This window comes from [Bacillus] enclensis (assembly GCF_001456935.1).
Lineage (GTDB): Bacteria > Bacillota > Bacilli > Bacillales > Bacillaceae_B > Rossellomorea > Rossellomorea enclensis.
Genome location: NZ_KQ758483.1, coordinates 576,715 through 692,057 on the forward strand (window position 1 = coordinate 576,715; position 115,343 = coordinate 692,057).

Below are 115,343 nucleotides of genomic sequence, written 5' to 3' on the forward strand. Positions count from 1 at the left end.
TTCATGCCTCAAAATTAAATACATGTTCCCGAAAGCCCATGCGGCAGCGTACGTGCTTATGGCTGTGAGGATCGCTTATTTCAAGGTTCATCATGCTTTACTTTACTACGCAGCTTACTTTACGGTAAGGGCAGAGGATTTTGATATTGAAGCAATGGTGAGAGGCTCCCAGGCTGTGCGTGCGAAGATCGAGGAGATCAACAGCAAGGGTCTGGATGCTTCACCGAAAGAAAAGAATACATTGACAGTTCTGGAACTTGCCCTTGAAATGTGTGAGAGGGGCTACAAATTTCAAAAGGTGGATCTTTACCGATCGCATGCTTCAGAGTTCATCATCGATGGCGATTCCTTGATTCCTCCGTTCAATTCCATACCGGGACTCGGTACGAACGCGGCGATCAATATTGTGAAGGCGCGTAAAGACGGTGAATTCCTTTCTAAAGAAGATCTTCAACAAAGAGGACGGATATCGAAGACCATCATCGAGTACCTGGACAATCACGGGTGTCTTGAAAGTCTGCCCGATAAAAACCAATTGTCCCTCTTCTAGCCCCGTCCCATGGGAATTGTTTGCATAAAAATGTGGATTATGGTATATTTTTAGTGGAAATACTAAAGATAGCTCTAAGCAGAAGAGTGGGGTCGCACCCCACTCTTTCGTTATTACATGGGTTTTTTAAGGATTATTTCTAGTCTTGGTGCAAGATTTTCATATAGACCAGGAGGTAAGTATGAGCAAAATTATTACACTAGTAGAAGAACTTGTTACACCCATCCTTGATGACATGTCACTTGAACTCATTGACATGGAATACGTCAAAGAAGGTTCCAATTGGTTCCTTCGTGTTTTTATCGACAAGGATTCCGGTGTGGACATTGAAGAATGCGGTTTGGTCAGCGAACGACTAAGTGAGAAACTGGATGAAATCGATCCAATTCCACATAATTACTTCTTGGAAGTATCTTCTCCAGGAGCGGAGCGTCCTTTAAAGAATGAAAAGGACTTTCAAAAAGCTGTCGGTAAGAATGTTTACGTCAAAACATATGAACCGATCAATGGAGAAAAAGCGTTTGAAGGGACATTACTTTCCTATTCTTCTGAGCAATTATCATTGGAAGTCACCATCAAAACTCGTAAAAAGAAGGTTGAAATCCCATCAGACAAGATTGCGATTGCAAGATTGGCTGTTACATTCTAATTAGGATACAACCGTATTATAAAGGGGGATTACACAAACATGAGCACTCAGTTATTAGATGCTCTAACTGTTTTAGAGAAAGAAAAAGGCATCGCAAGAGATGTGATCATTGAAGCAATCGAAGCCGCTTTGGTGTCAGCTTACAAACGAAACTTCAATCAGGCACAGAATGTCCGCGTAGATTTGAACCTGGATACGGGCACAATGCGGGTATTCGCCCGCAAGGAAGTAGTTGATGAGGTTTTTGATTCTCGTCTTGAAATTTCTGTAGAAGACGCGGCTGAGATCAATCCGAGCTATGAAGTCGGTGATGTAGTCGAACTTGAGGTTACACCTAAAGATTTCGGGCGCATCGCGGCCCAGACAGCAAAGCAGGTTGTCACACAACGTGTAAGGGAAGCAGAACGCGGGATCATTTACTCAGAATTCGTTGATCGCGAAGAAGATATCATGACCGGTATCGTCCAGCGTCAGGACAACAGATTCATTTATGTGGCGCTTGGCAAGATTGAAGCCCTGCTCCCTGTAAGTGAACAGATGCCCAATGAAACTTATAAACCGCATGACAGGATCAAAGTATATATCACCAAAGTCGAGAAAACGACAAAAGGTCCTCAAATCTTTGTTTCCCGAACACACCCAGGATTATTGAAACGCCTGTTTGAGATTGAAGTTCCTGAAATCTTTGACGGTACCGTAGAAATTAAATCGGTGGCCCGCGAAGCAGGTGACAGATCGAAAATTTCCGTTCATGCTGAAAATTCGGAGATTGATCCGGTAGGAGCGTGTGTGGGAACGAAGGGCGCCCGCGTGCAGGCTATCGTAAATGAATTAAAAGGTGAAAAAATTGATATTGTACACTGGTCTGAAGATCCGGTGACTTTTGTTGCAAATGCACTGAGTCCATCCAAAGTGCTGGACGTCCAAGTGAATGAAGAAGAAAAAGCAACAAGAGTGGTCGTACCCGATTATCAGCTGTCTCTAGCAATCGGAAAACGCGGACAGAATGCTCGGCTGGCTGCAAAATTGACAAACTGGAAGATTGATATCAAAAGTGAAACCGATGCACGCGAACTCGGACTCTATCCTCGTGAGGAAGCTTTTCTTCCACAGGATGAAGAAGAAGAGTATGATAACGAACCTTTGAATATTGATTTTGATGATCAAGAGTAAGAGGTGAAAAGCATGGGCAGCAAAAAGATACCATTGCGCAAATGTGTTGCAACAGGGGAAATGAAACCTAAAAAAGATATGATAAGAATTGTCCGATCGAAAGAAGGAGAGATATCGGTCGATCCCACAGGTAAGAAATCGGGACGCGGTGCTTACCTCTCCAAGGACAAAGAAGTTATTTTACAGGCAAAGAAGAAAAACACTTTAGCCAATCAATTACAAGCAAAGATAGACGATTCCGTTTATGATGAATTGATAAGTCTTGTAGAGAAGGAGTAACGTTTAGCGTATGAAACAAGATCGTTGGATGTCACTTTTAGGGTTGGCAAATCGGGCACGGAAGATTATTTCCGGTGAAGAATTGGTGATCAAGGAAGTAAGGAGCGGCCGGGCGAAGCTTGTACTGCTCTCAAAAGATGCTTCCGCAAACACTCAGAAGAAGGTCATGGATAAATGCAAGTCTTACCATGTGCCTGTTAAGTTTGTAGAGGACAGGTATATCCTCGGTCATTCCATCGGCAAAGAAGCCAGGGTAGTTGTGGCATTATCCGATGCAGGTTTTGCCGGTAAATTATCTGATATGCTCGATTGAATCTCAATGGGGGTGAACATATGAGCAAGACGCGAGTTTACGAATATGCAAAAAAATATAATGTTTCAAGCAAAGATGTTATTTCAAAATTAAAGCAATTAAATATTGAGGTATCAAACCATATGGCAACAATAGAAGACGACACCGTGAAAAAGTTAGATTCAATGTTTTCAAGTAATTCTAAAGAGCAGGGTAATAAACCGGCTCAGAATAATTCAAACCAAAAACAGAACACTGCCAAAGAAAATAATTCCTCTTCCAAAGGTAAGGTGAATTCTGCACCGAATAACCGCGATGGAAAGAAGAATGGTCAGCAGTCTCAATCGAAGGAGAAAAAAGCTTTCAATAATAATAACAATAACAACAATAAGAGAAATAATAAAAATAACAGAAATAACAAACCGAATAAAAACTTCAAGCAGGCACCTCAGCAACAGCAGCCTGCCAAAAAGAAAGAGCTTCCTTCCAAGATTACATTCTCTGAATCCTTGACGGTTGCCGAACTTGCTAAAAAACTTCACAAAGAGCCGTCAGAAATCATCAAGAAACTTTTCATGCTTGGTGTCATGGCGACAATCAACCAAGAATTGGATAAGGATTCAATCGAGTTGATTGCAGGTGAATATGGAGTAGAGGTTGAAGAAGAAATCAAAATCGACACAACCGACCTCGGTGTATATTTCACTGAAGATGAGGAAGCAGAATTACAGGAACGCCCTTCAGTCGTAACCATCATGGGTCACGTCGATCATGGTAAAACGACTCTGCTTGATTCCATCCGTAATACTAAAGTGACAGCAGGCGAAGCCGGCGGAATCACTCAGCATATCGGTGCCTATCAGGTAGAAGTCGAAGGCAAGAAAATCACATTCCTTGACACTCCAGGACATGCTGCCTTCACTACAATGCGTGCACGCGGTGCTCAAGTAACGGATATCGCGATCATCGTCGTTGCAGCTGATGATGGTGTCATGCCGCAGACGGTTGAAGCAATCAACCATGCCAAGGCTGCTGAAGTACCGATTATCATTGCCGTGAATAAGATGGACAAGGAAGCAGCAAACCCTGATAGAGTGATGCAGGAACTCACAGAGTATGAGCTTGTACCGGAAGCATGGGGAGGCGACACCATATTCGTTCCACTGTCTGCTCTTTCCGGGGAAGGGATTGATAACCTTCTTGAGATGATCGTCCTCGTAAGTGAAGTAGAAGAGTTGAAAGCGAACCCTGACCGCCTTGCAAACGGTACAGTCATCGAAGCGCAGCTTGATAAGGGTCGCGGCTCTGTAGCTACCTTATTAGTTCAAAACGGTACACTTAAAATTGGTGATCCGATTGTAGTAGGGAACACCTTCGGACGCGTGCGTGCAATGGTCAATGATCTTGGACGCCGTGTGAAGAAAGTCGGCCCATCGACTCCTGTTGAAATTACAGGTCTTAATGATGTACCTCAAGCAGGGGACCGATTTGTAGTATTTGAGGATGAGAAAACAGCCCGTTCCGTAGGTGAATCACGTGCTTCACAGGCCCTGCAGGCACAGCGCGGAGAAAAATCCAAAGTAAGTCTCGAAAACCTTTTCGAACAAATGAAACAAGGCGAAATGAAGGATCTCAACCTGGTCCTTAAAGCTGATGTTCAAGGTTCAGTGGAAGCTTTGGCTGCTTCATTATTAAAAATTGAAGTTGAAGGTGTCAAGATCAACATCATCCACACTGGTGTCGGGGCGATTAATGAATCTGACATCACTCTTGCTTCCGCTTCCAATGCAATTGTCATCGGATTCAATGTGCGTCCGGATGTCAACGCGAAACGTGCTGCTGAAGCTGAAGGTGTGGAAATCCGCTTACACCGCATCATTTATAAAGTGATGGAAGAAATTGAATCAGCAATGAAGGGTATGCTTGATCCGGAATATGAAGAAAAAATCATCGGTCAGGCAGAGGTCCGTCAAACGTTCAAAGTGTCTAAAGTCGGAACTATTGCGGGAAGCTATGTAACAGAGGGTAAAATCTCCCGTGACTCCGGTGTCCGTCTGATCCGTGACGGCGTCGTGATCTTTGAAGGTGAACTTGATGCTCTAAAACGATTCAAGGATGATGCGAAAGAAGTTGCGAGAGGCTATGAATGTGGTATTACGATTAAAAACTTCAACGACGTTAAAGAAGGCGATGTAATCGAAGCTTATGTCATGGAGGAAATCACTCGTAAATGATCACTTATGTTGAATGTGAGTGCATGATTCATGATTCTCACTCCCTTAAAGAGAAGAGAGCTGTTTTACAAAGAGTCCTCACTCGCTTAAAACAGAAATATAATGTATCTGTTTCAGAAATCGATCATCAGGAAGTGTGGCAAAGGACAAGGATAGCCATTGTCACTGTCGCTTCCTCGAAAGCATCGAGTGAAAAAGAAATAGAAAATGCATTGAAGTTCATTGATTCTTTTCCCGAATGGGAAAGAACCGATACGACTTGGGAATTGCTGTAAGAGTCATGCCCGCGATTCAACACACATTAATGACAGAAATATGGGGTGATATTGATGAGCCATCGTGCGAATCGAGTTGGCGAGCAAATGAAGAAAGAGCTCAGCGATATTATCGGAAGAAAGATTAAAGACCCGCGTATAGGATTTGTGACTGTTACCGATGTACAGGTATCAGGTGATCTTCAACAGGCAAAAGTATATATTACTGTCCTTGGTGGAGAAGACCAAAGAGAAAATACCTTAAAGGGTCTCGCGAAGGCAAAAGGATTCATCCGTTCTGAAGTTGGACAGAGGGTCCGCCTCCGCAAAACACCTGAGATAATCTTTGAGTTTGATGAATCGATTGAATACGGTAATCATATTGAAACGCTTCTTCGCAAAGTGCAAGATGAACCGGATGAAGATTCACAGAATAAAGACGAGTAAGCAAAGAGGGCTGATTCACGCGGGAATGAATTTCGTGTGGGTCAGTCTTTTTTGAATTTCAGTAAGAATGGAGGATAAGAAGATGAACGGGATCTTGCCATTATGGAAACCAAGGGGCATGACTTCGCATGATTGTGTGTTTAAATTGAGGAAAATACTGAGGACTAAGAAAGTTGGCCATACCGGGACATTGGATCCTGAAGTTTCAGGTGTACTGCCGATTTGCATCGGCAGGGCCACAAAAATAGCTGAATATATTACAGCAGCAGGGAAGACGTACGAAGGAGAAGTGACACTGGGCTCCTCCACAACGACCGAAGACGCCTGGGGAGAAGTCGTTGAAACCAAGACTGTAGAACAACCGATAGACAGAGAAAGGGTGCAAGAGATATTAAACGGCTTGACAGGTGAGATCACTCAAACACCCCCGATGTATTCAGCAGTTAAAGTGAATGGCAAAAGACTCTATGAATATGCCCGACAGGGGATTGAAGTGGAACGTCCATCAAGGAAGGTACATATTCACGAATTGCTGCTTATTGGTGACTGGACAGAATTGGAAGGGGAGAATCCATGTTTCTCATTTAAAGTGTCATGCAGTAAAGGGACTTATGTAAGGACCCTTGCTGTAGAAATAGGAAAGCAGCTCGGCTATCCCGCTCATATGTCAGCGCTCACACGTACAAGTTCAGCAGGTCTCTCACAAGACGACTGTTTTACTTTAGAACAGGTGGAGGAATATGCTGAGGGAAATCGGGCTGAAGAGCTTCTGAGTCCCTTGGAATCGGGACTTTCCCATTTGCCGAAAATGGAAATTAGTGATACATTAGCAGAGAAAGTTAAGAACGGTGCCCGCTTAGAAGAACCCGGGAACTGGCCCGGTATTACCGAAGTGGTGATGGTTCATCTTGACCGTGCCATTGCCATCTATCGGCGCCACCCTGAGAAACCCGGGGTAATTAAGCCGGTGAAAGTATTATTCAACGATTAGTGAAAAAGGTGAAATACTGTGAAGATAATAACCGTACATCATCCTCATTCGTTTAAAAAAGAAGATTTTCCACCGATGGTCCTTGCACTCGGATATTTTGACGGGATTCATAAAGGCCATCAGAGGGTTATCAAAACGGCCGTTCAATCGGCTGGAGATCAACATTTACATAGTGCTGTGATGACATTTGATCCCCATCCTTCTGTGGTGCTCGGGCATAAGCATAAACATATCCATTTCATTACTCCGCTTGAAGACAAAAAGGAAATCATAAGCAACTTAGGGGTGGACTATCTGTTTGTTGTACGTTTCACTTCTGAGTTTGCGTCCCTGCTTCCTCAGGAATTTGTCGATCAATACATCATCAATTTAAATGTCCGCCAAGTAGTGGCTGGTTTTGATTATTCTTATGGACGGATGGGAAAGGGCACGATGGAAACACTGCCTTTTCATTCCCGGGAAAGATTTACTTCCATCACCGTTCCAAAGCTTACGGAAGAAGAGGATAAGATCAGTTCAACTTTAATCAGGAATCATTTGAAAGAAGGCAATGTCTCGAAGGTAACCACGCTTTTGGACAGACCTTACAGAATGAAGGGCACCGTCATTCATGGAGACAAACGCGGGCGTAAAATAGGCTTCCCTACAGCGAATATTGAATTGACACACCCTTATTTATTACCGAAAAACGGGGTGTATGCTGTCCGTATGAAAATCCATAACCAATGGTATGATGGCGTGTGCAACATTGGTTTCAAGCCGACGTTCAAAAATCCTGATGACTATTCTTTATCAATTGAAGTGCATTTGTTTGAGTTCAATTCTTCCATTTACGGCGAAGAGGTATATATCGAGTGGTTTGAAAGAATACGTGACGAACAGAAATTCTCGGGAATTGACGAGTTGATCTCACAAATTCAGAGGGACAAAGATACGGCTATTACGTACTTTTCGGGAATTTGATGTTATCCCTTGATTTTTGTAGAAAAAAGTAGTATTCTAAATAGCGTATGAAATGAACCTTTGCTTGGCATCACGAATCACCAACGTATGCTCGGTAACAGGGGATTTGAAAGAAATCATTAGGAGGTGAAAAGGATGGCTATCACTAAAGAGCGTAAAAACGAACTTATCAGTGAATACAAAACACATGAGAACGATACTGGATCTCCAGAAGTTCAAATTGCTGTCCTAACAGAAGAAATTAACAATCTGAACGATCACTTGCGCGTTCACAAGAAAGACCACCACTCTCGTCGCGGTCTTCTTAAAATGGTAGGTCACCGTCGTAATCTTTTATCTTACCTGCGTAAGAAAGATGTACAACGCTACCGTGAGTTAATTAACAAACTAGGTTTACGTCGATAATCAGACACAAGGAAGCGGGAATATTTCCCGCTTTTTCTTTAGTTTTAATAAGTGGAAATCTTTGTATGATTCTCCATTACTTTTTAAGTAAGGCAATCAAAGATTTTATTTCAAAAGTGTTCATATAACGTCAATTTGTCTACAATACATAATAATGAGAATTGAATATAACAGCACTTTAGTGCATGATATAGATTACTGTATTTATTTATTATGGGTAAGGTTAAACCGACACCCTTTAAGTGATGTATAAAGAGAGGGGTACACTTTATGGAACAAACTAAACAAACTTTTTCCATCGACTGGGCTGGAAGAGAATTGACGGTGGAAGTGGGCCAATTGGCTAAACAAGCCAATGGAGCAGTATTGGTACGCTATGGAGATACTGCAGTACTGAGCAGTGCAACTGCATCCAAGGAGCCGAAGCCGCTTGATTTCTTCCCGTTGACAGTCAACTATGAAGAAAGATTATATGCGGTCGGTAAAATTCCGGGTGGTTTTATCAAACGTGAAGGACGACCAAGTGAAAAAGCCATCCTGGCCAGCCGTTTAATCGACCGTCCTATCCGTCCACTTTTTGCAGACGGATTCCGAAACGAAGTACAAGTCATCAGTATGGTCATGAGTGTGGATCAAAATTGTTCGTCTGAAATGGCGGCTATGTTCGGGTCTTCACTGGCACTCTCAGTATCCGATATCCCATTCGAAGGACCAATTGCGGGTGTGATCGTCGGACTGATCGATGGCGAATTCATCATTAATCCATCTGTAGAGCAGCTCGAAAAGAGTGAAATCCATCTTTCGGTTGCGGGTACTAAAGATGCGATCAATATGGTTGAAGCAGGGGCAGATGAAGTCCCTGAGGAAACAATGCTTGAAGCAATCATGTTCGGTCATGAAGAAATTAAACGATTAGTCTCATTCCAGGAAGAGATTGTTGCTAAAGTCGGTAAGGAAAAACTGAAAATCGAGCTTTTCGAACTTGATCAAGAAATTGAAAAAGAAGTTCGTTCACTATGTGAAGAGGAATTGATCCCAGCCATCCAGGTTCAGGAGAAACATGCACGTGAAGAAGCGATTTCCTCTGTCAAAAAAAATGTCATGGCTTCTTTCGAAGAAAAGGATGCTGACGACGACACATTGAAACAAGTAAAAAAGATTCTGGACAAGCTTGTTAAAAATGAAGTGCGCCGCCTGATCACTGAAGAGAAAGTACGCCCTGATGGCCGTAAAGTAGATGAAATCCGTCCGCTATCTTCAGAAGTCGGCCTTCTGCCAAGAACGCACGGATCCGGCCTGTTCACACGCGGACAAACACAGGCACTCAGCATTTGTACATTAGGTGCCCTTGGGGATGTCCAAATACTGGATGGTTTGGGGATTGAAGAATCCAAGCGATTCATGCACCATTATAATTTCCCTCAGTTCAGTGTAGGGGAAACCGGTCCGATCAGAGGACCAGGCCGCCGCGAAATCGGTCACGGTGCTCTCGGTGAGCGTGCTCTTGAGCCTGTTATCCCAAATGAAAAGGATTTCCCTTACACTGTCAGACTCGTTTCTGAAGTACTGGAATCCAACGGGTCCACTTCACAAGCGAGTATCTGTGCAAGTACGCTTGCCATGATGGATGCTGGGGTGCCGATCAAAGCACCTGTAGCAGGTATCGCAATGGGACTTGTAAAGTCAGGGGAACATTATTCCATTCTGACTGACATTCAAGGTATGGAAGATTTCCTTGGGGATATGGACTTCAAGGTAGCAGGTACATCAAAAGGGGTTACAGCACTCCAGATGGATATTAAGATTGAGGGACTTTCAAGGGAAATCCTTGAAGAAGCACTTCAACAGGCAAAAGCGGGCAGAATGCAGATCCTTGACAGCATGCTTGCAACATTAAGCGAATCAAGATCGTCGCTTTCTCAATATGCTCCAAAGATCCTTACAATGCACATCAACCCGGATAAAATCCGTGATGTTATTGGTCCAAGCGGTAAGCAAATCAATAAAATCATTGATGATACTGGTGTCAAGATCGATATCGAACAAGATGGTACCATCTTCATCTCTTCTACTGATGAAGAAATGAACAAGGTTGCGAAGAAAACGATTGAAGATATCGTAAGAGAAGTGGAAGCTGGCCAAATGTATCTTGGTAAAGTGAAACGAATTGAAAAATTCGGAGCTTTCGTAGAGATCTTTGCAGGAAAAGACGGGCTGGTCCATATTTCTGAAATCGCTGAAGAGCGTATCAGAAAAGTTGAAGATGTTCTATCGATCGGAGATGAAATCCTAGTTAAAGTCCTTGATGTGGACAACCAGGGAAGAGTCAACTTATCGAGAAAAGCAGTTCTGAAGGAACAACGCGAAAAAGAAGAGCAAAATCAAGCATAACTGATCCCGATGATAGACAGGCTGTCCTGTTGGAGAACAATCTCTCGACAGGCAGCCTTTTTCTATGCAGTTCAAACCACGTTCTACCTTGTCCTTATTTTTCATATGTTAAAATGAAGGAAGGTGGATGACGGTGGGAAAAAAATACTTGATTGGGATTTGTGTAATTGCTATTCTGACATTATTGGCAGTAGATAATCCATTATCAGATCAGTATGTACTCAGCTTGAAACATGAATCTGCAGCGGTAAGCGGCAGCAGTACAGAAGAATTATCCAAGAAAATAAAAGAAGCAGCGAAAACAAAGAGCTTTCCTGCACAAGACGCAAAGATTGACACTGTCTGGAAGGCCACTCCTGGTTATAACGGGGTAAAGGTAGATGTGGAGAAATCATTGCAAAATATGAAAAAGGAACGGGGCTTTTCAACTGAAAAGCTTGTATATGAGCAAATATCTCCGGAAACCCATTTATCTGATTTACCTCCGTCTCCAGTCTACAGGGGAAATCCTGATAAACCGATGGTATCTTTTATCATAAATGTGGCATGGGGCAATGAATTTATTCCAGATATGCTCGCAACTTTGAAAAAACATCACGTTTATGCTACCTTTTTTCTAGAAGGCAGATGGGTTAAGAATAACCCGGAATTAGCAAAAATGATCGTAGATGCAGGACATGAGATAGGAAATCATTCTTATTCCCATCCCAATATGGAGACTCTTGAGACATCGAAAGTAATGTCAGAATTGAAGAAAACAAATGAGATCATTGAAGTGACTACCGGGAAAAAGGTGAAATGGTTTGCACCGCCGAGCGGAAGTTATAGGGATGAAGTGGTGAAAATCGCTCACAATATGGATATGCGCACGATTATGTGGAGTGTTGATACAATCGACTGGCAAAAACCTCAGCCGGATGTCCTTATCAATCGTGTTATGTCCAAGCTGCATAAGGGGGCCATCATCCTTATGCACCCGACCGCTTCAACCGCAAACTCTCTTAACAGCTTGATTGTACAGATTAAAGACAGGGAGCTGCGGCTTGGTACGATCTCAAGTTTATTCAAAGAAGAAAGAATCATTGAAAATATCGATCATTCATCGAGCTCATCATTCTCTGCATCATGAATAGGAGGAACACTTTTTGATAAAGAAACATACTTGCCAAAATGGACTAAGAATCGTATTAGAGGAAATCCCTACTGTCCGATCCGTTGCAATCGGTGTTTGGATCGGTGCAGGTTCACGTAATGAAGTACCCGATAATAATGGGATCTCCCATTTTCTTGAGCATATGTTCTTCAAAGGAACAAAAAACAAGTCTGCCAGAGAAATCGCAGAATCATTCGACAGCATCGGCGGACAAGTAAACGCATTTACCTCTAAGGAATATACCTGCTATTATGCCAAGGTTCTTGACAACCATGCAGAATATGCCCTACATACGCTGTCAGACATGTTTTTCAATTCTTCTTTCGATGAAGAGGAAATGGGCAAAGAGAAAAATGTTGTTTATGAGGAAATTAAGATGTATGAAGACACTCCGGATGATATCGTCCATGATCTTCTCAGTAAAGCCATCTATGAACAACATCCGCTAGGTTATCCGATTCTGGGTACGGAAGACACACTGAGCACGTTTAATAAGGAAAAATTAAAGCAATATATGCATGATATGTATACACCGGAGCAAGTCGTCGTATCCGTAGCAGGTAATGTGGATGAAAGCTTCATCAAAGAAGTGGAAAAACTTTTCGGTTCCTATAAAGGCGGAAAGGGTCCAGCCGAAAGGGTCCAGCCATCTTTCCACTACAATAAGCTTGCACGAAAGAAAGATACTGAACAAGCCCATCTATGCCTGGGCTTCGATGGCCTTCAAATCGGCCACAGTGATATTTATAATCTGATTGTATTGAATAATATTGTCGGAGGAAGCATGTCATCCCGTCTATTCCAGGAAGTAAGGGAGCAGCGGGGATTGGCATATTCCGTATTTTCCTATCACTCCGCTTACCAGGATAGTGGAATGGTAACGATTTATGGAGGAACCGGGGCAAATCAATTGGACCAATTATTTGATACGGTCCACCATACCCTGGAAGATCTAAAGGCAGAAGGCATCACTTCCAAAGAGCTCACCAACAGCAAGGAACAGCTAAAAGGAAACTTGATGCTGAGCCTTGAAAGCACTAACAGCCGTATGAGCAGGAATGGGAAGAATGAATTACTATTAAAACGCCATCGTACCCTGGATGAAATTGTGGAAGAAATCGATGGAGTCACAATGGAAAAGGTCAACCGGATTGCAAAAGACATTTTTACAGATGATTATGCCGTTTCGCTGATCAGTCCGGATGGAAGCCTCCCAAAGAACATTAAATAAAATAATCAAAAAAAGCAGGTGAAAGCCTGCTTTTTTATATCCATTGACAGAAACCCCTTCTAAATATACTGGACAATGTATACATTGTACTACAGAGCAAAATGGAAGGACTGATTTCAGTGAGGTTGAGTGAGCTAAGTGGAAAAGAAATCGTGGATTACCGGAAAGCCGAGAGACTGGGCGTGCTCGGTCACACGGATTTAGAGTTTGATGATAAATCGGGCCAGATCCATGCCCTTGTCATACCAACGGGTAAATGGTCAAGGAAACAATCAGGCGAAATCCGGGTTCCCTGGCATCAGATCAGGACAATTGGTACTGATATGATCATATTGGAAGTTTCAAGTGATTAATTGAAAATAGAAAGAAACGCTGAACGGGGATAATTCCCGTTCTTTTTTTATGCAAATTGCCACTGAGGAACCGCCTCCGCTTTTGTATTGTCCAGCTGCGGCGGCTAGTCCCTCGAGGTCATAAGCTAAACGGTCCAGGAAGGCAAAGAGCGCCTTCCTGGACCGTTCATCTTATGCTTGTCGGGTCTGAGCAAGCCGCCTCCGCTTTTCTTATTGTCCAGCTACGGCGGCTAGAGGCTCGAGACATAAGCCATGCCATCCAAAAAGGCAAAGAGCGCCTTTGTGGCTGCCCTGACTTATGCTTTTCGCCTCTAAGCAAGCCGCCTCCGCTTTTCTTTGTCCAGCTACTGGGCTTAGAGGCACATGTCATAAGTCAAACCGTCCAAGAAGGCAAAGGACGCCTTCGTGGCCGGTCCACCTTATGCCACCCGCCTCTGAGCAAAGCCCCTTCGCTTTTCTTTTCACCCATTAGTTGTTCATAACATACACTGTTGAAGTGAAAAGGGATTTAGAATAGCGATTATGTTAAAAGAAGGTGAAAGCAGTGATGTTGACCGGAATGCAGATCGCAGTTCTAGGCGGAGATGCTCGCCAGCTGGAGATCATTCGCAAGCTGACAGAGCTGGATGCGAAGATTTCTCTGGTTGGTTTTGAACAGTTGGATCATGCCTTTACAGGGGCAGTGAAGGAAAAATTAGGTGAGGTAGATTTCTCCATAATGGATGCCATCATCTTACCTGTTCCCGGCACGAATCTACAAGGAGAAATCGATACGATCTTTTCAAATGAGAAAATTTGTCTCAGTGAAGATCTCGTATCCCAGACGCCAGAGCACTGCACGATCTATTCAGGAATTAGCAATGAATACTTGGATAACGTAATGAAATCAACAAACCGTAAACTGGTTCAGTTATTTGAGAGAGACGATGTTGCCATCTATAATTCAATTCCTACTGTGGAAGGAACAATTATGATGGCTATTCAACATACCGATTTTACAATACATGGGTCTTCCATTGTGGTTCTGGGTCTTGGGAGAGTGGGCATGAGTGTGGCCAGGACATTCAGTAATCTGGGAGCAAAAGTAAAGGTGGGTGCAAGAAAAAGCGAACATCTTGCCAGGATCACGGAAATGGGGCTTGATGCATTCCATCTTGACCAATTGACTAAGGAAGTGGAAAGCTGTGATATCTGCATTAATACCATTCCTACCTCCATTATAAAAGCGAATGTAATTGCAAAGATGCCTCCTCACACCCTTATCATTGATTTGGCATCCAAACCGGGCGGGACCGACTTCCGTTATGCGGAAAAAAGGGGGATAAAAGCGCTGTTGGCTCCGGGACTTCCTGGAATTGTCGCCCCGAAAACGGCCGGTCAGATATTAGCTAATGTTTTGGCACAGCTTCTTGAAGAAGATTTTGATTCTGGAAAGGAGAGCTTAACTTGAGTATTAAAGGAAAGCGGATCGGATTTGGATTAACAGGCTCACATTGTACGTATGATGCTGTATTCCCGGAAATTGAAAGACTGGTTAATAACGGGGCAGAAGTGATGCCGATCGTCACCTCCACGGTAATGAACACTGAAACGAGATTTGGAAAAGGGGAAGACTGGATCAAGAGAATTGAAGATGTCACAGGGCACAGGGTGATCGATTCAATTGTTAAAGCAGAACCGTTAGGACCCAAGATACCTTTGGACTGCATGGTGATCGCCCCGCTTACTGGAAATTCAATGAGTAAATTTGCGAACGCCATGACAGATTCGCCAGTACTTATGGCTGCAAAAGCCACCCTGCGGAATCATCGTCCTGTCGTATTGGGGATATCAACAAATGATGCATTGGGATTGAATGGTATAAATCTCATGAGGTTGATCTCGACTAAAGATATTTATTTTATACCATTCGGCCAGGATGCACCGGAAAACAAACCCAAGTCAATGGTTGCAAGAATGACGCTCATCCAAGAAACGATTGAGGCTGCTATAGAAGGAAAACAACTTCAGCCGGTCATTATTGAAAAATTTTTAGACTGAATTGATTCGAAGGCTATCATCTGCCGGTTGGATGGCCTTCTTTTCATGCAGATTTATAAATCATCAAAAAAACCACTATTGTCAAATAATTGTTTATGTTAAAATAACCTTTATTATAGTAAACGACTAAATTGTTTGTACTACTATGAGAGAACATAAATGGCTGGAAGGAGAGAAGAGTTTTGAATACAAGTGGTTTTCATGTAGCAGTGGTCGGTGCGACGGGTGCTGTCGGCCAACAAATGCTTCATACGTTAGATAAAAGGGATTTTCCAATTAAACAGCTGACGTTATTATCTTCGGCACGTTCGGCAGGCTCAAGTGTCACTTTCAGAGGGAAAGAATGGAAGGTGGAAGAAGCTAAACCGGAAAGCTTCGAAGGAGTTGATATTGCCTTATTCAGTGCGGGGGGAAGTGTATCCAAGCTGCTTGCTCCTGAAGCTGTAAAACGCGGTGCCATCGTGGTGGACAATACAAGTGCTTACCGTATGGACCCGGATGTTCCGCTGGTTGTACCTGAAGTCAATGAAGAAGATATCAAACTCCATAAAGGAATCATTGCGAATCCAAATTGCTCCACAATCCAAATGGTAGCTGCTCTTGAGCCCGTCAGAAAAGAATATGGATTAACAAAAGTGATTGTATCTACTTACCAGGCAGTATCAGGAGCAGGGGCTGCCGCAATTGATGAAATGCATGAACAATCCCAGGCAATCTTAAATGGAGACTCATTTGAGCCATCTGTATTGCCTGTAAAAGGAGATAAGAAGCATTACCAGATCGCGTTCAATGCCGTGCCTCAAATTGATATGTTCCAAGACAATGGATTTACATTTGAAGAAATGAAAATGATCAATGAAACTAAAAAGATCATGCATATGCCTTCACTTAAAGTATCTGCAACTTGCGTAAGACTTCCTGTTGTAACAGGTCACTCTGAAAGTGTATATATTGAAGTAGAAAAGGATTCCGTCTCAGTGAAAGAATTGCAATCCCTGCTGCAAGAAGCACCAGGCGTGACACTTCAGGATATCCCTGAAGAACAGGTTTACCCGATGCCTGCCTATGCGGTAGGAAAGCCGGATGTTTTTGTAGGAAGGATTCGCAAGGATTTAGACGAAGACAATGGATTCCATATGTGGATTGTTTCAGACAATTTATTGAAAGGCGCAGCATGGAACTCTGTACAGATTGCTGAAAGCCTTGTTAAACTTGGATTAGTGAAATAAATAAGAGGATCGTCCTTCTACTATTCGTATCCTATTATCAGCCAATTCACAGCCTTCATGCCTCTTGAACATTGACAATGAGGTGTAGTCATGAAAGTGATCGTTCAAAAATTTGGTGGGACGTCTGTACGGGATGAAGCAAGCCGGATAAAGGCTCTTGCTCATATTAAAGGAGCAATCGATAAGGGTTATAAGGTCGTTGTAGTGGTCTCTGCAATGGGAAGGAAGGGAGAACCATATGCCACAGACTCCCTATTATCCTTGATCGGAGGCACACATGCCCTTGTAAGTAAAAGGGAACAGGACCTGCTGTTATCCTGCGGTGAAATTATCTCCAGTCTGGTTTTCTCCACGATGCTGCTAGATGAGGGCATCCGGTCCACAGCATTAACCGGGGCTCAGGCGGGCTTTGTAACAAACAATGATTTTACAAAAGCAAAAATCATTGAAATGAGATGCAGCCGTTTATACCAGGAACTTGAAAACCATGATGCTGTGGTCGTTGCAGGTTTTCAGGGGGCAACAAAAGATGGGGACATCACCACGATAGGCAGGGGAGGAAGCGATACCTCTGCTTCTGCACTTGGAGCTGCATTGAAAGCGGAGTATATTGATATTTTTACCGATGTCGAAGGCGTCATGACTGCAGATCCGAGGATATCGGCAAAAGCCAGGCCGATTTCGGTTGTTTCCTACAATGAAGTTTGTAATATGGCTTATCAGGGGGCGAAAGTGATCCACCCGAGGGCAGTCGAGATTGCAATGAATTCAAATATTCCGATCCGGATAAGGTCCACCTACTCGATGGGTGAAGGCACACTGGTGACGACTGCAGAAAATACAAAGGCACACAAAGAATTCAGAAATCACCCAGTCACGGGTATTGCACATGTAAGTCAACTTACCCAGATTAAAGTATTCGCCAAAAAGGATCAGTATAACCTTCAGGCTGAAGTATTCAAGGCAATGGCAAATGAGGGGATAAGCGTTGATTTTATAAACATTTCCCCCCGAGGAGTCGTTTATACTGTTGCTTCGACTCTTGCCGGAAAAGCAGTGGCGATCCTAAAGAAAAAAGGTTATGACCCCGCAATAGAAGAAAACTGTGCCAAGATTTCGGTAGTCGGCGCCGGGATGACAGGTGTGCCGGGGGTCACTTCGGCTATCGTGACATCTCTGTCCGACAATGGAATCCGTATACTTCAATCCGCAGACAGCCATACGACGATCTGGGTACTGGTAAAGGAAAATGAATTAATCCGCGCGGTGAATGCCCTCCATGACACGTTTCAGTTAGAGAAGGCACATTGCACATTTAAAGCAGGATAGATTTAGTAAAGGGGAGTGTAAGTCTTGAATTTTGGCCGTGTTTCTACCGCAATGGTCACTCCGTTTGATCATAAAGGAAATATAGATTTCATCAAAACGACCCAGCTGATAAATTATTTAATTGATAATGGCTCTGATTCCCTTGTGGTAGCTGGCACAACAGGGGAATCGCCAACATTGACAAAAGAAGAGAAGGTTGCCTTATTCCGCCATGTTGTAAAAGTCGTCGATGGCAGGATCCCTGTGGTAGCTGGAACGGGAAGCAATAATACGCATGCATCGATTGAGTTGACAAAAAAAGCAGAAGAAGCAGGCGTCGATGCCATCATGCTGGTGGCCCCTTATTATAATAAGCCAAGTCAGGAAGGGTTATATCAGCACTTCAAGTTAATTGCAGGATCAACCTCGCTGCCTGTCATGCTCTATAATATACCAGGCAGGTCGTCAGTTAATATTGCGCCGGAAACCATCATCAAATTGTCAGAAATCGATAATATCACAGCTGTCAAAGAAGCAAGCGGTGATTTAGATGCCATGACGGAAATCATCTCTAATACACCGGAGGACTTTGCACTGTACAGCGGTGATGACGGCCTTACTCTGCCAATCTTGTCAATCGGCGGGAGCGGGATCGTTTCAGTTGCATCCCACATCATCGGGAATCAGATGCAGGAAATGGTCCATCAATTTGTAGAAGGCAATATTGCCTCTGCAGCCAAAACCCATCAAAAGTTGCTGCCGATTATGAAAGGCTTGTTCACAAGCCCGAGCCCGACACCAGTAAAAACCGCACTGCAAATGAAAGGTCTGGATGTCGGTTCTGTACGTCTTCCGCTCATTCCATTATCCGAAGCTGAAAGAACAAAACTCAGCCAATTGATCAAAAGTATATAGTCAAAAATGTGCAGGGATAACCTGCACATTTTTTTATTTGATCAAAAGCACTGATTAAAAGGAAAAATATATAATTAAAAAAAGGATTTGATCTTCCGGTATCGAAATAGTTACGTAGAAAAATGATGCAAGCTTCGATATCATTCAGCAGAACGTAGCAGACCCTTTACGTTCCTTTACAGGATAAAATTGGTTGTACTTAAAAAAAGGTATCAAGTATAATGAATTTGACTGATTATAGATCGGGGAAGCACAGCATAGGAGGACACAAATTGTGAGTAAGACAAAAAATGAGGCTATCCGCATAATCCCATTAGGCGGAGTAGGTGAAATCGGCAAGAATATGTACGTAGTGGAAGTGGACCATGAAATCTTCATCATCGATGCGGGACTGATGTTCCCTGAGAATGAAATGCTGGGAATCGATATCGTCATTCCCGATATCCAGTATTTGATTGAAAATAAGGATCGCGTGAAAGGAATTTTCCTGACACATGGCCATGAAGACAGCATCGGTGCAATATCATATGTATTAAGTAAAATAAAAGCACCGGTATATGGGACGAAATTGACGAATGCATTGGTCAAATCAAGATTAAAGGACGCCAAGATGCCAGAAGATGTGAAATTCTTCACGGTCCATACTGACAGTCTGTTGAACTTTGATGGCGTACAGGTTTCTTTCTTTAGAACCACCCACAGCATCCCTGACTCGGTTGGAGTGTGTATACATACATCTGAAGGTGCCATTGTACATACAGGAGAATTTAAGTTCGATCAGTCCGCGAAACACCTATACAGACCGGACCTGGGGAAAATGGCGGCAATCGGGGACAGTGGTGTATTATGTCTGCTATCGGATAGTACGGAGGCGGAAAGGCCTGGTTATACCACATCTGAGGGGGTCATCGCCAATCAGCTGACTGAGACATTCCGTACAGCAAAGGGCAGGATCATCGTCGCATGCTTTGCATCAAACTTGATCCGCCTCCAGCAGGTCTTTGATGCAGCAGAGCAAAACAACCGTAAAGTGGCTGTGGTAGGCAAAAGCTTGAAGCGGGTATATGATGTTGCATTGAAGCTGGGATACCTTCACATCCGTGAGGGAATTATGATTTCGCTCGATGAAATCGAAGAATACCCTAATGATGAAATCGTCATAGTTGCCACTGGTAACCAGGGTGAGCCATTTGAAGCATTGCAGCGGATGGCAAAGAAATCCCACCGGCTTGTCAATATCACATCCGGCGATACTGTACTTATCACAGCGACACCATCTCCAGGGATGGAAGTGATTGTCGGACGGACAATCAACATGTTATACAAAGCCGGTGCAGATGTGCTTACAGCAAACAAGAAAGTCCATGTTTCCGGACATGGCAGCCAAGAGGATTTAAAATTCATGCTTAATATCATGAAACCGAAGCATTTTGTACCGATTCAAGGGGAATATAAAATGCTTGTCGCACACTCTCAGCTTGCTCATGATATTGGGCTGCCATATAAAAAGATTTTCATCCTGGATAAAGGTGATGTTCTTGAGTATAAAGATGGCAAAATGAAAATGAGCGGCAGGGTGCAGGCAGGCAATGTACTCATTGATGGAAGCGGAGTCGGGGATGTTGGAAATATCGTCCTCCGCGATCGAAAACTTCTTTCCGAAGACGGTGTTTTCACTGTGGTGGTGACCATCAACCGCAAGACGAAAGCAATTGTAGCTGGACCTGAGATTATTTCTCGGGGATTTGTATACGTAAGGGAATCGGAGGAACTGATTGAAGGTGCCTCGGGCATCGTCACCGACGTCGTCCAGACATATCTTCAAAAAGGCTCTTTCGAATGGTCCGCTATCAAGCAGGACATCCGGGACCAGCTCAATTACTTCCTATTCAACAAAACAAGAAGGCGCCCAATGATCCTTCCTATCATCATGGAAGTATGATTTATATAAAATGCGAAAAAGCTGTCCGCTTAGTATCAAACGGACAGCTTTTTTATTTATGACTGTATTCAATATCGGGAGTACCACGTTAGCTAGTATGAAATGGCGCTCTTATAAAAATAATAACAACAGAAGGAATTGAAAAAGGAGATGTCATTATGAACGAAAATCAGTTGAACATGAACGAAGAGCAGCCGGCACAGCCGAATAAAACTGACGATGATGGAAAAGGCAAGCCATCAGGTTTGATGGAAAAAATCCAGCAGCTGGGCCAAACGAATGTACCCCAGCTTTCTCAGGATTCCAATATTCACTGTTTAACGATTGTAGGACAGATAGAAGGTCATATGCAGCTGCCTCCGCAAAATAAAACGACGAAATATGAACATGTGATTCCTCAGTTAGTGGCGATTGAGCAAAACCCGAAAATAGAAGGTCTGGTGGTCATTCTTAATACTGTAGGAGGAGATGTAGAAGCTGGCCTGGCCATATCTGAAATGATTGCGTCTTTATCTAAACCTACAGTATCCGTTGTACTGGGCGGCGGGCACAGCATAGGGGTTCCGATTGCTGTATCCTGTGATTTTTCATACATTGCGAGTACCGCAACCATGACCATCCACCCAGTGAGGCTGACCGGTCTTGTCATCGGGGTTCCCCAGACGTTTGAGTATCTTGATAAAATGCAGGAGCGTGTCGTCAGCTTTGTGACCAAACACAGTAATATTTCAGACGAAGCATTCAAGGATCTCATGTTTGCAAAAGGGAACCTCACACGGGATATCGGGACAAACGTCGTAGGGGATGATGCCGTAGAATATGGGTTGATTGACGGAATCGGGGGCATTGGTTCAGCCATCCGGAAAATCAATGAATTAATAGAAATCAAAAAACAAAGTGATGAAAAAGAAGGATTGATCCAATGATTCTATATACAACCGTCCCTTATGAGCAGGTATATCCAACAGATGCAGCGGATTTCAGCGGACAGATGATGGTTGAACACCAGGGAGTCCCTGTGCTTGTTCAAAAAGTAGAAGATAAATACCGGGTCATCAGGGTGATGAGCAGTGACCCCGCTCATTATATGAACAGCTCAATATGTCCGGGGGAATTTATCACGAATTAAGAAAGAGGATTTTCTGTAAATATTGGATATGCTATAATAAAGTTGAATCTGTGATGTAAACTTATATCCATTTATTGAGAAGGGTCTGACACCTTAGGCACATGATTTGCCCCAAGTGATCGGCCCTTTCTTCAATTACATAACAACAGAGAATTTAAAGAATTTAGGTGAAACATATTGGCAAAACGAAAAAAACGGAAGAAACGCACTTCAAAAACTGATTCTCTGAAAAAAACGATCAAATACGAGATTACCGGGCTGGCATTGATAGCCTTAAGTTTGATCTCCATTATTGAGCTTGGGGCCGTTGGGAAGGCATTCGTCTATTTCTTTCGATTTTTCCTGGGTGAATGGTATATGGCCGCATTATTATTAGTACTCTACATTGCAGGCTTTCTAATGATAAAAAGAGAGATTCCGCTACTGTTCAGCCGGCGATTACTCGGACTTTATATCATTGTCGCCAGCTTTTTACTATTAAGTCATGTGAAATTATTTGATCTCCTTTCCAATGACGGGATGTTTGAGAATCCGAGCGTCATTATGAATACATGGGATTTGTACTGGATGGATGTAAACGGAGAAACCAGCACAACAGATCTTGGCGGTGGAATGATCGGGAGTATCTTATTTGCTGTCTCGTATTTCCTATTCGATTCTCAGGGGGCAAGGATCGTCAGTGCCACATTCATCTTGATTGGTATCATCCTCGTGACGGGCAAGTCACTGGGAGAAGTATTAGGGAAGGCAGGGTCGAGCTTTCGTGAATTCTTAAGCGGTCAATGGGCAGCTTTCAAGACTGATATGAGCGAATGGAAAGAGTCCAAAGATCATAAAAAGGCGGAGAAGAAACAAAACAAACAAAAAGAAGACAACGATTCGAAAAAGCAAGAAGCACCGGTTCCCCCGGCTAATCTTGAAGAAGAGGAGAAAATCGAACCGATCATTTCCAATTTTGCAGAAAGGGCATATGGCGGAATGCCTTCAGAGAAGGAGAAAGAAGACCAATCCGAAAAGGCCAAGGAAGCCCAGCCGCAGAACAGCAATGAAGAAGAAACAGATTCTGCACCGCCGATCACGTTCACCGAAGTGGAAAATAAAGATTACAAACTTCCTTCTTTGACGCTTTTAAAAAGTCCAAAGCAAACGGATCAAAGCAATGAGTATCAGTTGATCCATGCAAATGCTGCAAAGCTTGAGAGAACGTTTCAAAGCTTCGGTGTAAAAGCGAAGGTGACCCAGGTTCATCTGGGCCCGGCCGTCACTAAATATGAAGTCCATCCGGATGTAGGTGTTAAAGTGAGCAGAATCGTGAATCTGAGTGATGACCTTGCGCTGGCACTGGCAGCTAAAGATATCCGGATAGAAGCACCGATACCAGGTAAGTCAGCGATCGGGATAGAAGTTCCTAATTCTGAAGTTGCCATGGTTTCACTTCGGGAAGTGCTAGAGTCTAAACAGCATCATAAACCGGAATCAAAACTGCAGATAGGTCTTGGCAGGGACATTACAGGGGAAGCTGTGCTGGCAGAGCTCAATAAAATGCCTCACTTGCTTGTAGCGGGAGCAACGGGCAGTGGTAAAAGTGTCTGCATCAACGGAATCATAACCAGCATTTTAATGCGGGCTAAGCCTCATGAAGTGAAGTTGATGATGATAGATCCGAAAATGGTGGAATTGAATGTTTACAACGGGGTTCCGCATCTTCTGGCACCAGTGGTAACGGACGCCAAGAAAGCTTCACAGGCACTGAAAAAAGTGGTCAGTGAAATGGAACGGCGTTATGAATTGTTTTCTCATACAGGAACTAGGAATATAGAAGGCTATAATGACTATGTAAAAAGGCAGAATCTGGAGAATGAAGAGAAACAGCCGCTGCTGCCGTATATTGTTGTAATTGTGGATGAATTGGCAGATTTGATGATGGTCGCTTCGAATGATGTAGAGGATGCCATCACCCGTCTCGCCCAAATGGCGCGTGCTGCGGGAATCCATTTAATCATCGCAACACAAAGACCATCCGTTGATGTCATTACGGGTGTTATCAAAGCGAATATCCCTTCACGGATTGCTTTTGCGGTATCTTCCCAGACAGATTCCAGGACCATACTCGACTCAGGGGGAGCAGAAAAGTTACTCGGCAGGGGAGATATGCTGTTCATGCCTGTAGGTGCTTCCAAGCCGACAAGGGTACAGGGTGCCTTCCTGTCGGATGAGGAAGTGGAAGATATTGTCGATTTCGTGATTTCCCAGCAAAGAGCTCAATATCAGGAAGAAATGATTCCTGATGATATACCTGAGGATTCTGGAAGCGGTGAAGCGGAAGATGAGTTGTATAGTGATGCCGTACAATTGATTGCGGAAATGCAAACAGCCTCCGTGTCGTTGCTGCAGCGCAGGTTCAGGATCGGATATACGCGTGCTGCACGCCTAATAGACGAAATGGAAGTAAGAGGGGTAGTCGGCCCTTACGAAGGAAGCAAACCTCGGACCGTGCTTGTGGGCAAACCATCTGAAGAACAAAATGCATAAGAGTTTAAGAAAAGTGAAGCTTACCTTGATTTAAGGAGGCTTCACTTTTTTTATGAGGATGTGCTGCAATCGCATATAATAGTCCTTCGGTTAAGAAAGAACCAGGAATTTCTGATAAAATCCTTAAAAATATCAGGTATTCACTCTCATCTTCTAGGTTATCCACTAATGTGATATACTATTAAAAGCGTTTTCAAAATCAAGTTGAATATTTCAGTAATATTAATAAAAGTAAGAATCAAGATTGTTTGTGTAATAATATGCAATATATTTAATGTTTTTAAGACATAACCACGTTTTTTAACCTATTTTTTACCAAAAAAATTTTCAGAATTGCCTTATTGGTCTTTTTTTTCGACAAAATCACATAATGCTATTTATTTATTAAAAGAAAAGTGTTATAGTATTTTCGATTAGTAGGAAAGATATACATCAGAGGTCTGATGTCTTGAGAAAATTTGGTGGTGGTTCCAGTGACAATAAAAACAGATAATAGACATTTATACTTACAAGTTATTGACCGTTTGAAAAAGGATATTGATGCAGGAGTTTATAAAGAAAAAGAAAAACTCCCTTCAGAATTTGATCTTTCCAAACAGCTGGGAGTTTCAAGAGCTACCCTCAGGGAAGCTTTGAGAATCCTTGAAGAAGAAAGTGTCATTATCCGCCGGCATGGTGTGGGCACCTTTGTAAACGCTAAACCTTTGTTCACTTCAGGAATCGAGCAATTGAACAGCGTTTCCAATATGATCATACAGGCAGGAATGGAGCCGGGAACCATTTTCTTAAGCTCAACGACTCAAGAAGCTACTGAGGATGATGCGAAAAGGTTTCAAAGTGACGAAGCGGAGGATATGATTCTGGTTGAACGAGTTCGAACAGCTAACGGTGAACCCGTGGTTTACTGCGTGGACAAAATTCCGGAGAGGATACTCACAAGGAATTTCACCCATGAAGATAATTCTATCTTTTCCGTTCTTGAGAATAGGGAGAATAGAAGAATCACTCATGCAGTCGCCCAGATCGAACCGATGGGATACCACGATAAGATTTCACCGATTCTGAATTGCGAGCCCGAAACGGCATTACTCGTTCTCAAACAAATGCATTTTGATGAAAACGACGAGCCGATTCTGTACTCAGTAAACTATTTCAGATCAGACAAATTCAGTTTCCATGTATTGAGAAAGCGAGTTTAGTAAACTGTCTTTCTACTAATTCATTACAACAAATTTTGGGGGGTACTCTAGGTGAAAAAGCGTAAATTCGGTTTAGCGCTGTCTTTTGTTCTTGCAGCAGGTACGATTTTGGGTGCATGTGGTTCAAGTGACAAAGAAGAAGGTGCATCTAGTGGTGATGGCAAGAGTAAAGAAGATCAGTTTACAGTAGCAATGGTTACAGATGTTGGTGGAGTAGATGATAAATCTTTCAACCAATCAGCTTGGGAAGGCTTAAAGGCATTCGGTGAAGAACACGGAATGGAAAAAGGGAAGAGCGGTTACGATTACCTTCAATCTCAATCTGATGCAGACTATGCTACAAACTTAAACACATTAGCTCGTCAAGATTTTGACTTAGTATACGGAATCGGCTTCCTTATGGAAGGTGCAATCAATGATATCGCACAACAGCAAAAAGATGCACACTTTGCTATCGTTGATGCTGTAGTCGATCAGCCTAACGTTGCAAGCATCACCTTCAAAGAGCAGGAAGGTTCTTTCCTTGCAGGTGTTGTTGCAGGTTTAGCGACTAAAACAAATAAAATCGGATTCATCGGCGGTATGGAAATCCCTGTTATCGAACGTTTCCATTCTGGTTTCCTTGCAGGTGTCAAAGCGGTTAATCCTGATGCAGAAGTAGTATCTGATTATGCTGGTGCATTCGACAAAGCAGAACTTGGTCAAACGATCGCTTCAAAAATGTACTCACAAAACGCTGACGTTGTATTCCATGCAGCGGGCGGAACAGGTAATGGTCTTTTCAAAGAAGCACGTGACTTGAAAGAGAAAGATCCTTCACGTGAAATCTGGGCAATCGGTGTTGACTCCGACCAAACTGCTGAAGGTAAAGTAGGAGATCACAATATCGTATTGACTTCTTCACTGAAGCGTGTTGATAACGCTGTACAAGACCTTTCCAACAAAGCTAAAGAAGGAAACTTCCCTGGTGGAGAAGTGATTTCTTATGGCCTTAACGAAGATGGTGTAGGTCTTGCAGAACTTAATGATGAACTTTCAAACAAAGATGAAGTTATGGCAAAAGTAGACGAGTGGAAAGAGAAAATCGCTAACGGAGATATCAAAGTACCTGAATCTCTGAAAGACGCTGAAGCTTTCTCCGCAGAATAATCGTCATCTGACAACAGGGATAAGCGGGCCATGGTATGCCGGTCTCTTATCCCTTTTTCTTTAAAGAAAACTGGATATATAGTACTAACCGCCGATTGTGGATTGGTATTATTTTACTAAAAGAAGGTTTGTGATTTTAAAACTTTAATTGAAGTATAGAACTCATATCTTCTATCTTTCATTTAGAGTTTTAACAGGGGAAACCCTTTTTTCTGGCGGACCAAGGTCTGACCTCTAACTACTAAACTATCTATCCCCAGCCTACGCAAGGAGTGAAAGCAATGGATTATGTAATCGAGATGTTAAACATCCGAAAGGAATTCCCGGGCATCGTGGCAAATGACAATATCACCCTTCAGTTAAAACAAGGTGAAATTCATGCGCTTCTTGGTGAAAATGGTGCAGGTAAGTCAACGTTAATGAACGTCTTATTTGGACTTTATCAGCCGGAGCAAGGTGAGATCCGCGTGAAGGGTAACAAAGTAAACATCACAAACCCTAACATAGCAAATGACCTCGGTATAGGAATGGTCCATCAGCATTTTATGCTTGTTGATACATTTACCGTCACTGAGAATATCATCCTCGGCAGGGAACCGAAATCAGGGGCATCCGTAGACATTAAAAAAGCTGAAAAAGATATCTTGGATATTTCCGAGAGGTATGGGCTTAAGGTCGATCCTAATGCTAAAATATCTGAAATTTCAGTAGGTATGCAGCAGCGTGTGGAAATTCTTAAGACTCTTTACCGTGGTGCGGATATCCTGATCTTTGATGAACCTACCGCCGTCCTGACCCCGCAGGAAATTAAAGAACTTATCCAAATCATGAAAACCCTTATCAAAGAAGGCAAATCAATCATTCTCATCACACATAAGCTCAAAGAGATTATGGAGGTGTGTGATAATGTAACCGTTATCAGAAAAGGGAAGGGAATCGGAACAGTAAAAGTGTCGGAAACAAATCCGAATGATTTGGCGAGTCTGATGGTCGGTCGAGAAGTTACGTTCAAGACAGATAAAACAGAAGCAGTCCCTGAAGGTAAAGTCTTGGAAATTTCTAATCTTAACGTAAAAGACAACCGCAATGTACCTGTGGTGAAGGGGCTGAATCTTGAGGTGAAAGCAGGAGAAATCCTCGGTATTGCGGGTGTTGATGGAAACGGACAAACAGAGCTTATTGAAGCGATCACCGGACTTCATAAAGCAGAGAGCGGCTCCATCAAACTGAATGGAAAAGAAATTTTGAACATGAAACCACGTAAGATTTATGAAACCGGAGTGGGCCATATTCCTCAGGACCGCCACAAACACGGTTTGGTATTGGATTTCCCGATAGGGGAAAATATGGTCCTTCAGACTTATTATAAAAAGCCATACTCCAATAAAGGAATCTTAAATTATAAAAAGATTTATGATCAAGCCAGAAAGCTCATCACGGAATTTGATGTAAGGACTCCGACTGAATTTACACTTGCGCGGGCACTTTCCGGCGGTAATCAGCAAAAAGCCATCATCGGCCGTGAAATCGACCGGGATCCGGACTTGCTGATTGCAGCTCAGCCGACTAGGGGACTGGATGTCGGTGCAATCGAATTTATCCACAAACGGCTGATCGAACAAAGAGACAACGGGAAAGCTGTATTGCTGCTTTCATTTGAACTGGATGAAATCATGAACGTAAGTGATCGGATAGCGGTCATTTATGAAGGACAAATCGTTGCGATTGTCAATCCAAAAGAAACGACTGAACAAGAACTCGGTCTGTTAATGGCGGGTTCTAAAGGAAAGGGAACGGGGGAAAACACAAATGTCTAATCGATTAACAAATATATTAATCCCGGTCATTTCTGTCCTTTTAGGTATCATTGTTGGAACCATTATCATGCTAGTGAGCGGGTACGATCCTGTTGCCGGGTATTCTGCTTTATGGCAGGGGATATTTGGCGAGGTCTACTATGTAGGTGAAACAATCAGACAGGTGACTCCATATATTTTAGCCGGACTGGCAGTAGCATTTGCATTCAGGACAGGGCTTTTCAACATTGGGGTAGAGGGTCAGCTTATCGTCGGCTGGCTCGCAGCTGTCTGGGTGGGGGTTGCGTTTGACGACCTGCCTAAATACATTCATTTGCCTATGGCCGTCATTGCTGCGGCACTGGCAGGGGCTATCTGGGGCTTTATCCCGGGGTTGCTGAAAGCAAAGTACCGGGTGCACGAAGTCATCGTCACAATCATGATGAACTATATCGCTCTTCATGTAACAAACTCTATTATCCGTGATGTTTTGACTGAACGTAAGGATCGTACGGATTATATTGCCGACTCTGCCTCCTTATCATCACCATTTTTCGAGAGTCTTACAGATTACTCCAGATTACACTGGGGAATTTTCATTGCACTCGCCTGCGTATTCATCATGTGGTTCTTGCTTGAGAAGACTACACGCGGTTATGAACTTCGATCTGTCGGGTTCAACCAGCATGCATCTCAATATGCAGGTATGAATGTCAACGGGAACATCATTTTATCAATGGTCATTTCCGGTGCCTTCGCGGGTCTTGCCGGCGCGATGGAAGGACTCGGAACATTTGGATACGCGTCTATCAAAGGCGGCTTCACAGGTGTAGGGTTTGACGGAATCGCAGTTGCCTTACTTGGAGGAAATGTTGCGATCGGAGTTGTGTTTGCAGCCCTCTTGTTCGGTGGACTCAAAGTAGGGGCTTTGAATATGCCTCTGGAAGCAGGTATTCCAAATGAACTTGTAGACATTATTATCGCCCTTATCATTTTCTTTGTTGCTTCAGGCTACATGATCAGATACTTAATTCAACGATTCAGTAAAAAGGGGGTGAAATAAGTGGGCTTCATGGATGTCTTATTAATACTAGTCCCATCTACATTATTATGGGCTTCGCCACTTATTTTCACTGCTTTAGGCGGAGCGTTTTCCGAACGATCCGGTATTGTCAACATCGGACTTGAAGGATTGATGGTAATCGGCGCTTTTTCAAGCATCGTCTTTAATCTGGCTTTTGCGGATACTTTCGGGGCCGCGACACCATGGGTGGCTCTTCTGGTGGCAATGGTCATGGGGGGATTACTCGCTGTCCTGCACGCAGTAGCTTCCATCACATTCAGGGCCGATCAAGTTGTATCCGGTGTGGCAATCAACTTGCTTGCAATCGGTTTGACGCTGTTCCTGGTTAAACGTATTTATGGTAAAGGCCAAACAGATATTATTTCTGAAGGTTTCGGTAAAGTGGATATCCCGCTGCTCAACAAAATCCCGGTCATCGGCGACATCTTCTTCTCGAATACGTATTGGCCGCCGTTTGTCGCCATATTAGTATCAGTGATTGTATGGTATGTAATGTTCAAAACGCCATTCGGGCTTCGCCTTCGTTCTGTCGGTGAACATCCTATGGCTGCTGATACAATGGGGATCAATGTTACGAAGATGCGCTATATCGGCGTTATCATATCCGGTGCATTTGCAGGTGTCGGCGGAGGGGTATATGCCCAGTCCATATCATCTGATTTCAGTCATGCGACCATCAGCGGGCAGGGTTTCATGGCCCTCGCCGCTTTGATCTTCGGTAAATGGCATCCGCTTGGCGCAATGGGTGCAGCTTTATTCTTCGGTTTCGCCCAAAGCTTGAGCATCATCGGAAGCAGTATACCGTTATTCGAGAATATTCCAAGCGTATATCTACTGATCGCTCCATACGTACTGACGATCCTTGCACTTACAGGATTCATCGGCCGCGCCGATGCACCTAAAGCGTTAGGTACACCGTATGTAAAGGGAAGTCGTTAATAATTGAAAAGAGGCTGGAACATAAGTGTTTTAGTCTAAGAAAGACCCGAACTAATTTGCCTTCTAGGAAGCAATTTAGTTCGGGTTTTTAGTTTCGTTTAAATGTACAATCAGATATTAGCTCTTTCCACCGGTTGATTGAAGTGCAAGACGAAGACTCCTATTGGAAAAGCGGAAGGGCTTAGCTCAGAGGCGTGTGGCATAAGATGAATCGGCTTAGAAGGCGTTCTTTGCCTTCTTGGCCGGTTTGCCTTATGACATGTGCATCTAAGCCCTGCAGCTGGACAGCGTGCCCCCCCCATGAATAAGAAAAGGAGGCTCACAACCACCCGCGGAAGCGGAGTTTTACACGGGAATCAATAGCGGTGAAGCATGGAATCAAATGAAGATGAGAGTGGAAAAACTCTTCTATATTAGGTTTGCATATCCCTCTACACATAATGTTACTAACAGAAATCGCTAGTTAATTCCTAATCGGCATATATGAAGATCTATTCTGAACAAATACTTTCCAACATATAATGATAGAAGTTGCATGTGTCGATTTTTCCAGCAGAGGAAGATGCTTGAATTATTTCTATCACAACATGTATAGTTAAACTAAAATACCGCACAATAATGGTGTTTATTACTTTTTTAGTTCAACGTATAAAATGCAAGTATGGACAAGGAGGACGGTACCATGACGGACATTAATGAAGTCGTTAAGAAAAAACAGGGCTATACACTACATATCGTCAAAACCGATAAGTATAAAACTAACAACCTTGTGATGAAAATGAAAGCTCCATTAGATCAGGAAACTGTCACGCTTCGCGGACTTCTTCCGCATGTCATGCAAAGCAGCACAAAGACATACCCGAATACAACAAAGCTCCGTACTTATTTAGATGAATTATACGGTGCCAGCTTTTTTACGGACCTCGGTAAAAAAGGGGAATATCATGTCATCAGTTTCTCGGTGGAAATTGCAAACGAGAAATTTCTAAAGGATTCAGAACCGCTTCTTGAAAAAGGTCTGGAATTCATGTCAGATGTATTGATGAATCCTAATGTAGAGAACGGGCAATTCGACGAGGATACGGTCAAGAAAGAGAAGAGGAATCAGAAAGTAAGGATACAGGCAGTATACGACGATAAAATGCGATATGCCAATTCAAGGCTCGTAGAAGAAATGTGTAAGGAAGAGCGTTTCGCTCTGCACGTAAATGGAACGCTTGATCACGTCGATCCAATCACTCCAAGCGAATTATATGACTATTACAAAAAAGTGATCAGTGAAGATCAAATCGATCTCTACGTCATAGGTGATGTCGATGTGGACCAGGTTGAACGTTTATGTGACGGTCTGTTTTCCTTGTCAGCGAGAGAAGCAGTCAATGTCGATACTTCCGAAGTGAAGCGTAAATCAAAGGAAAATGTAGTAAAAGAAAAGCAGGATGTCAAACAAGGTAAATTGAATATGGGATACCGTACGAACACCCAGTACGGAGATAAGGACTATTATGCACTTCAGGTATTCAACGGCATTTTCGGCGGATTCTCCCATTCAAAACTATTTATAAATGTGAGGGAAAAGGCAAGTCTTGCCTACTATGCAGCAAGCCGTCTTGAAAGCCATAAAGGTCTTATGATGGTCATGTCAGGAATAGAATTTAAAAACTATGATCAAGCAGTAGGCATCATAAATGAGCAGCTTGAGGCCATGAAAAATGGTGACTTTACAGACAGTGAGATTGAACAGACCAAAGCCGTCATAAAAAATCAAATGCTTGAAACGGTGGATACTTCAAGGGGGTTGATCGAAGTCCTCTATCATAATGCTGTATCCGGGAAGCAAATCGATCTCAGGACCTGGCTTGAAGAAGTCGAAAAAACGAGCAAAGAAGAAATCATTGCCGCAGCTAATAAAGTAGAGCTGGACACAATTTACTTCTTAACAGGAAAGGAGGAGTAATAATGAAGAAAATTTCCTTCGATCAGATTCAAGAAAATCTTTATTATGAGAAGATGTCCAACGGGTTGGACGTGTATATTCTTCCTAAGAAAGGTTTCAATAAAACATATGCTACTTTTACAACAAAATACGGAAGCATCGATAACAACTTTGTTCCATTGAATGAAGATGAATTCGTGAAAGTGCCGGATGGTATCGCTCACTTCCTCGAACACAAGCTGTTTGAAAAAGAAGATGGGGATGTATTCCAACAGTTCAGCCGCCAAGGGGCTTCTGCCAACGCATTCACTTCTTTTACAAGGACGGCGTATCTATTTTCCAGCACGGATAATGTAGAAAGAAATCTTGAAACTCTGGTTGATTTTGTCCAGGATCCGTACTTTACCGAAAAGACAGTTGAAAAGGAAAAGGGCATCATCGGACAGGAAATTACGATGTATGACGATAATCCTGATTGGCGCCTGTACTTTGGTGTCATTCAGAACATGTACAAGAATCATCCTGTCAAGATCGATATCGCCGGCACCATCGAGTCGATTACTCCGATTACCAAGGATATGCTGTATCAGTGTTACAATACATTTTATCACCCGAGCAATATGCTTCTCTTTGTCGTGGGTCCTGTCGATCCAGAACAGATCATGAACCAAGTCCGCGCTAATCAGGATAAGAAGCCATATGAGAAAATGCCTGAGATCAAGCGTCGATTCGAGGATGAACCTGGAGAAGTTGCAGAAAAGAAACAGGTTCTCGAAATGAATGTTCAGTCCCCTAAATGCCTGGTAGGGTTGAAGGCCCCTGAACCTACTCAGCAAGGAAAAGAGATGCTGAAACAGGAATTGTCAATGAATGTCTTATTAGATCTATTGTTCGGAAAGAGTTCTACTCATTATTTTGATCTATACAATGAGGGACTTATAGATGAGACATTCCATTATGATTATACACAGGAGAATGGTTTCGGATTTGCGACTGTCGGCGGCGATACCGAAAAACCTGACTTACTTGCTGAGAAACTGCAGGAACTTTTGTTAAAAGCGAAAGAAGCCTCCTTATTTACAGAAGAAGGACTTGAGAGGACGAAAAAGAAAAAAATCGGTTCATTCCTGCGTGCGGTGAATTCACCTGAATTTATTGCCAACCAATTTACAAGGTACGCATTCAATGAAATGGATTTATTCGATGTAGTGCCAACCTTGGAATCCTTGACCTATGATGATATTCAGAATGTCGCTGACAAAATCATCAGTGAAGAGCGATTCACTGTGTGTCAAGTTGTTCCTAAATCATAAAGAAAATGGAACTGCCCTTTAAGCAGGGGCGGTTCTTCATTATGTTTGGGGGAGAATGAATGAAATATGCTTTGATAACCGGGGCATCAGGCGGTATAGGCAGAAGCACCGCCATATCTCTTGCAGAAAAAGGATGGAACTTATATCTTCATTATCATACCGGCCGAAATAAAATCATTGATTTGATGAATGAAATTAAGGAGCTTGGTGTCGAGGCAATACCAATTCAAGCAGATTTGACTGAGCCAAGCGAGGTGAAGAAGGTCATTGACTCCATCTTCCAGCTTGATGCGATTGTCTACTCAAGCGGTGTTGCAGGCTGGGGGCTTTTTCAAGATCAGAAGGAATCAGAAATGGACCGCATGATCAATATCCATATAAAAAGTCCGATGCTGCTTGTGCAGGGGCTGCTTACGAAACTAATGAAGAGCAGGGGCAATATTGTGATTGTCAGCTCTATCTGGGGGCAAATCGGCGGGTCTTGCGAAGTCGTCTATTCTGCGGTCAAAGGCGCTCAGCTGTCCTTTGTAAAAGCACTGGCCAAGGAAACGGCTTTAAATGGGGTCAGGGTCAATGCGGTTGCTCCCGGAGCTGTAGAGACAAATATGATGGGTTCATTTTCAAGCGGGGAAATCCAGCAGGTCAGTGAAGAAATTCCGATGGGCAGACTTGCATCCAGCACCGAAATTGCTTCTTCCATCACGTTTCTTTTATCAGATGATTCTTCTTACATAACCGGCCAGACACTCGCCGTAAATGGCGGGTGGCATACTTAATATTTTTTCAGGACGCGCATATTTTTCTCATCATGATACAAACTAACATTGTATTTCAAATATGAGGAGGTTCATTGCCATGTCTGTATTAGATAACTGGTCAGATTGGAAAAACTTTTTAGGTGACCGCCTGAATCAAGCTCAGCATACCGGAATGGAAAATGAGACGGTAGGTGATTTGGCTTATCAAATCGGGGACTACCTGGCTAAACAGGTTGAACCTAAAAATGATCAGGAAAAAGTATTGGCCGATTTATGGTCGGTCGCTTCTCCTGAAGAGCAGCATGCGATTGCAAACATGATGGTCAAGCTGGTTAACAACAACGGTACTCGTTAAGGAGAGGGAATTTTCCTCTCCTTTTCTTATGCACCCATTTCGTTTTGCAGATATTGTCTGCAAAGTTTTTTCAGGCAGAATCATCCTAAAGAACTGTTTATCTCTGTATTATGCAGAAATTGTATGAATTCTATAGGTTTTCCTTTTCTATTAGGTGAAAATCCTTTATTATAAAAGCTAGATGTTTCAAGTGATAGTATCGAAATATCCCCGATCTTGTCGGATAATGTTGTCTCATATAATTTCAGGAGGGAACCAATGGAGCGAAAAGAGTGGTATTTAGAGTATGAAATACAAAAAAATCGTCCCGGCCTCTTAGGTGATATCTCCTCATTGTTAGGGATGCTTTCCATAAATATTGTAACGATCAATGGTGTCGACGAAGGCAGGAGGGGAATGCTTCTTCTTGCCAACAATGAAGAGCAGATAACCCGCCTGGAATCGATTTTGCAGACAATGGATACGATTAATGTGACGAAATTAAGGGAACCTAAACTTAGGGACAGACTCGCTGTCAGGCATGGACGCTACATACAGCGTGATGCAGATGATAAAAAGACATTCAGATTTGTTCGTGATGAACTGGGCCTGCTTGTGGATTTCATGGCAGAACTTTTCAAACAGGAAGGGCATAAGCTTGTAGGGATCAGGGGCATGCCGCGAGTCGGTAAAACTGAGTCCGTAGTGGCTTCGAGTGTATGTGCCAATAAAAAATGGCTGTTTGTTTCGTCCACTTTATTGAAGCAGACAATCAGAAGCAAGCTGATTGAAGATGAATATTCCTCTGACAATCTATTCATTATAGATGGCATCGTTTCAACCAGGCGTGCCAGCGAAAAGCACTGGCAGCTGGTAAGGGAAATCATGCGTCTTCCGGCTGTTAAAGTCATCGAGCACCCTGATGTATTTGTTCAAAATTCAGAATACTCACTGGATGATTTTGATTATATCATTGAACTCAGAAACACCCCTGAAGAAGAGATTACATATGAATTAGCCCAACAAAATAACCTTTTCCAAAATTCGGATTTTGGAGGTTTTGATTTTTAAAATTGGAAGGTGTTAACTAGTGACGGAATTAGGAAAACGTCTTAAAGAAGCTCGTGAAGCAAAAGACTTCAGCCTTGACGACTTACAGAGAGTAACGAAGATACAGAAGCGTTATCTAATCGGAATTGAAGAAGGCTCCTACGACATGATGCCGGGTAAATTCTATGTCCGGGCTTTTATCAAGCAATACTGTGAAGCAGTAGGGCTCCAGCCCGAAGTCATCTTTGAAGAATATAAAGAAGAAATTCCCGCAGCGTATGATGATGAAATCCCTGTCTCTCTTTCTCGTGTTCAGACGAGAAAAGGAGTCTCAGCAAGTTCGTCCAAAGCCTTGGATGTCATCCCGAAAATTTTGATTGCTGTATTTGTCATTGCTGTATTGGTTGCCGTGTGGGTATTTGTGCAAACCAAGGTAGCTGACAATGCTAGCAATGCAGATACCTCGAACAAAGAGCCCGTAGCCGTGGATCAGAAGGATCTTCCTGATGAAGAATCTGCGGATGGTAAAGATACTGAACAAAAGGATTCAGGAGAAAAGGATGATAGTAAGGCCGGGGAAGAAAAAGATAATAATGATGAAGAGAAAAAGGAACAATCCCTGGAGGCTGTCAAAACCGAAGGAACAGTAACGACCTATGAATTAAAGGATACTGATCAGTTCAATCTTGAGCTGGCAGCTAAAGGTGACGCATGGGTCGCCGTGTATAACTCAAAAGATGAAGTGTTGTTCCAAGGTATGCTGTATAAAGATGATAAAAAGGATTTCGACTTTACAGAAGACCAGCAGGCATACCTTGTTCTGGGTAATGCAGCCAACACGGATATCAATGTAAATGGGAAAGCGCTGGAGTATAAGATACCAACCGAAACGGTTCGACAAGATATAGTCATCCAGTATAAACCTGTGGAATCCCAGTAATAATGATGGAGGAGCAGTGAAATGTAAGTTCCACCATAGTCATTATCTTTGTTTCTAAGTATTGGAGGTAGAAAGGTGAATTTACCTAATAAGATTACAATTTCAAGGATCTTTTTGATCCCATTATTCTTAATCATCATGCTTGCACCCCTTAACTGGGGAGACATGGTTTTCCTCGGTGCTGAAATGCCGGTGAAACATTTTGTCGGTGCGCTGATTTTTATTATCGCATCGACCACTGACTGGATAGACGGATATTATGCGAGAAAGTATAACATGGTAACCAACCTCGGTAAGTTTTTAGATCCTTTGGCGGACAAGCTGCTTGTATCTGCAGCACTGATTGTGCTTGTTGAACTTGGACTTGCTCCTTCCTGGATCGTCATCATCATCATCAGCCGTGAATTCGCAGTGACCGGTCTTCGACTCGTTCTTGCAGGTGAAGGTGAAGTTGTGGCAGCAGGACAGTTGGGGAAAATTAAGACGTGGGCGCAGATCATCGCGATTTCCGCATTATTGCTTCATAATGCCATCTTTGAATTGATCAACCTGCCATTTGCGACCATCGCATTATGGATTGCCATGTTCTTTACGATCTGGTCCGGCTGGGATTACTTCAAACATAATAAGAAGGCATTTATCAATTCTAAATGATTTCTTAAGCCGGAAGCTGGACGAATGTCCATTCCCGCTATAATCTATAAGAGATGATTCATTCATGAATCATCTCTTTCTTTTATATGAAAGACTCTACTTAAGGGGGGAATCTTAGTGAATGCTGAAATCATAGCAGTGGGTTCAGAATTATTATTAGGACAGATTGCCAATACAAATGCTCAATACATATCCGAACAGCTTGCTGAAGCAGGTGTGGACGTTTATTATCATACAAGCGTCGGAGACAATCCTGTCCGTTTGTCGCAGGCGGTTAAGGTTGCACAGGGAAGGGCAGATCTGCTTATTTTCACAGGCGGGCTGGGACCTACTAAAGATGATCTGACTAAAGAAACGATCGCCAAAGCACTTGGTACAGGACTTTCCATGGATGGAGAAGCTTTGGAGTCGATTAAAGCCTACTTTCAGAAAACAAAGCGTCAAATGACGCCTAACAATGAAAAGCAGGCTCTCATCCTTGAAGGCTCTGCGTCACTGAAAAACGAGAACGGAATGGCACCGGGTATGTTCCTGAAAAAAGACGGCATATCATATATGCTGCTCCCGGGACCGCCGTCAGAAATGCGTCCCATGTTCAGCAAGTATGGAATCCCTGCCATTTTAGGTACGTTAAAAAGGAAAGAAATCATATATTCACGGGTCCTCCGTTTCTTTGGAATCGGTGAAGCTCAGCTGGAGACGGATTTGGAAGAGCTGATAGATACGCAGACGAATCCAACCATCGCACCGCTCGCAGGAGATGGAGAAGTCACCCTTAGGCTCACAGCCAAACACGAGTCGAAAAGTGTGGCAGCTGAACTCCTGGATGGGGTGGAAGAGAAGATATTAAATGTGGTCGGGGACTATTTCTACGGATACGACCAAGACTCACTTGTAGAAGTGGGGATGAAGGTATTAAAAGGCAAAGGCTTGACACTTTCATGTGCGGAAAGCCTTACAGGCGGACTCTTTCAATCTGAAATCACCACGCTCCCTGGAGCTTCGGCTGTTTTAAAGGGAGGGGTCGTCTGTTACCAGGATGAAATCAAAAAGAAAGTACTTTCTGTCAGGGAAGACACACTGAAACAGCATTCTGCGGTAAGTGAGCAGTGTGCGCTCGAACTGGCTGAAAATGTGCGCACTCTCTTTGCATCTGATATCGGGATCAGTTTTACGGGAGTGGCGGGCCCGGACGATCTCGATGGTAAAAAGGCTGGCACTGTGTGGATCGGTCTTGCGGTTAAAGACAGGCCGGCCAAAGCGTTCCTTCTAAATCTTGCTGGAGGCAGGAATGGCAATCGGAAGCGGACGGCGAAGTACGGGTGGCATTATTTATTGAAAGAATTGACATGAACCGATTAAAAACTGTTCGCGGATTAACCGTCGGACAGTTTTTTAATTGTGACTGTCAGGTGAAAAAAACCGAATGGATGTTCGACTTTTTTCTTGTTTTCTACTATTACATGGTTTATAGTATAGATAGGTTGGATTTGAGACAAGCTTATAAGTTGTCTTTATAATCTATTTTCAAAGGAGGAAATATAGTGAGCGATCGTAAAGCAGCCTTAGATATGGCTTTGAAACAAATAGAGAAACAGTTTGGAAAAGGCTCTGTCATGAAGCTTGGGGAAAAAACTGACAGAAATATCGTAACCGTTCCAAGCGGATCACTTGCCCTTGACGCGGCTCTTGGAGTGGGCGGGTATCCACGCGGAAGAATTATTGAGGTGTATGGACCGGAATCCTCAGGTAAAACAACCGTGGCACTCCATGCAATTGCAGAAGTACAGGCACAGGGCGGACAGGCAGCATTCATTGATGCCGAGCACGCACTTGATCCTGTATACGCACAGAAGCTTGGGGTAAACATAGACGAACTGCTGCTCTCCCAGCCTGATACTGGTGAGCAGGCATTGGAAATCGCTGAAGCACTGGTGCGAAGCGGTGCAGTAGATGCCATCGTGATTGACTCTGTAGCAGCACTTGTACCTAAAGCGGAAATCGAAGGGGAAATGGGAGATTCACACGTCGGTCTTCAAGCCCGCTTAATGTCTCAAGCACTTCGTAAGCTATCTGGTGCAATCAACAAATCGAAGACCATCGCGATCTTCATCAACCAGATTCGTGAAAAGGTCGGAGTCATGTTTGGAAATCCCGAGACTACTCCTGGTGGACGCGCGTTGAAGTTCTATTCTTCCGTAAGATTGGAAGTACGTCGTGCAGAAACCCTGAAGCAAGGCAATGAAATGGTTGGTAACAAAACTAAAATCAAAGTCGTGAAAAATAAAGTCGCTCCTCCTTTCCGTGTTGCGGAAGTGGATATCATGTACGGACAAGGTATCTCTAAAGAAGGGGAAATCGTCGACCTTGGATCAGAGCTGGATATCGTTCAGAAGAGCGGTGCCTGGTACTCATATAACGAAGAACGCCTTGGACAGGGCCGTGAAAACGCAAAAATCTTCTTGAAAGAGAACCCCGAAATCCGCAATGAAATCATGTTGAAAATCCGTGACCATTACGGATTGGATACAGGAGCTGCGGACACTGAAGATCAAGGCGAACTCAGTCTATTGGAAGATTAAGAGTGAGTGAAGAGGCTGGAACAAGAGTGATTTAGTTTCAGAAAAACCCGAACTGATTTGCGAACTAGCAGGCAAATCAGTTCGGGTTTTTAGTTTGAATTTACAAGTTAGGTGCGGGCTCTTTGCAGCGGTTGATTTTCCGTGCAAGACTCCCACGGAAAGCGAGTCTTGCACGGAAATCAATGGCGTTGTTTAGAGCCTAAACCAATGAGTTCGACTTTAGACGCAGTTTAGTTTTGTCCCTGTCTTTTGAGACTACGTTTAAAAAGAACAACAGTATTTAACGTAATAATGTTATGTAAACTTTAATAAATTTATTATCGATTTTTGTCGAATCGAAAGAAATACTAGAGAAATCCAGTGTTAGACCGGACAACCCCTTGACAATAAATTTTCTGAGATTTAAAATTAACATGTATATTTTACAAATTTTTCGAATGAATATTTGAAAGCCTAGCGCTGTATATTGAGTTCAAATGAGCAATGTACAAGCCGACATGTAAAAGACATGATGAAAGTTCATAGCAAGAGGAGGTGAAATAATGCAACCTATTACAATCATCTCCATTTTGCTTGGCCTAATCGTCGGTGTAGTTGTTGGATACCTAATTCGTAAGTCCATTGCTGAAGCAAAGATTGCCGGTGCCAGAGGTTCAGCAGAGCAGATTTTAGAAGATGCTAAGCGCGAGGCAGATGCTCTGAAGAAAGAAGCACTACTGGAAGCAAAGGACGAAAATCATAGACTTCGCACTGAAATGGAAAATGAACTTCGTGAACGAAGAAATGAATTGCAAAAACAAGAAAATCGTTTGATGCAAAAAGAGGAAAACCTCGACCGTAAAGATGATACGCTTGATAAGCGCGAAGCTTTACTGGAAAGAAAAGAGGCAGCCCTTAACGAAAGACAACAACATATTGAAGAGACGGAAAGCAAAGTGGACGAGATGGTACGATCACAGCAGACTGAACTTGAACGCATCTCGAGCCTGACTCGTGATGAAGCGAAAGGAATCATTCTCGACCGCGTGGAAAATGAGCTCTCCCATGACATTGCGATCATGGTCCGGGAACATGAAACACGTGCGAAGGAAGATGCTGACAAGAAAGCGAAAGAAGTCCTTTCACTTGCTATTCAACGTTGTGCTGCTGAACACGTGGCAGAAACAACAGTTAGCGTTGTGAACCTGCCAAATGATGAGATGAAAGGTCGAATTATTGGGCGAGAAGGACGTAACATTCGTACGCTGGAAACATTGACAGGAATTGACCTCATAATTGATGATACTCCTGAAGCGGTTATTCTTTCTGGTTTCGATCCGATCCGAAGGGAAACGGCTCGAATTGCATTAGAGAAATTAGTACAGGATGGACGTATCCACCCTGCACGAATTGAAGAAATGGTGGATAAATCCCGCCGTGAAGTGGATGAATATATCCGTGAAATCGGTGAACAGACAACATTTGAAGTTGGGGTTCACGGCCTTCACCCGGATTTGATCAAGATTCTCGGACGTTTGAAGTACCGTACAAGTTACGGTCAGAACGTTTTGAAGCACTCAATGGAAGTGGCCTACCTTTCCGGATTGCTTGCAGCCGAGCTTGGAGAAGACGAAAGACTTGCCAAGCGTGCAGGTTTACTGCATGACATCGGTAAAGCAATCGACCATGAAGTGGAAGGAAGCCACGTCGAAATTGGTGTGGAACTTGCAACTAAGTACAAGGAACATCCTGTTGTCATCAACAGTATCGCTTCCCACCACGGAGACACAGAACCGACGTCAATCATCGCGGTTCTCGTCGCAGCAGCAGATGCCCTATCTGCAGCCCGTCCGGGTGCAAGAAGTGAAACGCTTGAGAATTATATCCGTCGTCTTGAAAAGCTTGAAGAGATTTCCGAATCCTATGATGGAGTCGAGAAATCCTTTGCGATCCAAGCAGGACGTGAAGTGCGCATCATGGTAAGGCCTGAAGCCATCGACGATCTGGAATCCCACCGTTTAGCAAGGGATATCCGCAAACGGATCGAAGACGAACTGGATTATCCTGGGCACATCAAAGTAACGGTCATCCGTGAAACTCGGGCCGTTGAATATGCGAAATAATCAGGTTGACACCCGAAAGAGTGATTTCTTTCGGGGTCAGCTTTTTTATTTGTCCAGCTCCGGCGGCTAGGAGCTCGAGGTCATAAGCTAAACTTACCAAAAAGGCAAAGAACGCCTTTTCGATAAGTTCATCTTATGCTTGTCGCTCCTGAACGAGCCGCCTCCGCTTTTCGATTGTAAGAGAGTCATTTCGGCTTCATGCATAGCGGGCGGGTTAAATGTGTTACAATAAGCTACATAACGAATACTTACCTTTGTAAATACATATTGAGAAAGGGATTTATATGAAAATTTTATTTGTTGGAGACGTAGTCGGTTCAATGGGCCGTGAAATGATTTCAGAATACTTGCCTAAGCTGAAAAAGAAGCATTTACCTGATTTTACAATCGTGAATGGGGAAAATGCTGCATCAGGCAGGGGGATCACCGAAAAAATTTACAAGAGGTTCCTTCAAGACGGTGCAGATATGGTGACATTGGGGAATCATACTTGGGATAATAAAGATATTTTTGAATTCATAGATTCATCCAAGAAAATGGTCAGGCCGGCCAATTTTCCGGAGGGCACTCCAGGCAGCGGCTTAGTGTTTGGTGAAGTCCACGGTAAGACGATCGCGGTGATCAATGCACAAGGCAGGACCTTCATGCCTCCTCTCGATGACCCATTCAAGATTGTCGATGAATTGGTGGATGAAGCCAAAAAGAAGACCTCTGTCATCTTTGTCGACTTTCATGCTGAAGCAACAAGTGAGAAGCAGGCAATGGGCTGGTTTCTTGATGGGAGGGTATCAGCAGTGATCGGCACGCATACGCATGTGCAGACAGCTGATAATCGAGTTCTGCCTGGCGGTACAGCTTTTATGTGCGATGTGGGCATGACAGGGCCATATGATGAAGTCCTGGGGATGAGTAAAGACTCTGTATTAAAGAGATTTCAAACAAGCCTGCCTGTCAGGTTTGAAGTACCGAAAGACGGGCGTAAAATCCTAAGTGCATGTCTGATAGATATTGATAATAAGACCGGTAAAGCCAAAAAGATAGAGCGGATCCTTATCAATCAGGATCATCCTTTCATGGCGGAATATTAATGTTTTTCGTTCCTTTTTCACCCATACCGGAATGAATTGTCCATTTCCTGAATATAGTAGCAGTGGAATCATTTATACCAAGTTTGTTCTTTACCACGGACATGCGGTATGGGGGAAATGACAAGGAGGAAAAGGAATGGAAATATTAAAAGTTTCAGCAAAATCTAATCCTAATTCTGTAGCTGGTGCACTCGCCGGTGTTCTTCGTGAGAGAGGGGGAGCTGAGATTCAGGCAATCGGGGCAGGTGCTTTGAACCAGGCAGTAAAAGCAGTTGCGATTGCAAGAGGATTTGTGGCTCCCAGTGGTTTAGATTTGATATGTATTCCTGCTTTCACAGACATACAGATTGATGGGGAAGAACGTACAGCGATCAAATTGATTGTGGAGCCCAGATAATTAGTCAGGTTGCAGTCAATGTGGATTATACGTTCTAACTTTTTATTCGGAAGTCCAAAAAACAAGGCTGTTCGTTAAAGATTTTCTTTAGTGGACAGCCTTTTTATGTTTTATTATAGTACATATATGATTGAAGGAGGAATTGAATACTTTATGATCTTTGACGCTCATTGTGATGTATTGATGAAACTGTATCTTGATCCCGATAAATTATCGTTTCAGTCAAAGGAAGATATGCATATAACATATCCTCAATTGAAAGAAAGAGGATCCAAAGTGCAATTATTTGCGATTTATATACCATCCTATTTAAAACCGGGTCAAAGATTTCAGGCAGCTTTAAATATGGTGAATCTGTTTCACAAAAGGATCATTGAACCTCACCCGGATGTTAAGTTCGTCACATCCAAAGAGGATATCGATAATCTTCAAAAGCATGAAACTGGGGCAATGCTGACGCTTGAAGGAGCTGAAGCGGTAGAAGAAGACATAGGGAAATTGGAAACGCTGTACCGCCTTGGTGTGCGTTCTGTGGGGCTGACGTGGAATTGGGCCAATGCAGCCGCTGATGGTGCACTTGAGCCGCGCGGCGGGGGGCTGACCAATTTTGGATACGAAATGATTGATTTCCTGAATGAAAAGAGAATTTGGACTGATGTATCCCACTTATGCGAAAAATCATTTTGGGATACGCTTGAAGCAGCCCGATTTCCGATTGCATCACATTCAAATGCATATTCCATATGTCCAAGTCCAAGAAACTTGAAAAACGGACAAATAGAAGCTCTAATAAACAAAGACAGTGTAATAGGGGTTACTTTTGTCCCCCAGTTCCTAAATAAAACAGGCAGTGCGGAACTTACTGATATCATTAGGCATATTGAGCATATATGCAGCCTCGGAGGCGAGGAGCATGTTGGATTTGGATCTGATTTTGACGGGATCGATACGACAGTGAAAGGGTTATCCTTTTACAGGCAATATGATAATCTGATAGGAACCCTGCAGAGATATTATACCGATAAGCAAATTAAGAAATTCCTATATGGGAATTTCAATAGAAGGATTAAATGCTAGAGTAAAAACCGGCCCTCGCACGGCCGGTTTTTATTTATCACGGTTCAGGGAGTAGTGATTTAAAGCGAAAAGTGATAAACTTATTTAGTACGTATATATTAGAAATCTTGAATTTTAATAAAATCAAGAAATCATAGACCTGTAAGAAGGGGTGTAATATATGAAGGAACAACTTTCATGGAAAGTTGGCGGTCAGCAGGGTGAAGGGATCGAAAGCACCGGTGAAATTTTCTCCATTGCACTGAACCGCCTGGGCTATTATCTATATGGATATAGACATTTCTCCTCACGCATAAAGGGAGGACATACAAATAACAAGATACGGGTAAGCACGACCCAGGTCCGGGCAATTGCTGATGACCTGGATATTCTGGTGGCATTTGATCAAGAGACAATCGATGTGAACTATAAGGAACTGCATAATGACGGTGTCATCATTGCAGATGCTAAATTCAAGCCTGAAAAGCCAGAAGACACAGAAGCTTCATTGTACATAGTGCCTTTCACGGAATTGGCTTCGGAGCTTGGTACGTCCCTTATGAAAAATATGGTCGCTGTCGGCGCCACATGCGCTGTCCTTAACTTGGACCCTGAAGTATTCAAGGAAGTCGTTGAAGAAATTTTTGGACGCAAAGGTGAAACCGTAGTAGAGAAGAACATGGAAGCGATCAGACAGGGATATCAAGTCATGAAAACAGAGCTGGGGGATAAAACAGGAGCCCTGCAGCTGAAAGAAGCTGATGGACAAAAACGGATGTTCATGATTGGAAATGATGCCATCGCACTCGGTGCATTGGCAGGCGGCGTCAGATTGATGGCAGCTTATCCGATCACACCTGCATCGGAGATCATGGAATACCTGATTAAGAAGTTACCGATGGTCGGAGGCACTGTCATCCAGACAGAGGATGAAATTGCAGCTGCCACGATGGCGATTGGTGCGAATTATGGAGGAATACGTTCATTTACTGCGTCTGCAGGACCGGGTCTCTCTCTCATGATGGAAGCAATCGGTCTCTCAGGCATGACCGAACAGCCCCTCGTAGTAGTCGATACACAGCGGGGAGGACCTTCTACAGGACTTCCTACTAAACAGGAACAATCTGATCTGATGGCCATGATTTATGGTACACACGGTGAAATACCTAAAATCGTGCTGGCACCAAGTACCGTTCAGGAAGCTTTCTACGACACAGTCGAGGCTTTCAATCTTGCCGAAGAGTATCAATGTCCGGTCATCATTCTTTCTGACCTTCAGCTTTCCCTCGGAAAACAAACGGTTGAACCGCTAGATTACAGTAAAGTGGAGATTCGCAGAGGAAAACTGGTCAAAGAACAGGATCAATTGGAAGAACTGGAACCGAAGAAATATTTCAAGCGCTATGAAGTGACGCCTGATGGCGTTTCGCCGCGTGTAACGCCAGGGATGAAAAACGGTATCCACCATGTGACCGGAGTAGAGCATGACGAAACAGGAAAGCCTTCCGAATCACCTGTGAACCGTCAGGCGCAGATGGACAAGCGCATGCGTAAAATCGAAAAAATCAACTTCAATAACCCGGTTCATATTCATGCGCCTCACGAAGAAGCCGATTTATTATTGATTGGTTTCAACTCCACAAGGGGTGTGATCGAGGAAGCGATGAACCGTCTGGAAGCGGACGGGTTGAAAGTGAATCACGCGCATATCAGGCTGATTCATCCTTTCCCTGCAGAAGAACTCGAACCATTGATGCAAAAAACCAAAAAAGTGGCTGTCATCGAACATAATGCTACAGGACAGCTGGCAAGCATCATAAAGATGAATGTTGGCTACGGCAGTAAAATCAAGAATATGACGAAGTACGATGGAACTCCATTCTTGCCGCACGAAGTATATTCAAGATGTAAGGAGATGAACTAATCCATGGCTACTTTCAAAGATTTCAGAAATAATGTTAAACCCAACTGGTGTCCGGGATGCGGTGACTTCTCCGTACAGGCATCAATCCAGCGCGCAGCAGCAAATGTGGGTCTTGATCCAGAGAATTTAGCGGTCGTTTCAGGGATAGGCTGCTCAGGACGTATTTCGGGTTACATCAATTCCTATGGTTTCCATGGAATTCACGGTCGATCCCTCCCTATTGCACAAGGTTTGAAAATGGCAAACAGAGACCTTACCGTCATCGCATCCGGAGGGGACGGGGATGGATTCGCCATCGGACTCGGCCATACAATCCATGCCATCCGCCGAAATGTAGATATCACATACATTGTAATGGATAACCAAATCTATGGACTGACAAAGGGACAGACTTCACCGCGGTCCTCTTCAGGATTCAAAACGAAGTCAACCCCGCAAGGATCAATCGAACCGGCTCTTGCACCGATGGAAATGGCTTTGACAGCTGGCGCTACATTCGTCGCCCAAAGCTTTTCATCTGATTTGAAAGAACTGACTGCACTGATTGAAGCCGGTCTGAACCATAAAGGTTTTTCTTTGATCAACGTATTCAGTCCCTGCGTCACCTATAACAAGATAAACACATACGACTGGTTCAAAGAGAACCTGACGAAGCTTGCCGATGTGGAAGGCTATGACCCATCCAACCGCGAACAGGCGATGAATGTCCTGATGGAAAAAGAAGGGCTTGTGACAGGATTGATTTATCAGAATTCTGAACAGCCTTCTTATCAGGAACTGGTGGCCGGTTATTCGGAGGAGCCGTTGAACTCTCATGAATTAAAGCTTGATGATGAGACGTTTAATGGGTTGTTGAAGGAATTTATGTAATTGAAAAGTAAAAGGCTGGTTTTCCGTATGGGAAGACCGGCCTTATTTTTTTAATTGTTTTTTGATTGTACATTTTCTTTTTCATAAGCTGCTTCTTGTGGAATATTATGGATTATATTAGGCTGAGTTCTCTTTTGTTTATCCACCATACGCTTCATATCGAATATATGGCCGGTCAGCTTTTTATGTGATTCTCTAAGCGATTCGATTTCTCCTATAAAGTGACTGAAGGTTTCTTCCACATCCTTGAATTTCGAGTTTATCATTTTGCTATGTTTTGAAATAAGAGAAGCATGAACGGTTTCGAGTTGTTCCATTTTTTCTTCCTGCTCATTTGCCCGTTTATCGATGTCGGCAAATTGGGATGAGAGCCACCATTCATTTTCTTCAATCGTCTTCTCATATTGCTGGAAGATTTCCTTGACAAATTGCATATTTTGTTTCTCTGCGGATATAAGCTGTTCTTTGGATGATTCTAATGCAGCAAGTGTATGACTGCGTTCGGCTGTGAGCTTCTCCAGTTCCTCAGTTTGCGAGATCAAATTAAACAGGATTTCTTTTTTTGTTTCCTCCGAATGGCTTAATGCTTTATTCAGATCCTTTATATGATCTTTTTGGCTCTTAATTTGTGCTTTCATCGCATCGGATTTGCTTACTAGGTTTTTATTATCATTCAAAAGCTGTTTGTTATGTGAAGACAGCTTATGATTGAGATCTTCAACCCTGGTCAAGGATGCTGAAAGGTTTTTTTGACTCAATTCATATTGAAGGAGCTCTTTACCCAATTTATTCAGTGCTTCTCCCTGCTCATCGATTGTGGCTTCTTTTTTGCGCAGAAGCATGTGCAGCTCCAGGATCTCTTCTTCCAATCTTTCTTTGGCTTCTTGAAATCTGCTTCGATCACGGATCAGTTCATGTTCTGTCGTTTTATGTGTATTTATTTGAGAGTAAAGTTCCTTAATTTCTTCTTCCTTGTCGTTGAGAATATCTTTATAATGTTTGGCCTCCGCATATGAATAGCTTTCCTTTACCCTTTGAAGGGTCTTTTTTAATTGTTGAATTTCAGATTGAAGGTATAGGGTTTCCTGTTTCTCGATGTTGTACATGGGAGGCGTTACTCTTTCTTCTATTTCAATCTCCTCCTTGGGTATTTGTCTTACTTTACGTTATGCGTTTAATTTGCTTGCAGTTCCTAAACTGGAGCCCATTTTTAAAATTGGGTCTCACCAGAGGCCCGGCTTGCTTCTCCTGCAATTTTGATTCGGAAAATTAGTTGAGAACAAATTTCGACAGTTGGTGCTCTCTATTGTGAAAGCCCCTAAAAACCTTTATACTGTTATAATGTGAAAGTATATTTGTATGCTTTACTAATACGGATTTTATAATAGAAGAAACCGGTCTATTTTCGTTTGTTATAGAGTTAGAAAGGGGAGTTTTTCATGAACGAAGAGCAACGCAAACACGGGCAGCAGGCGAAGTCAGATATTCCAACGGACCAAAAATCCGAAAAGGATTACAGTAAGTACTTCCAAAGTGTCTACATTCCGCCGTCATTGAAAGATGCGAAAAAACGCGGAAAAGAAGAAGTGAAATATCATAATGATTTTGCCATTGATGATCAGTATAGAGGATTGGGCGAAGGCAAGAAGTTCTACATCCGTACTTATGGCTGCCAGATGAATGAACATGACACAGAAGTCATGGCAGGGATTTTCATGGCCCTCGGCTATGAAGCGACATACACGACAGAAGATGCAGATGTCATCCTTTTGAATACATGTGCAATCCGGGAGAATGCTGAGAACAAGGTGTTCGGGGAACTCGGACATTTAAAGCACTTAAAGCGGGAAAAGCCTGACCTTTTGATCGGGGTTTGCGGCTGTATGTCCCAAGAAGAAGCGGTAGTAAATAAAATTTTGAAGACATATCAACAAGTGGATATGATTTTCGGGACCCACAATATCCACCGTCTTCCACAGATCTTATCAGATGCTTACATGTCTAAAGCCATGGTCGTCGAGGTCTGGTCCAAAGAAGGGGATGTTATCGAAAACCTTCCCAAGGTCCGCCGCGGCAACATCAAAGCGTGGGTGAACATTATGTACGGGTGCGATAAATTCTGTACATACTGTATCGTTCCTTATACGCGCGGAAAAGAACGGAGCAGACGTCCAGAAGAAATCATTGCCGAAGTTCGGCACCTGGCAGCACAGGGTTACCAGGAGATCACACTTCTTGGTCAGAATGTAAATGCGTACGGTAAAGATATCGAAGACCTTGATCATTATGGACTGGGTGACTTGATGGATGAACTGCGTAAGATCGATATCCCGCGTATCCGTTTCACAACCAGCCACCCGAGGGATTTTGATGATCATTTGATTGAAATCCTTGCTAAGAAAGGGAACCTGGTGGAACATATACACTTACCGGTTCAATCAGGCTCGACACCTGTCCTGAAAATTATGGCACGTAAGTACAATCGTGAGCAGTTCCTTGAACTGGTCAGGAAAATTAAATTGGCCATGCCTGATGTTGCATTGACAACAGACATCATTGTCGGTTACCCGAATGAAACGGAAGAGCAATTCGAAGAAACACTTTCACTTTACAGGGAAGTGGAATTCGAAGCGGCTTACACATATATTTACTCTCCTCGTGAAGGTACGCCGGCAGCCAAGATGAAAGACAATGTACCGATGGATGTCAAGAAAGACAGGTTAAGAAGACTGAATGCAGTCGTCCAGGAATGTTCGGCAAAAGCACTGAAGAAATATGAAGGTACAACGGTTGAAGTCCTGGTTGATGGGGAAAGCAAGAAAAACCCCGATATACTAGCAGGATATACAAGAAGAAACAAGCTGGTGAACTTTAAAGCACCGAAAACAGCAATCGGTAAGATTGTAAAAGTTAAAATCACAGATACAAAGTCCTGGTCATTAGATGGTGAAATGGTAGAGGTTGGCCAGATAGGTTCAGAATTTCAAGAAGCGGCAGAGGTGAAGTAAGATGGCAAAATACACAAAAGACGATATCATGAAAAGAGCAGAAGAGCTGGCGGAAATGATCGCTGAAACAGAAGAAGTGGATTTCTTCAAGCGTGCTGAATCACAGATCCATGAAAATCAAAAAGTTCGTGAAATGATCGCAAGCATCAAAAGTCTGCAAAAGCAAGCTGTAAACTTCCAACACTACGGTAAAATAGAAGCATTGAAAATGGTGGAAGCAAAAATCGAAAACCTTGAAAAAGAAATCGATGAGATTCCAGTCGTGCAGCAATTCAAGGAATCGCAGACAGACGTCAATGATCTGCTTCAAATCGTGGCTTCCGTTATTTCCAACAACGTAACGGATCACATTATCGAATCAACAGGCGGAGACATTCTCCGCGGAGAAACCGGCTCCCAGGTTAAAAATTCAACCCCCGGAAGCTGCTCATAAGCATTAAGGAAATATAATTGTATGTTAAACAAGACCAATGCCATGAAGAGAATTCTCTTCATGGCATTGGTCTTTCTTAATGAAAACCCTTTCTAGCGGTAAATTGGAGTGCAGGACGAAACCTCCCGACATTAGCAGAAGGGCTTAGAGGCGTGTGGCTTAAGGCAAATGGACCTGGAAAGCCCTCATTGCCTTCTTGGTCGGTTTGTCTTATGACATGTGCCTCTAACCCCTGCAGCTAGACAAAAGAAAAGCGGAGGCGGCTTGCTCAGCCCCGACAAGCATAAGATGAATGGGCCGGAAAGGCGTTTTTTGCCTTTTTGGTCCATTTAGCTTATGACCTCGAGGGGCTAGCCGCCGGAGCTGGACAGGATCTGTCGCGAGAATGCGACGAGGAGGCTAACGGGCTACCCGTGGAAAGCTAAGTCTTGCACTGAAATCAGTAGCGGTGTTAAAAAGTTGGTTTAAGTAACATAGGCGCCATTATTAATGTCCCTATACCTTTTAGGGAACATTCAATAGGTATTCGCATACAATACATTATCTCGCAACAATCCCATTATGCAATAAAATTTTCTCGCACAAACACCTAGACAGTCGCATAAGATGAATTGAAAATGAATGAGGAGGTTCGCTCGAATGGCAGAATATAGAGAGATTATTACAAAAGCGGTCGTAGCGAAGGGACGTAAATTCACACAATCCCATCATACGATTAGCCCGCCGCATAATCCATCGAGCATTTTAGGCTGCTGGATCATCAACCACAAGTATGAAGCACACAAAGTAGGCAAGAAGGTGGAAATACACGGTTCATTTGAAGTAAACGTATGGTACTCTCACAGTGACAATACGAAAACATCCGTAGTAACTGAAAGAGTCGATTACTGTGATGAAATCAAACTCAAATACCGTGATCCGGATGTCCTCGATGATATCGAAGTTTGTGCGCGCGTACTTCAACAGCCGAATTGCTGCGAAGCGGTGATTTCACCAAACGGTAATAAAATCATTGTTCATGTTGAACGGGAGATCCTGGTAGAAGTTATCGGGGAAACCAAGGTCTGTGTGCTTGTTAATCCTGAAGGCTGCGATGATGATGACTGGGATTGCGATCTAGATGATGAAGAATTCGAAGAGCTAGACCCAGACTTCTTAGAGGGAGTAGAAGAATAGCATGTGCTAGGAAGACGGCCTCTTCCTAGTTTTTCTTCTGCAATACTCAAAAAAGAGATGACTCATTTCCAAACTTCTAACCATACATGATGGAATAATGATGAATATCTTACAAGAGCGTCTCATGGATGCTCTTTTTTATTTTTATAAAAGGCTGTTTTCTAAAAGTTTGTTGCTTTTCGTACATTGGTCAGTAGTTGGGATGCAGCTTGTGAACGTGCTCTTTTCGAACTCAAGCTTAAACAAAAAACAGGCGTACCACTCGAAAATACCCAAGTTCCGGTATTTTCTTGCGTGTAAAGCAACAAAGTATGCGAAAAGAGCTTTATAAAACTAAAAGGCAGCTGTTTGCAAGCTGCCAATCTGGTGATTTATAAAATGAAAAAAAGACTGATCACAGCACAGGTAACAGAGGCAATCAATCCAGTCAGCAATGGTTTAAAACCAAGCTGAGATAAATCTTTCAGCCTGACCCCAAGTCCGACCGCAGCCATCACCATGATGATCATGAACTTCGAAAGTGAATTAAGGGTTTCTTCTACAAATACTGGTATGACTCCAATGGTATGAAGTATCGATACTCCGAGAAAAAGGAAGATGAACCACGGAAAAGCTTTCTTTAATGATACTGCACCAGCAGAAGCCTCGTCCCTTAACATAAATGGGAGAAGAAACATGACAGGGATTAAAAAGAGGGTACGGGCCAGTTTCACAGTAGTGGCAACCTCACCCGAAATATCACCATAACTGTAACCGACAGCTACGGCGGAGGATGTGTCATGAACGGCAGTCCCAGCCCATATCCCGAATGCTTGCTGGGATAATCCCAGCAGATGTCCGATAATCGGATAAAAAATGAATGCAATGATATTGAAGAAAACGATAGTGGACAATGCGTATGCTGTTTCATTCTCTTTTGCCCCGATGATTCCCTTTACAGCAGAAATAGCAGTGGCTCCGCAGATGCTCGTTCCTATCCCGATCAATAGACTCAGCCTGGTGTTGATGCCCAGTAACCTGCCCACTGCATAGGTGACACTGATGCCAACGGTGACCGAAATAAAAATGATCCATAATGCCGATTGTCCGATTTTCATAATTTCCAAGAGGCTCAACCCCACTCCAAGGAATACAATGGCCACTTTTAACAGCTTCTTTAACGTGAATTGTATGCCGGGGTCCCACGAGCTTGGAAGATTGATTGCATTCCGCAGAATCATTCCGATGATAATGGCGAATAAAAGGCTTCCGGCCAGTGGAAACCACGAGCCTAATACTTTTGAAATCATACTGATTATTAAAATGAAAACAATCCCGATCGTTTCCTTAGGGAGGAATTTCTTTAATTGTTTATGCACTGTTGCAGCTCCTTCTTTAAAAATCCATTTTCTAAGTATAATATATTATGAGAGTAAAGGGGAACCAAAACCGTAGACTTTTTATGTTACTATAGAAAGATACTCAAAGTTTTTCGTTGAAAGGATTTTATTATGAAAAAGACATTAGTGCTTGCAGAAAAACCTTCTGTGGGCAGAGATATTGCAAGGGTGCTGAATTGCACGAAAAAGGGTAATGGATTTATTGAAGGAAATAAATATATCGTGACCTGGGCACTGGGGCATCTTGTCACACTCGCAGATCCAGAGACTTATGATGACAAATACAAATCATGGAATCTGGAAGATCTGCCTATGATGCCTGCAGCATTGAAACTTGTGGTGATCAAGAAAACCGGAAAGCAGTTCAATGCAGTAAAATCGCAGATGAACCGTCAGGATGTCGGTGAAATTGTCATTGCCACGGATGCGGGACGGGAAGGGGAACTCGTTGCACGCTGGATCATCGAAAAAGCGAGAGTGCAAAAACCTCTTAAACGGCTTTGGATCTCTTCCGTGACGGATAAAGCGATTAAAGAAGGATTCAATAAGCTCAAGGACGCAAAAGGTTATGAAAATTTATATCAGGCTGCCCAGGCAAGGTCAGAAGCAGACTGGTATGTAGGCATGAACGCAACAAGGGCATTGACGACCAAGTATAATGCTCAGCTTTCCTGCGGGCGGGTGCAGACCCCCACATTGAGTATAATCGAACAGAGGGAAGAGGAAATCAAGAAGTTCAATCCTAAGACGTATTACGGCATTAAAGCGGTTACGGATAAAGGCACCTTTCTATGGACTAACTCAAAAGGGGATACAAAAACGTTCTCCCAAGATGAAATCAATAGTATCCTGACGTCACTGAAAAATGTGAAAAGCGGCACTGTCCATTCAGTGAAAACGACGTTGAAAAAACAATATGCACCGTCACTCTATGACTTGACGGAATTACAAAAAGATGCCTATAAGATCTATGGGTTCGGTGCCAAAGAAACACTGTCGATCATGCAAAAGCTTTATGAACAGCATAAACTCGTAACCTATCCGCGTACCGACAGTAAGCATCTGTCATCTGATATTACAGATACACTAAAGGACCGTCTGAAGGCAGTCAACGTCCAGCCTTACCGCCCTGCTGTAAATAAAGCTCTGCAAAGCTCCATGAAGCTGTCTAACGCATATGTAGATGACCGGAAAGTAAGTGATCACCATGCGATTATCCCCACTGAGGAGACCGCTTTCTTTGGAAAGCTTTCTGACAGGGAAGCAAAAATTTATGACTTGATCGTGAAACGTTTTCTCGCGATATTCCTGCCTCCATATCAATATGAACAGACGAGAGTTGAAATGACTGTCGGCAAGGTGCATTTCCATACAAAAGGCAAAAGGGTAAAAGAAAAAGGCTGGAAAGATGTATATGGATTTGAAACGGATGAAGATCAGTTACTGGGGAAAATGGAAAAAGGGACTGAACTCAGACTGCTTTCTATAAGCGAAACGGAAGGGCAGACCACTCCTCCTGGCCGTTTTAATGAGGGGACGCTGCTTGCCGCGATGGAAAATCCAGCAGGATTCATGAAAGAAAGCAACAAGGAGCTTTTGGAAACGATAGGGGAGACAGGCGGCCTTGGAACGGTTGCAACCCGCGCCGACATCATTGATAAGCTCTTTAACTCAGGCTCGATGGAACAAAGAGGGAAAGAAATCCACCTTACTTCCAAAGGAAAGCAATTACTGGACCTGGCGCCTGAAGAGCTGCGTTCACCTTCCCTCACAGCCGAGTGGGAGCTGAAACTGGATAAAATCGCGAAAGGGTCCATGAAAAAACGAGAATTTATTGAAGAAATAAAAACATATACGAAAAAGTCCGTTCATGAAATTAAAAATTCCAATAAAAAATTCTCACATGATAACCTGACCGGAACAAAATGTCCTGATTGCGGAAACCTCATGCTTGAGATTAAAAATAAAAACGGAAAGAAATTGGTTTGCCAGGACCGGGAATGCGGTCATCGTAAAAATATCAGCAAGAAAACAAATGCACGTTGCCCGAATTGTCATAAACGTTTAGAACTTCGCGGAGAAGGAGACGGCCAGCTGTTCGTGTGCGTATGCGGCCATAAAGAAAAACTTTCAACCTTCAATGAGCGGAGAAAGAAAGAGAAGCACAATAAGGCAAGTAAGCGGGATGTAAATCAATACTTAAAGACGCAGCAAAAAGATGAACCGGTGAACACGGCCCTCGCCGATGCTCTCGCAAAATTAAAACTTGATCAATAGTAAATGGAAAAGATAGGGACCACTGATAAAGTCCCTATCTTTTTTATGATTATATTGATAGAATATTCATAATAATATAAAGATTGAGGTGAGCATGATGACGCCTGTTACTGTAAAAGGTTTCTTCACAGCCATACAAGAAGGTAACGCTGAAGTTGTAGAAAAGTCATTACAAGCAGATACTAATCTATGTAATGCAGAGGACGAAAACGGGTTGATTGCACTCGGGGTTGCAGCACACTATGGACAGCTGGAGATTGTCCGGCTATTAATGAATTACGGGGCAGATATTAATTCTGCTTCAAATTCAAAAGTTTCATATATTCCTTCCAATAGTGCCCTGCACGCAGCAATAGCTGGGAAAGCACCTAATGAAATGATAGAGTTCCTGCTGCTCGAAGGCGCAGATATCAACAGCATTGACTCAGCTGGTTATTCTCCTATGCATATCGCAGCTTTTGACGGGGATGAAGACTTAGTCTTGCTGCTTCTGAAATTCAAGGGTGACCCAGAGAGCAGGAATGCAGTCAGTCAGAAATCACCTTATGAAATCGCACATGATAGAGGGAACAGCGGTTTCATAAACGCATGTGAGAGCTACTCAAATCAAATTTAATTTAGCCCGTTTACCCATGAAGCCAGCCGGCTTCTTTTTTTATTGTGAAAAAGCACCCAGGATCCAAGTTTTTATAGGGGTAAAATCGAAAAATTTTTTCCGATCAATGTAATCCCTTACATCATTGGTGCATAGGGAAATTTAAGAACACTTAATTAGTATATATTATCTGAAAAAATAATCTTTTTAGAAAATTCTGTTGTTATTTGTCGTCTGACGTATTACAATGAATCTTAATTTCATCGAGGGGAGGACATCTAGATGCTGACATTTCTTGCATCAGTCTGTATTTTAGTAGCTGGTTATTTTATTTATTCAAAGGTGGTAGAAAAGATTTTCGGTATTGATGACGGGAATGTCACACCTGCCTATGCAAGTAAAGACGGATTTGATTACATGCCGATGAGCTGGTGGAAGGCAAGCCTGGTCCAATTACTGAATATCGCAGGGCTTGGTCCGATTTTTGGTGCCATACTCGGTGCTTTGTATGGACCGGTTGCATTCATTTGGATCGTTATCGGTACACTTTTTGCAGGAGCTGTCCATGATTATTTCTCCGGCATGTTGTCACTGCGTCATAATGGAGCTCAATTTCCTTCATTGGTAGGCAGATACTTGGGGAGACATGTTCGGTCAGTAATGAATATTCTTTCAATCATCTTGATGATATTGGTTGCAGCAGCATTTACTTCAGGACCTGCTCAATTGATGGCCGAAGTGACACCTTTATCATTCATGGCATCATTAATAATCATTTTTACATATTTCATTCTTGCCACAGTGCTGCCAATCAACAAAATTATCGGAAAGATTTACCCGATTTTCGGTGCAGTCCTGGTATTCATGGCCTTGGCAATCGGGATAGGATTGTTCTTCTTTGAACACCCCGTTCCCAACCTTACATTTGCCAACTTGCATCCTCAGGAGCTTCCATTATGGCCATTGTTGATGGTAACTGTTTCGTGCGGTGCGATTTCAGGTTTTCACTCCACACAAAGTCCGATCCTGGCAAGGACGCTTAAGAAGGAAAGCGAAGGGCGAAAAGTATTCTATGGAGCAATGGTTGCAGAGGGGATCATCGCATTAATCTGGGCTGCTGCCGGGATGGCTTTCTTCAATGGGACGGGAGGACTTCAGGAAGCACTTGCTGCAGGGGGCCCTGCAGGAGTTGTAAATGAAATCAGCAAAACGACTCTTGGAACATTGGGCGGCATTCTTGCGGTACTGGGTGTCATCATCCTCCCGATCACAACCGGAGATACTGCACTGCGTTCCTCGAGAATGATGCTTGCAGATCTATTATTTGATTGGAGAAAGGAAGAATTGAAAGGGAAATGGCTGCCGGGGCTGCTCGTTATCCCTGTAGCACTTCCCACTTTCCTGCTGACTCAGATTGATTATACATTCCTTTGGAGATATGTCGGCTGGTCGAACCAAGTAGTGGCGACTGTCATGTTATGGACGGCAGCTGTTTATCTGCTTCAAAATCAGAAGTTTCATTGGATCTGCAGTCTCCCGGCTCTGTTCATGACAGCTGTGGTAAGCTCATATATCTTTTACGCACCGGAAGGTTTCCACCTTCCTTACAAAGAATCCATGATCATAGGAGCCGTCATCTGGACAGCCGTCCTCATCTGGTTCATCCGCCAGCTCCTGAAATATCGTCCAATCGGACAGAAGTCGTTAAACGTAAAATCAGTAAACTCATAACTTATTGAGGCTGGAACAAAAGTATTTTAATTAAAAACCGAACGAATTTGCCTGGGATGCAAACTCGTTCGGTTTTTTTTGATGTTCACATATGATATTTACTAGTCTCAGCTCTTTCCAGAGGTTGATTGGAATGGTTTAAGATATAAGATACGAAAAAAAATAGAAGCCTAAGAATATGACTTGAAGGCAAACCGGAAAGGAAAATCCACTTGCCTCCTGTGTGATATATCTAAATAGATTAAATCACGTTCCGAGTTAGTGGATCAGACCTTTATACGGAAAGATAAAATGTGAAAACCCACGAATATCAGAGTGTTAACCGCAGTAGAGACTTTTGCCTTCGTGCCGTGTTCTTATCTTCTGTTCCATCAAAGAAAAAGGAGGATCAAGAAGAACTATAATAAGTTTCAATCCATTTATTCAGGATGGAAATGTGTAGACTTATTCATATTCAAAACCGGTTCCAGCGATTGATTGGAGTGCAAAACGTAGACTCCTAACAGAAATGCGGAAGGGCTTTGCTTAGAGGCGTGTGCATAAGGCGAATCGGCCACGAAGGCGTTCTTTGCCTTCTTGGGCGGTTTGACTTATGTCAAGTGCCTCTAAGCCCTGCAGCTGGACAGTTCCCCACTGGAAATTAAGAGGAGGCTCACCAACCGCCCGCGGAAAGCGAAGTTTTGCGCGGAAATCAATAGCGGAATAAAGAACCTATACTAATATTGTCAGTCTTTATAGGGTAGCATTTTAATTCTGTCCCAGTCTTATTTTTGTTTCTAATAATTTCTGAATATTTTGTCGATAATTAACGAAGTTTTCCAAAGAGAAACCCTGATTATTTTACAAAATTCGCAGAACGCTTATGCTAACGTTATATCAACTCCTATAAATAGTTTATTCTATTTTTAGAATATACATAATGACCAATAGTCAAAGGAGCTGATTTTACATAGTGTATAGTGCAATTACTTTTTGTACAAGTTAAAATGAGTTGAAAAGACAAAATATTCAGACATTACTAAATCCGTGAAAATCAGTAAGCGTGCTTCTATAATCAACAAAGCTGTAAGCGCTTACTATTTTATTTAATCTATCAGTCTAGGAGGAATAGGGATGTCAGACAAAGTGAAAATTGGTCTTATTCAAGCTTCTCATGATGTGGACGGAAGCGAACCGGTAGAGGTCCATAAAGAAGAATCAACTAAAAAACACATTCAGTTGGTAAGGGACGCAGCAAAAAAAGGTGCTCAAATCATTTGTCTGCAGGAGATTTTCTACGGACCGTATTTTTGCTCGGAACAAAATCCCAAATGGTATGATTCTGCAGAGGAAATTCCAAATGGCCCTACTACGAAACGCTTTCAGGATCTTGCAAAGGAACTGAATGTCGTTATCGTCCTGCCAATCTATGAAAGAGAAGGGATAGCTACCTATTACAATACAGCTGCCGTGATTGATGCAGACGGATCATATCTGGGCAAATACCGGAAACAGCATATCCCGCACGTTGCAGTCGGCAGTGAAGGGTATGGCTTCTGGGAGAAATACTATTTTAAGCCGGGAAATCTTGGCTATCCGGTATTTGATACGGCTTATGCCAAAGTGGGTGTTTACATCTGTTATGACCGCCACTTCCCTGAAGGTGCCAGATTATTAGGGTTAAAGGGAGCCGAAGTCGTTTTTAATCCGTCTGCGACAGTGGCGGGGCTTTCTGAATATTTATGGAAGCTGGAGCAGCCCGCACATGCGGTTGCGAACGGTTATTATCTTGGGGCAATCAACCGGGTAGGTTATGAGGGGCCATGGAAGATGGGTGAATTTTATGGACAGTCCTATCTGGTAGATCCCCGCGGAGGATTTGTCTCAATCGGGAGCAGGGATAAGGATGAAGTGATAATCGGGGAAATGGACAAGAAAATGATCCGGGAGGTAAGGGATACCTGGCAGTTTTACCGGGACAGAAGACCTGAGACATATAACGAAATGACAGCATTGCTGCCTTAAGTACTGCTGCTTCTTTTGAAAATAAGGCTGACATCGACACGCTCTTAGCATGTATTCTTTGTCGGCCTGCATTTATTTGTTCAGTGAATTCATTACAGGGTGAATAGGGGGAAACTATTTTGTCCAAAGCATTATCACTGTTGAATCTTGAAGAGAATTTCCAGGAGGCCCATGAAGGTTTATCCAAAAGGGATGCCTTGGAAGAAGCGAATCGATGTTTGTACTGCTATGATGCACCTTGTATACAAGCATGTCCAACCGGAATTGATATTCCTTCTTTCATAAAGAAGATAGCATCAGGGAACCTAAAAGGTTCTGCAAGAACGATCATGAGTTCGAATCCAGTCGGAGCAAGTTGTTCAAGGGTGTGCCCGACTGAAGAATTATGCGAAGGCGCATGTGTTCTCAATCACTCCACAAAACCGATCATGATCGGTGATCTGCAGCGGTACGCCACCGACTGGGCCCGGCATAATGAAGCTGTCTTATTTGAAGCTGGGGAGCCGAACGGCAAGAAGGTCGGAATTGTCGGCGGGGGCCCGGCAGGTCTTTCGGCAGCAAGGGAATTGGCGCGCTTTGGTTATGGAGTGACGATCTACGAAGCTGCGGAAGAAGCCGGGGGATTGAATACTTATGGCATTGTTTCTTTCCGGCTGCCTCAAAGCATCTCGTTCTGGGAAGTAGATCAAGTCCGAAAGTTAAATGTGGAAATACGGACAAATACAAAGGTCGGGAAAGATATTTCTGCAGAAGAAATACTCGACAGTCATGACTATGTCATCCTCGCGGCAGGCATGTCCCATGTTCCGCCGCTTGGTATTGAAGGGGAACACCTTGATGGGGTGTACGATGCGATCGAATTTGTGAAATCAACAAAAAGCGGTGAGATTTCAAAAGAGTATGTAGGGAAGAAAGTTGTTGTCATAGGGGCAGGAAATACAGCCATAGACGGCGCGACATGCTCAGTCCGGCTCGGAGCGGAAAATGTAAAAATTCTGTACCGCCGTACGCTTGAAGAGATGACTGCTTATGATTTCGAGTATGAGTTTGCCAAACAGGACGGGGTTGAATTCCGCTGGCTGACGGCCCCTAAGAGAATAATCGGAAACGAAGAAGGCAGGGTCATCGGAATCGAATGCTTGAAAATGAAACTTGGTGAGCCGGGAGAAGATGGACGACGGCGTCCTGTCCAGGTAGAAGGGTCGGAGTTCACATTGCCGGTAGATGCTGTCATTAAGGCGATCGGGCAGACAAGGCATAATTCCTTAATCCAACAATTTAAATTAGAGCATAAGGACGGCGTTGTGAAAGTCGATAAAGAGACACTTCAAACGTCCAATCCGAAGGTGCTTGCCTGTGGAGATGTGATATTCGGTAAAGGTATAGGGGAAGCGATGGTCGTTACAGCCGCGGAACAAGGAAAGCGGGCTGCTTATCATCTGCACAGTAAACTGACGTCTCTTCAGGTGAATTAAGATTTGTTACAGGGGGGAAACACATGGCAAATTTAAGTATTGACTTAGCAGGGATTAAATCACCCAATCCTTTTTGGCTGGCCTCGGCACCACCGACAAACTCGGGCTATCAGGTGCAGCGGGCGTTTGAAGCCGGATGGGGAGGGGCAGTATGGAAAACGCTCGGGGAACCGATCATCAACGTCTCGTCAAGGTTTGCCGCAGTAGGTTTTAACGGTCAGCGTGTTGCGGGCTTCAACAACATCGAGCTCATTACGGACCGGCCGTTGGAAGTGAATCTAAAGGAAATATACGAAACAAAAAAGCGTTTTCCGAATCATGCCATCATCGCTTCCCTCATGGTCGAGCCAAAGCAGGAGAAATGGCATGAAATCGTAAAAAAAGTGGAGGACATCGGGGTAGACGGATTAGAGCTTAACTTCGGCTGTCCGCACGGAATGGCTGAGAGAGGAATGGGCGCTGCGTCAGGACAGGTGCCAGAGCTGGTCGAAAAACAGACGTATTGGGTAAAAGAGGTTGCCAAAACGCCTGTCATTGTTAAATTGACTCCGAATATCACAGATATAACCGTTACGGCAGAATCAGCGGTGAAAGGCGGCGCTGATGCTGTGAGCATGATCAATACGATCAACAGCCTGGCCGGGGTCGACCTTGACAGCTGGAATACCATTCCTCATGTTGCCGGAAAAGGCGCTCACGGTGGCTACTGCGGTCCTGCTGTCAAGCCGATTGCCCTGAATATGGTGGCAGAATGCGCTCGGAATCCCCGCATTAATGTACCCATTTCAGGAATGGGAGGCGTTTCAAATTGGCAGGACGCCGTTGAATATATGCTGATGGGAGCGACAGGAGTACAGGTTTGTACTGCAGCCATGCATCATGGTTTCAGAATAGTTGAAGACATGCTTGATGGATTGAATAATTATCTTGACGAAAAAGGTATAGCATCCGTTCAGGAGCTGGTAGGGAAATCAGTTCCGAAATATTCTGATTGGGGGAATTTAGACCTTAACTACAGCATCGTGGCAAAAATCAACAATGATGTATGCATCAATTGCAATAAATGCCATATCGCCTGCGAAGATACCTCGCATCAATGCATCGACATGCTTAAAGATCCTCATGGAAACAGTTATTTAAAAGTACGCGAAGAAGATTGTGTCGGATGTAATTTATGCTCGATCGTCTGTCCGGTTGATGGAGCGATCGATATGGTCGAAGTACCAAGCGGACATATGCCGATGACATGGAATGAACGCCAGGCTGCCGTCGGGAAGTTAACGCAGTGTGAAACGAATGCAGTGAAATAATCGGGAGGGTGAATGATGAAAAAAATCATTAAAAACGGAACAATTGTCACAGCAGCAGATATGTATAAGGCAGATGTCCTTATAAAAGGAGAAAAAATCATTAGTATAGGAAAAGATTTCGATGAGAATGATGCAGAAATCATTGATGCAGAAGGGAAGTATATCTTTCCCGGTGGAATTGACCCGCATACCCATTTGGAAATGCCGTTCGGCGGAACCGTCTCTAAAGATGATTTTGAAACAGGAACGATTGCTGCTGCCTTCGGCGGGACGACGACCCTCATTGATTTCTGTCTGACTGATAAAGGAAAGCCGCTTCAAAATGCGATCGACACCTGGCACGCAAAGTCTAAAGATAAGGCAGTGATTGATTACAGCTTTCACTTGATGATCGGAGAGATCAATGATGAAGTATTAAGACAGCTTCCGCAGGTGATTGAAAATGAGGGAATTACTTCCTTTAAAGTGTTCATGGCATATAAAAATGTGTTCCAGGCTGATGATGAGACATTGTTCCGTACGCTCGTGGCGGCAAAAGAACTTGGTGCCCTTGTAATGGTGCATGCGGAAAACGGGGACGTCATCGAGTATTTAACTGAAAAAGCACTTGCAGAAGGAAAAACAGACCCAATTTATCATGCTTTGACAAGGCCGCCTGAGCTGGAAGGGGAAGCTACGGGGAGAGCAGCCAAGCTGACAGGGCTTGCTGATTCACAACTGTATGTAGTACATGTATCCTGTTCGGAAGCGGTAAAGCAAATCGCCGAAGCCAGAAGCAAGGGGTTGAACGTATGGGGAGAAACCTGCCCTCAATATCTGGTGCTCGATCAATCTTACTTGGAACGTCCTAATTTCGAAGGTGCGAAGTATGTATGGTCCCCTCCGCTCCGCGAAAAGTGGAACCAGGAAGTATTATGGAACGCCCTTAAAAGCGGTGAGCTCCAGACTCTGGGGTCAGATCAATGTTCTTTCGACTTCAAAGGCCAAAAAGAATTGGGACTCGGGGATTTTACGAAAATACCAAATGGCGGGCCGATCATCGAGGACCGTGTATCCATCTTATTTTCGGAAGGAGTGGAAAAAGGGAGAATCACATTAAATCAGTTCGTAGATATCATGTCCACGAGGAGTGCGAAGCTATTTGGACTTTATCCGCAGAAAGGAACCATTGCTGCAGGATCAGATGCTGATGTGGTGATTTTCGATCCGGATGCGGAGCGTGTCATTTCTGCTGAGAACCACCATATGGCAGCAGACTATAACCCGTTTGAAGGGATGAAGGTCAAAGGTGAAGCTGTCTCTGTTCTATCCAGAGGTGAATTCGTCATCAAAGATAAAGAGTTTGTGGGCAAATTGGGGAAAGGAAAGTATATCAAGAGAGCCAGATACGGTACTCAGCTTTCAAGGGAAGAGAGAGAAAACTTGCAGCCTTCTAAATCCTAGCAGCACTCTACTATTGAATTTTGCTTAATCGCAGAACAGCTCCTGCATGAGAAGGGGAGGAGAAATTCCTCCCGTGTCCCATGCCTCTCTTAATGCGTTTGGTTTTGCCATTTGAAGCAAACAAAAAGGAGTGTTCAATTTGAAAACAAGCTATTTAAAGTCACCTGATCTACTGCCGGTAAAAGAAAATGAAAGAAAAATCACGGGACTGGGCTATTCATTCATGTGGGTCGGCATGGTCGTAGTGCTCGCAACCTTTGCCATCGGGGGCGCAGGAGTCATGTCTTTACCCCTCCCCCTTGTCCTGCTGGCTACTTTGATCGGCTCTCTGGCCATTGGGCTGTTCATCACCCTTACAGGGGACATAGGTGTTGAACATGGATTGTCATTTCCTGTATACATGCGGGCTCCTTTTGGAACGATTGGCACTCATATTCCTTCATTAGTCAGAGGTGTTGCTGCATCCATGTGGTTTGGGATCAATACCTATTTCGGTGCAACCGCGATGAATGGCATTTTAAATCTCCTATACGGATTCGATAACTGGTTTGTATGTTTCCTTATTTTTGCATTATTGCAGCTCGTCAATACCGCACTTGGAATCAAAGCGGTCGAAAGGTTTGCAGATCTTGCAGCTCCGGTCATCATTCTGATTTCTGTATGGATGTATTCTTCTTTATCAGATACAGCAGCAGTGCAAGGGAGGGATATCTGGGGATGGGTGGAGAGTCCTGTAACAGGAGGAGCAGCTGTTACTGCATTTCTTGTAGTCATTTTCAGCAATATGGGTTTCTGGGCGACTTTGGCAGCGGATATTCCCTCGATTTCAAGGTTTATGAAAGCACCTCGAAATGAGAAAAACTGGTTTAAGCGAAATAAGAATCCATTGATTGGAAATCTGATCACTTTGCCGATTACGCAGACATTCATGGTATTAATTGGAGCTGTATCATATATCGCAGTCCTGAATTATGACCCTGTCATAGCCCTTCAGGAAGCAGCCGGCGGATTGGTTCTGGGCATCCTGCTGCTTATGATTGTGCTGGCACAATGGTCAACTAATATTGCTGCAAATGTTGTTCCTGCTGCGACCATTTTTTCAAACGTAGGAGGACCTAAGTTTCCATTCTGGGCAGGTGTGTTTACTGCGGGAGTTGTCGGTACGCTAGTACAGCCTTGGAATCTATTTGGAGTCATCATTCCGGTCCTGCTTTTCATAGGGGGGATTTTATCCGCGATTGTGGGGATACTTGTAGCTGACTATTATTTAATCAGGAAGCGACGGGTGAATGTCCCTGCTTTATATGAAGATCATGGTCAATATAAATATATGAACGGGGTAAACCTGGCTGGCTTTATTGCCTGGATTATCGGAGCAGTCGCCTCTTATTTTGTTCCAAGCTTTTCATTTCTGGTTGGTTTTGGTGCAGGGGCAATCTTCTACTATGTCCTGGCAAAGTATTGGTGGTTCAAAAAGTACGAACAGGCTGAACTGCTTGACCCGGATGATGATAAGTATTTAGGCATCTCTGCAGGGAGAGATTGGGAGATTGATAGTGAGAGTGACAAGTCCGTTGAAGAAGCAGGATGACGAATAATAATATAGCTGGGGGGTTCGCCTATGTCGGAATACCAGGAATTCTTAAATGAACGGGATAAAATAGACTTTCTATTACAAAAAGGGTTCAGGATAGAAAAAGTGACCGAAAATCTGAGCGGGGCATTTGTCGTATTTAAACATAAAGAGAATAAGAGAAGTGCGACACTTCATATCAAGACAGCGAATGCCAGGAAGTACTTTTCCAATCTATTAATTCAATCATAATTTCGAAAGGGGGATTTGAATGGAGAACCTGCCTGAACATGAAGCAGACAATGATGGTCTGATGAAACTTCCTGCAATCATGCACACGCCGGAAGACCTGGTGGAATGGATGTTATCTTTTTTGACTTCAACCGATAAGCCGGTTGATGAATGGGAGCGGATCTGCCACTCAGAGGTTCACATTTTGATCCCAGGAAATGAGTAAAGGGTTGGTTCAGCCAATCCTTTTTATCTTTTGATCTTGAATCCACAATACTTGAAGAGAAGGAGAAACAGATGAAAAGTCTTTACTACCTTTCAGTTGAATCGATCCTAACAAGACCTTCCTTCGCACATTCACGTGTAATTGCAGGACACAAAGGTTTGCATCGGCAAGTGAAGTGGGTCCATGTAGTGGAAGTCACCGCCATTAAGAATCTGCTGAACGGCAATGAAATGATTCTTACTACAGGACTGGCTTTGAAGGAAGAAGCTGCGTTCATCAGCTTACTCAATCAGCTCATCCAAAGCGAAACTGCTGCCCTTTGTATCGAACTGGATACAAACATTTCAACCATACCCCACTCGATCACCCGAATAGCTGATGAATGTGACTTTCCGATAATTGTCTTTGAAAAAGAGGTCCCATTTGTCAGAATTACACAAGATATTCATTCAATCCTTATCAATCAGCAATATGAAATAATGAAGAAATTAGATGATTTTGCCCAAGTGCTTAACAGAAAGTTACTTACAGTGAATCATTCCGGAGAAATTTTGAATGTTCTGCAAAAAGAATTGGACGTACCAGTCATTTTTCAGATAAAAGAACAAGAGCCGCATTTCTATCCTTCTATGCGGCGTTCTGAAGAAGTGAATATAAAGAACAGATACATTGAACATTTAAAGGATACAAGTAATGATTTCGTATCAGCAAAGGTCCTTCTCTTTGATCAGGAGTATGCAGAGCTGTTCCTATTCAGGGGTGACCATCCATTCAGTGAATATGAAATGCTGCTCCTGGACAGGACGGCTACAGCGCTTGCACAGTTTTTAATGAGGGAACTTTACTTTAATGAAAAAAAGCGTATTGAAGAATCCAAGTGGATCATGTCCTGGCTCAAAGGGGAGCAGACGAGTGAAAGATTGTCGGCTTATTTAAGGAGCTTAAGAATGAATTTTCACGGAGGGGTCGTATGTGTGTTTGGAGATATGACTCAGCAGGAAACGCAAGATGTTACATACTTTAATCTGGTGGCAAGAAGTATCTTTGAACAGCAGGGATTCCATGCATTACCTGAAAAAGATGGAAATGACCTTCTATTCATCCTGCTTGATACAAGGAAACAAACAGACTGGAAATATCGGATAAAAAGGGCCCTGGATAAGATACATGAATCCAATTTTAATAGGAGAGATATAGATTCGGCCGTTTCTATAGGTAATTACCAAAATGAGATGATGAATATCCATTTGAGTTATAAATCTGCTGTGGAAAGCATGTTGCTGCGAGCGAAGGTCATGGATGATCAACGATACTATTTCTTCGATGATTTACATCTATACCGGTTGATTTCCATCGTGAACAATAATGTGAATCTCAACGGGATGATAGAAGAATATCTGAAACCACTGATTACGTATGATGAAAAACATGATGGCAGTCTTATGCTGACACTGAAAGTATTTCTAGGCTGCCAAGGTTCCAAGCAGGAAACAGCAAAAAAATTGTATATTGTCAGGCAAACACTTTATCATCGCCTCAAGAAAATTGAGGAATTGTTAGGTGAAGACTACATGAACCCCGAGAAAAGGCTGGCTATAGAGTTTTTGCTTGCAGCCCATGATTATCTGAACCCGGTGAAGAACGGAATGAAGCAATCGGCTGTCAAATAAATAACTCTGCTGATTATAAAAAAACGAAATGTCAAATGCACCTGCACAGTTGCTTTACATTATGTCTAATGAAAGCCCTTACCACATCTCTCATAATGAATGTAAATACTTCATGACGCTTACTTACTTCCAGGAGAAAATCAGCCCAACTCTATTGGGTACAAGGAGGAGTTAAAATTGTCGGTTATAAAAAATGAAGCAGCTGTATTAAAAAATTACATTGGCGGGAGCTGGGTGGATTCACTCAGTTCACAAACCATGCAAGTATTAAACCCTGCTACTAATGAAGAGCTGGCCAGAGTCCCTATCTCTACCAAAGAAGATGTAGACCGGGCAGTCCAATCAGCCAAGGAAGCATTGAAAACCTGGAAGAAAACTCCTGTTCCAAAGAGGGCAAGGATCCTTTATAAATATCATACTCTCTTATCTGACAATCATGAAGAGCTTGCAAAACTTGTCGTACAAGAGAATGGGAAAGCTTTTAAGGAAGCTTATGGAGAGGTTCAGAGGGGACTTGAGTGTGTAGAATTTGCCTGCGGGGCACCGACACTGATGATGGGGGAGACCCTCAGCGGAATTGCAGAAGAGATTGATTCCGAAATGTTCCGCTACCCTCTAGGGGTGGTTGGAGGGATTACACCTTTCAATTTTCCGATGATGGTTCCGCTCTGGATGTTCCCTCTCGCCGTTGCCTGCGGGAATACATTTGTTCTTAAGCCATCCGAGAGAACACCGCTTCTTGCCAACCGGCTAGCTGAACTATTCACAGAAGCCGGCATACCCCAGGGAGTCCTTAACGTGGTGCACGGGGCACATGACGTGGTTAACGGACTGATTGAACACAAAGATATTGCAGCCATCTCTTTTGTGGGATCCCAGCCAGTTGCAAAGTATGTGTATGAAAAATCAGCTTCAAACGGGAAGCGTGTCCAGGCCCTTTCAGGTGCCAAGAATCATCATGTGGTCATGCCGGATGCGGATATGGACAAGGCAGCTGACCACATCATCAGTTCGGCATTCGGAAGTGCCGGCCAGCGGTGCATGGCGTGCAGTGCAGTAGTCGTAGTCGGGGATAATGAGCCGTTTGTCAATGCATTAAAAAAGAAAGCGGATGAACTTTTTATCGGCAGCGGAATGGAAGATGAAGTGCTGCTGACCCCGGTAATCAGAAACGAACACCGTGACCGTACCCTCAAATATATTGAAAAAGGCCTCGAGGAAGGTGCTTCCTTGATCCGGGACGGAAGAAAGGAAATGGATGAATTCAACGAAGGGAACTTTTTGGGAGCGACGATATTTGATCATGTCACACCTGATATGACGATCGCAAGAGAAGAGATGTTTGCACCTGTTTTGAGCCTGCTGCGTGCAAAAGACTTAGATGAGGGACTAGAATATATACGTAAATCCCGTTTTGGAAATGGGGCTACTCTATATACAAAGGATGCGAAAGCAGTCAGGCAGTTCAGAGAAGAAGCGGATGCAGGGATGTTGGGGATCAATGTCGGAGTACCTGCCACAATGGCTTTCTTCCCATTTTCGGGATGGAAGGATTCTTTCTACGGAGACATGCATGTTAACGGGAAAGACGGAGTAAATTTCTATACTAGGAAGAAAATGATCACCTCAAGGTTCGATTTCTAAAAAAGAGTAAGGAGGGATTGCACATGGTGAAAACTGGTCAGGATACGTGGCTAAAACAGGATGAACAATTTGTCTGGCATTCGATGAAGCCGTATAATCCCGCTGGGACGATGGTAGTAACGGAATCCAACGGATCATGGGTGACCGATCATGAGGGGAAGAAATATTTGGACGGTATGGCCGGTTTATGGTGCGTGAACGTCGGTTATGGGAGACAGGAGCTTGCTGAAGCTGCATATGAACAACTTAAAAAAATGGCTTACTTCCCGTTGACACAGAGTCATCAGCCGGCGATTCAGCTTGCTGAAAAACTGAACGGGCTTCTGGGGGATGATTATGTCATCTTTTTCTCAAACAGCGGTTCTGAAGCAAATGAGACGGCATTTAAAATCGCCCGTCAATATCATCAGCAAAAAGGTGAAGGGGAACGTTATAAGATTGTTTCCAGATATCGCGCTTATCATGGAAACTCAATGGGAGCACTGGCTGCAACGGGGCAGGCGCAAAGGAAATACAAGTACGAACCACTTGCTCCCGGCTTCATCCATGTTGCCCCTCCGGACTCCTACCGGGATGACGCGAATGGGAAATCCCCGCATGAACTGCCCGGGGTCAAGGCCATCGATCAAGCAATGACCTGGGAGCTCAGTGAAACGGTTGCCGCTGTCATTATGGAACCAATCATCACCGGCGGAGGAATTTTGGTACCGCAAGAGGGATATATGAAAGCAGTCAAGGAAGTGTGCGAAAATCATGGTGCCCTGTTGATCGTCGATGAGGTGATATGTGGTTTCGGGCGAACAGGCAAGCCATTCGGTTTCATGAATTATGATGTGAAACCGGACATCATCACAATGGCAAAAGGAATTACATCTGCGTACCTGCCGTTATCAGCAACAGCAGTGAAACGTGAGATCTATGAGGCTTTCAAAGGCTCTGAAGAATATGATTACTTCCGGCATATCAATACGTTCGGAGGGAATCCGGCAGCTTGTGCACTGGCTGTCAAGAACATTGAAATCATGGAGAATGAAGATCTCTTCGCAAGGTCGGCTGAACTCGGTGAAACAGCGATCAATACATTGAAAAACCAACTGCAGGATCATCCATTGGTCGGTGACGTAAGAGGGAAAGGACTACTAATAGGAATAGAAATGGTAAAGGATAGACAATCGAAAGAACCATTGGAAGTGGATGTAGTGAACAAAGTCATTTCCTATTGCAAGCAAAACGGCGTCATCATCGGAAAAAACGGAGCCACTGTCGCCGGATACAACAATGTCTTGACACTTTCCCCTCCGCTTACGATCGATGTCGAGGATCTTGAACTTTTACTCTCAACTGTCATTGAAGGAATAAAACAAGTGTAATGAAAGATGAGCAGCTTCAATCATAGAAGCTGCTCGTTGATTCATAACTGGTTAACTTCGGAAGAACAAACAAGTGAATATCAAATCAAAAACGCACTGTATCTCACAATGGAATCACTGTGTGTTTTTTATTGTTATTAAGGTGTTATAAACGTTTTGGTTGATGAATCTTATGGGGGTGCACATTCCACTACTATATAAATAACTTTTGGAATTAGTGGTAGTTAATATGCTTAAAAACCTGACTGACGAAGAAACAGTTAAGTGTTAAGTTTTAGCTAATAACTTCTTGGCCTTTCTCTTGATTTTTTATTGACGCGGTAACCAAAGCGTTTAATAACTGAGGCTGGGATTAAAAGGTTTTAGTCTATGCAAAGTCCGATAATTTTCGTATTAAGAGGAAAATTATTTCGGGCTTTAATTTGTTTAAATGTTCATTTAGATTTAGCTCTCTTCAGCGGTTGATTGGAGTGCAAGACGAAGACTCCTGCGGGAAGAGTAGCTTATGTGAGACTTGTCTAGCTGCGGGGCTTAGAGGCACATGTCATAAGTCAAATCGGCCAAGAAGGCAAAGTACGCCTTCGTGGCCGATTCGCCTTATGCCAACCGCCTCTTTTCAATGCCCCTCCGCTTTTCTTCCCGCAGGCTTGCCGAGGAGGCTCACGGGCTACCCGCGGAAAGCGTAGTCTTGCACGGAAATCATTAGCGGTGTTGAGAGTCCACTTATACATTTAAATCTATCTTTTGAAAGTTTGCTCCTCTCAAGTAACCCGTTGATTTATTTCATTATTCACCTTTATTAAAAAATAATGGTAAAATTAATTTATCGCACAAAGGATAGGAGAGGGACGAATGACTGTAACATTTAAAGGAATTGATCACATTCAATTGGCCGCACCTGAAGACTGTGAAAAAGAAGCAAGAAGGTTCTATGGCGAAATGATAGGATTAAAGGAAATCCCCAAGCCGGAAAACCTCCAGGGGAGAGGGGGCTGCTGGTTTCAATTTGGTTCCCAGGAAGTTCATATTGGCGTACAGCAGGCTTTTGTACCGGCGACTAAAGCTCATCCCGGATTGCTTGTCGAAGGATTAGAAGAATTCCGCAGTTCTTTGATTGAAAAAGGAATTGAAATCAAAGAAGATACACCTATAAACGGCAGGTGCCGATTCTTTGTATCCGATCCCTTTGGAAATCGGATTGAGTTTCTTGAATACAATTGATTACTGAAATAGAAGGCATCCCGCTCCGGTGAGATGCCTCTATTAGCGTTGCCGTATTTCTTGTGGTAAATCATTGGATGCAGGGGGCACATCTCTTTTTTTGACAAGGATGGATTCGGAAGAATATATCGAGACAATCAACTGGCCGCCATATATTTTTGCTCGAATCAAAAGGGGCTGGTTATAGATGTTCCGAAAAATGAAATCCGGGCCGTACCAACTTACAGTTGCATCCCTTCCCTTGGGTACATATGGGACTCTTTTACTGTGATGATACCGTTCCATAATTTCTACCCCCGCAAGGTCCACTGCATTGAACAGAGTCGAAGAGACCTGACAAATCCCCCCGCCGATATCTTCGGAAAGTTCCCCTCTCACAATGACTGGAGCCTTTTTATATCCTTTCTCCCTGGTTCTTTTACCGACCACTTTATTAAATGAGAATGTTTCACCAGGAAAAACAACCGTATTGTCGACCTCTTTGACAGCAAGGCTGATATTATGGGAGCGTTCAACATTGCGTTGATTGAAATAAGTGACATATTGTCCTATTTTCTTGTCTCGGATTGAAGATAGTAACTCGCTGTCCACACGGGGATAGATGACTTGTAATGGAACATCGATGGAAGCTGTACCTTTAGAGAATAAAGCTTCTATAAGCTGTTTCTGGAATTTCCTCCGGTGCAACGTATAGCCATTTTCATGTTCGACTATATGGTTGTGCTCATCAAGGTACGCATCTTGAGGAGGGACCGACACTTTCTTTTGAATGTCTTCCATGAGGTTTTCAGTTATGGCCGGGTTTAATAGTGGCTCATCAATCACATTATAGGTAAGATCTGTTTTTGAATAAGAGGAAAGATGGCTATCCTGGAAGAAGATTTCTATTTGATCCGCATGTCCAGCTTTCAGGCCGGGTAATGCAAGAAGACTGATAAGAGTTAGTTTTGATAATAACTGCATCGTTCATCATTCCCTTCTTAAAATAGTATAGGTATGAAATGAACTTTCATGTAACTCATGAACGAGTTTACAGTTACCAATAATTTCAGCTTATTCATTTTCCGTTCAATCAGAAACTATTTAAAAAAAGGTATGGTTTTTGATGCATATTCAAATGAAAATCTTCATCATTATTCTTTTGCTTTTGTTACTTAGCGGCAGAGTTGAAGCCGAGACGGTTGGGGGAGATGAACAAACGATAGATGCCCCGCGTCCTTCTTTTTCAGTCGAAATTCTTCCGTGGGAAACAGTAAAAGAATTGATCCCGAATAAATCTTATTTTACGATCATTGACGTCCAAACCGGTCTGAGTTTTCACGTGCAGAGGCGTGCAGGAAGCAAACATGCGGATGTACAGCCGCTTACAAATAAAGATACAAAAGTAATGAAAAAAATTTATGGAGGGGCATGGAGCTGGGACAGAAGAGCGATACTGGTTCAGTATGATGATCGTTTAATACCAGGCTCTATGAATGGAATGCCTCATGGTGCAGGAGCACTTAAGAATGGATTTCCCGGACACTTTTGTGTACATTTTTATGGCAGTACCACCCATAAAACCCCTACACCTGATTTCGCACATAAATTGATGATTTTAAGGGCCGGGGGAGAACTGAAAAGGTATGTATACCATATGGATCCATATGAAAGCCTCCACATCCTGGAGGTGGCAATCAATCAACATGACGAAGATTTACTTGCATTGATTCTTTCAGGCGGAGAGAGGGGTATTGCAAAAAAAATGATCCATCACGTTAAACACATAGACATTTCGGATTTATCATTGCTGCCATCAGAAGACATACACCCGATCTTTGGCCTGGTTGTACATGCAAGGTTGAAATGGATCACGGGAGAACAGGAACAAAATGTGAAAAAGGGTGAAATGATCATTCGCAGAAACAGTCCTGAAGATCAGTGGGCACTTGATGCCAAGGTACTGGCTGCACTGCTGGAGTGATCATTAACCCTTGGAAAATACTGCGGAAAATGTATGTAAAAAATGATGCAGCTGAGTTTTTTTCATTCATAAAGAGGGAAAAGGTGCTTTAAACAAATTGTGGAGGGTAAAAACTCATGCTGGAGTTCATAATAAATGTTATTAAAGAAATAGGAATGTGGGGGCTATTTGCAGGAAATGCAATAGAAGCATCATCTTTACCTTTTCCTGGAGTGCTTGTCACACTCACATATGGATACCTTCTTGACCCGTCCTGGGGGAAGCTGATCGGCCTGGCTGTTATTAGCAGCGTGATTTATACGGTGTTCAGCTATATCCCATATGGAATCGGGTTTAAGATTAAACATACGATCAAGGAAAAGACAAACAGCAAAAATACAAGAAAAGTTGAAAAAGCTCAAAAGTGGTTCAGGAAATACGGGATATGGAGCATCGCCCTCTCGCGCCCTCTTGGAATCGGGAACTATATCTCATATGCATCCGGGATCAGTAAAGTAAATAAGATAAAGTTTGGTATGCTTACATTCATCGGGATTTTCCCAGTCACCTTCATCATGCTCATTGTAGGGAAAAATGGAAATTTGAAGTCGGTACAGGCATTGATGAGCAATGTTCAGAACTATATCTTTATTGGAGGGGCCGCCGTGCTCATCATTTATATTGCGTATAAATTTTTCTATACCGCCGGAAAGAAAAAGAACAAGGATTCTTCTAACAATGAATCACCTAAAGTGGCTAAACAAGGTGATTCATAATCGCAAAACGCTGCTCCTTTCATGAGCGGCGTTTTTTTGCCTGCGTTTTACTATTTTCTTCTATGTGCTTCTTTTTGAGTCGATATGATATAATGAGGAGTCGAAATTAGTAGAATTAGCATGAAAGGTTTGATTCGAACCATGACTCAATATACGCCGATGATCAGGCAATATTTACAAGTAAAGGCAGATTATCAGGATGCCTTTTTATTTTTTCGTTTAGGTGATTTTTATGAAATGTTCTTTGATGATGCAATTACGGCCTCACAGGAACTTGAAATAACATTAACAAGCCGTGATGGAGGGGGAGAGGAAAGAATCCCTATGTGCGGGGTCCCTTATCACTCCGCTTCCAATTACATAGAACAGCTGATCAACAAAGGATTCAAAGTGGCCATTTGTGAACAGACTGAAGACCCGAAGCAGGCAAAGGGGGTCGTTAAGAGGGAAGTTGTTCAGCTGATCACTCCTGGAACTGTAATGGACGGGAAGGGTTTGAATGATAAAGAAAACAATTATATTGCATCCGTGACTCCGTTTGACGATGAAACGTTCGGGCTCGCATACAGTGACCTTACCACTGGTGAATCCAAAGTCACCCTTGTAACAGGCGGCCTTCAAAACTTACTGAATGAACTGGCGACAATCGAGGCAAAAGAAGTGGTGCTTCCCCCGGATGTAGATAAAGAAACCCAAAGAAGAATCAACGAGAGAAGTGACCTTACACTTTCATATGAAAATGAGACAAGTCTGGATCCTTCATTCTCACATCTTGTAGAAGCTCTCGACCAGGAAAAATTGAAGGTAAGTACAGCGAGGCTGTTTCAATATTTATTCCGAACCCAGAAAAGAAGTCTCGATCACTTGCAAGAAGCAGAGACGTATCATATCTACCAATATATGAAAATGGATTATTATTCTAAAAGGAATCTCGAATTGACAGAGACGATCCGCTCCAAAGGGAAAAAAGGGTCACTCCTATGGCTGCTGGATGAAACCATGACGGCAATGGGGGCACGCCTCCTTAAACAATGGATCGACCGTCCGCTTATTCAAGTGAAAGAAATACAGAAACGTCAGACCGTGGTGGAAGTCCTCTTGGAGAGATTTTTCGAAAGGCAGGATTTAAGGGAACGACTTAAAGAAGTGTACGATTTGGAACGATTGGCGGGAAGGGTAGCCTTCGGTAATGTGAATGCACGTGATCTGATTCAACTGAAAAAATCGCTGCAGCAAGTCCCTGTTTTAAAACATCTGGTGGAGACAATGGGCAATGAAGCTACTGATGCACTCGTGTCGGACCTGGATCCTTGTGAGGATCTGACAGATTTACTGGAGCAGGCATTGGTCGAAAATCCGCCTCTTTCCATTAAAGAAGGCAGCCTCTTAAGGGACGGCTACCATGAAGAACTGGATCAGTACCGTGATGCAAGCAAGAACGGGAAGAGCTGGATTGCAGAGCTTGAACGGAAAGAACGGGAGCGTACCGGAATACGCTCATTGAAGGTCGGATTCAACCGGGTATTCGGTTATTATATCGAAGTCACCAAAGCGAACCTTCATCATCTGGAAGAAGGCAGATACGAAAGAAAACAAACGTTGACGAATGCTGAGCGTTTCATCACCCCTGAATTAAAGGAGAAAGAATCCATCATTCTTCAGGCTAATGAGAAATCTGTTGAATTGGAGTATGAACTTTTCATCGGAATCAGGGAAACTGTAAAAGAGTTCATTCCGCGTCTCCAAAAGTTGGCAAGGCTCGTGAGTGAGCTGGACGTACTTCAATGTTTTGCTACTGTAAGCGAAAAAAGGCATTATACGAAGCCAGCATTCAATGAGGAACGCCGGATCATCCTGCATGATGGACGCCATCCAGTGGTTGAGAAGGTAATGGGTGCCCAGGAGTATGTGCCAAATGACTGTTTCATGGATGCAGAACGGGAAATGCTCCTTATTACAGGGCCAAATATGTCCGGTAAGAGTACCTATATGAGGCAGATAGCACTTACGTCCATCCTGGCCCAGATCGGTTGTTATGTACCTGCAAGCAGGGCGGACCTCCCTGTGTTCGATCAGGTATTTACACGTATAGGAGCGGCTGATGACTTGATTTCCGGACAGAGTACATTCATGGTCGAAATGCTCGAGGCGAAGAATGCAATCGTCAATGCGACACAGCAGAGCTTGATCCTTTTCGATGAAATCGGACGGGGTACATCCACATATGACGGAATGGCCCTCGCCCAGGCGATCATTGAATACATCCATGAAAATATCGGGGCAAAAACCCTGTTCTCCACCCATTATCATGAACTGACAACTCTTGAAGAAGAATTAATCAAGGTCAAAAATGTACATGTCAGCGCAATGGAGCAAAATGGAAAGCTTGTCTTTCTTCACAAGATCAAAGAAGGGGCTGCAGATAAGAGTTACGGTATTCATGTGGCTGAACTGGCAGATCTACCTCAGGAGCTGATCCGGCGGGCGAACGAAATATTAACGCATCTTGAAAGAGAGGAAACTGAGTCTTCAGTATCCCGGTCGAAGGCAGAAGCTGCAAGTACGAAAGAGAAGACGAAAGAGAAGACAAATGATGAGCTCAATGAGGAACTCGCACAGCTTTCCTTTTTCCAGACAGAGGAAACTGCAGCCAAAGAGTCAACACCCACATCAAAGGAAAAGAAACTGCTGGATGAATTGAAGAAACTCGATATCCTTGAAATGACACCACTTGATGCGATGAATACTTTATACGGAATACAAAAAAAGCTAAAAAAATAAAGGCGGTGTAATCGTGGCAAAGATCTTTCAGCTTGATGACTCGCTTTCCAACAAAATAGCAGCGGGCGAGGTTGTTGAAAGGCCAGCTTCAGTCGTAAAAGAGCTCTTGGAAAATAGTATCGATGCCAACGGTGATGTGATCGAAATTCACATAGAAGAAGCGGGCCTTAATTCGATCCGCATCATCGATAATGGGGACGGTATCGAAGAGGAAGATGTTAAGACGGCTTTCAGGAGGCATGCAACAAGTAAGATTAAAGATGAGAATGATCTTTTCAGGATCCGTACCCTGGGATTCAGGGGGGAGGCACTGCCGAGTATCGCGTCTGTTTCGTACTTTACCATGAGCACAAGTACAGGCGAGGGACCAGGTACATTTATCGAACTTCATGGCGGTGTGATCAAAAAGCTCGAAAAGACTTCTTCAAGAAAAGGAACGGATATAACGGTTTCACAAATTTTCTATAACACTCCTGCCCGTTTAAAGTACTTGAAGACCATCCATACAGAGCTCGGAAACATCAGTGATGTGGTGAATCGAATCGCACTTGCTCATCCGGAAGTATCAATCAGGCTCCTGCATAATGGGAAGCCGCTCCTTCATACAAATGGAAGCGGTGATGTGCGTCAAGTCCTCGCTGCTATCTATGGTATCGGTATTGCAAAGAAAATGGTTCCCATTGAAGTGAGTACGCTGGATTTCCGGGTCAGCGGATATGTTTCCCTTCCTGAGATCACCCGGGCATCGAGGAATTATATATCGACGATGATCAATGGAAGATTCATAAAAAATTATGCGCTTGCTAAAGCGATAGGGGAGGGATACCATACCCTCCTGCCGATAGGAAGGCATCCAATTGTATTATTGAACATTGATATGGATCCTGTCCTCATTGATGTGAATGTTCACCCTTCCAAAATGGAAGTTCGTATAAGTAAAGAAAATGAATTGAATTCACTTGTGACCGAGGGTATCAAGGCAGTCTTTAAACAAAAAGAGCTTATTCCTTCAGGAACATCTGCAGCAAGACCTGTCAAACCTAAGTCTGAGCAAACGTACATGAGCCTGGATCACAGCCCTGCTCCAACAAATATAAGTCCAGGCTCATGGACGACAATGCCCGGAGAAGCACTTCCCAAAGAGAAGGCAGGGGAGAATGCGGCCAGAGAGTTTCCGCAAATGGCAGCGGAAGAGAGAAGGCCTTTTCAGGCTGAAACTCCATCAGACGATAGTTATCATGAAGAAGAAATGTCCGTTGAGCAAGCTGAAGATGCTGCGATTGATCATAGAGTAATGGCTGAAGACCCGGACAAAGAAACAGAAGCACTCAGGGTGCCTCCGCTTTATCCGGTGGGGCAAATGCACGGAACATACCTTTTTGCTCAAAATGACCAAGGGCTGTACATCATTGATCAGCACGCTGCACAGGAACGCATCAAATATGAATTCTTCAAAGAAAAAGTGGGACAGGTTGCGAAAGAGCTGCAAGAACTGCTGGTGCCGCTGACACTGGAATATTCGATGGATGAATATATCAAAATTAATGAAAACCGGTCTGCACTTGAAGAAGTCGGGGTTTTTCTGGAAGAGTTCGGACAGAACAGTTTTATTGTCCGTTCACATCCTCAATGGTTTCCCCCAGGTGAAGAAAAGGAAACGATAGAAGATATGATCCAACAAGTTCTTAAAATGAACCGTGTGGACATCCGAAAGCTACGCGAGGAAGCAGCAATCATGATGAGCTGCAAGGGATCCATCAAGGCAAACCACCATTTAAGGAATGACGAGATCCTTGCACTGCTGGATGAATTGAGAAGGACCAACGACCCTTTCACTTGTCCGCACGGCCGTCCGATCATCATCCATTACTCTACCTATGAGATGGAAAAAATGTTTAAACGGATAATGTAACCAATAAAAACGAAGTCTGGTATACCCAGGCTTCGTTTTTTTTCTATATAAGAATACAAGAATATTATTATGTAAACCAAATGTCCGATTTAAACGAATTTAAAAATATTAATTGAAATATTTCATCTTTAGTGTAAAATTACACTAAAAGGATTGAATTGGGGGATATGTAAATGATTGTTAAAACAGTAACGAAAAAGAGCATACTAATCGTTCTTGTTCTCTTACTCGCATACTCTTCATTATTTATCTATCTCACAACTGAGAAAGATGAAGACAATATCATGACAGACGTAGGACGGTTGATGCCGACTAAAATCAAACAAGTAGTGAAAGGGCAGGAAGAAAATAGTTTGATTGATACCGTCATGGATGCGAATGAACAGGATTTGAAGCTGTCGATCGCCGGCAAGCGCCACAGCCAGGGTGGACATACTTACTACCCTGATGGAGTTGTATTGGATATGACTGATTATAATAAAATTCTTCATGTCGACCCTGAAAGAATGACCATTCATGTTCAAAGCGGAGCAACATGGGATGATGTTCAGCGGGCTGTTAACCCCTATGGACTGGCGGTAAAAGTCATGCAGTCACAAAATATATTCACTATAGGAGGTTCTCTGTCCGTTAATGTCCACGGCAGGGATATACGCCACGGGTCGTTGATTGAAACCGTGAACTGGTTCAGGTTATTGAAGCCTGACGGTACAGTGGTAAAGGTGTCAAGAACAGAAAACAGCGAATATTTCCCCCTGGTGATCGGAGGATACGGCTTGTTCGGTGTCATACTGGATGTGGAACTTCAACTGGCAGAAGATGAATTGTACAAAACAAGAACAAAAGAAATGTCTTTCAAAGAGTATACAGGATACTTCAATAATCATGTATTGGCAGATGAGGGGGTAAAGATGCATCTTGCCAGAATATCGACCGCCCCGGATTCATTTTTGAAGGAAATGTATGTTACAGATTATATGCTTAGTGAGACCCGTGAAGATTACAGTTCTCACAGTAAACTTAATGAAGAAAGGTTCACATTTTTAACAAAGTTCCTTCTCGGATTATCTCGTGATTTCGATTGGGGAAAAAATGCGTTCTGGAAAATGCAGAAGTCATTTTTCCTGCACAGGAGCGGTAATACCGTGACGAGGAACAATGTCATGCGCTCAGAATCTGAGTTTCTGGAATATGAGGCGAAAAACGACACCGATATCTTACAGGAATATTTTGTGCCTGTAGATGAGTATGAAGCGTATATAGATGATTTGAGGGTGTATCTTGAGGACCGGGATTTGAACTTGATCAACATTACAGTCAGGTACGTGGGTCGAAACAATGATGCACTGATGTCTTTTGCGAAAGAAGATATGTTTGCACTGGTACTTCTCATCAATCAGGGGATGGATGAAGAAGATATATCAGCAACTGGTGAAACGGTCAGGGGGATGATCGACATTACGCTGGATCACAGAGGCAGTTATTATCTGCCTTATTTCGAGTATCCGACAAAAGAACAGTTAAAAGAGGCGTATCCTGCAAGTGAAATGTTTTTTAAAGAGAAAAGAAGACTTGATCCCGACGAAAGATTCATCAATCAATTTTATGAGGAGTACGGCTTATGAAGTGGTTCATTTTTTCGCAAAGTTTTGCTTTGACTGCCGCCAGTGTTTCGTTTCCTTTTTATTTGCTCTTCATTCAGAATATCGGCCGTTCGTTTTCTTCATTTGGCTTTGCTTATGGGTTATTCACACTGAGTGCGGCGCTCAGCCAGCGCCTGATAGGGAAGTGGGCTGATCGATCAGGGGGAGTGAAGCTCCTGATCTTTTATGCTGTCGGAATGAGTTTTATCTTCCTTCTCATACCATCTGTCAACACTATAGAGAAAGTCTATTTCATTCAAGTGGTCCTCGGCATCCTGGGTGCAATACAAAAGACTAGCGAAAAGCTCGTACTCAGCGAAATGCCTTATAGGGGAAGAAGAGGGAAGATGATAGGAAATTATCATTTCTGGACTTCTTTATGTTCCAGTCTCGCCGTCATGGGAACGGGACTGTTGTTGAATTATTTTGCCATAAGCTATATTTTCTATGGCTGCTCCATATTCTTTCTTGTAAGCGGCATCGTATTGATTATGAGCAGGACTTGAGCGCTTTCTCTCTCTTATTCTTCCATTTATTGAAATGAAGAAGGATTATTTAACCAAATCATCTAATACTAATAAAGAAGTATTTTTCGGAATTTTCAATAATAAATTACAGGGGGATTCAGATGAATGGAGGAACCGATCTACAACCGTTGAAGATAAAGAGAAAGAAACGGACAATCGTTTTACTGTGGTCGCTTGGAGTGCTTGGGTTCCTGCTCGTCGGGGGGCTAATCGCGGCGGATTTTTATGTGGAAAGGTCATTACCCGTGATTTCCGGAACGATCTCTTTGAATGGGTTGTCTCATGATGTGGAAGTGACGAAAGATGATCAGGGCGTTCCGCATCTATCGGCGAAATCGGAAAAGGACTTATTCATTGCCCAAGGATATGTTCAGGCCCAGGATCGTCTATTCCAGATGGACTTAAGCAGAAGACAGGCATCCGGCCGGTTAAGTGAAGTCATCGGGGAAAAAACCGTAGAAAGGGATAAGTTTTTCCGGACGCTCGGCCTGAGAAGGGCTGCAGAAGTCTCGTATACAGCTTATCCTGATGAAACCAAGCAGATACTTGAATGGTATGCAGAAGGGGTCAATGCATACATGGATCAAGCAAAGGAGAAAGGAAGACTGCCTGTAGAATTCACCCTTTTGGGATACAAACCGGAAGAGTGGACACCGGTTGATTCATTGACCATTGGAAAGTATATGGCATTTGATCTGGGGGGGCACTGGCAGGGCCAGGCCTTCAGATACTGGGCAATGAAGAATCTTCCCGAGGAAAAGGCATACGATCTGTTCCCCTCATATCCTGAAGATGCCCCTGAGATTCTTGCATCAGTAGGTGATTCTGGTTTAGACATTGAAGCCTCTTTTGCATCTTCGGTAATACCCCCTGAATATAACGGCAGCAATAACTGGGTCGTGAGCGGGGAGAAAACGGCAAACGGAAAACCGCTTCTTGCGGATGATCCCCATTTGTCGCTGGGCACACCTTCGATTTGGTATCAAATGCATTTAAATGCACCGGATTTGAATGTGAGCGGAGTTATATTTGCGGGTATTCCGGGTATTATTCTCGGTCATAACGAAGAAATCGCCTGGGGTGTGACAAACACCGGCCCGGATGTCCAGGATTTGTATGTGGAGAAAAGGAACCGTAAGGACCCATCATTATTTCTTTACGATAATAATTGGGAAGAAGCGACTATCATTAAGGAACCGATTGCTGTCAAGGGCGGGGAAGATATTCCTTATAGAGTCACCATTACAAGACATGGACCTGTCATTTCCGAACGCGCCTCTCAATCAGATGATGATGGTCAGGTGCTTTCACTCAGGTGGACCGCCTTAGATCCGAGCCTTGAGCTGCAGGCAATCCTGAATATGAATAAAGCAGGTAATTGGGAAGAATTCGAGACTGCCCTGGAGGATTTTCATACGCCAACCCAAAATTTCGTATTTGCATCTAATGACGGAACAATCGCATATAAAGCAAATGGAAAGATACCTGTACGGAATAAAGGAGACGGACTTCTTCCTGTTCCGGGATGGGAGCCGGAATACGAATGGCAGGGGTTCATTCCTTTTGACGAACTGCCTGTGACTGTAAACCCTGCCAGCGGATTCATCGCCACAGCAAATAATAAAGTGATCGATGATAGTTATCCTTATCATATCAGCAACCACTGGGCCCAGCCGTACAGGTATATGAGAATCGCTCAATATCTTGAGCAACAGGATAACTTGACAATTGATGATATGAAAACTCTTCAGATGGACAAGGTCAATCTACATGCTGCCGAATTTCTGCCCTTTCTTTTAGAAGATCTAAAAGTACTGGAGTTGACAGCAGAACAAAAGGAAGCTGTCAAACTGCTTGAGGAGTGGGACTACGAAGATGATAAATCACGTGCGGCACCTTTATTGTTTCACTCCTGGATGGATACCTTATCGAAAGATATGTTCAAGAAAGAGATTCCGGACACCATGATGGACCTTTTTGAAGGGCGGCAGGGTATTGTGGATGAAATGCTCCGTAATGCGCATAAAGGGGAAGAATCGAATTGGTTTGAACCTTTTGGGGGATATAAAGCATATTTAAATGGTACTTTGAAAAAAGCCTTAAAAGAATTAGAGGAATCTTATGGGACTTCCATGAATGATTGGAAGTGGGGCGAATACCACAAAGTGTACTTTGAGCATCCCGTTTCAAGTGCGTCGCCGTTGTTAAAATGGTTTTTCAACAGAAAAGATCCCATTCCTGTAGGGGGGAGCAGGGTGACTGTTCAGGCAGCCAGCTATAATAATGAAGGAATTGTCAACCATGGCGGTTCATGGAGGTTTGTAATTGATACTGCCGATATGAATGAAGGATACCATATTGTCGGTCCAGGCCAGGCAGGTCACTTCAAGAGTGAATGGTATGACAATCAAATCGAAGCATGGGTAAAAGGAGAGTACCACTCGACTCATTTAAATGATGAGATGGAAGGCATGAATAAATTAGTATTGAAAGCTGAATGATAACCAGCGTCTTATATCTTCCTTGTATGCAGTGAGGATATAAGGCGTTTTTAAAATCTGCCTTCAAAAACTGTGTAAAAAAACTGAAATGGGGTATACTATCAAGATGTGATTTTATAAACTATTATGGTACGATAATATGTAAAGGAGAATTACATAGAAAGCAGTGAAAGTATGGCTCATACTACAAAAGAAAAGCTGATTGTGCTGATCGGTCCGACAGCTGTCGGAAAAACCAAAACCAGTATCCATCTGGCCAAGTCATTTAACGCAGAGATCATCAGCGGGGATTCCATGCAGATTTATAAAGGAATGGACATAGGCACAGCGAAAATCACCATTGAAGAAATGGAAGGGGTGCCTCATCATTTAATTGATATTAAAGACCCGAAGGAATCGTTTTCTGCTGCCGAGTTTCAACAGCTGGTAAGGGAAAAAATTTCAGAAATTCACTCGCGCGGGAAAATACCGATGATTGTTGGCGGGACGGGATTGTATATTCAATCCGTCATTTATGATTATCAATTTACCGATTCACCTGGAGATGCTGAATATAGGTGTACACTCGAAGAGAGGGTGAAGGATGAAGGAATCGGTCCCCTTTATGACGAACTGCAGCGTATTGATCCCTCAGCAGCAAAAAATATTCACCCAAATAACACAAGGAGGGTGATCCGGGCGCTGGAGATTTTTCACTGTACAGGTGAAACGATGACCGATTATCAATCAAGTCAGATAGATGATCCCCTGTATGAAACAGCTCTGCTTGGTCTTACCATGGATAGGGATAAGCTCTATGACCGCATAAATAAGAGGGTGGATATCATGGTGGAAGAAGGTCTCATCGAAGAAGTTAAAACGCTGTATAATCAAGGCGTTCATAATGTCCAATCTGTACAGGCCATCGGTTATAAAGAAATCTATGAGTACCTGGAGGGGAGAATAAGCTTTGACCGGGCGATTGAGACCCTGAAACAGAATTCCCGCAGATATGCAAAGAGACAGCTGACCTGGTTCCGTAATAAAATGGATGTAACCTGGTTTGATATGACACCAGAAGAGGACCACGATAAAATAATCAGCGGGATTTCTGAATTTATTGCAGGAAAGCTTGAACTAAAGTCGAATTAGTTAAGTAGAGATAGAGGAGGAGGACTAAACATGAAACAATCCATTAATATTCAAGATCAATTTCTCAACCAGTTGCGTAAAGATAATTCACTATGTACGGTATTCCTATTGAATGGCTTCCAAATCCGCGGCCATGTAAAGGGATTTGATAATTTCACCGTCCTGTTTGAATGTGAAGGGAAACAGCAGTTGGTTTATAAGCATGCAATTTCTACATTCGCTCCTCAGCGGAATGTGCAAATAAATTTTGAAGAGAGCAATTAATCGTTTAGTTCCAGTACTAATGAATTGAAATTGACAAAGCTGCCAGATCTATTTTCAGGCAGCTTTTTTATATGCTCACCCATATTCTTGATACTTTTGATAATGAAAAATGAAAAGGTTGAATAGAATGATATGAGAATCAATTTGAATCCTTAACTTGAAATCTAATAAGGATGAAGCCGGGATGCATTTCAACAGTCTGAACGTCAATGATTCTGTATATTTCTCGGGAAAGCGCATGATATGACAGGATTCTGCGTTTTTTTCATTTATTCTTTATAGGCATTTGTCTCCCAAAAAGGCCTCTATGTATTAACTGTCTGCAGAATGGTGAGGTGAAATAAGTGGAACAGCAACCAATGAGAATGAAAAATAACGGGCAAATCAGTATTGTCCTGAATTCCCAAAAACGCAATTCGGTGAGGGATACCCTGAAGCCCGATAGCCTGCCTCAATCACAACCACTCCCTCAAGAGCATGTGGCTCTAAAGGAGATTGAAGAAGAGTTAGGGGCTCTTGTCGGGATGGAAGAAATGAAAAAGATGGTCAAAGAAATTTATGCATGGATTTATGTAAATAAAAAACGGGAAGCCATGGGGTTAAAAGCTGGAAAACAAGCTCTTCATATGATGTTCAAAGGTAATCCCGGAACCGGGAAGACCACTGTTGCAAGAATTATCGGGAAATTATTTTTAAAGATGAATGTTTTGTCGAAGGGCCATCTGATCGAAGCGGAAAGAGCGGATCTGGTCGGTGAGTACATTGGACATACCGCCCAAAAGACGAGGGATTTAATCAAAAAATCCCTTGGAGGAATATTATTCATCGATGAAGCGTATTCGCTCGGCAGGGGCGGGGAAAAAGACTTTGGTAAAGAAGCAATCGATACCCTGGTCAAACATATGGAAGATAAACAGCATGAGTTTATATTGATACTTGCGGGTTATTCAAAGGAAATGGATCATTTTCTAACGTTGAATCCCGGTCTTCAATCTAGATTTCCTCTGGTCTTTCATTTTCCGGATTATTCGGTGGATCAACTGATGGAAATAGGAAAAAGAATGCTGGACGAAAAACAATATGTATTGAGTTCAGATGCTGAGAGAAAAATCAGGGATCACTTACACTCTGCTAAAAATTCTTTATCGCCCATGGCATTTTCCAATGGAAGATACGTGAGGAATATACTGGAAAAATCAATCAGGACGCAAGCGATGAGACTGCTGCTTGAGAATTGTTACAGCAAGAATGATTTAATTACCATCAGAAGTAATGACCTAATCTTTTCAAAAGGGAATATCGAATCATTATGACGGATGAACAGTAAAACCAGCATTCTATGAGAATGCTGGTTTTTTGTGGTTTCAACCATGTGCCCTGAGGCTTCTATTGGGCAGCCGCCACTTGTACAAGTATGACAGGACACGCAGGGAGGTGGTCAGTATAAATAAAGTATAAAGTTCAAACGGTGAACTTGTAATACCCAGACCAACTGCCACTCCGCACATGACTGCCCAGACAGCATAAATTTCAGAGCGCAGTACTAGGGGCTTTCTTCCGGCTAACAGATCACGGATGATCCCCCCGCCGCTTCCGGTCAATACGGCTGCCACGATGACGGCTGAAAGAGGATGATTCATCTCATATGCGTACAGGGCTCCCTGTATCGCAAAGGCAGAAAGACCTACTGCGTCAAAGAAGTTCCCCCATCGGCGCCAATGTTTTAATAGATTATTAGGGAAAATAAAAACGGCAGTAATGGCCAAGAGAGCAATTTGAAACAACATTCCCTGTTCCCATAAGGCCGAAACAGGCACCCCGATAAGCAGGTTCCTGATGGCCCCTCCGCCAAAGGCAGTGACGATGCCTAAAATGTAAACTCCCAATATATCATATTCTTCTTCCATTGCAATGATCGCCCCGGATACTGCAAATGCAACCGTGCCGATGATGCTTAGTACTTCCCAGGTCATGTTATCCCCTCCTTGCCAGGTCTGTCATCCTATGTAATTAATAAGAGTTCGTTTATTCAAACATACTGATTTTAACACGAAAAAATACATTTGCAATCATTTTTGGTTACTTTAAAAATAGAGTTTGTATATCACTTTTGATAAGATGGAATTTATACAACTAATTCAGAAGAAAGAAGGGCGCTTATTGCAACGAGATGTGAAAGAAAAAATCCTATTGACCGGTTGTCAGCTGGATGAAGATGATCTCCGTTTTCAATATAGTATGAAAGAACTTGAAGAATTGGCAAAGACAGCACAGGGTGAAGTAATGGCGGTGCTGTCTCAAAAACGGGACCGGATCGATCCCGGTACATACATAGGGAAAGGGAAGGTCGACGAGTTAAAGGCGTTGGAAGAACAATTCGACCCAGACATCATTATCTTTAACGATGAGCTTTCGCCAAGTCAGGTAAGGAATCTTTCAAAAATACTTGACGCCAGGGTAATCGACAGAACACAGTTAATCTTGGATATTTTTGCTCAGCGTGCAAGATCCCGGGAAGGAAAACTTCAGGTGGAACTTGCCCAGCTTCAGTATCTGCTTCCCCGTTTGATCGGAAAAGGCACTTCACTTTCAAGGCTTGGCGGCGGAATCGGGACCAGGGGACCGGGAGAAACAAAGCTTGAAAGTGACAGAAGGCATATTCATCGCAGAATCGATGATATTAAGAAGCAGCTTCAGACTATCGTGGAGCATCGAGAAAGGTATCGTGAAAGACGGAAGAAAAATAATACCTTCCAGGCAGCCCTGGTGGGTTACACGAACGCAGGGAAATCTACATTATTCAACCGGCTTTCCACCGCAGAATCATACGAAGAGAATCAACTGTTTGCCACATTGGATCCGATGACACGGAAAATGGCTCTGCCGAGTGGTTACTTCACTTTACTGACTGATACTGTCGGCTTTATACAAGATCTTCCCACCTCTCTGATAGCAGCCTTTCGCTCTACCCTTGAAGAAGTAAAAGAAGCGGATCTTCTATTACATGTTGTGGATAGTTCTAATCCAGATTATCATCAGCATGAAGAAACCGTTCAGTCACTGCTTGAAGAGCTGGGGATGGATGGGATGCCGATGCTGACCGTGTACAACAAGCGTGATATCATCCATCCGGAGTTTGTGCCTGTTAGCGGGGCAAATCAGATTTTGATCAGTGCGATTGACAGCGAAGACCGAAGGCAGCTTTTATTGAGGATAGAGGATATGGTAAAAAAACAAATGGATAAATATCAAGTACAGGTACCTTCAAATGAAGGGAAGGTTCTTTCCCAGCTCAAGAATGATACCATTTTATTGAATCTGTACTTCGATGAGGATACCCAATTGTATGAAGCGGAAGGATATCATTTGAAAGACCATCAGATAAGCGGAAGCATCAAGAAATTTCAAAAGCAGAAGGGAAGCAAGTAATGTTAGAACAACTCAATCATGGGCAGATTCTAAAACCTGTCGTTAATAAAGTAGAAAACTTAATTCAATCAACTCATAGGGAAATCGATGAAAGATCAGAGAAGAACCAGTTTAAAGTTCTTCAATCTTTTCAAAAACACAAAGTCAGTGACTCCCACTTCATCCCGTCCACAGGATACGGTTATGACGATGCAGGCAGGGACACACTCGAAAAAATATATGCAGATGTATTTGGCGGTGAAGCAGGGTTGGTCAGGCCGCAGATCATCTCAGGCACCCATGCGATCTCAATCGCTTTATTCGGTATATTAAGACCCGGTGATGAACTTGTGTATATCACTGGTAGACCATATGATACCCTGGAAGAAATCGTAGGGATAAGAGGCGAAGGGAACGGATCGCTCAAAGATTTCAACATTTCATATAAATGTGTTGATCTGGATGAAACCGGCAAGGTGGATTTTACAAACGTCCAAAAGGCCATCTCCCCTAAAACAAAAATGATCGGTATCCAGCGTTCGAAAGGATATGCAAACCGGCCTTCTTTTACTATAGAAGAAATCCGGGATATGATTGCTTTTGTTAAGGAAATCAATCCTCATATTGTTGTATTTGTAGACAATTGCTACGGTGAATTCGTTGAGGATATAGAACCTTGCCATGCTGGAGCTGATCTGATGGCTGGTTCACTTATCAAGAATCCGGGCGGAGGCCTTGCCAAGACAGGCGGTTACATAGTAGGGAAAAAGGAACTGGTTGATAGCTGTTCCTATAGAATGACCTCTCCGGGGATAGGGGCAGAAGCGGGTGCCTCACTTTATAGCTTACAGGAGATGTACCAAGGCTTCTTCCTTGCTCCCCACGTAGTGGCGCAATCTTTGAAAGGAGCTGTATTCACTTCTGCCATGCTGACCGAGATGGGAATGAATACAAACCCTGGTCCTCTTGAAAAGCGAACAGATCTAATTCAATCAGTGCAATTTAATGATAAGGAAAAGATGATCGCTTTTTGTCAGGCCATTCAATTTGCTTCTCCAATTAATTCTCATTTTACGCCGTACCCAAATTATATGCCCGGCTATGAGGATGATGTCATCATGGCGGCAGGTACTTTTATCCAGGGTTCAAGTATTGAATTATCTGCAGATGGCCCGATCAGACCTCCTTATACAGCTTTTGTACAGGGTGGCCTGACATATTCTCATGTCAAAATTGCAGTATGCACGGCACTGAATCATTTAATTGAAAAAGGTTTACTAAACGTTAAAAAGGGATAATAGAAAGGTAATTGGATAGTCTAAAATCGACTATCCTTTCCTTTTGAAACTTCATGTAAGTTTTTCTAACATTTCATTGACAGAATACTTAACATTACATATAATGATACCATGAAGGAAAAGAAAAGGAGGGTATCGCAGATGAGTGGAAGTGAAATTCGTCGAACGATGGCATTGTTTCCTATCAGTATTGTCATGCAGCTCACGGACTTAACGGCTCGTCAAATCCGATACTACGAAGAGCACGGGTTGATAACCCCTGCGCGCACAGAGGGGAATCGCAGACTCTTTTCCTTGAATGACATTGATAAACTGTTGGAAGTTAAGGATTTGTTAGATCAAGGGGTGAACATGGCGGGAATCAAGAAAATTTTCTCGGTTAATGCCGTGGACGAAAAGAAAGTAGTATCTGAAACAAGCAAGCAGGAGGAAGGAAAAGCAAGGCAGGATCTATCTGACGAACAGCTTCGTAAATTACTCCGGAATGAATTGATGCATTCAGGGAAATTTAACCGGGCTTCCTTGCGTCAGGGAGATATGTCCCGCTTTTTTCATTAATAAATAACCTTAAATGAATCTGAGGAGGAATTACAACAAATGGCAAAGTATACTCGTGACGATGTGATCAGATTAGCGAATGAGGAGGGTGTTAAATTCATCCGTCTGCAATTCACAGACATTTTAGGGACAATCAAAAATGTTGAGATCCCTTTCAGTCAGCTTGAGAAAGCATTGGATAATAAAATGATGTTTGACGGATCTTCAATTGAAGGCTTCGTACGAATCGAAGAATCAGATATGTATCTATTCCCTGACCTGGACACATGGCTTGTATTCCCATGGACTGCAGAAAAAGGGAAAGTTGCACGCTTGATCTGTGATATTTACAATCCGGATGGGACACCTTTCGAAGGTGATCCGCGTAACAACCTGAAGCGAGTATTGAAAGAAATGGAAGAGCTTGGATTCTCTGATTTCAATCTTGGGCCTGAACCGGAATTCTTCCTTTTCAAGCTGGATGTAAATGGTGAACCTACACTTGAGCTGAATGATAATGGGGGTTATTTCGACCTTGCACCTACAGACCTGGGTGAAAACTGCCGCCGTGATATCGCCCTTGAGTTAGAAGAAATGGGCTTTGAAATCGAAGCTTCCCACCATGAGGTAGCGCCTGGGCAGCATGAAATCGACTTTAAATATGCAAGTGCCCTTAAAGCTTGTGATGATATCCAGACATTTAAATTGGTTGTAAAAACAATTGCACGTAAACACGGACTTCATGCAACGTTTATGCCGAAACCTTTATTCGGTGTGAATGGTTCCGGGATGCACTGTAATATGTCGTTATTTAAGGATGGCAAAAATGCATTCTTTGATGAAAAAGGAGACCTTCAATTAAGTGAGACAGCTCGTCAATTCCTTGCAGGTACAATCAAGCATGCCACTGCATTTACGGCGATCACGAATCCGACGGTAAACTCCTATAAACGATTGGTTCCTGGATACGAAGCTCCATGTTACGTAGCGTGGTCTGCTCAAAATAGAAGTCCTTTAATCCGTATCCCGGCTTCCCGCGGAATCAGTACACGTGTTGAAGTCAGAAGTGTCGATCCGGCAGCTAACCCATATCTGGCTATGTCTGTCCTTCTTGCGGCTGGTCTGGATGGAATCAAAAATAATCTTGATGCACCGGCTCCGATTGACCGCAATATCTATGTAATGGATAAAAAGGAACGTGAAGAAGCGGGTATCATTGATCTACCTGCTACTTTATATGCAGCATTGGAAGAACTGAAAAAAGACGAAGTAATCATCAAATCCCTTGGGGGGCACATCTTCGAACACTTTGTGGAAGCGAAGGAGATCGAATGGGATATGTTCCGTACTCAAGTTCACCCTTGGGAAAGAGAACAGTATATCCAAATGTACTAAGATGGACTTTTATAGCATTAAAGCCAGCGCATTCTTCAGCGCTGGCTTTTTTTTGCGTATGGCGGACAAAACAAAAAAAACGCTGATTCCAGCGTTTTTTTTTGATAATTAATGAACCTGGCGATAAACACCAATAACTTTACCTAGGATAGAAACATTTCGTAATATGATTGGACCCATTGTCGAGTTTTCCGGCTGGAGTCTGACATAATCCTTTTCTTTGAAGAAGCGTTTTACTGTCGCTTCGTCTTCTTCCGTCATGGCGACGACGATATCTCCGTTGTTGGCCGTCTGCTGTTGTCTTACAATGACGAAGTCCCCGTCGAGAATTCCGGCTTCTATCATACTGTCCCCCATGATTTCGAGCATGAAAACCTGCTCATCTGAAGGAGCCAGACGTTCGGGAAGAGGAAAGAATTCCTCAACGTTTTCGACAGCCGTAATCGGCTGTCCGGCAGTTACCTTACCGATCAAGGGCACGTTTACAACTTTCTGGCGTGGAATTGTATCTTCTTCCAGATCAAGTATCTCTATTGCCCTTGGCTTGGTGGGATCACGCCGGATAAGCCCTTTGCTCTCGAGCCTTGCAAGATGACCGTGGACCGTTGAACTTGAAGCCAAACCGACAGCTTCACCTATTTCCCGGACTGATGGCGGATAACCTTTTTCTTTAACAGATACTTTAATGTATTGAAGTATGTCTTGCTGTCGTTTAGACAATTTAGTCATGTACACGCACCTCTATTATCGATCTTATGTTCCCATTATAGCATGTCTTTCCAACTGATACAAACATAAGTTCGAATTTTTCGGTTGACACCAAACGGATGTTCGTATTACAATCTAGTTACAAACAAACAGAACAAACATTCGTATGGAGGTCATTTATATGTTAACACAAATTTGGAATCGTTTTTCTTATATAATCATTCTTTTTGTATTATCTTTTTTATCAGCGGGTTACTTAGTGGTATCGGGGGGGAGCGATCCTTCATATGAGACGGTCACCGTCAATAAGGGGGATACTCTCTGGACGATTGCTGAGAAGTTTGAAGGGGAATACAATATGACGAGGGAAGAGTTCATCGAATGGGTGGGACATGAAAATGATTTAATCTCCTTCGCGATAGAGCCTGGGATGTCATTGATTTTGCCGGTCGAAGCATCTTCATATTCCACCCAATCCGATATACAGCTTGCGATAAATAATAAGTAGAGGGTGAATGTCTATATGAAAGCAGCGATTTACTGCAGAGTGAGCACAAAAAAAGATACGCAGGAGACTTCACTGGAAAGACAGGAAGCAGAATTGTTAAAGCTTGCAGAAGAACATCACTTTGATGTGGAGGCAGTGATAAAGGATCAGGCCAGTGGGTTTGAACTGGATCGACCGGGTGTACTTACCCTTCTGGACTTGATAAAGGATGGTTCGATTGATGCAGTTCTGATCCAGGATGAAACGAGAATTGGCAGGGGGAATGCTAAAATAGCCTTGATACATTGCATACTGAAAGAAGATATCAAGATTATCAGTCAGACTCACAGCGGCGAACTGCATTTATCAGAGTCAGACTCGATGGTCATCAACATAGTAAGCATGGTGGAAGAATATCAAAGGAAGCTTCATAATCTGAAAATAAAAAGAGGGATGAGAAGAGCGGTTGAAAATGGTTTCCGCCCCCAAAAGAATTTGAAAAACAGAGGAAATCTGGAGGGAAGGGAAAGGATAGAAGTTCCCGTGGAGGAAATTGTGCGATTAAGAAGTAATGAGCTGACATTTGCAGAAATTGCAGCTACCCTGAGAGGGTTCGGATATAATATATCAAAGGCCACGGTACATAGGAGATATAAAGAGTATATGGACTCCGTCAAGGAAACATAACCCTTGTCAATGAAGCTCTTATCTAGTAACATATCGGTATATTTATTGAAGCAATGTACTGGATAAAAGCTGTAAAGGAGTTTTCATAGATGCTATCTAAGAAAAAGATGAACAGGATAAATGAACTTGCCAAGAAGTCAAAAGAGAGCGGACTGACTGACAGTGAAGCGAAAGAACAAACAAAATTAAGAAAAGAATATCTTGAAACATTCCGTCAGTCAATGAAAGGCACCATCGAGAACACACGCATTTTCGACACCGACGGCAATGAAGTCACTCCCAAAAAAATTAAAGACATCCAAAACAAACGCAAAATGCATTAGTGCAATGGAAAGATAAAAAATATGTTAAAAGATCCGAACAAATGTTGAAGTTTCTTTAATTGTACTTCTTATTAGTTCGGATTTTGTTATTTTGAAATATTAAATTCAAATTTTTTTCTGCATGTTTCAGCTTTTGATTGGAGTGGAAGACGAAGACTCCTGCGGGAGAAGTGGCCAATGTGAGACCCCGGAGGCGAAGCCGAGGAGGCTCAAGGGTCACCCGCGGAAAGCGAAGTCTTCCCACGGAAATCAAAAGCGTTGTTAGGATTGATATGTGCATTTTAATCCTTTTAATCCCTTTAATCCCTGGATTTGTAAGAAAACACTAAAAACATAACGAAAATCCCGAACATCAAAGGTTTTTATTTTCCAACAAAACAAAGTCATGTTATCATTCAAGTTAGTTGTATAAACTACCCAAGAAGATTAATATTAATAATAAGCAAGTATGAAAAGGAAGGATGTCTGACCAATGTTTGATAATACAGATCAATTAGCAATTAATACAATTCGAACTTTATCAATCGATGCAATCGAAAAAGCAAATTCGGGTCACCCGGGTATGCCTATGGGTGCAGCTCCAATGGCGTATGCACTATGGACACGCTTTATGAACCATAACCCTAAAAACCCTGAATGGTTTAACAGGGACCGCTTTGTTCTTTCTGCTGGACACGGTTCAATGCTTTTATACAGCATGCTTCACTTATCTGGATATGATGTTTCCATGGATGATCTTAAAGGATTCCGTCAATGGGGAAGCAAAACTCCGGGACACCCTGAGTACGGCCACACTCCAGGGGTAGAAGCAACAACCGGACCACTTGGTCAAGGGATTGCAATGTCAGTAGGTATGGCACTGGCAGAACGACATTTAGCTGCAACATACAACAAAGACAACTATAACTTAGTGGACCATTATACATACTCGATCTGTGGTGATGGTGACTTGATGGAGGGTGTATCTTCCGAGGCAGCTTCATTGGCCGCTCACCTTAAACTTGGCCGCCTGGTCGTTTTATACGATTCCAACGATATCTCACTTGATGGTGAGTTGGATAAATCATTCTCTGAAAGTGTGAAAGGCCGTTTTGAATCATATGGCTGGCAGTATATCAGGGTTGAAGATGGAAATGATCTCGACGAAATCTCCAAGGCGATCGAAGAGGCTAAAGCCGATACTTCACGTCCTACAATGATTGAAGTGAAAACAGTCATCGGTTACGGTGCTCCAAATAAATCAGGAAAGTCGGATGTTCACGGTGCACCTCTTGGTGAAGAGGAAATGAAGCTTACGAAAGAAGCTTACAAGTGGACATTTGACCAGGATTTCCATGTTCCGGATGAAGTGTACAGCCGTTTTGAAGAGAAGATTCAGCAAACTGGCTCTCAGAAGGAAGAAGAATGGGCAAGTCAATTTATAAAATATAAAGAAGAATATCCTGAATTAGCAGTTCAATTGGAAGCTGCTATCAAAGGTGAGCTTCCTGAGGGCTGGGACAGTGAAATTCCTGTATATGAAGAAGGCAAGTCACTTGCCAGCCGTGCCTCTTCTGGTGAAGTATTGAATGCCATTGCGAAAAATCTTCCTTCCTTCATCGGTGGATCTGCTGATTTAGCCGGTTCGAATAAAACGATGATCAAGGGAGCTTCAGATTTCACTCCTGAGTCCTACGAAGGGAAGAACATCTGGTTCGGTGTCCGTGAATTCGGTATGGGTGCAGCAATGAACGGGATGGCTTTACATGGCGGCCTTAAAGTATTCGGTGGAACATTCTTCGTATTCAGCGATTATTTAAGACCTGCTATCCGCCTTGCAGCGCTTATGGGTCTTCCTGTGACTTATGTATTCACTCATGACAGTATTGCAGTAGGGGAAGACGGCCCGACTCATGAGCCTGTTGAACAACTTGCGTCCCTGCGTGCAATGCCTAACTTATGTGTAATCCGACCTGCTGACGGTAACGAAGTAGCGGCTGCATGGAAGCTTTCCATGGAAAATACTGAGCAGCCGACGATGCTTGTATTATCACGTCAAAATCTCCCTACTTTAAAGGGAACTGCAGACAAGGCTTATAATGGAGTGGCTAAAGGTGCATACGTAGTTTCACCTGCTGGTAAAGAGCAGCCGGATGCATTGCTGCTTGCTACAGGTTCTGAAGTGAGCCTGGCAGTAGAAGCACAAAATGCCCTAGAGAAAGATGGTATCAGTGTTTCTGTTGTAAGTATGCCATCATGGGACCGTTTCGAAAAGCAGTCTAAAGAATATAAGGATTCAATCCTGCCTAAGGGAGTAACGAAACGTCTTGCCATTGAAATGGGTTCACCTCTTGGATGGGACCGTTATACTGGTCCGGACGGAGATATCCTGGCCATCAATGGATACGGTGCTTCAGCTCCTGGTGAAAAAGTTCTTGAGGAATATGGTTTTACTACTGATAATGTGGTTTCAAGAATCAAAGCTTTACTTCAATAAGGTTTGAGGCTCACACTGGCTGACTCCTTTTACGGGAGTCAGCCTTTTTACTTTTCTTCATGGAACTCCACTTCGACAAAACTAGAGCAATTTCTCAACAATTTATGACATGGTGCTCTTCTATCTTCCTTTATACTTAATAGAAGGAAATGTAGGGGGGATCATAAGGTGAGAAATTATCAAATCTATTGGATTGAAGAATCGTTTGCCAACCACTACTATGGACGTGAAAGAATGTTTTTTGGGCTTTTCTCTGATTGGGAAAGAAGCTCAGGTGATCTGAATAAAATCATATCCAAGCAAGTGGAATTCATCACTAAACCCATTCCTTACCTTCCTACACACAGAATCCTGCAGCATGAACTGGTTAAGGTTGAGGGAGCGAAGTGGATTGATACTACTGCAATCATCGAGGGAGAAGATTCAGGCGCAAATCTGTTGATGAATGAAAGAAGCATTTCGATAGAGGCATGGGGCCCCAATGACTGCGAGTATTTATTTTTCGAAATCCTAAGAAGGAATATGGGGCAGCTGCTTGCCATCGACCTGGATAACGAGAGATACGGCTGGCTGAAGCCTATAAAACAAAGAAAATTTATATATTAATAAGAAATTATGACAGAAATATTGTATAATGTTCTTTGGTTTAGTACACTTTTATAAGGACAACATGAAGGAGGAAGTAAGAACATGTCAACTTGGCTAGTTGTTCTAGTGGCAGTTATAGCATTACTTGCAGGAATTGCACTAGGATTTTTCATTGCTCGCAAATACATGATGAGCTACCTAAAGAAAAACCCGCCTATTAATGAACAAATGCTTCGCATGATGATGATGCAGATGGGACAGAAACCATCACAAAAGAAAATCAATCAAATGATGAATGCAATGAACAAAAATATGAAGTAATAGAACAGAGCACTCACCGAGCTGAGTGCTTTTTCTATTTAAGAGAAAAACTTCAACATTTTATTCAGTATAAAAATAAAATTATGATAGAATAGGGTGCGGAGGGAGTCAAATGAAAAAATGGATGATTGCTTCTCTTTCACTTTTCGTCTTTTTAGCCGGATGTAATAAAGATCCACAAGAAGTGATTGATGAAGATACGCTCGAAATACAAGACAGTGCTGCAAGTGATGCACGGGAATATTTAACCTATAAGGTCGATAAGCAGAAAAAATCAGTCAACCGTGGTTTGATAACGATGATGATTAATAACCGGAGTGATATGGATGAAATTGAGACGGGCCTAATGTCATTATCAACCGACCACTTTTCACCCGATGACTATGTATACCAAGAGGGACAGTATCTGACAAAAATCAACTCTTGGTTAGGAAGAGAATCGAAAGATAACAAAGAAGGTTTGAATCCGTCCATAAAAATTACAGAAGGAATGGGCTGGGAAGAAAGAATCGAAAGAGAGAAGAAAGACCCAATGTACCTTGCTTATATACATGAGCAGAACTATGTTGATTCAAAAGGGAAAATCCAGGGAATCTCTCTCGGATTCGCAATGAATAAGATAGACTACATACGGGTAAAAGATTCCAAGGGGCTGATGCATTTTGATGAAAGTGTCATTGATGACAAAACCTTGGAGAAATACGGTAAAGAAGCTGCCAAAAAGGTAGTGAGCAGAATACGCTCCACGAAAGAATTGAAAAATGTACCGATCTTCATTTCACTTTATAAACTGCAGCCCTTGAACAGTGTGGTGCCGGGTAATTATTTCACCAGTACATTCGTTGATGATAATGAAAACGGGATAAAAAAGTGGGAAGACATAAAAGAAAAGTATTATTACTTTCCAAGCAAGGAAGGGGAAGAAAAGGACCGCGACCTCTATAACCGGATCAGGGATCTTGAGGATTATGTTGCACAATACTTCTCCCATCAGGATATTGAATTTGTAGGTAAAGCGTTATACAAAAAAGAAAATGTGAACCAACTGGTCATCGATGTTCATACCGGTATGGTCAAAGATACCGAACTTATTGGGTTTGCCCAGGCAATCGGACCGGAGATTGTCGACTACTTCCCTCATATGCCCGTGTATTTATACGTGAAAACGCCGAAAGGGCTGAAAGCAACCATTGTAAAAGAAGTAGACCAAGAACCTTTTGTAGAAATTCATGAATGATATTTTGATCAATAGAGAACGAAGTTGAGACAATATTGATTTATTCTAAGTAAAACTCGAACAAATTTGTTCGAGTTTTTTATTGTACTTTTAGGAGTTTAGCTATTAACAGCGTTTGATTGGATTGCAAGAGGAAGACTCCTGCGGGAAGAGTAGTTTATGTGAGACTTGTCTAGCTCCAGGGCTTAGAGGCACATGTCATAAGTCAAACCGCCCAAGAAGGCAAAGAACGCCTTCGTGGTCGATTCGTCTTATGCCACACGCCTCTCTTCAAAGCCCTTCCGCTTTTCTTCCCGCAGGCTTGCCAAGGAGGCTCACGGGCTACCCGCGGAAAGCGAAGTCTTGCGCGGAAATCATTAGCGTGGTATAAAGTCTCCACTAAAATGTAAAGATTTAGACCTTGGCTATAAAGTTTTGTCTCCCCCATGGTTTTTATGTTGGAAATGAAAAAATGATTTCTCAATATTAGAAAATTTGGTAAAATAAAGAGTCATTTACTTTTACTTCGGAGGATTTCGTATGAGGGTCTTTTTGGATTTAAAATGGTTCTTTATTCAAGAAAGGAAGTCTTACTTAACGGGGATTGTTATCCTCTTATTTGTTGCCTTGCTTCAGCTGATTCCCCCAAAAATCGTGGGAATTGTCGTGGATAATGTGAAAAACAATAATCTGACTGCGGACCAATTGATGAAATGGATGGTTATCCTCATGGGTTCGGCAGTCTCCATGTATGGACTGCGATACGTATGGCGCATCATGATTTTTGGTTCTGCTACCAAGTTATCCAGACTGCTCAGAAATCGGCTGTATCGTCATTTTACTAAAATGTCACCGTCATTTTATCAAAAAAAGAGAGTCGGTGATCTAATAGCTCATGCGAGCAATGATTTACAGGCCATTCAGCAGACGGCAGGTTCCGGTGTTCTGACTCTGGTTGACTCCCTTGCAACGGGGGGATTTGTCATAATCGCCATGGCTTTTACGATTAGCTGGAAGCTCACATTGATTGCACTTATTCCTATGCCTTTTATGGCGCTGTTGACAAATTATTACGGTACGCTTCTTCATAAACGTTTCAATAAAGCGCAAGAGGCCTTTTCCAGCCTTAATGACAAAACCCAGGAGAGTGTTTCAGGAATAAAGGTTGTGAAGACTTTTGGCCAGGAAAAAGAGGATATTGAATCATTCAAAAAAGAATCAAGTGATGTTGTGGAAAAAAATATGGCGGTGGCAAGAGTGGACTCACTGTTCGATCCAACCATTTCCATCATTGTGGGCCTATCCTTCTTATTATCCATCGTTTTTGGTTCCCGTCTGGTTGTGAATGGAGAATTAACAATAGGGCAATTGATCTCCTTCACTACCTATCTTGGGTTATTGATATGGCCGATGCTTGCATTCGGCTGGCTCTTTAATATCGTTGAGCGGGGCAGGGCTTCCTATGATCGTGTAGCCAGCTTATTAAGTGAAGAGGTAGAAATCAAAGAGGAAGAAGACGCCATTCCTGCCATTCCTGCAGGGGATATTGAGTACAGAGTGAATATGTTCAACTACCCTGCTGAAGAAAAAAGTTCGTTGAAAAACATCCACATAATGATTGAAAAAGGCAGTACGGTTGGGATAGTCGGAAAAACCGGTTCGGGTAAAACTACTCTGCTCCGTCTGCTCTTAAGGGAATTTGAAGGGTATGAAGGAGAAATTTTGATGGCAGGCCATTCAATTAAGGAATATAAACTCTCGGCTTTGCGTGAAGCATTCGGATACGTACCTCAAGATCATTTCTTGTTTTCAACAACCATTTTTGACAATATCGCCTTTGCGAACCCACAGATTGACCGCTGCCGGGTGGAAGAGGCTGCAAGGCTTGCCCATATCCATGATGATATCAAAGACTTCACATTTGGGTATGAGACAATAGTGGGGGAAAGGGGTGTATCCTTGTCGGGAGGTCAGAAACAGAGGATTTCAATCGCCAGGGCACTCTTGATGGATCCGGAAGTACTGCTTCTTGACGATTCGCTGTCTGCAGTGGATGCGAAAACGGAAGAAGCCATTTTATCTTCACTCAGAAAAAATAGAAATGGAAAGACGACCATTATTACAGCTCACAGGCTGAGTGCAATCCAGCATGCTGATCTCATTGTTGTCCTTGATGAAGGAAAGATCGTTGAACGGGGCACACATGCAGAGCTGATGGCCAATAAAGGAAAGTATAGGGAAATGTATATCAGACAGCAGTTAGAAGAACTAGTGGAGCACGGGGGGTGAAGGGAATGGAAAAAGATCCAACCATGACGAAAGCCGGACAGCGAAAAGTATTTTTGCGATTAATGGGATATGCAAAACCCCATAAAAAGAAAATCATCGTTGCTTTTTTACTGTTATTATTAACGACGATCGGAGATGTACTCGGACCGATCATCATAAAAGTCTTCATTGATGATTACTTGACGCCCAGGGATTTTCCTTATGGGCCGCTTGCTGCGTTGGGGTCAGCCTATCTACTTATTCAAATCGGAAATGTGTTGATTTCTTATTTTCAATTATTGAAGTTCCAGGAGATTGCATTAAATATCATTCAGCAGCTCAGGGTGGATGTCTTTTCAAAGGTGCAGAGCCTTGGAATGAAATATTTTGATCAGACCCCTGCGGGCAGCATCGTCTCACGGGTGACAAATGACACTGAAGCAATCAAGGATATGTTTGTAAGCGTAATGGTATCCTTTATACAGGGAGCCTTTTTGCTGTCGGGTATATTTATCGCGATGTTTCTCCTTGATCCGAAGCTGGCGCTTTTTTGTTTGTTCATCGTCCCTCTCATTCTTTATATCATGGTTCTTTATCGTAAGTACAGCTCGGTATTTTATCAGGATATGAGGGAACGACTTAGTCAATTGAATGCAAAATTGAGTGAATCACTGCAGGGAATGTCAATCATTCAAGTGTTCAGGCAGGAGCAAAGACTGCAAAAAGAATTTGGAGAAATCAATGAGAAGCATTACATGGCCGGAATGAAAAATATTAAAGTGGACGGACTGCTGTTGAGGCCGGCAATTGACCTTGTTTATGCAGCCGCATTGATTGTCGTTCTGAGTTTCTTTGGCATTACATCTTTCAGTGAACCGGTAGAGATAGGTGTACTGTATGCTTTTGTTAATTATCTGGACCGTTTTTTTGAACCTGTCAATCAGATCATGATGCGCCTCTCGATGTTTCAGCAGGCAATCGTTGCTTCATCAAGGGTATTTACATTATTGGATGAAAAGGAAGTATCGCCGGGTCAAACGGACTGTAAAGAAGAAAATCAACAGATTCAAAAAGGGGAAATTACATTTAAGGATGTTACTTTTTCCTACGATGGTCAAAAGGATGTTCTGAGAAATATCTCATTTACGGCCAGGCCGGGGGGGACTGTAGCGCTGGTAGGGCATACCGGAAGCGGTAAGAGTTCGATTATCAACCTTTTGATGCGCTTCTATGATTACTCGGCAGGGGAGATTTTAATTGATGGGAAATCCCTTAAATCCTTCCCCTTGAATGAGCTAAGGTCCAAGATGGGGCTTGTACTTCAGGATCCATTTCTATTTTACGGAACGATTAAAGATAATATTAAACTTCATAACGATACAATGAGTGATGAAGAAATCATGGAGGCGGCAAGGTTTGTTCAAGCGGACGTGTTTATAGAAAAGCTGGAAGATGGTTATTCCAGCAAAGTGGTTGAAAGGGGAGCAACTTTGTCGTCGGGGCAGCGTCAGCTGATCGCTTTCGCCCGGACGATTGCAGCTAAACCAAAAATCCTCATCTTGGATGAAGCAACAGGGAATATCGATACTGAGACAGAAGAAGCGATCCAGACTGCTTTAGCTAAGATGAGAAAAGGCAGGACCACCATTGCAATCGCTCACAGGTTATCAACCATTCAGGATGCAGAGCTTATTCTGGTATTGCACAAGGGTGAGATTGCGGAAAAGGGGACACATCAGGAATTACTTGCAAAAAAAGGTATTTATCATAAGATGTTCTTATTGCAGAATGGACTTGTCGAAGGCATGGAGGATGTAGTATCAAAAGGTGTATGATACTGGGTGAAAAGAGGGAGTATCAACAGAAAGCAGACCGGACAAAGGTCTGCTTTCATTATGTAGTTCATTCGAGTATCAGCTTACTTGGGACGTGAAATTTTTTATGTAGTCCGAATTATAACTGTTTAATAATAAGTCCAATTCTTGACTGTATTGAATGGCTTGTGGAGAGGTTAATCCATTTTTCGCAACGATATCAATCAGTTGAGCGCGTTTTTTTTCAATGCGGTCCAGAAGCTCTTGTTTAGACACGGCTGTTTCCTTTCTTTTGTAGTTCCTTACAGAAGGAATACAAAACTAGTAATAACTGTAACTTTTTATTAGTATAACGAAAATGTGGGCGTTTTTCAAAACAAAAATACTTTTTTAAAAGCTTTGACACAAGATTGGAATGAATCAAATCGTATTGTAAATGAATGGTCACAAATCGTTCACAGAATAGGTTCTCATAGTTTGTTCAAATGTTTGATAGAATAGATAATAATAAACACTATACAGGAGTTGAAATTATGGCAGATATTAATCTATTTCTTGCTTTTGGAGCGGGTTTTTTAAGTTTTATTTCTCCATGCTGCCTTCCTTTATATCCGGCATTCTTGTCCTATATAACGGGGATGAGTGTAAGTGAGTTAAAATCGGATAACGCTATGCTGCAAAGAAGGAGCCTTTTACATACTTTATTCTTTCTCTTGGGCTTCTCAGCCATTTTCATTGCCATTGGGTTCGGTACTTCGTTTATCGGAGAGTTCTTTCTTGACTATAAGGATTTAATCCGTCAGCTTGGAGCGATCTTTATCGTTATATTCGGATTAGTGGTAATAGGGATTTTCACTCCGGAAATGCTGATGAAGGAGCGCCGTATTGAATTTAAGAACAAACCATCTGGATTCATAGGTTCAGTCTTGATCGGGATGGCATTTGCTGCAGGATGGACACCCTGTACCGGACCGATCCTCGCTTCAGTACTTGCACTTGCAGCCACGAATCCGGGTTCGGGTGTATTGTATATGACCGCCTATGTCCTTGGGTTTGCCATTCCTTTCTTTATACTGTCGTTCTTTATCGGGAAAATGCAGTGGATCAGGAAAAACAGTGCAAAAATCGTCAAAATCGGCGGATACATTATGATTGTTGTCGGAATCATGCTGTTCTTTGATTGGATGACCGTCATCCTTTCCTATTTCACTTCTATCTTCGGGGGATTCCAAGGGTTCTAGGAATGCTTGAGAGAATAATATAAATTGAAAAAATCTTACAATTAATGTTATAGTAAGAATATAAATAGGACTAAAGTATGATGAAGTGGATGCAGCAATAGCTTTTACAAGGAGGAACACCTGTGGCAACAATACTTGTAGTGGATGATGCAAAATTTATGAGATTGACACTTGGCAACATGCTGACATCCAGCGGACACACTGTAGTAGGTGAAGCGGAAAATGGGGAAGAAGCCGTAAGGAAATATGGTGAGCTTCAGCCTAATCTCGTTACGATGGATATTACGATGCCTGTGATGGATGGCATAGAAGCTGTGAAGACCATTCTATCTGATTATCCGACAGCTAAAGTGATAATGTGCTCGGCCATGGGACAGCAGAGAATCGTAGTAGAGGCGATTGAAAGCGGTGCAAAGGATTTTATCGTGAAACCATTTGATGAGGTTCGGGTTGTCGATGCAATTAAGAGAGTACTGGGTTCTTAAATGAAGGGGCTGCCTGCAGCCTCATTTTTTTTTGCCTGTTTTCGTTTTCATGTGAAATAGGCTATAATAGTAATGAAAATAAGTAGAGAGTTAAAGGATGATCGTTTATGATGATTGCTTCATCCATCGTAGCAATATGTATGGGATTTTTTGTTTTGTTTATCCGAATGAAGGCACAGAAAAAGCCGGTAAGCGGTAAGAAAATCATTTTACCGCCAATCTTTATGAGTACCGGTGCGCTGATGTTTTTATTCCCTTTCTTTCGGGTGACGCTCGGCGAGCTGTTGGAAGCACTTACTGTGGGAATGTTGTTTTCCATATTACTCATAAAAACGTCTAAATTCGAAGTAAGGGATCATGACATTTATTTAAAACGATCTAAAGCATTTGCATTTATCCTTATTGGGCTTTTGATAGTCAGGATAGTTGCTAAATCCATACTGAGTGCCACGATCGATTATGGTGCCCTTAGCGGGATGTTCTGGATCCTTGCATTTGGTATGATCGTACCCTGGAGAATCGCCATGTATATTCAGTATCGCAGACTTCATCAAGAAAACAGCGACCTTACCACAAATTCCATATAAACAGAATGAGCAAAAAAGCGGGACAATTGATAAACAATTATTCCGCTTTTTTTGTTTTTATTTAAAGAAGTAACCTTAAAAGGTTCAAAAGATAAGATGCTTGTTACGTTTTTCTTACAAATCATAAAAAAATGAGTAACGATTACTTGTCAGGGGAAACACGGAGAGAAACAAATATACTATAAAGGGGTTTTCGCGTTGTTCACTCTCCATGATATCTGGACGTTTTTTCTGGCATTTTTCTTAACGCTGCCACTTGTGACAATTGTTCACGAAGCAGGGCATGTACTGGTGGCCAGAATTTTTGGAGCAAAGATAAAATTTGCGATTGGAACTGGAAAGACATTATTCAATATAGGACCCCTTGAAGTCAACAGGATGTATTTCATGGAGGGATGGTGTCAATACACCGAACTAAAATATAATACAGTATGGTCACATGTTCTGATTTATTTATCCGGCAGCCTGTTTAATCTGATTGTGATTTTACTAATGAATTTTCTTATCTATCAAGGAGTATTTCCGGTTCATATCTTTTTCTATCAATTTGTTTATTTTTCGGTCTATTTTATCTTTTTTTCCCTTTTTCCATATCGTAACGGTGAAGGGAAGCCAAGTGATGGACAAGCCATTTATGATGTAATCAAATACGGAAAGGCAGAAGATCCCATAGATTGATCCAATCGTAATCAAAAAAGGTAAACGATGTGAATCGTCTACCTTTTTTTGGTCTTTTTCCATTTCATGAACAGGAACACAGCAGCTGCTGTAAAGATAATGTATAGAATAATTGGAATTACCAGGATCGATCCCATTTTTTTAACCCATTTCTCTTTTAGAATAAATGCTCATATGGAGCCGCATCGATCTTCATATCATCCAGCTTTTTACGGAGAAATTTATGGTCGCGCTTAGGGGTAGCCATAATATACCCTCTTATCACCAATTCCTCAGAAATGGAAGGGGCTTTCTCTTTTAAGGCCAACTCACCGATTTTCCCGGCAATTTTTTGCTTTGCCACATCCCTGAATAACTCTGGAACGGGAGTGACCAATTCATTCAGCATTTTCTTCTCAGGATCATGCCAAAGATGAAGCGTTTCATTTACATAATACTCTTCCCAGTCCATATCTGATTTCCCATCTTCTTTCGGAAACCTTTTCAGGAATTTCCGAAACATAAAGAAGCCGCCGATGGCAAAGGAAGCCATTAAGAAAACAACCCAAAAAAGGATAAAATATAAAAACCATCCGTCTAGCTGCATGCTATCACCTCTAAGTATTTCGATAAACGAATATGTATCGTCTTTCATTATAGACAACGTCAATCGATGTGACAAGAATATCATAATAAATATAAAAGATATCTATACTGTTCTTAATAAGAAATGATATACTAATAAATAACAAATATCGTGAAAATTCATTCTTTTTCGATAATCATCTATTTCTAGCTGTCTTGGAAGGACGGGGAAGTCACATGACGAAATATAAGGGCAGAATCTTGTTTATTGCCGCAGGTGCTCTATTGATCATTATCTGGGATTTCATTTACTATTTTGTTCTTCACTACTCCTTCAACATGCAAATTGATCTGCTTTTCACCACTCTCATCTTGTTCATTGGCTACTATACTGGAAAAAACTACGATGATAGCAATGAAACAGTTTCGGCACTCAGCAAAAGTGAAGAAAAAATAAAAAGGCTGAATGAAGAGCTCCAACTGGTGCTGCAGAATATTTCAGAGGTTGTATTCCACACCAACTCCAAGGGGGAATTTCAATTTTTGAATCAATCCTGGGAAGACTTCACGGGTTACAGCCTGAAAGAAAGCCTGCATAAGAATGCAATGCACTTCATTTCACTTAATGAACGGCATGAATTTCTGCGTGTGCTCAGAAGGAGTATAAGTGAGAAAAAGGAGAAGACGAAAATCGATTTTTCTTTTCAGATGAGGGATGGACGATATCGGTGGGGTGAAGTGAATATTAAGCTGAATTACGATGATGATGGAAAGCTCGCGGGTACAGTCGGAACGATATCAGATATTACCGAACGAGTACATAATGAAGAAGAATTACTCGAAATGAACGAAACACTAGCGATTGAATCACAGAAACTCTCGGTAGCAGGTCAGCTGGCAGCGGGTATTGCACATGAAGTGAGAAATCCGTTGACCTCCATTAATGGATTTCTACAATTGTTAAGAGATGATGCTGACATCAAGACCAAGGAATACCTGGAGATCGTATTCTCTGAAATTAAGAGAATCGAGCTTGTACTCAGTGAATTGTTAATCTTGGCAAAACCACAATCCGTGACATATAAACGTATCAATATCGTAGAAACACTGGATCACGTGGCAAAACTTCTGAATACGAATGCGATTCTTTACAATATTGAAATTCAAACTGCTTTTAAGCAGGAAGAATTATTCATCAGGGGAGACGAAAACCAGCTTAAACAGGTTTTTATCAATCTCGTAAAAAATGCAATTGAGGCTATGCCCCACGGAGGAAGTATAAGAATCCATGCAGGCATGAATGATTATAATAAAGTCGAAATCAGCTTTAAAGACGAAGGAGTCGGAATGAAAAAACAAGTACTGGATAAGCTTGGAGAACCGTTCTTTACCACTAAAACAAAAGGAACCGGTCTTGGGCTGACCATCTGTCTGCGAATCTTGAGAGATCATTCAGCTGATATAAATGTACAGAGTGAACAGGGAGAGGGCACGACGTTTTCGATTATCTTTGAAGCGGTACAGCAGCAAGGAAGGAAAAAGAGGGAGCAAATACATACATAAGAGATGAAGAAGTTTTAGGGGGATCCTGAAGCTTCTTTTTTAATGGAGCAGAAGAAATGGAGAATGGCGGGACTGCCTGGGAATCGAACCCAGCGGAGACGGCACGCGCCTCCCAAGAGGTTTTGAAGACCTAGGCAAGCACCAGCTCTACAATCAGCCCCGTAGTTTACTTAATTAGTTATATCATGTTCCCGCCTTCGGTTCAATCAATATACCCACGTACCTGGATAAGTAGAACAGAACAAAAATCAAGGTATAAATCGGCTGTTTATTCCAACTATTTTTAAAATTAGAACTTTAGCGAAAGTAGAAACTATTTCTTTACCAATTGATTATCCACATGATAAGATACATTTTGCCGGCTAAAAAATGGAAGAAGTAAGCGATTTCTACGCTTGATCTCCCGTACAATTCATGCAAGAGAGACAGAAAGGGGATTTGGACTATGAAAAAATTATGGTTCTTAGGATTAGGTTTATCTTTATTATTAGTTGGGTGCTCAGATGCTGGTTCCGAAGAAGGCAAGAAAGAGGAATCTGCAGATACAAGCAGCGAGAATACTGACGCAGCTGGGGAGTTAATGGATTTTTATCTTAATTTAACAACCACCATAAATGGTACTGATATTGATTTGAACGGTTATGAAGCAGCAGTTGGCGGAGAAGAACCTCCAACAGGTGACGAGTTTGCAAAATTAGAAGATGCAGCGGCGGCATCTGCAGAAGAATCTGCTAAAGCCGTAGAGAATACGGAGATTCCATCAGGGCTTGATGATTATAAAAAAGACATTGAAGAGTTCAAGTCTACATTGGCTGAGTCTTACAAGATGAAAGCTGAAGCCCTTAAAACAGATGGTGAGGGAGACCTTACAGAAGCAGATGAAAAAATGATCCAAGCTGAAAACCAAATCAAAGCAATCCTTGATAAAGCCGGGTTGGTAAGCTCAAGCCTGGTGAACGACTTAAACGGTTAATATTCAATTTTAAAAAACAAACGGAAACGAATCCCGGCATCGGGGTTCGTTTTTTGTTCCTATTGGTGTCTTTTTTCACTTCTTACTTCTATATATAAGTTGAAAGGAGGCATAGTCAATGGAATCCATCATTCCTTTTATCTCTGAGGTCGGGTTTCCGATCGTGGTCACGATGTATCTGCTATATCGCATAGAAACGAAGCTTGATGCAGTCGTAACTTCCCTGCAGACTCTTCCTCAAAGAATGAAAGAATAGGAAAGGGAGGCCGGTGGTCTCTCTTTTATTGGTGTGCACATAGAGTAGAGCTAAAAAAATATGAACAAATGTTCCCCTCTGGCATCATTTCCTTTTACCCAGAGTTTTAGAGTTTGATATAATTTAATCTAACTAGAGGCAGGAGAGGAGATTGGACGTTGAAATTCATACATACGGCTGATTGGCATTTAGGGAAATTAGTGCACGGTATTTATATGACAGAAGAGCAGAGATACATACTGGAGCAATTCATTGCATTGGTGGAGGATGAAAAACCGGATGCAGTCGTGATTGCAGGGGATTTATACGACCGTTCCGTCCCGCCAACCGAGGCGGTGGAATTACTGGATGAGGTTCTATTCAGAATCAATGTCGAATTGAATACGCCGGTCATTGCCGTTTCAGGCAATCATGACAGTGCCGAACGTTTATCTTTTGGTTCCTCGTGGTACAAGCACAGTCATTTTTACCTGAAGGGGAAACTTTCCAATGAATTTACACCCGTTAACGTAGCCGGGGTGAACTTCCACTGCATTCCTTTCGCAGAACCGGGGACCGTGCGCCAGCTGCTAGGGGATGATTCGATCCATTCCCATCATGATGCGATGAGGGCAATCATAGAACGGATCCGGGAAAACATGCATGGGGACGGACCACATGTATTCGTCGGACATGCTTTCGTCCTTGGAGGGAAAACCACGGATTCTGAAAGGACTCTTTCCGTAGGCGGGTCAGGATGTGTAGGCAGTGAATTATTCGAGCCTTTTCATTATACGGCTATGGGACATCTGCACAGCCCGGACGCATTGAAGCATGATACGATCCGTTATTCAGGATCATTGATGAAATATTCGTTCTCGGAAGCATCTCAAAGGAAATCGGTGACAGTGGTGGAAATGAAAGAAAATGGATCGTTTGAATTAAGCGAACGGATATTAAAACCGAGGCAGGATATGAGAGAGCTGCAGGGGCATCTAGAGGAACTGCTTGATCCAGCCTTCTATCAATCCCAGAAAACGGATGACTTCTTAAAGGTGACCCTGCATGACGAGGGAACCCTTATCGATCCGATAAACAAACTAAGACAAGTGTATCCGAACGTGCTTCATCTTGAGCGGAAACTGGAGTTGACGGATGCCAAAAAGAAAAATAGTTTCAACGTCATAGAAGATAAAAAGAAGACAGAGCTTGAATTATTCAAAGAATTTTATTCAGATATGACGACAGGGGAATTTTCAACTTCTAAGCAGGAAGTCTTGGAAAAAGTCATTGAAAAAGCCAGGAAGGAGGCGTTTGAAGCATGAAGCCTCTTAAACTGACGATGCAGGCATTCGGACCATATGCCACTAGGGAAGAAATTGATTTTCGTGAGTTGGACAGCCGCACGATGTTCGTGATATCAGGAAAGACCGGATCGGGAAAGACGACGATATTTGACGGTATTTCCTATGCGATCTATGGGAAGGCAAGCGGGGAGGATCGGAGCCCTGCAGATATGAGGAGTCAATTCGCGAAGGAAGAGGACATTACGGAAGTTGAGCTTTTATTCAATTTGCGGGGGAAAACGTACCGGATCTGGAGATCGCCTCAGCAGGATAAAAAGAAAGCCCGGGGAGATGGGTATACGACCATCAACGCACGTGCAGAGTTATTTACCTTTGATGAAGAAGGCGGGGAAATTATACTTGCTGCCAATGTCAGGGAAGTAGACGAAAAGGTGAAATCACTCATCCAGCTGGACGCGAATCAATTCAGACAGATCCTGATGATCCCTCAAGGTGAATTTCGTAAATTGCTGACCTCTGACAGTAAAGATAAAGAAGTCATTTTGCAGAGATTGTTCCATACACAGCTGTACAAAATGATCCAGGAAGGATTAAAGGCAGAAGCAGATGATTTGCGGAAACAAGTGGAGGCTTCCATTGAATTGCGCACAAGGGAACTGTTGAAAATCCATAGTACTGACAATGAAGAATTACAACAATTACTGCTTGAAGAACCTGTTAATGACAGTAAGATACTTTCGCTTCTCCCGGGACAGATCGAGGGGATGGAAAAGCGGCTGGAAGATGTGGAACAAACGTTTCAAACCATTCAAAATAAACGAGACAACGTAAACAAGGAGCTTGCTGATGCTCATAATCTCCTGAAACAATTTGAACTGAAAGAAAAATTAGGAGCGGAGCTGACCGTCCTTTTGCACCAAGAAAGTGAAATCGGGCAAGTTTCTCAAGAAATCACACTTGCACATAAGGCTGCAAGGTTAATTAAACAGGATGAATATTGCCATAAACTGAATAGTATCCTCAAGGGACTTAAACAGGATATGGATCGATTAATGAGTGAGAAAGAAACAGCCAAGAACAGGCTGGAGCTTGCCAGGAAACGTTATGAAGAAGAAGCGGCAAAAGAACCCGCGAAAGAAGAACTTGTAAAAAAAATCAATCATCTGGAAAGCATTCAAGGCGATGTTCATTCCCTCGATTCCTTACAATCGGAATTGCAAATGTTACAGGAAAAAAGTACAAAACAGCAGGAACTTATTAATAGAGACACTGAAGAGAAGGCTAACTTATCAAAATGGATAAAGAATAGAGAGGAACGACTTGAGAAGTTTGGAGAGAGCCAAAGCCTGTTGTTCCACTATGAAAAGTCACTCCGGGAAAAAGAGTCTGTCCTGGAAATTCTTAAAGAAATTCATACTCTGTCAGAAAGACAGGATCGTTATAAGGTCACAATGAAACGATTGAGTGGCCAATACGAAAACACTGCTGCACGAATGAAAGATGCTTCAGATTCAATCACTTATCTGGAGGGTGAATGGCGGGCAGCTCAATCCGCCGCTCTGGCGCGCGAACTCACCGAAGGAGGACCCTGTCCTGTATGCGGGTCAGAGCACCATCCTAATCTTGCAACAGACAAACATACATTGCCTTCAGAGGAAGACATGAAGAGTGCAAGGGAAATGCTGCAAGTCCTTCAATCCGAAGAAAAGCAGTTGAGTCTCTCAATGGCCCAGGAAGAAACAAAAATCCAGAATACAGATGAGCAAATACGTCTACTCATCAAAAGGGCAGGAAATCAGGCAGAGAACCTATCTTTGGAGAATCATCAGGAAGTGACCTTAGAATTCCAATCAAACGTTCAATCCTTAAAAAGGGAAATCCTTGAAAAGAAAAATGAGATTGAACATTTGAAGCAGCTGAGTGAGCAAGTTAAGAAGGAAAAAGGGAAACTGGAAAAACTTGAGGGATCCGGAAGGGAAAATCTGGAAATTCAGCAGGAACTGAAAATGGATTTTTTAACCAAGAAAACGTCGCTTGAGAAAATAAAGGAATCCATTCCATCAAATCTTTATACAAGACAAGAGTTTGATGTTGAGTTTCAAAAGACAAAGGAAACACTGGGTAAAATGAAAGCTGCTTTTGAGAAAGCGCAGTCAAATTTTTATCAAAGTGAAAATGATTACAAAGTAAAAGAAGCTCAATTGAAAGATAAAGAAGCTCAAGTTGAAAAGGCAGAATCAGATATGAAGCATGAGAGGGAAGAATTTCTTTCCTTATTGAACAGAGAAGGATTCCCGCATTACAGAGCTTTTCATGAAGCGAAAAGAACCGATGAGGAGATTGCCATACTCGAGGAGAGAGTTAAAAAGTATGGGGAAGACCTGCGTTCTGTAAAGGATCGTTTATCGGATGTTTCTAACCAGCTGGAAAATAAGGATAAACCGGATATACAAGTCATACAACAATCGCTGACTGCTGTAACGCAGGAAATGAAGGAAATCAACGAAGTGTTAAACAGACTCATTTCACACACGCAGGAAAATAAAGAGATTCTTGCAAGAGTCACGGACATCAATGCCAACATTAAAGAGCATGAAGAGGCTTATCAAACAGTCGGACATCTTGCCGACATCGCCCGGGGCCAAAATGCAAACCGGCTTACATTTGAGAGATACGTATTGGCTTCATTCCTTGAAGATATCCTGAGTGTTGCAAATGACCGTTTATCTAAGATGACAGCAGGCAGGTATAATCTGATTCGTAAGACGGACCGCAGTAAGGGGAATATACAGAGCGGACTGGAACTGCTTGTATTTGATCAATATACCGGTCAGGAACGGCATGTCAAAACCTTATCGGGAGGTGAAAGCTTTAAGGCATCTCTTGCATTGGCCCTTGGACTCGCTGATGTGGTCCAGCAATATGCAGGAGGGGTTTCCCTTGAGACGATGTTCATTGATGAAGGTTTCGGTACTCTCGACCCAGAGTCCCTTGACCATGCAATCGAAGCGTTGATGGATATCCAGAGCAGCGGACGCCTTGTCGGATTAATATCCCATGTGCCTGAATTGAAGGAACGGATCGATGCAAGGCTTGAAGTCATCTCTTCCCAAAACGGAAGCAGGACGGAGTTTCAATTTATGGTGTAGTAAATATGAAACAAAAAAAGTCAGGGGATCCCTGACTTTTTTTGTTTCTACTGGTTAGTTTGTGAAGGTAGAGGAAATAAATAGAGTTACATCATACTTTAGGAGTTTTTAAATGAAGAGTTTACAACCAGTTCTCATCCCAAGGCAGCTCACCTTATTATTAATCCTTTCAACAGGTCTTCTAAACCACGTCATGATCATACCCAGTATCCTGCAATCATCCGGCCGGGATGGCTGGGTAAGTGTAATTGTTTCGTACCCGGTATTGATACTGGCGACATTCTTGATTTATTACGTATTAAAGAATTCACCACCCGAAGGTTTCTTTCATCTCTTAAGGACCAAGTGGAACAAAGTATGGGTTTGGATCTATTCTCTTCCGATTTGTTTATTTCTGATAACCAGTGCATATATCACCTTTGTTGACTTAATAATATGGTTGAGGGCATATTTTCTTGCTGATGTACCGAAGCTGCTAATTGTTGTCATTGTGCTATGCACCTGTTTGTTGATTACGTGGTCAGGTATCAAATATATGGCCATTGCAAGCGGTATATTGCTCCCGCTGGTGATGATTTTTGGCTTTTTCATTGCATTCACCAATACGCACCTGAAAGATCCCAGTCTCCTTTTTCCGATACTAAGCAGTGGGTATCCGCCTGTATATAAGGGAATGATTTATGTTTTGAGCGGTCTGTTGGAGATATTCATCATCATCTTACTTCAGCCATTCAGCGCCGGGAAAATAAAACTGCATCATCTCATTTTTTTGGGTTTGATTTTGGCAGGCTTGATAATGGGTCCTTTAACAGCTTCCATCATGGAATTTGGTGACGTGGAAGCATCGAACATGAGATACCCCGCATATGAACAGTGGAGGATTTTAGGCATCGGGGAATTCATAACCCACCTTGATTTTTTTGCACTATATCAATGGCTGTGCGGTGCACTGATCAGGATTGGTTTATTTATGTTTTTACTAAGCTTTCTTTTAACAAATTCGAAGGATAACTACAGAATGAAATTCAAGGTTGTTTCATCTGTCTATATTGGGTTCATGATATTACTGATTATTGATGTTGACCCATACTTTTTTTATAGAGCTTTATACAACTATTTCTTTCCTTTCACGGTGGTGTTCTTCTTTATTCAAATTTTACT

General features: G+C 42.8%; 101 protein-coding genes and 1 tRNA gene (2 of these 102 only partly in view). 94 read left to right on the forward strand and 8 right to left on the reverse strand.

Annotated elements, in window-relative coordinates:
* From AS034_RS10550 to AS034_RS10765, 44 genes are all read left to right on the forward strand, one after another.
* A protein-coding gene (locus tag AS034_RS10550) for a PolC-type DNA polymerase III (RefSeq protein WP_058298431.1) crosses the window boundary here: on the forward strand, positions 1 to 550 show its 3' end. The gene continues 3,770 nt to the left of window position 1, outside the view; only the last 550 of its 4,320 coding nucleotides appear in the window; the start codon falls outside the window, past its left edge; it ends in the stop codon at positions 548 to 550.
* A 181-nt stretch (positions 551 to 731) separates the two neighbouring features.
* Positions 732 to 1,199 (forward strand): ribosome maturation factor RimP, encoded by a 468-nt coding sequence (rimP, locus tag AS034_RS10555; protein WP_032088798.1) that lies wholly within the window; start codon positions 732 to 734, stop codon positions 1,197 to 1,199.
* Between the two features lie 39 nt (positions 1,200 to 1,238).
* Positions 1,239 to 2,372, forward strand: coding sequence for a transcription termination factor NusA (gene nusA, locus AS034_RS10560; RefSeq protein WP_032088797.1), 1,134 nt, complete (start codon positions 1,239 to 1,241; stop codon positions 2,370 to 2,372).
* A gap of 12 nt (positions 2,373 to 2,384) precedes the next feature.
* Entirely contained in the window at positions 2,385 to 2,651 is a 267-nt protein-coding gene (gene rnpM / locus AS034_RS10565; RefSeq protein WP_032088796.1) for an RNase P modulator RnpM, read from the forward strand.
* A gap of 10 nt (positions 2,652 to 2,661) precedes the next feature.
* Complete coding sequence (locus AS034_RS10570; protein WP_032088795.1) at positions 2,662 to 2,964, forward strand: YlxQ family RNA-binding protein; 303 nt, start codon at positions 2,662 to 2,664, stop codon at positions 2,962 to 2,964.
* Between the two features lie 20 nt (positions 2,965 to 2,984).
* Positions 2,985 to 5,177 carry a translation initiation factor IF-2 gene (gene infB / locus AS034_RS10575; RefSeq protein WP_058298432.1) on the forward strand — a complete coding sequence of 731 codons (2,193 nt, stop codon included), beginning with the start codon at positions 2,985 to 2,987 and terminating at the stop codon, positions 5,175 to 5,177.
* On the forward strand, positions 5,174 to 5,452 hold the full coding sequence (locus AS034_RS10580; protein WP_058298433.1) for a DUF503 domain-containing protein: 279 nt from the start codon (positions 5,174 to 5,176) through the stop codon (positions 5,450 to 5,452). Before infB ends, AS034_RS10580 begins: the two co-directional genes overlap by 4 nt.
* Positions 5,453 to 5,506: 54 nt before the next feature.
* Entirely contained in the window at positions 5,507 to 5,878 is a 372-nt protein-coding gene (gene rbfA / locus AS034_RS10585; RefSeq protein ID WP_032088792.1) for a 30S ribosome-binding factor RbfA, read from the forward strand.
* A gap of 82 nt (positions 5,879 to 5,960) precedes the next feature.
* A complete protein-coding gene (gene truB / locus AS034_RS10590; protein WP_058298434.1) occupies positions 5,961 to 6,869 on the forward strand; it encodes a tRNA pseudouridine(55) synthase TruB in 909 nt (302 codons plus the stop codon).
* Between the two features lie 18 nt (positions 6,870 to 6,887).
* Entirely contained in the window at positions 6,888 to 7,832 is a 945-nt protein-coding gene (gene ribF / locus AS034_RS10595) for a bifunctional riboflavin kinase/FAD synthetase (protein ID WP_032088790.1), read from the forward strand.
* Between the two features lie 135 nt (positions 7,833 to 7,967).
* The gene (gene rpsO, locus AS034_RS10600; RefSeq protein ID WP_032088789.1) at positions 7,968 to 8,237 is read left to right on the forward strand and encodes a 30S ribosomal protein S15; all 270 of its coding nucleotides are present in this window, start codon (positions 7,968 to 7,970) and stop codon (positions 8,235 to 8,237) included.
* 270 nt (positions 8,238 to 8,507) lie between these two features.
* Positions 8,508 to 10,628 carry a polyribonucleotide nucleotidyltransferase gene (pnp, locus tag AS034_RS10605; RefSeq protein ID WP_032088788.1) on the forward strand — a complete coding sequence of 707 codons (2,121 nt, stop codon included), beginning with the start codon at positions 8,508 to 8,510 and terminating at the stop codon, positions 10,626 to 10,628.
* 127 nt (positions 10,629 to 10,755) lie between these two features.
* A complete protein-coding gene (locus AS034_RS10610; protein ID WP_058298435.1) occupies positions 10,756 to 11,757 on the forward strand; it encodes a polysaccharide deacetylase family protein in 1,002 nt (333 codons plus the stop codon).
* Positions 11,758 to 11,773: 16 nt separating this feature from the next.
* Positions 11,774 to 13,012, forward strand: coding sequence for a M16 family metallopeptidase (locus tag AS034_RS10615; protein ID WP_058298436.1), 1,239 nt, complete (start codon positions 11,774 to 11,776; stop codon positions 13,010 to 13,012).
* A gap of 119 nt (positions 13,013 to 13,131) precedes the next feature.
* Complete coding sequence (locus AS034_RS10620; RefSeq protein ID WP_032088785.1) at positions 13,132 to 13,365, forward strand: YlmC/YmxH family sporulation protein; 234 nt, start codon at positions 13,132 to 13,134, stop codon at positions 13,363 to 13,365.
* A 547-nt stretch (positions 13,366 to 13,912) separates the two neighbouring features.
* A complete protein-coding gene (gene dpaA / locus AS034_RS10625; protein WP_058298437.1) occupies positions 13,913 to 14,815 on the forward strand; it encodes a dipicolinic acid synthetase subunit A in 903 nt (300 codons plus the stop codon).
* On the forward strand, positions 14,812 to 15,405 hold the full coding sequence (locus AS034_RS10630) for a dipicolinate synthase subunit B (RefSeq protein ID WP_032088783.1): 594 nt from the start codon (positions 14,812 to 14,814) through the stop codon (positions 15,403 to 15,405). The genes dpaA and AS034_RS10630 overlap by 4 nt, the downstream gene beginning before the upstream one ends.
* A 182-nt stretch (positions 15,406 to 15,587) precedes the next feature.
* Complete coding sequence (gene asd, locus AS034_RS10635) at positions 15,588 to 16,634, forward strand: aspartate-semialdehyde dehydrogenase (RefSeq protein ID WP_032088782.1); 1,047 nt, start codon at positions 15,588 to 15,590, stop codon at positions 16,632 to 16,634.
* A gap of 90 nt (positions 16,635 to 16,724) precedes the next feature.
* Complete coding sequence (dapG, locus tag AS034_RS10640; RefSeq protein WP_058298438.1) at positions 16,725 to 17,963, forward strand: aspartate kinase; 1,239 nt, start codon at positions 16,725 to 16,727, stop codon at positions 17,961 to 17,963.
* Positions 17,964 to 17,987: 24 nt separating this feature from the next.
* Positions 17,988 to 18,857, forward strand: a complete 870-nt coding sequence (dapA, locus tag AS034_RS10645; protein ID WP_272867402.1) for a 4-hydroxy-tetrahydrodipicolinate synthase — start codon at positions 17,988 to 17,990, stop codon at positions 18,855 to 18,857.
* Positions 18,858 to 19,131: 274 nt separating this feature from the next.
* On the forward strand, positions 19,132 to 20,799 hold the full coding sequence (locus tag AS034_RS10650; protein WP_058298439.1) for a ribonuclease J: 1,668 nt from the start codon (positions 19,132 to 19,134) through the stop codon (positions 20,797 to 20,799).
* 179 nt (positions 20,800 to 20,978) lie between these two features.
* Positions 20,979 to 21,725, forward strand: coding sequence for a ClpP family protease (locus tag AS034_RS10655; RefSeq protein WP_032088825.1), 747 nt, complete (start codon positions 20,979 to 20,981; stop codon positions 21,723 to 21,725).
* Positions 21,722 to 21,928 (forward strand): YlzJ-like family protein, encoded by a 207-nt coding sequence (locus AS034_RS10660; RefSeq protein WP_032088779.1) that lies wholly within the window; start codon positions 21,722 to 21,724, stop codon positions 21,926 to 21,928. The genes AS034_RS10655 and AS034_RS10660 overlap by 4 nt, the downstream gene beginning before the upstream one ends.
* Positions 21,929 to 22,105: 177 nt before the next feature.
* Entirely contained in the window at positions 22,106 to 24,460 is a 2,355-nt protein-coding gene (locus tag AS034_RS10665; protein ID WP_058298440.1) for a DNA translocase FtsK, read from the forward strand.
* Between the two features lie 473 nt (positions 24,461 to 24,933).
* On the forward strand, positions 24,934 to 25,659 hold the full coding sequence (locus AS034_RS10670; protein WP_032088777.1) for a GntR family transcriptional regulator: 726 nt from the start codon (positions 24,934 to 24,936) through the stop codon (positions 25,657 to 25,659).
* A 51-nt stretch (positions 25,660 to 25,710) separates the two neighbouring features.
* A complete protein-coding gene (locus AS034_RS10675; protein ID WP_032088776.1) occupies positions 25,711 to 26,808 on the forward strand; it encodes a BMP family lipoprotein in 1,098 nt (365 codons plus the stop codon).
* A gap of 281 nt (positions 26,809 to 27,089) precedes the next feature.
* Positions 27,090 to 28,625 carry an ABC transporter ATP-binding protein gene (locus AS034_RS10680; RefSeq protein WP_058298441.1) on the forward strand — a complete coding sequence of 512 codons (1,536 nt, stop codon included), beginning with the start codon at positions 27,090 to 27,092 and terminating at the stop codon, positions 28,623 to 28,625.
* The gene (locus AS034_RS10685; protein ID WP_032088774.1) at positions 28,618 to 29,667 is read left to right on the forward strand and encodes an ABC transporter permease; all 1,050 of its coding nucleotides are present in this window, start codon (positions 28,618 to 28,620) and stop codon (positions 29,665 to 29,667) included. Before AS034_RS10680 ends, AS034_RS10685 begins: the two co-directional genes overlap by 8 nt.
* The gene (locus tag AS034_RS10690; RefSeq protein WP_058298442.1) at positions 29,668 to 30,627 is read left to right on the forward strand and encodes an ABC transporter permease; all 960 of its coding nucleotides are present in this window, start codon (positions 29,668 to 29,670) and stop codon (positions 30,625 to 30,627) included.
* A gap of 682 nt (positions 30,628 to 31,309) precedes the next feature.
* Positions 31,310 to 32,584 (forward strand): EF-P 5-aminopentanol modification-associated protein YfmF, encoded by a 1,275-nt coding sequence (gene yfmF / locus AS034_RS10695; RefSeq protein WP_058298443.1) that lies wholly within the window; start codon positions 31,310 to 31,312, stop codon positions 32,582 to 32,584.
* Between the two features lie 2 nt (positions 32,585 to 32,586).
* A complete protein-coding gene (yfmH, locus tag AS034_RS10700; protein WP_058298444.1) occupies positions 32,587 to 33,876 on the forward strand; it encodes an EF-P 5-aminopentanol modification-associated protein YfmH in 1,290 nt (429 codons plus the stop codon).
* Positions 33,877 to 33,935: 59 nt separating this feature from the next.
* Positions 33,936 to 34,652, forward strand: coding sequence for an elongation factor P 5-aminopentanone reductase (gene ymfI, locus AS034_RS10705; protein ID WP_058298445.1), 717 nt, complete (start codon positions 33,936 to 33,938; stop codon positions 34,650 to 34,652).
* 79 nt (positions 34,653 to 34,731) lie between these two features.
* Positions 34,732 to 34,989, forward strand: coding sequence for a DUF3243 domain-containing protein (locus tag AS034_RS10710; RefSeq protein ID WP_032088769.1), 258 nt, complete (start codon positions 34,732 to 34,734; stop codon positions 34,987 to 34,989).
* Positions 34,990 to 35,247: 258 nt separating this feature from the next.
* The gene (locus AS034_RS10715) at positions 35,248 to 36,039 is read left to right on the forward strand and encodes a DUF3388 domain-containing protein (protein WP_032088768.1); all 792 of its coding nucleotides are present in this window, start codon (positions 35,248 to 35,250) and stop codon (positions 36,037 to 36,039) included.
* A 19-nt stretch (positions 36,040 to 36,058) separates the two neighbouring features.
* Positions 36,059 to 36,958 carry a helix-turn-helix domain-containing protein gene (locus AS034_RS10720; protein ID WP_058298446.1) on the forward strand — a complete coding sequence of 300 codons (900 nt, stop codon included), beginning with the start codon at positions 36,059 to 36,061 and terminating at the stop codon, positions 36,956 to 36,958.
* A 75-nt stretch (positions 36,959 to 37,033) separates the two neighbouring features.
* Positions 37,034 to 37,612, forward strand: a complete 579-nt coding sequence (gene pgsA, locus AS034_RS10725) for a CDP-diacylglycerol--glycerol-3-phosphate 3-phosphatidyltransferase (RefSeq protein ID WP_032088766.1) — start codon at positions 37,034 to 37,036, stop codon at positions 37,610 to 37,612.
* A gap of 117 nt (positions 37,613 to 37,729) precedes the next feature.
* Positions 37,730 to 38,965: a competence/damage-inducible protein A gene (locus AS034_RS10730; RefSeq protein ID WP_058298447.1), complete on the forward strand. Its 1,236-nt coding sequence runs from the start codon at positions 37,730 to 37,732 to the stop codon at positions 38,963 to 38,965.
* 191 nt (positions 38,966 to 39,156) lie between these two features.
* Positions 39,157 to 40,194, forward strand: coding sequence for a recombinase RecA (gene recA, locus AS034_RS10735; RefSeq protein WP_032088764.1), 1,038 nt, complete (start codon positions 39,157 to 39,159; stop codon positions 40,192 to 40,194).
* A gap of 542 nt (positions 40,195 to 40,736) precedes the next feature.
* A complete protein-coding gene (rny, locus tag AS034_RS10740) occupies positions 40,737 to 42,296 on the forward strand; it encodes a ribonuclease Y (RefSeq protein ID WP_032088763.1) in 1,560 nt (519 codons plus the stop codon).
* Between the two features lie 284 nt (positions 42,297 to 42,580).
* The gene (locus AS034_RS10745; RefSeq protein ID WP_032088762.1) at positions 42,581 to 43,384 is read left to right on the forward strand and encodes a TIGR00282 family metallophosphoesterase; all 804 of its coding nucleotides are present in this window, start codon (positions 42,581 to 42,583) and stop codon (positions 43,382 to 43,384) included.
* A gap of 136 nt (positions 43,385 to 43,520) precedes the next feature.
* Positions 43,521 to 43,781, forward strand: a complete 261-nt coding sequence (spoVS, locus tag AS034_RS10750) for a stage V sporulation protein SpoVS (RefSeq protein ID WP_032088761.1) — start codon at positions 43,521 to 43,523, stop codon at positions 43,779 to 43,781.
* A gap of 153 nt (positions 43,782 to 43,934) precedes the next feature.
* Complete coding sequence (locus AS034_RS10755) at positions 43,935 to 44,858, forward strand: dipeptidase (protein WP_058298448.1); 924 nt, start codon at positions 43,935 to 43,937, stop codon at positions 44,856 to 44,858.
* 160 nt (positions 44,859 to 45,018) lie between these two features.
* A complete protein-coding gene (locus AS034_RS10760; protein ID WP_058298449.1) occupies positions 45,019 to 46,761 on the forward strand; it encodes a 2-oxoacid:acceptor oxidoreductase subunit alpha in 1,743 nt (580 codons plus the stop codon).
* Between the two features lie 3 nt (positions 46,762 to 46,764).
* Positions 46,765 to 47,631, forward strand: coding sequence for a 2-oxoacid:ferredoxin oxidoreductase subunit beta (locus AS034_RS10765; RefSeq protein ID WP_032088758.1), 867 nt, complete (start codon positions 46,765 to 46,767; stop codon positions 47,629 to 47,631).
* A 50-nt stretch (positions 47,632 to 47,681) separates the two neighbouring features.
* Here the strand turns inward: AS034_RS10765 and AS034_RS10770 are convergent, their stop codons facing one another.
* Complete coding sequence (locus AS034_RS10770; protein WP_058298450.1) at positions 47,682 to 48,737, reverse strand: coiled-coil domain-containing protein; 1,056 nt, start codon at positions 48,735 to 48,737, stop codon at positions 47,682 to 47,684.
* A gap of 333 nt (positions 48,738 to 49,070) precedes the next feature.
* Here AS034_RS10770 and miaB point away from each other — a divergent pair, with 333 nt between their 5' ends.
* From miaB to AS034_RS10785, 3 genes are all read left to right on the forward strand, one after another.
* On the forward strand, positions 49,071 to 50,639 hold the full coding sequence (miaB, locus tag AS034_RS10775) for a tRNA (N6-isopentenyl adenosine(37)-C2)-methylthiotransferase MiaB (RefSeq protein ID WP_058298451.1): 1,569 nt from the start codon (positions 49,071 to 49,073) through the stop codon (positions 50,637 to 50,639).
* Position 50,640: 1 nt separating this feature from the next.
* A complete protein-coding gene (locus AS034_RS10780; RefSeq protein ID WP_032088755.1) occupies positions 50,641 to 51,072 on the forward strand; it encodes a YlbF/YmcA family competence regulator in 432 nt (143 codons plus the stop codon).
* 639 nt (positions 51,073 to 51,711) lie between these two features.
* Positions 51,712 to 52,248: an outer spore coat protein CotE gene (locus AS034_RS10785; protein ID WP_032088754.1), complete on the forward strand. Its 537-nt coding sequence runs from the start codon at positions 51,712 to 51,714 to the stop codon at positions 52,246 to 52,248.
* Positions 52,249 to 52,619: 371 nt separating this feature from the next.
* Here the strand turns inward: AS034_RS10785 and AS034_RS10795 are convergent, their stop codons facing one another.
* Positions 52,620 to 53,606: a YeiH family protein gene (locus tag AS034_RS10795; RefSeq protein ID WP_058298453.1), complete on the reverse strand. Its 987-nt coding sequence runs from the start codon at positions 53,604 to 53,606 to the stop codon at positions 52,620 to 52,622.
* A gap of 132 nt (positions 53,607 to 53,738) precedes the next feature.
* Here AS034_RS10795 and AS034_RS10800 point away from each other — a divergent pair, with 132 nt between their 5' ends.
* The 14 genes from AS034_RS10800 to AS034_RS10865 all read left to right on the forward strand — a co-directional run bounded on the left by AS034_RS10800 (position 53,739) and on the right by AS034_RS10865 (position 72,397).
* Positions 53,739 to 55,904, forward strand: coding sequence for a DNA topoisomerase III (locus AS034_RS10800; protein WP_058298454.1), 2,166 nt, complete (start codon positions 53,739 to 53,741; stop codon positions 55,902 to 55,904).
* 97 nt (positions 55,905 to 56,001) lie between these two features.
* Positions 56,002 to 56,520, forward strand: coding sequence for an ankyrin repeat domain-containing protein (locus tag AS034_RS10805; RefSeq protein ID WP_058298455.1), 519 nt, complete (start codon positions 56,002 to 56,004; stop codon positions 56,518 to 56,520).
* Positions 56,521 to 56,781: 261 nt separating this feature from the next.
* A complete protein-coding gene (locus tag AS034_RS10810) occupies positions 56,782 to 58,230 on the forward strand; it encodes a carbon starvation CstA family protein (RefSeq protein ID WP_058298456.1) in 1,449 nt (482 codons plus the stop codon).
* Positions 58,231 to 59,343: 1,113 nt separating this feature from the next.
* Positions 59,344 to 60,234, forward strand: a complete 891-nt coding sequence (locus AS034_RS10815) for a nitrilase-related carbon-nitrogen hydrolase (RefSeq protein ID WP_058298457.1) — start codon at positions 59,344 to 59,346, stop codon at positions 60,232 to 60,234.
* A gap of 119 nt (positions 60,235 to 60,353) precedes the next feature.
* Entirely contained in the window at positions 60,354 to 61,709 is a 1,356-nt protein-coding gene (locus AS034_RS10820; RefSeq protein WP_058298458.1) for an NAD(P)-dependent oxidoreductase, read from the forward strand.
* A 23-nt stretch (positions 61,710 to 61,732) separates the two neighbouring features.
* Positions 61,733 to 63,019, forward strand: coding sequence for an NAD-dependent dihydropyrimidine dehydrogenase subunit PreA (gene preA / locus AS034_RS10825; RefSeq protein ID WP_032088722.1), 1,287 nt, complete (start codon positions 61,733 to 61,735; stop codon positions 63,017 to 63,019).
* Positions 63,020 to 63,034: 15 nt separating this feature from the next.
* Positions 63,035 to 64,462 (forward strand): dihydropyrimidinase, encoded by a 1,428-nt coding sequence (gene hydA / locus AS034_RS10830; protein ID WP_058298459.1) that lies wholly within the window; start codon positions 63,035 to 63,037, stop codon positions 64,460 to 64,462.
* Positions 64,463 to 64,601: 139 nt separating this feature from the next.
* On the forward strand, positions 64,602 to 66,053 hold the full coding sequence (locus tag AS034_RS10835) for an NCS1 family transporter (RefSeq protein WP_032088720.1): 1,452 nt from the start codon (positions 64,602 to 64,604) through the stop codon (positions 66,051 to 66,053).
* Between the two features lie 30 nt (positions 66,054 to 66,083).
* Positions 66,084 to 66,287, forward strand: a complete 204-nt coding sequence (locus AS034_RS10840) for a hypothetical protein (protein WP_032088719.1) — start codon at positions 66,084 to 66,086, stop codon at positions 66,285 to 66,287.
* Positions 66,288 to 66,306: 19 nt separating this feature from the next.
* Positions 66,307 to 66,492 (forward strand): hypothetical protein, encoded by a 186-nt coding sequence (locus tag AS034_RS10845; RefSeq protein ID WP_058298460.1) that lies wholly within the window; start codon positions 66,307 to 66,309, stop codon positions 66,490 to 66,492.
* Between the two features lie 71 nt (positions 66,493 to 66,563).
* A complete protein-coding gene (locus AS034_RS10850; RefSeq protein WP_058298461.1) occupies positions 66,564 to 68,162 on the forward strand; it encodes a PucR family transcriptional regulator in 1,599 nt (532 codons plus the stop codon).
* A 177-nt stretch (positions 68,163 to 68,339) separates the two neighbouring features.
* Positions 68,340 to 69,806 (forward strand): CoA-acylating methylmalonate-semialdehyde dehydrogenase, encoded by a 1,467-nt coding sequence (locus tag AS034_RS10855; protein WP_032088716.1) that lies wholly within the window; start codon positions 68,340 to 68,342, stop codon positions 69,804 to 69,806.
* Positions 69,807 to 69,829: 23 nt separating this feature from the next.
* Positions 69,830 to 71,176, forward strand: a complete 1,347-nt coding sequence (locus AS034_RS10860) for an aspartate aminotransferase family protein (protein WP_058298462.1) — start codon at positions 69,830 to 69,832, stop codon at positions 71,174 to 71,176.
* 852 nt (positions 71,177 to 72,028) lie between these two features.
* Positions 72,029 to 72,397, forward strand: coding sequence for a VOC family protein (locus AS034_RS10865; protein ID WP_058298463.1), 369 nt, complete (start codon positions 72,029 to 72,031; stop codon positions 72,395 to 72,397).
* Between the two features lie 42 nt (positions 72,398 to 72,439).
* On the opposite strand, the gene AS034_RS10870 is transcribed toward AS034_RS10865, so the two are convergent.
* A complete protein-coding gene (locus tag AS034_RS10870) occupies positions 72,440 to 73,360 on the reverse strand; it encodes a VanW family protein (protein ID WP_032088713.1) in 921 nt (306 codons plus the stop codon).
* A gap of 139 nt (positions 73,361 to 73,499) precedes the next feature.
* Between AS034_RS10870 and AS034_RS23050 the strand changes: the two genes are divergently transcribed.
* From AS034_RS23050 to spoVK, 10 genes are all read left to right on the forward strand, one after another.
* Positions 73,500 to 74,360, forward strand: a complete 861-nt coding sequence (locus tag AS034_RS23050; RefSeq protein ID WP_176716091.1) for a hypothetical protein — start codon at positions 73,500 to 73,502, stop codon at positions 74,358 to 74,360.
* A gap of 116 nt (positions 74,361 to 74,476) precedes the next feature.
* Entirely contained in the window at positions 74,477 to 75,115 is a 639-nt protein-coding gene (locus AS034_RS10880; RefSeq protein WP_064565818.1) for a DedA family protein, read from the forward strand.
* A 141-nt stretch (positions 75,116 to 75,256) separates the two neighbouring features.
* Entirely contained in the window at positions 75,257 to 77,896 is a 2,640-nt protein-coding gene (mutS, locus tag AS034_RS10885) for a DNA mismatch repair protein MutS (protein ID WP_058298737.1), read from the forward strand.
* A 13-nt stretch (positions 77,897 to 77,909) separates the two neighbouring features.
* Positions 77,910 to 79,808: a DNA mismatch repair endonuclease MutL gene (gene mutL / locus AS034_RS10890; RefSeq protein WP_058298464.1), complete on the forward strand. Its 1,899-nt coding sequence runs from the start codon at positions 77,910 to 77,912 to the stop codon at positions 79,806 to 79,808.
* 173 nt (positions 79,809 to 79,981) lie between these two features.
* The gene (locus tag AS034_RS10895) at positions 79,982 to 81,433 is read left to right on the forward strand and encodes an FAD-binding oxidoreductase (protein ID WP_058298465.1); all 1,452 of its coding nucleotides are present in this window, start codon (positions 79,982 to 79,984) and stop codon (positions 81,431 to 81,433) included.
* A complete protein-coding gene (locus tag AS034_RS10900) occupies positions 81,430 to 81,957 on the forward strand; it encodes an MFS transporter (protein WP_058298466.1) in 528 nt (175 codons plus the stop codon). The genes AS034_RS10895 and AS034_RS10900 overlap by 4 nt, the downstream gene beginning before the upstream one ends.
* A gap of 122 nt (positions 81,958 to 82,079) precedes the next feature.
* Complete coding sequence (locus AS034_RS10905) at positions 82,080 to 84,479, forward strand: penicillin acylase family protein (protein WP_058298467.1); 2,400 nt, start codon at positions 82,080 to 82,082, stop codon at positions 84,477 to 84,479.
* A gap of 174 nt (positions 84,480 to 84,653) precedes the next feature.
* Entirely contained in the window at positions 84,654 to 85,610 is a 957-nt protein-coding gene (gene miaA / locus AS034_RS10910; RefSeq protein WP_058298468.1) for a tRNA (adenosine(37)-N6)-dimethylallyltransferase MiaA, read from the forward strand.
* A gap of 30 nt (positions 85,611 to 85,640) precedes the next feature.
* Positions 85,641 to 85,874 carry an RNA chaperone Hfq gene (hfq, locus tag AS034_RS10915; protein ID WP_032088707.1) on the forward strand — a complete coding sequence of 78 codons (234 nt, stop codon included), beginning with the start codon at positions 85,641 to 85,643 and terminating at the stop codon, positions 85,872 to 85,874.
* Between the two features lie 359 nt (positions 85,875 to 86,233).
* Positions 86,234 to 87,187 (forward strand): stage V sporulation protein K, encoded by a 954-nt coding sequence (gene spoVK, locus AS034_RS10920; protein WP_032088706.1) that lies wholly within the window; start codon positions 86,234 to 86,236, stop codon positions 87,185 to 87,187.
* A gap of 51 nt (positions 87,188 to 87,238) precedes the next feature.
* Here the strand turns inward: spoVK and AS034_RS10925 are convergent, their stop codons facing one another.
* Complete coding sequence (locus AS034_RS10925; RefSeq protein ID WP_032088705.1) at positions 87,239 to 87,847, reverse strand: trimeric intracellular cation channel family protein; 609 nt, start codon at positions 87,845 to 87,847, stop codon at positions 87,239 to 87,241.
* A gap of 187 nt (positions 87,848 to 88,034) precedes the next feature.
* On the opposite strand from AS034_RS10925, the gene hflX reads away from it, so the two are divergent.
* The 4 genes from hflX to glnA all read left to right on the forward strand — a co-directional run bounded on the left by hflX (position 88,035) and on the right by glnA (position 92,512).
* Positions 88,035 to 89,303 (forward strand): GTPase HflX, encoded by a 1,269-nt coding sequence (gene hflX, locus AS034_RS10930; RefSeq protein WP_419184980.1) that lies wholly within the window; start codon positions 88,035 to 88,037, stop codon positions 89,301 to 89,303.
* Positions 89,303 to 90,580, forward strand: a complete 1,278-nt coding sequence (locus tag AS034_RS10935; protein ID WP_058298469.1) for a methionine gamma-lyase family protein — start codon at positions 89,303 to 89,305, stop codon at positions 90,578 to 90,580. Before hflX ends, AS034_RS10935 begins: the two co-directional genes overlap by 1 nt.
* A 141-nt stretch (positions 90,581 to 90,721) precedes the next feature.
* Positions 90,722 to 91,138: a MerR family transcriptional regulator gene (locus AS034_RS10940; RefSeq protein ID WP_032088702.1), complete on the forward strand. Its 417-nt coding sequence runs from the start codon at positions 90,722 to 90,724 to the stop codon at positions 91,136 to 91,138.
* A 39-nt stretch (positions 91,139 to 91,177) separates the two neighbouring features.
* The gene (gene glnA / locus AS034_RS10945) at positions 91,178 to 92,512 is read left to right on the forward strand and encodes a type I glutamate--ammonia ligase (RefSeq protein WP_032088701.1); all 1,335 of its coding nucleotides are present in this window, start codon (positions 91,178 to 91,180) and stop codon (positions 92,510 to 92,512) included.
* Positions 92,513 to 92,620: 108 nt separating this feature from the next.
* Here the strand turns inward: glnA and lexA are convergent, their stop codons facing one another.
* The gene (lexA, locus tag AS034_RS10950; RefSeq protein WP_032088700.1) at positions 92,621 to 93,241 is read right to left on the reverse strand and encodes a transcriptional repressor LexA; all 621 of its coding nucleotides are present in this window, start codon (positions 93,239 to 93,241) and stop codon (positions 92,621 to 92,623) included.
* A 160-nt stretch (positions 93,242 to 93,401) separates the two neighbouring features.
* Here lexA and yneA point away from each other — a divergent pair, with 160 nt between their 5' ends.
* The 9 genes from yneA to AS034_RS10995 all read left to right on the forward strand — a co-directional run bounded on the left by yneA (position 93,402) and on the right by AS034_RS10995 (position 103,421).
* On the forward strand, positions 93,402 to 93,728 hold the full coding sequence (gene yneA, locus AS034_RS10955; protein ID WP_058298470.1) for a cell division suppressor protein YneA: 327 nt from the start codon (positions 93,402 to 93,404) through the stop codon (positions 93,726 to 93,728).
* 15 nt (positions 93,729 to 93,743) lie between these two features.
* Positions 93,744 to 94,394, forward strand: a complete 651-nt coding sequence (locus AS034_RS10960) for a YneB family resolvase-like protein (RefSeq protein WP_058298471.1) — start codon at positions 93,744 to 93,746, stop codon at positions 94,392 to 94,394.
* A gap of 89 nt (positions 94,395 to 94,483) precedes the next feature.
* Complete coding sequence (locus AS034_RS10965) at positions 94,484 to 94,717, forward strand: DUF896 domain-containing protein (protein ID WP_032088697.1); 234 nt, start codon at positions 94,484 to 94,486, stop codon at positions 94,715 to 94,717.
* A gap of 472 nt (positions 94,718 to 95,189) precedes the next feature.
* Positions 95,190 to 97,193: a transketolase gene (gene tkt / locus AS034_RS10970; RefSeq protein ID WP_032088696.1), complete on the forward strand. Its 2,004-nt coding sequence runs from the start codon at positions 95,190 to 95,192 to the stop codon at positions 97,191 to 97,193.
* Between the two features lie 168 nt (positions 97,194 to 97,361).
* Positions 97,362 to 97,799: a sporulation inhibitor of replication protein SirA gene (gene sirA, locus AS034_RS10975; protein WP_058298472.1), complete on the forward strand. Its 438-nt coding sequence runs from the start codon at positions 97,362 to 97,364 to the stop codon at positions 97,797 to 97,799.
* Between the two features lie 84 nt (positions 97,800 to 97,883).
* The gene (locus AS034_RS10980; RefSeq protein ID WP_032088694.1) at positions 97,884 to 98,102 is read left to right on the forward strand and encodes a YneF family protein; all 219 of its coding nucleotides are present in this window, start codon (positions 97,884 to 97,886) and stop codon (positions 98,100 to 98,102) included.
* Positions 98,103 to 98,214: 112 nt separating this feature from the next.
* Positions 98,215 to 99,339, forward strand: a complete 1,125-nt coding sequence (locus AS034_RS10985; protein WP_032088693.1) for a CamS family sex pheromone protein — start codon at positions 98,215 to 98,217, stop codon at positions 99,337 to 99,339.
* A gap of 519 nt (positions 99,340 to 99,858) precedes the next feature.
* Complete coding sequence (locus AS034_RS10990; protein WP_058298473.1) at positions 99,859 to 101,607, forward strand: ABC transporter transmembrane domain-containing protein; 1,749 nt, start codon at positions 99,859 to 99,861, stop codon at positions 101,605 to 101,607.
* Positions 101,608 to 101,612: 5 nt separating this feature from the next.
* On the forward strand, positions 101,613 to 103,421 hold the full coding sequence (locus tag AS034_RS10995) for an ABC transporter ATP-binding protein (protein WP_058298474.1): 1,809 nt from the start codon (positions 101,613 to 101,615) through the stop codon (positions 103,419 to 103,421).
* A 78-nt stretch (positions 103,422 to 103,499) separates the two neighbouring features.
* Here AS034_RS10995 and AS034_RS22340 read toward each other — a convergent pair whose 3' ends face one another.
* On the reverse strand, positions 103,500 to 103,676 hold the full coding sequence (locus AS034_RS22340; protein WP_074439992.1) for an aspartyl-phosphate phosphatase Spo0E family protein: 177 nt from the start codon (positions 103,674 to 103,676) through the stop codon (positions 103,500 to 103,502).
* A 257-nt stretch (positions 103,677 to 103,933) separates the two neighbouring features.
* Here AS034_RS22340 and AS034_RS11000 point away from each other — a divergent pair, with 257 nt between their 5' ends.
* The 4 genes from AS034_RS11000 (at position 103,934) to AS034_RS11015 (ending at position 106,391) form a co-directional block, all read left to right on the forward strand.
* Positions 103,934 to 104,641, forward strand: coding sequence for a cytochrome c biogenesis CcdA family protein (locus AS034_RS11000; protein ID WP_032088690.1), 708 nt, complete (start codon positions 103,934 to 103,936; stop codon positions 104,639 to 104,641).
* 122 nt (positions 104,642 to 104,763) lie between these two features.
* The gene (locus AS034_RS11005) at positions 104,764 to 105,126 is read left to right on the forward strand and encodes a response regulator (RefSeq protein WP_058298475.1); all 363 of its coding nucleotides are present in this window, start codon (positions 104,764 to 104,766) and stop codon (positions 105,124 to 105,126) included.
* 107 nt (positions 105,127 to 105,233) lie between these two features.
* Positions 105,234 to 105,713 carry a CcdC family protein gene (locus AS034_RS11010; RefSeq protein WP_032088688.1) on the forward strand — a complete coding sequence of 160 codons (480 nt, stop codon included), beginning with the start codon at positions 105,234 to 105,236 and terminating at the stop codon, positions 105,711 to 105,713.
* Positions 105,714 to 105,911: 198 nt separating this feature from the next.
* The gene (locus AS034_RS11015) at positions 105,912 to 106,391 is read left to right on the forward strand and encodes a site-2 protease family protein (protein WP_032088687.1); all 480 of its coding nucleotides are present in this window, start codon (positions 105,912 to 105,914) and stop codon (positions 106,389 to 106,391) included.
* A gap of 157 nt (positions 106,392 to 106,548) precedes the next feature.
* On the opposite strand, the gene AS034_RS11020 is transcribed toward AS034_RS11015, so the two are convergent.
* Entirely contained in the window at positions 106,549 to 106,977 is a 429-nt protein-coding gene (locus AS034_RS11020; protein WP_032088686.1) for a DUF2621 domain-containing protein, read from the reverse strand.
* Between the two features lie 215 nt (positions 106,978 to 107,192).
* Between AS034_RS11020 and AS034_RS11025 the strand changes: the two genes are divergently transcribed.
* Positions 107,193 to 108,518, forward strand: coding sequence for an ATP-binding protein (locus AS034_RS11025; protein ID WP_058298476.1), 1,326 nt, complete (start codon positions 107,193 to 107,195; stop codon positions 108,516 to 108,518).
* Positions 108,519 to 108,582: 64 nt separating this feature from the next.
* Here the strand turns inward: AS034_RS11025 and AS034_RS22730 are convergent.
* Positions 108,583 to 108,679, reverse strand: a tRNA-Sec gene (locus AS034_RS22730).
* Positions 108,680 to 108,963: 284 nt separating this feature from the next.
* Here AS034_RS22730 and AS034_RS11030 point away from each other — a divergent pair.
* From AS034_RS11030 to AS034_RS11050, 5 genes are all read left to right on the forward strand, one after another.
* Positions 108,964 to 109,491 (forward strand): hypothetical protein, encoded by a 528-nt coding sequence (locus tag AS034_RS11030; RefSeq protein WP_058298477.1) that lies wholly within the window; start codon positions 108,964 to 108,966, stop codon positions 109,489 to 109,491.
* A gap of 118 nt (positions 109,492 to 109,609) precedes the next feature.
* Positions 109,610 to 109,747: a YvrJ family protein gene (locus AS034_RS11035; RefSeq protein ID WP_032088683.1), complete on the forward strand. Its 138-nt coding sequence runs from the start codon at positions 109,610 to 109,612 to the stop codon at positions 109,745 to 109,747.
* Between the two features lie 158 nt (positions 109,748 to 109,905).
* A complete protein-coding gene (locus AS034_RS11040; protein WP_058298478.1) occupies positions 109,906 to 111,051 on the forward strand; it encodes an exonuclease SbcCD subunit D in 1,146 nt (381 codons plus the stop codon).
* Positions 111,048 to 114,182 carry an AAA family ATPase gene (locus AS034_RS11045; protein ID WP_058298479.1) on the forward strand — a complete coding sequence of 1,045 codons (3,135 nt, stop codon included), beginning with the start codon at positions 111,048 to 111,050 and terminating at the stop codon, positions 114,180 to 114,182. The genes AS034_RS11040 and AS034_RS11045 overlap by 4 nt, the downstream gene beginning before the upstream one ends.
* 112 nt (positions 114,183 to 114,294) lie before the next feature.
* On the forward strand, positions 114,295 to 115,343 hold the 5' portion of the coding sequence (locus AS034_RS11050; protein ID WP_058298480.1) for an endospore germination permease. It continues 46 nt past the right edge of the window; the window shows 1,049 of its 1,095 coding nt (coding positions 1–1,049); it begins with the start codon at positions 114,295 to 114,297; its stop codon lies off the right edge, out of view.

Coding starts and splice junctions, on each gene's coding strand:
- AS034_RS10745 (WP_032088762.1), top strand. CDS start 42,581: ATGAAAATTTTATTTGTTGGAGACGTAGTCGGTTCAATGGGCCGTGAA.
- AS034_RS10995 (WP_058298474.1), top strand. CDS start 101,613: ATGGAAAAAGATCCAACCATGACGAAAGCCGGACAGCGAAAAGTATTT.
- AS034_RS10935 (WP_058298469.1), top strand. CDS start 89,303: ATGTTAGAACAACTCAATCATGGGCAGATTCTAAAACCTGTCGTTAAT.
- truB (WP_058298434.1), top strand. CDS start 5,961: ATGAACGGGATCTTGCCATTATGGAAACCAAGGGGCATGACTTCGCAT.
- miaB (WP_058298451.1), top strand. CDS start 49,071: ATGAACGAAGAGCAACGCAAACACGGGCAGCAGGCGAAGTCAGATATT.
- AS034_RS11020 (WP_032088686.1), bottom strand. CDS start 106,977: ATGCAGCTAGACGGATGGTTTTTATATTTTATCCTTTTTTGGGTTGTT.
- tkt (WP_032088696.1), top strand. CDS start 95,190: ATGTTTGATAATACAGATCAATTAGCAATTAATACAATTCGAACTTTA.
- AS034_RS10860 (WP_058298462.1), top strand. CDS start 69,830: ATGGTGAAAACTGGTCAGGATACGTGGCTAAAACAGGATGAACAATTT.
- AS034_RS10880 (WP_064565818.1), top strand. CDS start 74,477: ATGCTGGAGTTCATAATAAATGTTATTAAAGAAATAGGAATGTGGGGG.
- yfmH (WP_058298444.1), top strand. CDS start 32,587: ATGAAGAAAATTTCCTTCGATCAGATTCAAGAAAATCTTTATTATGAG.
- rimP (WP_032088798.1), top strand. CDS start 732: ATGAGCAAAATTATTACACTAGTAGAAGAACTTGTTACACCCATCCTT.
- miaA (WP_058298468.1), top strand. CDS start 84,654: ATGGCTCATACTACAAAAGAAAAGCTGATTGTGCTGATCGGTCCGACA.
- AS034_RS11045 (WP_058298479.1), top strand. CDS start 111,048: ATGAAGCCTCTTAAACTGACGATGCAGGCATTCGGACCATATGCCACT.
- AS034_RS10815 (WP_058298457.1), top strand. CDS start 59,344: ATGTCAGACAAAGTGAAAATTGGTCTTATTCAAGCTTCTCATGATGTG.
- AS034_RS10660 (WP_032088779.1), top strand. CDS start 21,722: ATGATTCTATATACAACCGTCCCTTATGAGCAGGTATATCCAACAGAT.
- AS034_RS11010 (WP_032088688.1), top strand. CDS start 105,234: ATGATGATTGCTTCATCCATCGTAGCAATATGTATGGGATTTTTTGTT.
- AS034_RS10895 (WP_058298465.1), top strand. CDS start 79,982: ATGATTGTTAAAACAGTAACGAAAAAGAGCATACTAATCGTTCTTGTT.
- mutS (WP_058298737.1), top strand. CDS start 75,257: ATGACTCAATATACGCCGATGATCAGGCAATATTTACAAGTAAAGGCA.
- AS034_RS10865 (WP_058298463.1), top strand. CDS start 72,029: ATGACTGTAACATTTAAAGGAATTGATCACATTCAATTGGCCGCACCT.
- AS034_RS10840 (WP_032088719.1), top strand. CDS start 66,084: ATGTCGGAATACCAGGAATTCTTAAATGAACGGGATAAAATAGACTTT.
- AS034_RS11030 (WP_058298477.1), top strand. CDS start 108,964: ATGAAAAAATTATGGTTCTTAGGATTAGGTTTATCTTTATTATTAGTT.
- AS034_RS10680 (WP_058298441.1), top strand. CDS start 27,090: ATGGATTATGTAATCGAGATGTTAAACATCCGAAAGGAATTCCCGGGC.
- AS034_RS10710 (WP_032088769.1), top strand. CDS start 34,732: ATGTCTGTATTAGATAACTGGTCAGATTGGAAAAACTTTTTAGGTGAC.
- AS034_RS10905 (WP_058298467.1), top strand. CDS start 82,080: ATGAATGGAGGAACCGATCTACAACCGTTGAAGATAAAGAGAAAGAAA.
- glnA (WP_032088701.1), top strand. CDS start 91,178: ATGGCAAAGTATACTCGTGACGATGTGATCAGATTAGCGAATGAGGAG.
- rnpM (WP_032088796.1), top strand. CDS start 2,385: ATGGGCAGCAAAAAGATACCATTGCGCAAATGTGTTGCAACAGGGGAA.
- dapG (WP_058298438.1), top strand. CDS start 16,725: ATGAAAGTGATCGTTCAAAAATTTGGTGGGACGTCTGTACGGGATGAA.
- AS034_RS10810 (WP_058298456.1), top strand. CDS start 56,782: ATGCTGACATTTCTTGCATCAGTCTGTATTTTAGTAGCTGGTTATTTT.
- AS034_RS10980 (WP_032088694.1), top strand. CDS start 97,884: ATGTCAACTTGGCTAGTTGTTCTAGTGGCAGTTATAGCATTACTTGCA.
- AS034_RS10850 (WP_058298461.1), top strand. CDS start 66,564: ATGAAAAGTCTTTACTACCTTTCAGTTGAATCGATCCTAACAAGACCT.
- AS034_RS10785 (WP_032088754.1), top strand. CDS start 51,712: ATGGCAGAATATAGAGAGATTATTACAAAAGCGGTCGTAGCGAAGGGA.
- rny (WP_032088763.1), top strand. CDS start 40,737: ATGCAACCTATTACAATCATCTCCATTTTGCTTGGCCTAATCGTCGGT.
- AS034_RS10925 (WP_032088705.1), bottom strand. CDS start 87,847: ATGACCTGGGAAGTACTAAGCATCATCGGCACGGTTGCATTTGCAGTA.
- AS034_RS10845 (WP_058298460.1), top strand. CDS start 66,307: ATGGAGAACCTGCCTGAACATGAAGCAGACAATGATGGTCTGATGAAA.
- lexA (WP_032088700.1), bottom strand. CDS start 93,241: ATGACTAAATTGTCTAAACGACAGCAAGACATACTTCAATACATTAAA.
- AS034_RS10685 (WP_032088774.1), top strand. CDS start 28,618: ATGTCTAATCGATTAACAAATATATTAATCCCGGTCATTTCTGTCCTT.
- AS034_RS10805 (WP_058298455.1), top strand. CDS start 56,002: ATGACGCCTGTTACTGTAAAAGGTTTCTTCACAGCCATACAAGAAGGT.
- AS034_RS10655 (WP_032088825.1), top strand. CDS start 20,979: ATGAACGAAGAGCAGCCGGCACAGCCGAATAAAACTGACGATGATGGA.
- AS034_RS10940 (WP_032088702.1), top strand. CDS start 90,722: ATGAGTGGAAGTGAAATTCGTCGAACGATGGCATTGTTTCCTATCAGT.
- spoVS (WP_032088761.1), top strand. CDS start 43,521: ATGGAAATATTAAAAGTTTCAGCAAAATCTAATCCTAATTCTGTAGCT.
- ymfI (WP_058298445.1), top strand. CDS start 33,936: ATGAAATATGCTTTGATAACCGGGGCATCAGGCGGTATAGGCAGAAGC.
- AS034_RS10985 (WP_032088693.1), top strand. CDS start 98,215: ATGAAAAAATGGATGATTGCTTCTCTTTCACTTTTCGTCTTTTTAGCC.
- AS034_RS11035 (WP_032088683.1), top strand. CDS start 109,610: ATGGAATCCATCATTCCTTTTATCTCTGAGGTCGGGTTTCCGATCGTG.
- preA (WP_032088722.1), top strand. CDS start 61,733: ATGGCAAATTTAAGTATTGACTTAGCAGGGATTAAATCACCCAATCCT.
- AS034_RS10990 (WP_058298473.1), top strand. CDS start 99,859: ATGAGGGTCTTTTTGGATTTAAAATGGTTCTTTATTCAAGAAAGGAAG.
- AS034_RS10765 (WP_032088758.1), top strand. CDS start 46,765: ATGGCTACTTTCAAAGATTTCAGAAATAATGTTAAACCCAACTGGTGT.
- hfq (WP_032088707.1), top strand. CDS start 85,641: ATGAAACAATCCATTAATATTCAAGATCAATTTCTCAACCAGTTGCGT.
- AS034_RS10770 (WP_058298450.1), bottom strand. CDS start 48,737: ATGTACAACATCGAGAAACAGGAAACCCTATACCTTCAATCTGAAATT.
- AS034_RS10900 (WP_058298466.1), top strand. CDS start 81,430: ATGAAGTGGTTCATTTTTTCGCAAAGTTTTGCTTTGACTGCCGCCAGT.
- yfmF (WP_058298443.1), top strand. CDS start 31,310: ATGACGGACATTAATGAAGTCGTTAAGAAAAAACAGGGCTATACACTA.
- AS034_RS11000 (WP_032088690.1), top strand. CDS start 103,934: ATGGCAGATATTAATCTATTTCTTGCTTTTGGAGCGGGTTTTTTAAGT.
- AS034_RS10870 (WP_032088713.1), bottom strand. CDS start 73,360: ATGCAGTTATTATCAAAACTAACTCTTATCAGTCTTCTTGCATTACCC.
- AS034_RS10760 (WP_058298449.1), top strand. CDS start 45,019: ATGAAGGAACAACTTTCATGGAAAGTTGGCGGTCAGCAGGGTGAAGGG.
- nusA (WP_032088797.1), top strand. CDS start 1,239: ATGAGCACTCAGTTATTAGATGCTCTAACTGTTTTAGAGAAAGAAAAA.
- rpsO (WP_032088789.1), top strand. CDS start 7,968: ATGGCTATCACTAAAGAGCGTAAAAACGAACTTATCAGTGAATACAAA.
- AS034_RS10780 (WP_032088755.1), top strand. CDS start 50,641: ATGGCAAAATACACAAAAGACGATATCATGAAAAGAGCAGAAGAGCTG.
- spoVK (WP_032088706.1), top strand. CDS start 86,234: ATGAGAATGAAAAATAACGGGCAAATCAGTATTGTCCTGAATTCCCAA.
- AS034_RS10800 (WP_058298454.1), top strand. CDS start 53,739: ATGAAAAAGACATTAGTGCTTGCAGAAAAACCTTCTGTGGGCAGAGAT.
- hydA (WP_058298459.1), top strand. CDS start 63,035: ATGAAAAAAATCATTAAAAACGGAACAATTGTCACAGCAGCAGATATG.
- AS034_RS10570 (WP_032088795.1), top strand. CDS start 2,662: ATGAAACAAGATCGTTGGATGTCACTTTTAGGGTTGGCAAATCGGGCA.
- AS034_RS10755 (WP_058298448.1), top strand. CDS start 43,935: ATGATCTTTGACGCTCATTGTGATGTATTGATGAAACTGTATCTTGAT.
- AS034_RS11025 (WP_058298476.1), top strand. CDS start 107,193: ATGACGAAATATAAGGGCAGAATCTTGTTTATTGCCGCAGGTGCTCTA.
- dpaA (WP_058298437.1), top strand. CDS start 13,913: ATGTTGACCGGAATGCAGATCGCAGTTCTAGGCGGAGATGCTCGCCAG.
- rbfA (WP_032088792.1), top strand. CDS start 5,507: ATGAGCCATCGTGCGAATCGAGTTGGCGAGCAAATGAAGAAAGAGCTC.
- AS034_RS10580 (WP_058298433.1), top strand. CDS start 5,174: ATGATCACTTATGTTGAATGTGAGTGCATGATTCATGATTCTCACTCC.
- pnp (WP_032088788.1), top strand. CDS start 8,508: ATGGAACAAACTAAACAAACTTTTTCCATCGACTGGGCTGGAAGAGAA.
- infB (WP_058298432.1), top strand. CDS start 2,985: ATGAGCAAGACGCGAGTTTACGAATATGCAAAAAAATATAATGTTTCA.
- AS034_RS10610 (WP_058298435.1), top strand. CDS start 10,756: ATGACGGTGGGAAAAAAATACTTGATTGGGATTTGTGTAATTGCTATT.
- AS034_RS10960 (WP_058298471.1), top strand. CDS start 93,744: ATGAAAGCAGCGATTTACTGCAGAGTGAGCACAAAAAAAGATACGCAG.
- yneA (WP_058298470.1), top strand. CDS start 93,402: ATGTTAACACAAATTTGGAATCGTTTTTCTTATATAATCATTCTTTTT.
- AS034_RS10715 (WP_032088768.1), top strand. CDS start 35,248: ATGGAGCGAAAAGAGTGGTATTTAGAGTATGAAATACAAAAAAATCGT.
- AS034_RS10965 (WP_032088697.1), top strand. CDS start 94,484: ATGCTATCTAAGAAAAAGATGAACAGGATAAATGAACTTGCCAAGAAG.